At 43.7% G+C, this 115343-nt stretch carries 112 protein-coding genes, 10 tRNA genes, 1 rRNA gene and 5 pseudogenes (1 of these 128 running past the window's edge); 34 read left to right on the top strand and 94 right to left on the bottom strand.

Annotated elements, in window-relative coordinates; genetic code table 11:
* The 8 genes from L1D11_RS10450 to dusA form a co-directional block, all read right to left on the bottom strand.
* Positions 1 to 133 (bottom strand): 16S ribosomal RNA (locus L1D11_RS10450); the annotation flags it as partial.
* 675 nt (positions 134 to 808) lie between these two features.
* On the bottom strand, positions 809 to 1585 hold the full coding sequence (locus tag L1D11_RS10455; protein ID WP_239831675.1) for a phosphoadenylyl-sulfate reductase: 777 nt from the start codon (positions 1583 to 1585) through the stop codon (positions 809 to 811).
* Complete coding sequence (gene cysI, locus L1D11_RS10460; RefSeq protein WP_239831674.1) at positions 1578 to 3305, bottom strand: assimilatory sulfite reductase (NADPH) hemoprotein subunit; 1728 nt, start codon at positions 3303 to 3305, stop codon at positions 1578 to 1580. The genes L1D11_RS10455 and cysI overlap by 8 nt, the downstream gene beginning before the upstream one ends.
* Positions 3305 to 5170: an assimilatory sulfite reductase (NADPH) flavoprotein subunit gene (locus tag L1D11_RS10465; protein WP_239831673.1), complete on the bottom strand. Its 1866-nt coding sequence runs from the start codon at positions 5168 to 5170 to the stop codon at positions 3305 to 3307. The genes cysI and L1D11_RS10465 overlap by 1 nt, the downstream gene beginning before the upstream one ends.
* A 123-nt stretch (positions 5171 to 5293) precedes the next feature.
* Positions 5294 to 5524, bottom strand: a complete 231-nt coding sequence (locus L1D11_RS10470; protein ID WP_239831672.1) for a hypothetical protein — start codon at positions 5522 to 5524, stop codon at positions 5294 to 5296.
* Positions 5525 to 5717: 193 nt separating this feature from the next.
* Positions 5718 to 6383, bottom strand: coding sequence for a TIGR04219 family outer membrane beta-barrel protein (locus tag L1D11_RS10475; protein WP_239831671.1), 666 nt, complete (start codon positions 6381 to 6383; stop codon positions 5718 to 5720).
* A gap of 135 nt (positions 6384 to 6518) precedes the next feature.
* A complete protein-coding gene (gene pspG, locus L1D11_RS10480) occupies positions 6519 to 6740 on the bottom strand; it encodes an envelope stress response protein PspG (RefSeq protein WP_017059950.1) in 222 nt (73 codons plus the stop codon).
* A 212-nt stretch (positions 6741 to 6952) separates the two neighbouring features.
* A complete protein-coding gene (dusA, locus tag L1D11_RS10485) occupies positions 6953 to 7957 on the bottom strand; it encodes a tRNA dihydrouridine(20/20a) synthase DusA (protein ID WP_239831670.1) in 1005 nt (334 codons plus the stop codon).
* Between the two features lie 104 nt (positions 7958 to 8061).
* Between dusA and L1D11_RS10490 the strand changes: the two genes are divergently transcribed.
* The gene (locus L1D11_RS10490) at positions 8062 to 9132 is read left to right on the top strand and encodes a site-specific integrase (protein WP_239862401.1); all 1071 of its coding nucleotides are present in this window, start codon (positions 8062 to 8064) and stop codon (positions 9130 to 9132) included.
* Between the two features lie 42 nt (positions 9133 to 9174).
* On the opposite strand, the gene L1D11_RS10495 is transcribed toward L1D11_RS10490, so the two are convergent.
* From L1D11_RS10495 to L1D11_RS10610, 24 genes are all read right to left on the bottom strand, one after another.
* Positions 9175 to 9615, bottom strand: coding sequence for a hypothetical protein (locus L1D11_RS10495; RefSeq protein WP_239862402.1), 441 nt, complete (start codon positions 9613 to 9615; stop codon positions 9175 to 9177).
* Positions 9612 to 10193 carry a type II toxin-antitoxin system antitoxin SocA domain-containing protein gene (locus L1D11_RS10500; protein WP_239862404.1) on the bottom strand — a complete coding sequence of 194 codons (582 nt, stop codon included), beginning with the start codon at positions 10191 to 10193 and terminating at the stop codon, positions 9612 to 9614. The genes L1D11_RS10495 and L1D11_RS10500 overlap by 4 nt, the downstream gene beginning before the upstream one ends.
* Positions 10194 to 11181: 988 nt before the next feature.
* Complete coding sequence (locus tag L1D11_RS10505; RefSeq protein WP_239862406.1) at positions 11182 to 11337, bottom strand: hypothetical protein; 156 nt, start codon at positions 11335 to 11337, stop codon at positions 11182 to 11184.
* Positions 11337 to 11555 carry a hypothetical protein gene (locus L1D11_RS10510; protein WP_239862409.1) on the bottom strand — a complete coding sequence of 73 codons (219 nt, stop codon included), beginning with the start codon at positions 11553 to 11555 and terminating at the stop codon, positions 11337 to 11339. Before L1D11_RS10510 ends, L1D11_RS10505 begins: the two co-directional genes overlap by 1 nt.
* Before the next feature lie 91 nt (positions 11556 to 11646).
* Complete coding sequence (locus tag L1D11_RS10515) at positions 11647 to 12066, bottom strand: virion protein (RefSeq protein WP_016787872.1); 420 nt, start codon at positions 12064 to 12066, stop codon at positions 11647 to 11649.
* Between the two features lie 17 nt (positions 12067 to 12083).
* The gene (locus L1D11_RS10520; RefSeq protein ID WP_016783626.1) at positions 12084 to 12326 is read right to left on the bottom strand and encodes a phage tail assembly chaperone; all 243 of its coding nucleotides are present in this window, start codon (positions 12324 to 12326) and stop codon (positions 12084 to 12086) included.
* Between the two features lie 12 nt (positions 12327 to 12338).
* Positions 12339 to 13181 (bottom strand): phage tail protein, encoded by an 843-nt coding sequence (locus tag L1D11_RS10525; RefSeq protein WP_239862410.1) that lies wholly within the window; start codon positions 13179 to 13181, stop codon positions 12339 to 12341.
* The gene (locus tag L1D11_RS10530; RefSeq protein ID WP_239862412.1) at positions 13174 to 13446 is read right to left on the bottom strand and encodes a hypothetical protein; all 273 of its coding nucleotides are present in this window, start codon (positions 13444 to 13446) and stop codon (positions 13174 to 13176) included. The genes L1D11_RS10525 and L1D11_RS10530 overlap by 8 nt, the downstream gene beginning before the upstream one ends.
* Positions 13443 to 14048: a hypothetical protein gene (locus tag L1D11_RS10535; RefSeq protein ID WP_016783623.1), complete on the bottom strand. Its 606-nt coding sequence runs from the start codon at positions 14046 to 14048 to the stop codon at positions 13443 to 13445. Before L1D11_RS10535 ends, L1D11_RS10530 begins: the two co-directional genes overlap by 4 nt.
* On the bottom strand, positions 14049 to 14741 hold the full coding sequence (locus L1D11_RS10540) for a hypothetical protein (RefSeq protein ID WP_239862414.1): 693 nt from the start codon (positions 14739 to 14741) through the stop codon (positions 14049 to 14051). It abuts the gene before it with no gap.
* Complete coding sequence (locus tag L1D11_RS10545; protein ID WP_239862416.1) at positions 14741 to 15142, bottom strand: hypothetical protein; 402 nt, start codon at positions 15140 to 15142, stop codon at positions 14741 to 14743. Before L1D11_RS10545 ends, L1D11_RS10540 begins: the two co-directional genes overlap by 1 nt.
* A gap of 5 nt (positions 15143 to 15147) precedes the next feature.
* Positions 15148 to 15369 carry a hypothetical protein gene (locus L1D11_RS10550; protein WP_239862418.1) on the bottom strand — a complete coding sequence of 74 codons (222 nt, stop codon included), beginning with the start codon at positions 15367 to 15369 and terminating at the stop codon, positions 15148 to 15150.
* Positions 15366 to 15518, bottom strand: a complete 153-nt coding sequence (locus L1D11_RS10555) for a hypothetical protein (protein WP_016787880.1) — start codon at positions 15516 to 15518, stop codon at positions 15366 to 15368. The genes L1D11_RS10550 and L1D11_RS10555 overlap by 4 nt, the downstream gene beginning before the upstream one ends.
* Positions 15519 to 15532: 14 nt before the next feature.
* Positions 15533 to 15805 (bottom strand): hypothetical protein, encoded by a 273-nt coding sequence (locus tag L1D11_RS10560; protein WP_016783618.1) that lies wholly within the window; start codon positions 15803 to 15805, stop codon positions 15533 to 15535.
* Between the two features lie 10 nt (positions 15806 to 15815).
* The gene (locus tag L1D11_RS10565) at positions 15816 to 16619 is read right to left on the bottom strand and encodes a major capsid protein P2 (RefSeq protein ID WP_239862420.1); all 804 of its coding nucleotides are present in this window, start codon (positions 16617 to 16619) and stop codon (positions 15816 to 15818) included.
* 252 nt (positions 16620 to 16871) lie between these two features.
* Positions 16872 to 17531 (bottom strand): ATPase, encoded by a 660-nt coding sequence (locus L1D11_RS10570; RefSeq protein WP_102315762.1) that lies wholly within the window; start codon positions 17529 to 17531, stop codon positions 16872 to 16874.
* A complete protein-coding gene (locus tag L1D11_RS10575; protein WP_239862423.1) occupies positions 17532 to 17741 on the bottom strand; it encodes a helix-turn-helix transcriptional regulator in 210 nt (69 codons plus the stop codon).
* Positions 17738 to 18208 (bottom strand): hypothetical protein, encoded by a 471-nt coding sequence (locus L1D11_RS10580; RefSeq protein WP_239862424.1) that lies wholly within the window; start codon positions 18206 to 18208, stop codon positions 17738 to 17740. The genes L1D11_RS10575 and L1D11_RS10580 overlap by 4 nt, the downstream gene beginning before the upstream one ends.
* Positions 18209 to 18592: a hypothetical protein gene (locus L1D11_RS10585; protein WP_019819881.1), complete on the bottom strand. Its 384-nt coding sequence runs from the start codon at positions 18590 to 18592 to the stop codon at positions 18209 to 18211. It abuts the gene before it with no gap.
* Complete coding sequence (locus L1D11_RS10590) at positions 18592 to 18771, bottom strand: hypothetical protein (RefSeq protein ID WP_016783612.1); 180 nt, start codon at positions 18769 to 18771, stop codon at positions 18592 to 18594. Before L1D11_RS10590 ends, L1D11_RS10585 begins: the two co-directional genes overlap by 1 nt.
* Positions 18768 to 20696: a hypothetical protein gene (locus L1D11_RS10595; RefSeq protein ID WP_239862427.1), complete on the bottom strand. Its 1929-nt coding sequence runs from the start codon at positions 20694 to 20696 to the stop codon at positions 18768 to 18770. The genes L1D11_RS10590 and L1D11_RS10595 overlap by 4 nt, the downstream gene beginning before the upstream one ends.
* 4 nt (positions 20697 to 20700) lie before the next feature.
* Positions 20701 to 20895, bottom strand: coding sequence for a hypothetical protein (locus L1D11_RS10600; RefSeq protein ID WP_171351256.1), 195 nt, complete (start codon positions 20893 to 20895; stop codon positions 20701 to 20703).
* Between the two features lie 2 nt (positions 20896 to 20897).
* On the bottom strand, positions 20898 to 21092 hold the full coding sequence (locus L1D11_RS10605) for a hypothetical protein (protein ID WP_016783609.1): 195 nt from the start codon (positions 21090 to 21092) through the stop codon (positions 20898 to 20900).
* 11 nt (positions 21093 to 21103) lie between these two features.
* Entirely contained in the window at positions 21104 to 21358 is a 255-nt protein-coding gene (locus tag L1D11_RS10610) for a pyocin activator PrtN family protein (RefSeq protein ID WP_016783608.1), read from the bottom strand.
* 133 nt (positions 21359 to 21491) lie between these two features.
* Here L1D11_RS10610 and L1D11_RS10615 point away from each other — a divergent pair, with 133 nt between their 5' ends.
* The 3 genes from L1D11_RS10615 (at position 21492) to L1D11_RS10625 (ending at position 23474) form a co-directional block, all read left to right on the top strand.
* The gene (locus L1D11_RS10615; RefSeq protein ID WP_016783607.1) at positions 21492 to 22097 is read left to right on the top strand and encodes a S24 family peptidase; all 606 of its coding nucleotides are present in this window, start codon (positions 21492 to 21494) and stop codon (positions 22095 to 22097) included.
* A 439-nt stretch (positions 22098 to 22536) separates the two neighbouring features.
* On the top strand, positions 22537 to 22995 hold the full coding sequence (gene zur / locus L1D11_RS10620) for a zinc uptake transcriptional repressor Zur (protein WP_239831652.1): 459 nt from the start codon (positions 22537 to 22539) through the stop codon (positions 22993 to 22995).
* Positions 22996 to 23012: 17 nt separating this feature from the next.
* Complete coding sequence (locus tag L1D11_RS10625) at positions 23013 to 23474, top strand: chemotaxis protein CheX (RefSeq protein ID WP_017059940.1); 462 nt, start codon at positions 23013 to 23015, stop codon at positions 23472 to 23474.
* A gap of 147 nt (positions 23475 to 23621) precedes the next feature.
* Here the strand turns inward: L1D11_RS10625 and pgi are convergent, their stop codons facing one another.
* The gene (gene pgi / locus L1D11_RS10630; RefSeq protein ID WP_239831651.1) at positions 23622 to 25274 is read right to left on the bottom strand and encodes a glucose-6-phosphate isomerase; all 1653 of its coding nucleotides are present in this window, start codon (positions 25272 to 25274) and stop codon (positions 23622 to 23624) included.
* A 327-nt stretch (positions 25275 to 25601) separates the two neighbouring features.
* Between pgi and L1D11_RS10635 the strand changes: the two genes are divergently transcribed.
* Positions 25602 to 26021, top strand: coding sequence for a secondary thiamine-phosphate synthase enzyme YjbQ (locus tag L1D11_RS10635; protein ID WP_239831650.1), 420 nt, complete (start codon positions 25602 to 25604; stop codon positions 26019 to 26021).
* A 116-nt stretch (positions 26022 to 26137) separates the two neighbouring features.
* Here L1D11_RS10635 and L1D11_RS10640 read toward each other — a convergent pair whose 3' ends face one another.
* From L1D11_RS10640 to L1D11_RS10650, 3 genes are read right to left on the bottom strand one after another with little or no spacing between them, the layout of a single operon-like run.
* Positions 26138 to 27343, bottom strand: coding sequence for a BamA/TamA family outer membrane protein (locus tag L1D11_RS10640; RefSeq protein ID WP_239831676.1), 1206 nt, complete (start codon positions 27341 to 27343; stop codon positions 26138 to 26140).
* A gap of 23 nt (positions 27344 to 27366) precedes the next feature.
* Positions 27367 to 28452 (bottom strand): alanine racemase, encoded by a 1086-nt coding sequence (gene alr, locus L1D11_RS10645; protein ID WP_239831649.1) that lies wholly within the window; start codon positions 28450 to 28452, stop codon positions 27367 to 27369.
* Between the two features lie 6 nt (positions 28453 to 28458).
* Positions 28459 to 29850, bottom strand: coding sequence for a replicative DNA helicase (locus tag L1D11_RS10650; RefSeq protein ID WP_239831648.1), 1392 nt, complete (start codon positions 29848 to 29850; stop codon positions 28459 to 28461).
* Positions 29851 to 30025: 175 nt separating this feature from the next.
* Here L1D11_RS10650 and L1D11_RS10655 point away from each other — a divergent pair, with 175 nt between their 5' ends.
* Positions 30026 to 30910: a DUF481 domain-containing protein gene (locus L1D11_RS10655; protein WP_239831647.1), complete on the top strand. Its 885-nt coding sequence runs from the start codon at positions 30026 to 30028 to the stop codon at positions 30908 to 30910.
* A gap of 217 nt (positions 30911 to 31127) precedes the next feature.
* Here the strand turns inward: L1D11_RS10655 and rplI are convergent, their stop codons facing one another.
* The 5 genes from rplI to rnr form a co-directional block, all read right to left on the bottom strand.
* Positions 31128 to 31580, bottom strand: coding sequence for a 50S ribosomal protein L9 (gene rplI, locus L1D11_RS10660; RefSeq protein WP_010434182.1), 453 nt, complete (start codon positions 31578 to 31580; stop codon positions 31128 to 31130).
* A 38-nt stretch (positions 31581 to 31618) separates the two neighbouring features.
* Positions 31619 to 31846, bottom strand: a complete 228-nt coding sequence (gene rpsR, locus L1D11_RS10665) for a 30S ribosomal protein S18 (protein WP_000090472.1) — start codon at positions 31844 to 31846, stop codon at positions 31619 to 31621.
* Positions 31847 to 31958: 112 nt separating this feature from the next.
* The gene (gene rpsF / locus L1D11_RS10670) at positions 31959 to 32348 is read right to left on the bottom strand and encodes a 30S ribosomal protein S6 (protein WP_004741278.1); all 390 of its coding nucleotides are present in this window, start codon (positions 32346 to 32348) and stop codon (positions 31959 to 31961) included.
* A 292-nt stretch (positions 32349 to 32640) separates the two neighbouring features.
* Positions 32641 to 33381 (bottom strand): 23S rRNA (guanosine(2251)-2'-O)-methyltransferase RlmB, encoded by a 741-nt coding sequence (rlmB, locus tag L1D11_RS10675; RefSeq protein WP_017632696.1) that lies wholly within the window; start codon positions 33379 to 33381, stop codon positions 32641 to 32643.
* A gap of 172 nt (positions 33382 to 33553) precedes the next feature.
* Entirely contained in the window at positions 33554 to 36055 is a 2502-nt protein-coding gene (gene rnr, locus L1D11_RS10680) for a ribonuclease R (protein ID WP_239831646.1), read from the bottom strand.
* A gap of 247 nt (positions 36056 to 36302) precedes the next feature.
* On the opposite strand from rnr, the gene L1D11_RS10685 reads away from it, so the two are divergent.
* Positions 36303 to 37712, top strand: a complete 1410-nt coding sequence (locus L1D11_RS10685; RefSeq protein ID WP_239831645.1) for an amidohydrolase — start codon at positions 36303 to 36305, stop codon at positions 37710 to 37712.
* A gap of 145 nt (positions 37713 to 37857) precedes the next feature.
* Here L1D11_RS10685 and L1D11_RS10690 read toward each other — a convergent pair whose 3' ends face one another.
* Together L1D11_RS10690 and L1D11_RS10695 are read right to left on the bottom strand one after the other, a co-directional pair.
* Positions 37858 to 38493 (bottom strand): tetratricopeptide repeat protein, encoded by a 636-nt coding sequence (locus tag L1D11_RS10690; RefSeq protein ID WP_061019827.1) that lies wholly within the window; start codon positions 38491 to 38493, stop codon positions 37858 to 37860.
* Positions 38494 to 38790: 297 nt separating this feature from the next.
* On the bottom strand, positions 38791 to 40107 hold the full coding sequence (locus L1D11_RS10695; RefSeq protein ID WP_239831644.1) for an adenylosuccinate synthase: 1317 nt from the start codon (positions 40105 to 40107) through the stop codon (positions 38791 to 38793).
* A 172-nt stretch (positions 40108 to 40279) separates the two neighbouring features.
* On the opposite strand from L1D11_RS10695, the gene L1D11_RS10700 reads away from it, so the two are divergent.
* A complete protein-coding gene (locus L1D11_RS10700) occupies positions 40280 to 40468 on the top strand; it encodes a DUF2065 domain-containing protein (protein WP_010434105.1) in 189 nt (62 codons plus the stop codon).
* A 172-nt stretch (positions 40469 to 40640) separates the two neighbouring features.
* Here the strand turns inward: L1D11_RS10700 and hflC are convergent, their stop codons facing one another.
* From hflC to tsaE, 8 genes are all read right to left on the bottom strand, one after another.
* Positions 40641 to 41618 carry a protease modulator HflC gene (gene hflC, locus L1D11_RS10705; RefSeq protein ID WP_239831643.1) on the bottom strand — a complete coding sequence of 326 codons (978 nt, stop codon included), beginning with the start codon at positions 41616 to 41618 and terminating at the stop codon, positions 40641 to 40643.
* Between the two features lie 2 nt (positions 41619 to 41620).
* Positions 41621 to 42823, bottom strand: coding sequence for an FtsH protease activity modulator HflK (hflK, locus tag L1D11_RS10710; RefSeq protein WP_239831642.1), 1203 nt, complete (start codon positions 42821 to 42823; stop codon positions 41621 to 41623).
* Between the two features lie 27 nt (positions 42824 to 42850).
* The gene (gene hflX / locus L1D11_RS10715; RefSeq protein WP_017059928.1) at positions 42851 to 44158 is read right to left on the bottom strand and encodes a ribosome rescue GTPase HflX; all 1308 of its coding nucleotides are present in this window, start codon (positions 44156 to 44158) and stop codon (positions 42851 to 42853) included.
* Between the two features lie 44 nt (positions 44159 to 44202).
* Entirely contained in the window at positions 44203 to 44466 is a 264-nt protein-coding gene (gene hfq, locus L1D11_RS10720) for an RNA chaperone Hfq (protein ID WP_017059927.1), read from the bottom strand.
* A 192-nt stretch (positions 44467 to 44658) separates the two neighbouring features.
* Positions 44659 to 45591, bottom strand: coding sequence for a tRNA (adenosine(37)-N6)-dimethylallyltransferase MiaA (gene miaA, locus L1D11_RS10725; RefSeq protein ID WP_060983120.1), 933 nt, complete (start codon positions 45589 to 45591; stop codon positions 44659 to 44661).
* Between the two features lie 144 nt (positions 45592 to 45735).
* A complete protein-coding gene (gene mutL, locus L1D11_RS10730) occupies positions 45736 to 47907 on the bottom strand; it encodes a DNA mismatch repair endonuclease MutL (protein WP_239831641.1) in 2172 nt (723 codons plus the stop codon).
* A gap of 90 nt (positions 47908 to 47997) precedes the next feature.
* Positions 47998 to 49713: an N-acetylmuramoyl-L-alanine amidase gene (locus L1D11_RS10735; protein WP_239831640.1), complete on the bottom strand. Its 1716-nt coding sequence runs from the start codon at positions 49711 to 49713 to the stop codon at positions 47998 to 48000.
* Positions 49707 to 50171 carry a tRNA (adenosine(37)-N6)-threonylcarbamoyltransferase complex ATPase subunit type 1 TsaE gene (gene tsaE / locus L1D11_RS10740; protein ID WP_239831639.1) on the bottom strand — a complete coding sequence of 155 codons (465 nt, stop codon included), beginning with the start codon at positions 50169 to 50171 and terminating at the stop codon, positions 49707 to 49709. The genes L1D11_RS10735 and tsaE overlap by 7 nt, the downstream gene beginning before the upstream one ends.
* Before the next feature lie 212 nt (positions 50172 to 50383).
* On the opposite strand from tsaE, the gene queG reads away from it, so the two are divergent.
* Positions 50384 to 51526, top strand: coding sequence for a tRNA epoxyqueuosine(34) reductase QueG (queG, locus tag L1D11_RS10745; protein ID WP_239831638.1), 1143 nt, complete (start codon positions 50384 to 50386; stop codon positions 51524 to 51526).
* A gap of 631 nt (positions 51527 to 52157) precedes the next feature.
* Here queG and L1D11_RS10750 read toward each other — a convergent pair.
* The 11 genes from L1D11_RS10750 to orn form a co-directional block, all read right to left on the bottom strand.
* Positions 52158 to 52233: transfer RNA gene (locus L1D11_RS10750), tRNA-Gly, on the bottom strand.
* 56 nt (positions 52234 to 52289) lie between these two features.
* Positions 52290 to 52366, bottom strand: a tRNA-Met gene (locus L1D11_RS10755).
* A gap of 36 nt (positions 52367 to 52402) precedes the next feature.
* Positions 52403 to 52461 (bottom strand) — tRNA-Gly (locus L1D11_RS10760).
* 64 nt (positions 52462 to 52525) lie between these two features.
* Positions 52526 to 52602 (bottom strand) — tRNA-Met (locus L1D11_RS10765).
* A 67-nt stretch (positions 52603 to 52669) separates the two neighbouring features.
* A tRNA-Gly gene (locus L1D11_RS10770) sits at positions 52670 to 52745 on the bottom strand.
* Between the two features lie 56 nt (positions 52746 to 52801).
* Positions 52802 to 52878 (bottom strand) — tRNA-Met (locus L1D11_RS10775).
* Between the two features lie 36 nt (positions 52879 to 52914).
* Positions 52915 to 52973 (bottom strand) — tRNA-Gly (locus tag L1D11_RS10780).
* Positions 52974 to 53037: 64 nt separating this feature from the next.
* Positions 53038 to 53114 (bottom strand) — tRNA-Met (locus L1D11_RS10785).
* Between the two features lie 67 nt (positions 53115 to 53181).
* Positions 53182 to 53257, bottom strand: a tRNA-Gly gene (locus L1D11_RS10790).
* Positions 53258 to 53310: 53 nt separating this feature from the next.
* A tRNA-Gly gene (locus L1D11_RS10795) sits at positions 53311 to 53386 on the bottom strand.
* A 180-nt stretch (positions 53387 to 53566) separates the two neighbouring features.
* Positions 53567 to 54112: an oligoribonuclease gene (gene orn / locus L1D11_RS10800; RefSeq protein WP_010434065.1), complete on the bottom strand. Its 546-nt coding sequence runs from the start codon at positions 54110 to 54112 to the stop codon at positions 53567 to 53569.
* A gap of 150 nt (positions 54113 to 54262) precedes the next feature.
* Between orn and rsgA the strand changes: the two genes are divergently transcribed.
* The 5 genes from rsgA to L1D11_RS10825 all read left to right on the top strand — a co-directional run bounded on the left by rsgA (position 54263) and on the right by L1D11_RS10825 (position 61294).
* Positions 54263 to 55318 (top strand): small ribosomal subunit biogenesis GTPase RsgA, encoded by a 1056-nt coding sequence (rsgA, locus tag L1D11_RS10805; RefSeq protein ID WP_239831637.1) that lies wholly within the window; start codon positions 54263 to 54265, stop codon positions 55316 to 55318.
* 125 nt (positions 55319 to 55443) lie between these two features.
* The gene (gene asd, locus L1D11_RS10810) at positions 55444 to 56364 is read left to right on the top strand and encodes an archaetidylserine decarboxylase (protein WP_239831636.1); all 921 of its coding nucleotides are present in this window, start codon (positions 55444 to 55446) and stop codon (positions 56362 to 56364) included.
* 296 nt (positions 56365 to 56660) lie between these two features.
* The gene (locus L1D11_RS10815; protein ID WP_239831635.1) at positions 56661 to 58079 is read left to right on the top strand and encodes an SLC13 family permease; all 1419 of its coding nucleotides are present in this window, start codon (positions 56661 to 56663) and stop codon (positions 58077 to 58079) included.
* A 284-nt stretch (positions 58080 to 58363) separates the two neighbouring features.
* The gene (locus L1D11_RS10820; RefSeq protein ID WP_239831634.1) at positions 58364 to 60244 is read left to right on the top strand and encodes a methyl-accepting chemotaxis protein; all 1881 of its coding nucleotides are present in this window, start codon (positions 58364 to 58366) and stop codon (positions 60242 to 60244) included.
* A 162-nt stretch (positions 60245 to 60406) separates the two neighbouring features.
* The gene (locus L1D11_RS10825) at positions 60407 to 61294 is read left to right on the top strand and encodes a DMT family transporter (RefSeq protein ID WP_239831633.1); all 888 of its coding nucleotides are present in this window, start codon (positions 60407 to 60409) and stop codon (positions 61292 to 61294) included.
* Between the two features lie 91 nt (positions 61295 to 61385).
* On the opposite strand, the gene epmA is transcribed toward L1D11_RS10825, so the two are convergent.
* Positions 61386 to 62357, bottom strand: coding sequence for an elongation factor P--(R)-beta-lysine ligase (gene epmA, locus L1D11_RS10830; protein WP_239831632.1), 972 nt, complete (start codon positions 62355 to 62357; stop codon positions 61386 to 61388).
* A gap of 451 nt (positions 62358 to 62808) precedes the next feature.
* On the opposite strand from epmA, the gene frdA reads away from it, so the two are divergent.
* Genes frdA through frdD form a run of 4 tightly spaced genes read left to right on the top strand, consistent with a single transcriptional unit; the run spans position 62809 to position 66222 of the window.
* Positions 62809 to 64659, top strand: a complete 1851-nt coding sequence (frdA, locus tag L1D11_RS10835; protein ID WP_239831631.1) for a fumarate reductase (quinol) flavoprotein subunit — start codon at positions 62809 to 62811, stop codon at positions 64657 to 64659.
* Complete coding sequence (locus L1D11_RS10840) at positions 64659 to 65438, top strand: succinate dehydrogenase/fumarate reductase iron-sulfur subunit (RefSeq protein ID WP_239831630.1); 780 nt, start codon at positions 64659 to 64661, stop codon at positions 65436 to 65438. The genes frdA and L1D11_RS10840 overlap by 1 nt, the downstream gene beginning before the upstream one ends.
* A 1-nt stretch (position 65439) precedes the next feature.
* Positions 65440 to 65823 (top strand): fumarate reductase subunit FrdC, encoded by a 384-nt coding sequence (frdC, locus tag L1D11_RS10845; RefSeq protein ID WP_239831629.1) that lies wholly within the window; start codon positions 65440 to 65442, stop codon positions 65821 to 65823.
* A gap of 12 nt (positions 65824 to 65835) precedes the next feature.
* A complete protein-coding gene (gene frdD / locus L1D11_RS10850) occupies positions 65836 to 66222 on the top strand; it encodes a fumarate reductase subunit FrdD (RefSeq protein WP_239831628.1) in 387 nt (128 codons plus the stop codon).
* Positions 66223 to 66420: 198 nt separating this feature from the next.
* On the opposite strand, the gene efp is transcribed toward frdD, so the two are convergent.
* Complete coding sequence (gene efp / locus L1D11_RS10855; RefSeq protein ID WP_008219080.1) at positions 66421 to 66987, bottom strand: elongation factor P; 567 nt, start codon at positions 66985 to 66987, stop codon at positions 66421 to 66423.
* A 33-nt stretch (positions 66988 to 67020) separates the two neighbouring features.
* On the opposite strand from efp, the gene epmB reads away from it, so the two are divergent.
* Positions 67021 to 68043: an EF-P beta-lysylation protein EpmB gene (gene epmB / locus L1D11_RS10860; RefSeq protein ID WP_239831627.1), complete on the top strand. Its 1023-nt coding sequence runs from the start codon at positions 67021 to 67023 to the stop codon at positions 68041 to 68043.
* A 165-nt stretch (positions 68044 to 68208) separates the two neighbouring features.
* The gene (locus tag L1D11_RS10865; RefSeq protein WP_239831626.1) at positions 68209 to 68697 is read left to right on the top strand and encodes an MgtC/SapB family protein; all 489 of its coding nucleotides are present in this window, start codon (positions 68209 to 68211) and stop codon (positions 68695 to 68697) included.
* An 86-nt stretch (positions 68698 to 68783) separates the two neighbouring features.
* Here the strand turns inward: L1D11_RS10865 and L1D11_RS10870 are convergent, their stop codons facing one another.
* The 4 genes from L1D11_RS10870 to L1D11_RS10885 form a co-directional block, all read right to left on the bottom strand.
* Positions 68784 to 70217, bottom strand: coding sequence for a diguanylate cyclase (locus L1D11_RS10870; RefSeq protein WP_239831625.1), 1434 nt, complete (start codon positions 70215 to 70217; stop codon positions 68784 to 68786).
* Between the two features lie 321 nt (positions 70218 to 70538).
* Positions 70539 to 71096 carry a phaC PHA synthase gene (locus tag L1D11_RS10875; RefSeq protein WP_239831624.1) on the bottom strand — a complete coding sequence of 186 codons (558 nt, stop codon included), beginning with the start codon at positions 71094 to 71096 and terminating at the stop codon, positions 70539 to 70541.
* Between the two features lie 208 nt (positions 71097 to 71304).
* A complete protein-coding gene (gene groL / locus L1D11_RS10880; protein ID WP_239831623.1) occupies positions 71305 to 72960 on the bottom strand; it encodes a chaperonin GroEL in 1656 nt (551 codons plus the stop codon).
* Between the two features lie 51 nt (positions 72961 to 73011).
* Positions 73012 to 73302 carry a co-chaperone GroES gene (locus L1D11_RS10885; protein WP_017061289.1) on the bottom strand — a complete coding sequence of 97 codons (291 nt, stop codon included), beginning with the start codon at positions 73300 to 73302 and terminating at the stop codon, positions 73012 to 73014.
* A gap of 216 nt (positions 73303 to 73518) precedes the next feature.
* Between L1D11_RS10885 and L1D11_RS10890 the strand changes: the two genes are divergently transcribed.
* The 3 genes from L1D11_RS10890 to L1D11_RS10900 all read left to right on the top strand — a co-directional run bounded on the left by L1D11_RS10890 (position 73519) and on the right by L1D11_RS10900 (position 75783).
* The gene (locus tag L1D11_RS10890; RefSeq protein ID WP_239831622.1) at positions 73519 to 74922 is read left to right on the top strand and encodes an MATE family efflux transporter; all 1404 of its coding nucleotides are present in this window, start codon (positions 73519 to 73521) and stop codon (positions 74920 to 74922) included.
* 15 nt (positions 74923 to 74937) lie between these two features.
* Complete coding sequence (locus L1D11_RS10895; RefSeq protein ID WP_239831621.1) at positions 74938 to 75423, top strand: methylated-DNA--[protein]-cysteine S-methyltransferase; 486 nt, start codon at positions 74938 to 74940, stop codon at positions 75421 to 75423.
* 108 nt (positions 75424 to 75531) lie between these two features.
* On the top strand, positions 75532 to 75783 hold the full coding sequence (locus tag L1D11_RS10900; RefSeq protein ID WP_239831620.1) for a type II toxin-antitoxin system Phd/YefM family antitoxin: 252 nt from the start codon (positions 75532 to 75534) through the stop codon (positions 75781 to 75783).
* A 36-nt stretch (positions 75784 to 75819) separates the two neighbouring features.
* On the opposite strand, the gene L1D11_RS10905 is transcribed toward L1D11_RS10900, so the two are convergent.
* The 3 genes from L1D11_RS10905 to gpmM all read right to left on the bottom strand — a co-directional run bounded on the left by L1D11_RS10905 (position 75820) and on the right by gpmM (position 78419).
* The gene (locus L1D11_RS10905) at positions 75820 to 76143 is read right to left on the bottom strand and encodes a nucleotidyltransferase domain-containing protein (protein WP_239831619.1); all 324 of its coding nucleotides are present in this window, start codon (positions 76141 to 76143) and stop codon (positions 75820 to 75822) included.
* A complete protein-coding gene (locus L1D11_RS10910; RefSeq protein WP_239831618.1) occupies positions 76133 to 76579 on the bottom strand; it encodes an HI0074 family nucleotidyltransferase substrate-binding subunit in 447 nt (148 codons plus the stop codon). The genes L1D11_RS10905 and L1D11_RS10910 overlap by 11 nt, the downstream gene beginning before the upstream one ends.
* A 307-nt stretch (positions 76580 to 76886) precedes the next feature.
* Positions 76887 to 78419, bottom strand: coding sequence for a 2,3-bisphosphoglycerate-independent phosphoglycerate mutase (gene gpmM, locus L1D11_RS10915; protein WP_239831617.1), 1533 nt, complete (start codon positions 78417 to 78419; stop codon positions 76887 to 76889).
* Between the two features lie 321 nt (positions 78420 to 78740).
* Here gpmM and L1D11_RS10920 point away from each other — a divergent pair, with 321 nt between their 5' ends.
* From L1D11_RS10920 to L1D11_RS10935, 4 genes and pseudogenes are all read left to right on the top strand, one after another.
* Complete coding sequence (locus tag L1D11_RS10920) at positions 78741 to 79742, top strand: sugar transferase (RefSeq protein ID WP_239862429.1); 1002 nt, start codon at positions 78741 to 78743, stop codon at positions 79740 to 79742.
* 2 nt (positions 79743 to 79744) lie between these two features.
* Positions 79745 to 80566 (top strand): glycosyltransferase, encoded by an 822-nt coding sequence (locus tag L1D11_RS10925; protein ID WP_239862431.1) that lies wholly within the window; start codon positions 79745 to 79747, stop codon positions 80564 to 80566.
* Between the two features lie 255 nt (positions 80567 to 80821).
* A pseudogene (locus L1D11_RS10930) lies at positions 80822 to 80950 on the top strand (DUF4277 domain-containing protein); the annotation flags it as partial.
* Between the two features lie 121 nt (positions 80951 to 81071).
* Positions 81072 to 81425 (top strand): annotated as a pseudogene (locus L1D11_RS10935) (DUF4277 domain-containing protein); the annotation flags it as partial.
* Positions 81426 to 81705: 280 nt separating this feature from the next.
* Here L1D11_RS10935 and L1D11_RS10940 read toward each other — a convergent pair.
* The 13 genes and pseudogenes from L1D11_RS10940 to L1D11_RS11000 form a co-directional block, all read right to left on the bottom strand.
* The gene (locus tag L1D11_RS10940; RefSeq protein ID WP_239862433.1) at positions 81706 to 83445 is read right to left on the bottom strand and encodes an asparagine synthetase B family protein; all 1740 of its coding nucleotides are present in this window, start codon (positions 83443 to 83445) and stop codon (positions 81706 to 81708) included.
* Complete coding sequence (locus tag L1D11_RS10945) at positions 83442 to 84848, bottom strand: oligosaccharide flippase family protein (protein WP_239862435.1); 1407 nt, start codon at positions 84846 to 84848, stop codon at positions 83442 to 83444. Before L1D11_RS10945 ends, L1D11_RS10940 begins: the two co-directional genes overlap by 4 nt.
* Positions 84842 to 85951 carry a glycosyltransferase family 4 protein gene (locus L1D11_RS10950; protein ID WP_239862437.1) on the bottom strand — a complete coding sequence of 370 codons (1110 nt, stop codon included), beginning with the start codon at positions 85949 to 85951 and terminating at the stop codon, positions 84842 to 84844. The genes L1D11_RS10945 and L1D11_RS10950 overlap by 7 nt, the downstream gene beginning before the upstream one ends.
* Entirely contained in the window at positions 85932 to 87227 is a 1296-nt protein-coding gene (locus L1D11_RS10955; RefSeq protein WP_239862439.1) for a hypothetical protein, read from the bottom strand. The genes L1D11_RS10950 and L1D11_RS10955 overlap by 20 nt, the downstream gene beginning before the upstream one ends.
* Before the next feature lie 33 nt (positions 87228 to 87260).
* Complete coding sequence (locus L1D11_RS10960; protein WP_239862441.1) at positions 87261 to 88379, bottom strand: TDP-N-acetylfucosamine:lipid II N-acetylfucosaminyltransferase; 1119 nt, start codon at positions 88377 to 88379, stop codon at positions 87261 to 87263.
* Between the two features lie 5 nt (positions 88380 to 88384).
* A complete protein-coding gene (locus L1D11_RS10965) occupies positions 88385 to 89068 on the bottom strand; it encodes a dTDP-4-amino-4,6-dideoxyglucose formyltransferase (RefSeq protein WP_239862443.1) in 684 nt (227 codons plus the stop codon).
* Positions 89069 to 89090: 22 nt separating this feature from the next.
* Positions 89091 to 90197: a DegT/DnrJ/EryC1/StrS family aminotransferase gene (locus tag L1D11_RS10970; protein WP_239862445.1), complete on the bottom strand. Its 1107-nt coding sequence runs from the start codon at positions 90195 to 90197 to the stop codon at positions 89091 to 89093.
* A 6-nt stretch (positions 90198 to 90203) separates the two neighbouring features.
* Positions 90204 to 91061, bottom strand: a complete 858-nt coding sequence (rfbA, locus tag L1D11_RS10975) for a glucose-1-phosphate thymidylyltransferase RfbA (protein ID WP_239862447.1) — start codon at positions 91059 to 91061, stop codon at positions 90204 to 90206.
* Positions 91062 to 92181: 1120 nt separating this feature from the next.
* Positions 92182 to 93264 carry a dTDP-glucose 4,6-dehydratase gene (gene rfbB / locus L1D11_RS10980; RefSeq protein ID WP_239862449.1) on the bottom strand — a complete coding sequence of 361 codons (1083 nt, stop codon included), beginning with the start codon at positions 93262 to 93264 and terminating at the stop codon, positions 92182 to 92184.
* A complete protein-coding gene (wecC, locus tag L1D11_RS10985; protein ID WP_239862451.1) occupies positions 93264 to 94526 on the bottom strand; it encodes a UDP-N-acetyl-D-mannosamine dehydrogenase in 1263 nt (420 codons plus the stop codon). The genes rfbB and wecC overlap by 1 nt, the downstream gene beginning before the upstream one ends.
* 18 nt (positions 94527 to 94544) lie before the next feature.
* A complete protein-coding gene (gene wecB / locus L1D11_RS10990) occupies positions 94545 to 95669 on the bottom strand; it encodes a UDP-N-acetylglucosamine 2-epimerase (non-hydrolyzing) (RefSeq protein WP_239862453.1) in 1125 nt (374 codons plus the stop codon).
* A 399-nt stretch (positions 95670 to 96068) separates the two neighbouring features.
* Positions 96069 to 96389 (bottom strand): hypothetical protein, encoded by a 321-nt coding sequence (locus tag L1D11_RS10995; protein WP_239862455.1) that lies wholly within the window; start codon positions 96387 to 96389, stop codon positions 96069 to 96071.
* A gap of 166 nt (positions 96390 to 96555) precedes the next feature.
* A pseudogene (locus L1D11_RS11000) lies at positions 96556 to 97594 on the bottom strand (helix-turn-helix domain-containing protein).
* A gap of 351 nt (positions 97595 to 97945) precedes the next feature.
* Here L1D11_RS11000 and L1D11_RS11005 point away from each other — a divergent pair.
* The gene (locus tag L1D11_RS11005; protein WP_239862457.1) at positions 97946 to 98419 is read left to right on the top strand and encodes a hypothetical protein; all 474 of its coding nucleotides are present in this window, start codon (positions 97946 to 97948) and stop codon (positions 98417 to 98419) included.
* Between the two features lie 14 nt (positions 98420 to 98433).
* Positions 98434 to 98979: pseudogene (locus L1D11_RS11010) on the top strand (N-acetylmuramoyl-L-alanine amidase).
* A gap of 105 nt (positions 98980 to 99084) precedes the next feature.
* On the opposite strand, the gene L1D11_RS11015 reads toward L1D11_RS11010, so the two are convergent.
* The 8 genes and pseudogenes from L1D11_RS11015 to L1D11_RS11050 form a co-directional block, all read right to left on the bottom strand.
* Entirely contained in the window at positions 99085 to 101256 is a 2172-nt protein-coding gene (locus tag L1D11_RS11015; protein ID WP_239862459.1) for a polysaccharide biosynthesis tyrosine autokinase, read from the bottom strand.
* 135 nt (positions 101257 to 101391) lie between these two features.
* Positions 101392 to 101832, bottom strand: a complete 441-nt coding sequence (locus tag L1D11_RS11020; RefSeq protein ID WP_239832983.1) for a low molecular weight protein-tyrosine-phosphatase — start codon at positions 101830 to 101832, stop codon at positions 101392 to 101394.
* 102 nt (positions 101833 to 101934) lie between these two features.
* On the bottom strand, positions 101935 to 103071 hold the full coding sequence (locus L1D11_RS11025) for a polysaccharide export protein (RefSeq protein ID WP_239832984.1): 1137 nt from the start codon (positions 103069 to 103071) through the stop codon (positions 101935 to 101937).
* Positions 103072 to 103566: 495 nt separating this feature from the next.
* A complete protein-coding gene (locus L1D11_RS11030; protein ID WP_239832985.1) occupies positions 103567 to 105879 on the bottom strand; it encodes a YjbH domain-containing protein in 2313 nt (770 codons plus the stop codon).
* Positions 105879 to 106859 (bottom strand): capsule biosynthesis GfcC family protein, encoded by a 981-nt coding sequence (locus L1D11_RS11035; protein ID WP_239832986.1) that lies wholly within the window; start codon positions 106857 to 106859, stop codon positions 105879 to 105881. Before L1D11_RS11035 ends, L1D11_RS11030 begins: the two co-directional genes overlap by 1 nt.
* 39 nt (positions 106860 to 106898) lie before the next feature.
* Complete coding sequence (locus L1D11_RS11040) at positions 106899 to 107603, bottom strand: YjbF family lipoprotein (protein WP_239832987.1); 705 nt, start codon at positions 107601 to 107603, stop codon at positions 106899 to 106901.
* Positions 107604 to 107723: 120 nt separating this feature from the next.
* Positions 107724 to 107963, bottom strand: coding sequence for a hypothetical protein (locus L1D11_RS11045; RefSeq protein ID WP_239832988.1), 240 nt, complete (start codon positions 107961 to 107963; stop codon positions 107724 to 107726).
* A 232-nt stretch (positions 107964 to 108195) separates the two neighbouring features.
* Positions 108196 to 109111, bottom strand: a pseudogene (locus L1D11_RS11050) (IS5 family transposase).
* Between the two features lie 213 nt (positions 109112 to 109324).
* Between L1D11_RS11050 and L1D11_RS11055 the strand changes: the two are divergent.
* The 5 genes from L1D11_RS11055 (at position 109325) to L1D11_RS11075 (ending at position 113846) form a co-directional block, all read left to right on the top strand.
* Positions 109325 to 109759 (top strand): rhodanese-like domain-containing protein, encoded by a 435-nt coding sequence (locus L1D11_RS11055; RefSeq protein WP_239832989.1) that lies wholly within the window; start codon positions 109325 to 109327, stop codon positions 109757 to 109759.
* A gap of 99 nt (positions 109760 to 109858) precedes the next feature.
* On the top strand, positions 109859 to 110326 hold the full coding sequence (secB, locus tag L1D11_RS11060; RefSeq protein ID WP_009847959.1) for a protein-export chaperone SecB: 468 nt from the start codon (positions 109859 to 109861) through the stop codon (positions 110324 to 110326).
* Between the two features lie 176 nt (positions 110327 to 110502).
* Positions 110503 to 111567, top strand: coding sequence for an NAD(P)H-dependent glycerol-3-phosphate dehydrogenase (gene gpsA, locus L1D11_RS11065; protein ID WP_239832990.1), 1065 nt, complete (start codon positions 110503 to 110505; stop codon positions 111565 to 111567).
* A 217-nt stretch (positions 111568 to 111784) separates the two neighbouring features.
* On the top strand, positions 111785 to 112606 hold the full coding sequence (gene cysE / locus L1D11_RS11070; RefSeq protein ID WP_239832991.1) for a serine O-acetyltransferase: 822 nt from the start codon (positions 111785 to 111787) through the stop codon (positions 112604 to 112606).
* 88 nt (positions 112607 to 112694) lie between these two features.
* The gene (locus tag L1D11_RS11075) at positions 112695 to 113846 is read left to right on the top strand and encodes a peptidoglycan DD-metalloendopeptidase family protein (protein WP_239832992.1); all 1152 of its coding nucleotides are present in this window, start codon (positions 112695 to 112697) and stop codon (positions 113844 to 113846) included.
* A gap of 82 nt (positions 113847 to 113928) precedes the next feature.
* Here the strand turns inward: L1D11_RS11075 and L1D11_RS11080 are convergent, their stop codons facing one another.
* Positions 113929 to 114567: a TetR/AcrR family transcriptional regulator gene (locus tag L1D11_RS11080; protein WP_239832993.1), complete on the bottom strand. Its 639-nt coding sequence runs from the start codon at positions 114565 to 114567 to the stop codon at positions 113929 to 113931.
* A gap of 140 nt (positions 114568 to 114707) precedes the next feature.
* A protein-coding gene (locus L1D11_RS11085; protein WP_239832994.1) for a nucleotide sugar dehydrogenase crosses the window boundary here: on the bottom strand, positions 114708 to 115343 show its 3' portion. 528 nt of this gene lie beyond the right edge of the window; the window shows 636 of its 1164 coding nt (coding positions 529-1164); its start codon lies off the right edge, out of view; it ends in the stop codon at positions 114708 to 114710.

Here is a 115343-nt window from a genome sequence, read left to right on the forward strand (position 1 = left end):
GCATTACTCACCCGTCCGCCGCTCGACGCCGTTATCGTCCCCCGAAGGTTCAGATAACTCGTTTCCGCTCGACTTGCATGTGTTAGGCCTGCCGCCAGCGTTCAATCTGAGCCATGATCAAACTCTTCAATTTAAGATTTTGTCGACTCAACGAATACTGACTTCAAAACTAATATTCATTCGAAAATGAACATGTAATTCTAAAGCTATTACCCCTCTCTTCTTAAATAAATAAGAACAGAATGATAATGAATTGACTGTGCCGATAATAAATTATCGATTGGTCACTCAGTTCATTGAAATCATTTTGTTACCGAAGTAACTGTCATTACCTAAGTAATAACGTTTTGATATTCATCAACGAGTGCCCACACAGATTGATAGGTTTAAATTGTTAAAGAGCTTCTCTTCATTGTGACTTGCGTCACTTCGTAAGAGGCGGCTATTCTAGCGACTTAATTCTCAGTGTCAAACACTTATTTGGAATTAATTTCTACTTTCTAAAAGCAGGAGTAAATTATCACTCAAAACTAGTTACCTTTACTAATATTCTTCGCTGAAGCCTTATGGCGTCTGCCGTATCAGTGAGGCGGCATTATAGAGATGTTTATCACATTGGCAAGTGTTTATTAAAGAAAAATGCAAAAATAACGGTTACATGACGAATAAACACTCAAAGCTTTATTTATGCAACTTTAACTACAAATTAACTACACAATAACCACAGACTTACCCACAACCGTTATGATTTCATCCCCTAGAAACTAAAAAAAGCTGCCTTGCAGCAGCCTTTTAAATAGCAATGAGTCTAAATCCCAGAACCATATTGCTCTCCATCATCTTCATGGAGACCACATTCGCGTTTCAGACCATTAAAGCGGGTTTCTTCTTCCGTCATACCCGGCTCCCACTTCTTAGTCGTGTGTGTATCTCCAACAGAAAGGTAACCCTGCTCTCGAAGCGGATGATAACTGAGCTCATGCTTTTCTAGATAATAGTGGACATCTTTATTCGTCCAATCGATTACCGGCAAGAATTTAAACACACCATTTTGAATAGATAAAATTGGCAGGTTTGCGCGCGATTGAGATTGTTCTCTTCTTAAACCGGAAAACCATGTACCAGCCTCGAGCTCATCCAGTGCTCTTCTCATCGGTTCCACTTTATTAAGCTTGTTGTACTTCTCTATGCCTTCTATACCCTGATCCCAAAGTTTGCCATATTGCGCTTCTTGCCAATTAGGGCTCTGTTGTGCGCGAAAGACTTGAAGGTTTAGAGTCAGCCTCTGGCTTAACTCATCTATAAATCGATAGGTTTCAGGGAATAGATAACCGGTGTCCGTCAGGATAACCGGAATGTCTGGTTTCGCTTGAGTCACTAGGTGCAACATCAATGCTGCTTGGATTCCGAAACTAGAAGACACAACATGTGTCCCTTCTAAATTGTCTAGAGCCCACTTTACTCTTTCTAATGCGGTTAGCTGCTCTAACTCAACATTGATTTGCCCAAGACGAAGTATTTGCTCCGTCTTAGTCAATGCAAGTAGTTCTGCTAACTTCAGCTTTGAAGCGACAGAATTATGCATGCAGATCCCTCTTTGAAATGATCACCTCTTCGATGATGCCGGCTCGGATAGTGAAATCACCAAACCCTTCATTACCTAGTCGTTCTGTAGCCCAGCGTCCCACCAGCGAATCAATCTCTTCTAAGATCTGAGCTGATGTGATGTTCTCTTTATACATCTTAGGAATACGAGTACCGGCTTTATTGCCACCTAAGTGCATATTGTAACGGCCTGGTGCTTTACCCACTAAACCAAGTTCAGCCAACATCGCACGACCACAACCATTCGGACAGCCAGTGATACGAAGGATGATGTTGTCGTCTTCAGGTAAACCGTGTTTCTTAAGAATGCCTTCAACATCCGTCACAAACTCAGGTAGAAAACGTTCGGCTTCTGCCATTGCTAGAGGACATGTTGGGAAAGCCACACACGCCATTGAGTTTTTGCGTTGCTCTGAAACAGCATCATCCATCAAGCCATATTGACGAGCAAGCTTTTCTATTTTTGCTTTTTGGCTCTTAGGTACGCCTGCAACAATTAAGTTTTGATTTGCAGTCATACGGAAATCGCCTTTATGGATCTTAGCAATTTCTGCAACACCGGTTTTCAATGCTTTACCTGGGAAATCAAGCAAACGACCATTTTCAATAAACAGCGCTAAGTGATGCTTACCATCTATGCCTTCAACCCAACCGATACGGTCACCACGCTCCGTGAATTCATAAGGACGACTTTCCGAGAACTTAACACCCGCACGCTTTTCAACTTCCGCTTTGAATACATCAATACCTACACGGTCTAGTGTATACTTAGTTTTTGCATTCTTACGGTTTGAACGGTTACCCCAATCACGTTGCGTGGTAACAACCGCTGCTGCAACATCTAACGTGTTCTCAAGTGACACAAAACCAAAATCGTCAGCTTTACGAGCATAAGTAGAAGTATCACCATGTGTCATTGCTAAGCCGCCACCGACTAACACGTTAAAGCCCACCAGCTTTCCATCTTCAGCAATAGCAACAAAGTTAAGATCATTAGCGTGAACGTCGACGTCATTTTGTGGTGGAATCACAACTGTTGTCTTGAATTTACGCGGTAGATAATTATTACCTAAAATTGGCTCATCATCGGTTGTTTCTAATTTCTCGCCATCAAGCCAAATCTCAGCGTAAGCACGAGTTTTAGGGAGTAGATGTTCACTGATCTTCTTCGCCCATTCATAGGCTTCTTGGTGAAGTTCAGATTCTACTGGGTTTGTGGTACACAAAACGTTTCGGTTTACGTCACCCGCAGTAGCAATTGAGTCAATACCGATGCTATTTAGCGTTTGGTGCATCAGCTTGATATTTGGCTTTAACACACCGTGAAACTGAAACGTTTGACGAGTCGTTAAACGGATTGAACCATAAGACGTACTTTCATCGGCAAACTTATCTATTGCTAGCCACTGCTTAGGAGTAATGATGCCACCAGGCATACGCGCACGAAGCATGACGTTATGTAAAGGCTCGAGCTTTTGCTTGGCACGTTCATTACGAATATCACGATCATCTTGTTGGTACATGCCGTGGAAACGAATCAACTGAAAGTTATCAGCAGTAAAGCCACCAGTGATACGATCTTGGAGATCTTGTTCAATCGTACCGCGCAGATTATTACTTTCACGCTTCAGACGCTCATTGTCAGCCAAAGGTCCAAGCACTTGACCTAGCACTTCTTGCTCTATTACTTGCTTGCTCATTAGTACACATCCCTTTGGTAACGTTTCGCTTTACGTAAATCATTAATATATTGTTCAGCTTGTTCGCGACTTTGATTGCCCTGCTTTTCAGCAATCGTAACTAGTGCTTCATGTACGTCTTTCGCCATTCGAGTCGCATCACCACACACATAGAAGTACGCACCTTCTTGTAGCCATTGCCATACTTGCTCCGCCTGCTCTATTAAGCGGTCTTGCACATACACTTTCTCTTTTTGGTCGCGACTAAAGGCAACATCTAGCTTGGTTAGCGCACCAGATTTGAGGTACTTCTGCCACTCAACTTGGTATAGGAAGTCTTGAGTAAAGGTACGGTCGCCAAAGAACAGCCAGCTCTTACCTTGAGCATCGTTGTTTTCACGCTCTTGAACAAAGCTGCGGAATGGTGCGATACCAGTACCCGGGCCGACCATAATGATTGGAGTATTGTCGTCTTGTGGTAGCTTGAAGTTATTATTGTTCTCGACGAACACCTTCACTTCACCACCTTCCTCTAAACGCTGAGCTAGAAAACTTGATGCTCCACCTAAACGAGACTCTTCACCTTTTTGGTATTCAACCAAGCCAACTGTTAGGTGAACTTCTTCATCCACTTCAGCTTGGCTCGATGCGATTGAGTAAAGGCGAGGTGTAAGCTTACGCAACAGACCTAGAAGCTCATCAGCCGATAGTTTAGTTTTCTTCTCAGCTAATACATCAACAATTTGTGTGTTGCCCGCGTATTCACGAAGCTTGTCTTTATCTTCTACCAGCTTTAACAGTTTCTTACTGCTAGATAGCTCAGCAAACTTAGCGACAAGTTGAGGGTTTGAAGCCGTGATTTCAAACTTGCTCACTAAAGCACTATGAATAGAGAGGTTTTCACCATCAACATCTACGCTCTCAATACCAGATAGCCCAACCTTGGCAAGAATCTGATTCGCCAATTCTGAACTGTTTTCATACCACACACCCAGTGCGTCACCCGGTTGATAAGTAATACCCGACTCATCAAGATCGATCTCGATATGACGAACATCTTTACCCGAATCACGACCAGTGATCTTTTGGCTCGTCAATAGTGTCGCTGTATATGGATTTTGTTTGGTGTATTGCGAATGACCGGCAGCCGCTTGACCCACTGGTAATTGAACCACATCGGCTTCAGTACCTGTCGATAGCGCCTCTTTTACTTGCTCTAATGCTTTAGCACGCCATTCGGTTGCTGACTCTTCATAATCAACATCACAATCAAGACGATCGACAAACGATTTAGCACCAAGCTTAGCGAGGAAGTTATCGAAATCTTTAGCTGTTTGGCAGAAAAATTCATAGCTAGAGTCACCTAAACCAATTACACCGTATTGTAGATTCGGTAATTTTGGCGCTTTCTTCGATTGAAGAAATTCATGTAACTCAATAGCGTTATCAGGGGCTTCACCCTCACCATTGGTTGAAGCGACGAAAATGACGTGTGTCTCTTTAGCTAGATTCTTACCCTTATAATCACTCGCATCAAAAAGCTCGACCGTGATTCCTAAGGCTTTAGCTTCTGCCTCCAGCGACTCAGCAACACCTTTAGCATTACCTGTCTGAGAAGCGAAGATAATGCTGAGCTTGCCAGCAGGTTTTGCAGCAACTGCCGCAGCAGCTTGAGTAATCGGTGCAGCAGCGCCCACAGGTTGAGCTTGGCTCACACCCCATAGATAACCACTGACCCATGCCAGTTGCTGTGAGGACAGTTCAGAAACAGTTTGCTGAAGATGACCCAATTGTTGGTCATTAAGTGGGGCTGCTAGCCCAGGTAACTCGTTAGCCCCAGACTGTGCATTATTATTTTGTGAAGACTCTTTCTTATTTAAAGACATGGTCACGACATCCCTAATCATTGCGTGACGATAGATTACCCACTCCCTTTAATAACAAGAAAGAATAGAAAAGTATGTTTTATAACTTTTTGGAAGTAAAAGCCGATTGAAACGCAAAATGACTTATTGGTTTTCAATGCGTACTTGCTTAAAGCCAACGGCCATTGCCGACTTAGATGCTAGATCTAAATCCGCGTAATGACACTCTTCACCATGAACATCAGTAAGCGGAACAAAGCCACCTCCCATATGGCGAAACTCCACAACCCAAGCCCCTTCTTGGATTGAGGGCTCTATGATCGCTTCAACTAACAGATTTTCTCTATATAAATTTCGTAATTCATTGAGTGTCATACTCCATCCCTTGCTTTGACCTCACAACATAGTCCCTTATAAGAATAGACGCTAATTAGATCTCTGTATGAAGGATGGCCGAAAGTTATGAATGTGCTAACTAATTCCAGAAAGATATAACCAATAGATATAAAAAAACGCCACTTGATAAAGTGGCGCTCTTATAATTCGTTCTAAACTTGCTTTACATTACCTAAAAGCGCACTTCAGCTCCTGCGAACCAGCCGTCAACCATAACAAACTCTTTGCCTAACTCTGAAGAGAAAAACTCTTTTGAGTCTAGATCGATAACACGGTAACCACCACGCAGTGCTATCTCAGTCTCCGCTACAGGGAATCGGTACTGAACACCCGCCATCAAGTCAGTGCTCTTGATGCCACTACTATCACCAAACTCCATCGTACCAATGATATCAAAATTAGTGTCAGGAACGTTGATCTCTGCGTTGCCATAGAAGCTCCAAGTAAACTCATCGAAGCTTGTTTGAGTGCCATTTTGAGGCTCAATGTAATTCGAGTTCGAGTACTGAGTAAACGTTACACCCGCATCGAAGTTCATCAACTTGTGCTCTAGCAGCGTGTAGTAGAATGTGTAGTCGTACTTATCAAAAGCCAAGGCATCTGTATCAACAGAAGTATAACGGAAGCTAGCATTTGGTAGCATTGGGGCATTATGCTCAAATGCGAAATACAATGAAGGTGAGTTAGAATCGTCATCTTGTCTAACTTCGTTTAGCTTTGTACTTCCCCACCACATATCGGCACCGACTTTCGCCGTGTAAGAAAACTCTTCTTCAGCAGACACTGCCGAGCTTAAAGATAGCATTCCCACTAAAGCAATTAATGGCATTTTATTCATTTGAAAAAGCTCCAATTCCATATCGTAGTGCTATTTGTATGCACATTCATAGATTATTGGAGAAAATTCTACCACACATCTTAAATTCTAAAACGATAAACCACTGACGAGTAAAAATTTAACCGCACCATGACCTTAGTAACGTCTCTGGTTAGAACTGTGTACAAAGTTTTTGAAAAACCACACACCAATTGCAATCACGATCAACCAAGGCAGTAACTTAAACACGACACCCATCATACCTAATACTAACATGACTAATAACGCGACTCCGGTTGCAGCCAATACCGTCATAAACGTGATACCAGTGACAAGTAGAGTTGCGACGAAAATAAGAACAAAGATTAATTCAAACATAATGGTCTCCCTAATGAGTTAATGACCTATCTTTCCTACTTTCTAACATTGCAGCTTCCATACCAAGTATACCAACTCAACAAAGTCCTTATTTATCAGACAAATAAAAAGCCACACATCTTCATGCGTGGCTTTGGGGAAACTTAATGGTGGTAAATTTAGCCTCTAATGGCGAATTTAACCTTAACTTAGACTCTTCACCTTGAGAGAGGCTATACGTTCAGCTCTTTAGGGATCTTAGCCAATGCTGTTTGCATCACTTCGATACCTGCACCTTTCTTATGCGCGTTTTCACTGATGTAGCGACGCCATTGCCTTGCACCTGGCATACTTTGGAACAAACCAAGCATATGACGAGAGATGTGGCCTAAGCTCGCGCCATTTGAAAGTTCACGTTCGATGTACGGGTACATCTCTTCAACAACCTGTGAGCGCTTCTTGAGTGGCGTGTCTAAACCAAAGATCTGCTGATCGACTTCAGCCAAGATAAACGGGCTATGGTAAGCCTCCCGACCGATCATCACGCCATCTAAGTGCTGTAGGTGTTCTTTAGTCTGCTCTAAGGTGGTAATGCCGCCATTCACGGCAATTACTAAGTCAGAAAAATCTTTCTTCACTTGGTAAGCACGTGTGTAGTCTAACGGTGGGATCTCACGGTTCTCTTTCGGGCTCAAGCCACTCAGCCAAGCTTTACGCGCATGGATAGTAAATTGCTCACAGCCGCCTTTCTCTGAAACCGTTGAGATAAACTTAGTTAGGAACTCGTATGAATCCTGCTCATCGATGCCAATACGCGTTTTTACTGTGATAGGAATATCGGTCACTTCTTTCATCGCTGACACACAATCCGCCACCAGCTCAGGCTCAGCCATTAGACAGGCACCAAAGCGACCATTTTGAACACGATCAGATGGGCAACCTACGTTAAGGTTCACTTCATCATAACCACGTTCAGCAGCTAACTTCGCACATTCCGCCAAATCAACTGGGTTTGAACCACCAAGTTGAAGAGCCAGTGGGTGCTCTTGCTCGCTGTACTCTAGGAAGTCACCTTTACCATGCAGTATTGCGCCTGTCGTTACCATTTCCGTATATAGAAGAGTCTGCTGAGAAAGCAAACGATGAAAGTAACGACAGTGGCGGTCAGTCCAATCGAGCATGGGTGCAACAGAAAGTCGGTTACTAGCGTATTTACTGGTTTTATTAGTGTTTGTCATGATTCAGTCTCAATTAATACTGTACAAACATACAGTGAATTACCTAGAATTAAACGGAATTACTTCCTGTAGTACCCCTCAAGTACCCCTTTAGGAGTTGGACAATGGCAAGTTATACCATCGAGACCAGAAAGCTAAAAAGCGGTGAACCAAGGTTCAAGGTAACAATCATCGTTAAAAAGAATTCGCGCATTATACACAGGGAAAGCAAAACTCTAAAAAAGAAAGCACTCGCTAAAGCTTTCGGTAAAAAAAGGGTAGCTGAACTAGAAGCTCAAGGGGTACTCAATCAGCCAAAAACAGTCCCCCTTTCGGTACTCCTCGATTTGTTCATGGCAGAGCGTGACCTTTGGGACAATACAGGTCGAACAAAACGCTACGTTATTAAGATGCTTAGGGATTGCGACATCGCCCAAGTTGAAAGTAATCAGCTACGAACTAGCGACTTAATCGAGCACTGTAAAAACAGAAGAGGCGCAGGAGCCAAACCCGCAACGATTTATCATGATATTGCTTACCTACGTTCTGTAATGAAAAAGTCTAAGCCTGTCTTCAACATCGACACCAATCACCAAATATTTGATGAAGCCGTACCCGTTCTGATTGATATGGGATTAGTCGGTAAGAGTCAGAAACGAACACGTCGCCCTACTTCTGAAGAACTGAAACTCTTAAAACTTGGATTAGAACAACGTGAATCTTTCCGGCCAAACGGCATAACTCGAATCCCATTCACCGACATTCTTGAGTTCAGCATTCTTACTTGTATGCGAATTGGTGAAGTCTGCAAGCTGCGTTGGGAGGATCTCAACCAAGAACATAAGACGATACTCGTTAGAGATAGAAAAGACCCAAGGAAGAAAGAAGGTAATCACATGATAGTGCCGTTGCTTGGTGAATCATATGAGATCGCACTAAAACAACCAAACAAAGGCGAGCTCATTTTCCCGTACAACTCACGTAGTGTTAGCGCAGGCTTTCAGCGAGTGAGGAACGAATTAGGAATTGAAGACTTGAGGTATCACGATTTACGGAGAGAGGGAGCAAGTAGGTTGTTTGAAAAAGGATACTCAATAGAGGAAGTTGCTCAAGTGACAGGTCACCGAAACTTGAATATTTTGTGGCAGGTTTATACACAACTATTTCCGCATAAGCTTCACAATAAAGGGCCGTAAAAATCGGCCCTTATTCAGTGATAAGCCATTGTACCCGCCTTGCTAGGCTGCATCCTGCTCATCAAGAGCTTTATCATTTGTCCTTTCAAAAGGGTACTTAAAGGGAGATGGATGCTCTAAGCAGGACTGGAGAATAACATGAGTCGTCACGTCTTCTCCAACCTCTATTCGTGAATGAATAATCCCATCTGACACTTCACCTGGGTAATCTTTGTCATTACCAGTTTTGTAGTACTGAAAGCCGAAGTGGTAATGGTGTAAATTATTAGCTTCAGCATTCGCAATAAATGCTTGTTTCATCGGTGAGTAAACAAAATCACAAGCCCAACTAGGTTTATATTTTCCACGTAACTCATCGGGTGGCGTTAAACCGTTCTTAACAATAGGTTTGATGAAATGCTCCCAAACCTTATCTGAAACATCTTTCCCTAAACTAGCTAGTTCTTTTTTTGATGCTTCCGTAAACTTGATCGTGTGTTTCATTTATCACCCTGAAGCCAACTAAAAAACTGATCTTTATCGGTCACATCTTCAGGTAATTCAAAGACTTTACTATCTAGAGAATCTAAAATTCGAGCGAACGAAGAATCTTGCATGCGATCAACCTCCTGACAAAAGAATGCTTTTAACTCGTCGTGAGAAATAACCAAGCCGTCTACGGCTTTCGTTTCATCATCGCAGTGAGCCAACCAAGGAGCTTCAAGGTGAGTTCTATGAACTAAATCCCACGCTCCAAGTTTTACAAACTTATCCAATACAAAATTAACTATATCCAAAAATTTTTGAGGTATAGCAGTCAACAAGTCGTCTGAAATTTCAGTCGTAATTGAATTACTGCCAAACGCTTTGAATTCATGGTACATAGCAGGAACTACAGGGCCATGATCCCAAGCCTCTATATTTCCATCGAATAATTGATTATCCGTTAAAGCCAATGTGTAGCCTTGGCAGTAATATGCTAATTTTTGCAATTTCAAATTCGAGATATAAAAACCTCGTTGTCTGGCACTTACGATCAGAGACTTAGCGAATAAGACACTATCGATAGGAGCATCACTCATTATTTATTCTTCTTATTTAAAATAACATGCCTATTAAAGCATGGTACTGTTTAAAATTCCAGTGCAACAAAAGTTCATAAAAACAAGTTTGATATTAATCATATTGTTATTCATACCATTATTGCCAATTCCAATTAGATTTATGCAGCTCCTACACATCATCCCCAAACCTAGATAATAAGAATAACCATAATTAGTATCTAAGGTTCTTCTGAACCCCAACCGACTTGGGTTTGACGGCTTTCTGATAGTTTTTTTATCCGACACAGTGACAACACCTTCAGTCAGAAACACAAAAGAAAAAAACCAAAAAATTTAGTTACTTAAATGCAATACCAAATAAAAAACAAGGTTATATGTTTTACTCAAAGATCAAGAGATTTTTTTTTATGGGAGCGCGAAAGTAAAGCATCATTAAAAGGCGTTTTTTATACAATCAAGTGGTATCTATTACCATCAGTTAGTGGTCACTTACAGTTTTTTTTTAATTCACCACTTATCCACAAGCAACCCAATTTCTTTACCTTGAAAAAGTTCAATTGTAGCACTATCTTGTAAACCTTCTGGGAAGCAAACACATGATGTTGTGTTTATTTTATTCACAACATAAGAAAGGAGTTATACAGAGAGCGTTGATTATTTAACCAAAAACGAAGAACCCCACCAAAAGGCAGGGTTCGAATTCGAAGCCAAGTCTAGAGTAACGCCAATCACTCAAAAAGTGGCCACTAGATATCTAAATCTCAATATCTGACACCGAGACTATAGACCGTGGGTACAGGCTTGGCAACCAAATTAACACAACCAGATAGGTGTGATTATGTTGCCAAAAAGCGTCAAAGCTATACTGCGTAAGGTGTTCGACACAGGTTTTACTATTTTCAGATTACGACCTGATTTCTTTGTCAAAGGGCTAATTTACTGTATCAATACAGTCGCAGACTTGATTAAAGAATAACTAAAATAGACAGTCGAAAGGCTGTCTATTTTACCCATTACCACTTTCAAGCCTTGTAATACGCTCATCCATCTTTTCCATCATTAAGCGTAACCACTTAACATCCGTTTTGAGTGTGATACCTACACCCATCCCACTAGATAAAGCACTAACAACGGCGACTATTATTGTTTGATACTCTGCCATTACTTGAACTCATTGCGTAGGGTTTCCCATAGGCCAAATACTATTGGAGCACTTGCGCCAATAATGCCACCGAATTGAATACCGTCTGCCGAGACACTCGCGGTGATAAGTTCAGGGTGACCAGATACCAAAGCCGCTCCCGCGCCAAGTAACGCTAACCCCTTTTTAGTGGATGGTTGGTCAAGGTCGATTCCGATTTTTTCTAGTAAGCTTTTCATAGTAATTTGCTCTGTCGTAAATACTTGATGGTGTAGGCGGCGAGAACGCCACCTACTACGGTAATAGCTATTTTCTTGTAGTCTTCTTTTGTCATGCCATGGCGACTCCTTCACGCGCCATGCTTAAACCGTAATAGCTCCCGACTTCTTTACGACTCATTGCATGTAATAGCTTTGCCAGTTGTTCGTTGTTGTTCACATCGACAACCTGATTACGCCCGATGCCCGTCCATTCACTAACGTGTTTGATGTATAGCTCGGTGTCGTTTTCCACTGACGGAGCGAAGCGGTTTATCATTTCGCTCAAGGTTTGAAAGCCTTGTCGTGAGTAGCTACGAAGAACACGCGCCCCCGCTCGAAAGCCATAAACAGGGTGTTTGAACTCTTCGAAGCTTTTATCGAGGTCGAGTAGATGCTCACCATCCCACTGAGTGCGATCACCTTTTGACTCACGAATGTTTAATGGGTTGTTGTTACGCACACCACGCGGCAGAGTTTTTCTATATGTCATGTAGGCTAGCCCCCCAATTATGCAGACGCTTGCGGCAATGATGGTTTTTGAGGCCATACCACATCTTCCGGATTAGTGAACGTTTGAGGGATATCGCGTAAAGCTTGGCGATACTGGCGAAATGGAGTGACATCTAACTCCATATCCATAGCTGTATTCACGAGATGGTCAGCATCAACCATAAGGCGGTCACGCTTCTCAATATGTTCAACCCATTCTTCAGCAACAAGGCCACGGGTAGTTACAACTAACATTGTCATAATAAGAACTCCTTAAACTTTATGTAGAGCGTTAACCTTTCGGATAAGCTCAGTTTTTGGGTTGTACAACTGCCCATGTTTTTTAGATTTAGGAAAGTGACCTACGCAAACAGTAGGCAAAGCGAGGTAGATAACATCTCCAACACTTGCATTGGAGAAGTTCAGATCAACATGCGTATAAGAACCTGGACTGCTACTTGTTCGATGGCTCGAAATTTGTTTCCAATCCCCTGCCGTATCAGTCCCTAACCAAGAAACCGATGCTGTACCTTGAATTTTGGTGTACGCAAGAAACGTTGCTGTTGGACTGTTCTTAATATGTTGATTAGGAATATAAAAATCATATCCCGTTAAATCTTGAAAAGAGACATCCAAAACAGTCATCTTCAAAATATTGAAGCTTCCTGAAAAGTACTTCGTACTGCGACCAATTCCCATAAAGTCCAACAACGCTTTCGCTTCGCTATCGCGCATGACAGGGTCATCACCTGACTTAACCGGAATGACTTCGGCTTTGAAGCAATCGTTGCGACCACCACGAACTCCCATTCCTAACGGATAGACATTTTTATGACCATGTGAATTAGCTGATAGCTCATTGGTATCAATAAAGTCACCGTTGTAGTTCAAAGCAGTAAAGCCCATCGCGTTGATTACGGTTTGTGTATCTACACGACCAATAGCCGCGAGAGCTTCATTGTTCATCTTGTTTTTGATGCCATTCCATTCACTCGCAATAGATGACTTAAGCGCATCAAACGCCGTTTCCATTTTTCGAATAGCACCGCCCTTGATGCTATCTAGTAGGTTTCGGGCTTCGGTCACCAGTTGCCCGATTGCCGTAAAATCACTCATTGAGTTCTTTCTCCATTTCTTCCGCTACGTTCTGCAGGCGTGGCAACGTATTCGCTGCAACACTGTCGGCCAGTTCGTGAACGTCATTACCTGAATTGAAAGCGTGGCGTTGTAATGAGACTACCGCCGAGCTTAGTGATACCTGATTGCTGTATACGCCGCGCATCATTTCCAACGCGTCTACCTGATCAGGTTTTAGGTTCTTTAAGTGTTCGGTGAGCGGGTCGTATGTCACGACCGCTCGACGTGGCATGAAGTGGCTCATCGGTGAACCTCCATCAGTGCCAGTTTTAATGGTGTATTGCTGTTGTTATACGCCCACAGTTCACCGCCTCCCGTCAGTGTGATTCCTGCAGGTGCCGTGCGATCACCTAAAACGGGTAATCCCACTACAGCAGAAACATGCGAGTCACCGAGCATCGCCTCGGCTTCTGCATCACTGATGTTCTGAATAATCGCTTCTAGTCGTGTAACCGAAGCATTAACTAAACGAACTTTGTTGTTTGGTTGAATAAGAATGTGGTCGCGACTAATAAAGCGTTGTGCAATCTCTTGTCGGGTCGTGACAACCGAGCGCACTTCACTGATAGCCATAGATTCAGCAAATTTCACGTTAGCAGGCGGCGTTGTTTTTAGGTTCTGCTTAGTCAGCTGATATACAACACGAATAGGTGCGGCATGTGGGTTAGATATCTCAAGCTCTTTAAAGCTTGAAACGTCTAACGTATCGCCTGCATCTACACGGATTTTTTCGCCGTTATCGCTTCGGACGTACAAATATTCCTGAGCTTCACGGACTATCAGTAAAAGAGCCGAACCGACACCAAAACGCTTAACTGCACTAGGTTCTAAAGTTATCGCTTTCATCTAGTCCCCCTTGAACGCAAGAGCAACGCCTGCGATAGCAAAAGAAATAGCAACAGCAATTGCCACCTTGCTGATATCACCAGAGCTACCCGTTTGGCTGCGTGATGCGGTGTTTTCTGCCATGACTAAAGCAGCTCGGGCGTTTTCTCCCGACTGTGCTGCCATAGACTTAATGGCTGACGTTGTATCCGCGCTGTTCGAACGCATATTGTCTAACGCCTTTTCACTCGTTCGGCGGCTGTTTTCTAACGCTTTCTCACCAAATACGAATGCCTTAGATATTGATTCCTGACCGTTATCCAGTGCCGATTTCAACGAGTCTTTATTTGCCTTAATCGAATCAGAGGCAATCTGGCCGTTTAGCTTAAGTGCCTCTTTGCTGACGTTCTCGTTTGACTTGATCGCATCGCGACCAAAATCAAACGACTCATCGACCGCATGTTCATTAGCTCGGAGTGCATCCGAACCTAAACGCGCGGCTTTATCCATTGCGGCACTATTGCTATCCATCGCCCGTTTCGCTATTTCTGACGCGGCTTTTACTGAGCCGTGATCAGTCATAGAGATATTGCCAACGTTGCCATTTATGCCAGAGAGAACGACACCAAGGTTATCTCCACTAATGGCACTGGTGCCGCTCGTGTTCGTGGTGTTGGTTACGTTCTTACTTGAACTGCTACCACCTCCGCCCATTAGTCATTCTCCAAAACAAGGGATAAAACAGACTCACGGCCTGACTTACCCGAAACCGAAAAACCGAAACGCTCAAGTATTCGCACCATGCCACGGCGAACCGTGTGATATTTGATTGAGCGATACCCTTGAGATTTCACGGCTTCAATGATGCAAGGCGCAGCTTTCACTAGCCCCTTACCTGTCATTGCTAGAATCAAATAATCATTGTCACTGGTGACGAAGCCTACAAAGCGAACCGAAACGCCCTCACCTTTCAAGTGATAAAAACTGGCTCGTTTGGTTTTCACCGCATCACAGCAAAAATCAAATTCAGCCTTAGCTTGTGACACCCCATTGAACGCGGATTTAATTAGCGAAAACTGAGCGGCAATATCTGCGCGAGTGGGTCTAATCAACATAAAATTCATTTCTTAAACGCCACCCACGCAATGCCAACAGCTAACAACACAAACGGTATGTTTTGCGCGAGCTTTTGCCCCGCACTACCACCAAAGTTGATCGCTCCATTTCGAATCCCGCCAATTGAGTTGTTGCCCGTCGCTTCACTTGGTCCAGCTGCGCCGCCTCCGGCACTGATTGGCATAGAACCGCCTGCACTCAAGCCACCACCGATACCTGGTATCATTTGTTCCCCTTAATGACTCGATAAGTCACATAGCAACCGCCACCAACGGCACCGATTTTTAATAGCTTGGTTGCGCTACTTCCAGACCAGAAACCCGCACCAAAACCAAGACCACCCGCTAACAGAGGAAGAACCACAATTAATGGCATAACTCTTCCTCCTGTTAGTTTTTCAAAACCACGATAAGACCAAGTAAAAGCACCGCAGCACCAATACCACCGCCCACATACAAAAGGGTTTTGTCGTTACTCTGTAGAGAGGAACCCGTAACCGCGTTGCCGTGGTTATCTTTCACTGTTTGTTGTGGCTGTTGCGTTGTGCCTGCATTTTTTGATGAGTCGTCTTTAGTCGCGACATCAATCAAGTTGCCCATCCCCTCGCCAACGTCATCAAGCAGACCAGAACCGAAGTCCGTTAAGTCATCCCAAAAAGCCAATAGTCACCCCCTACACTAAGTCAGGGCGAACAACGAGCACCGACTCAACAATGATTGGAATTGAGCCAACAGGCTTATGAGTTTTCACAGTGAATTTAAGCTCTGAACCGTGCGCCGTAGGAAACAGCTCATCGATATAAAAGCCGCGCATGATTGGGTCAAAGTGGTAACAACCCGCCTGCCAAAAACGGCGGTTTCGTTTGGCGCGCATATCTTCAAGCGCGCGGCTTGAATCATGCACTTTCACGAAATCACGATAGATTTGTAGAGAGTGGATTTGATCACTCATGAAGTGCATGCGGCGCACTAAATGAAGAGGGCCAGAAACGAGATCAAGAAACTCATTTTCTGTTGAGCTTGCTTGCATCGTCTGCTTTTTGATTTGTGGGATAACAACACGAGCAGGCTGACGCGCTGACACTGTTGCCCACGCTTGAAGCTTGATAGCAGGCGCGTTGTCTTGAGTAGAATCTGCAATCTCAACTTCCAGAGTGATATTGTCACCCGCTTCAGTCACAAGACCCGTGTAACGAACCCCGTTCTTAGTTTTTGCAGAAATATCAGCTAATGGAATTGTGAAAAAACCATCCGTTTGAGCTAGGCCTTTGTACGCTTCAATCTTTTTAATCAGCTCACCATCAAGAACGATAATTTCATCCGCATTCAAGCTGATGGTTACGCGTCGAAGTTGAGCCGCACTAAGATTGGTTTCGAGAAAAATCTCATCGTACGTAGGACCAATGGGAATGGTTAACGTAGCTTTCTCACCGTAGCCCGTACCCGTAAAAGAGTTCAGTTTAGTTGGAGTAGACATAGTAACTAACTCCCTTAACCGATTTGGTCTTCAACAGCATCAACGTTGTTTGAAGCCCAAACAACACCCGCTGCCACAATGCCTGCTAGCACAGCAATGACTGCTAATTTTTTTGGTGTAAAACCTGCCATTTGTTTTCCTATAAAAAAGACCGCCCAACATTGGACGGCCTTTACTTAAACAAATGATTTGGTTTGGATTCCTAATACTTATTTGGTTTAGGTTTGGTTTAAATGAGACTTGAATCACAAACTACCACCGGATAACGCCCTTTTTGAATGCTTTCCCGTCTTGAAGTAGATACTCAAGCGGGTCGAGTTGCTCGATCGCATCAGCAGGGATTCCGGTCATTTTTTCCAAATAGGTCGCACTGGCTTTGGTCTTTTGCATCATCACACAAGCATGCTGACAGTTATCAATAATGGTCTTCGAGACTTCCTGACCACGTTGAAACAGGTTGATAGTGTGTAGGTTAAACTTCCTACCTAAGCGCAATATCTTTCCATGATAGCCAACCGCTTTACCCGCATTTTCACTATGCTCGGCTACCTCTTCACAAATGATTTTTAATGGCTTGGTATGCTTTCCGTTCCCCATAGCCCAAACGACCTGACAAAACTTATCGAAGTCCTTTGATGTGGTTTCATGAGTCGGTTGATACGCAATCTTAAAGCCCTGCTTTGTTTTACGTCCTGCAATCAGTGCAGCGGCAAACTCTTTAATACTGGAATAACCGCGCACCACTCGCCCTGCTAGCTTTCCGCTGTAGTCGCCCATTGGATCAAACATGGCTACTTGGTCGGTCGATTTGATAAACAGTTTTTTAGCGGCAGAGGTTTTACCGCTGCCGCTCATACCAACCGCAAACACGTGACCATTCTTAAGGGCATTATTTGGGTTAATTGGTTGCATTTAGTTCAGCTCCAAAGCAGGCTTTAAAATCCCTAAAGACAGCAGCACATCAACAGGGACTGCAATGTGTCCGCTTTCCCATCGAGAAAAGGTAGCTTGAGTAACATCAAGAGAGTGCTTTTCAATAAACTCAGATTGCTTAAGGTTCGATTCCTTACGAGCTTTTTTTAGCAATAATGATGTCATTGGGTGCCGCTTGTTCTCTCTCATTGTACTTCTTCCTTTCCCTCTGATTCCGTCTCTTGAGGGTTTACCTCTTTCGCTTCATCAATCGCCTTAAGGGTTCGGATTTGGTTAAACGAAGTAAAACCGAGTGCGCCAGCTGCGATCACAAATGATAGTTCTTCCTTGTAATGAGCCAACCACGGTGGAAGCTCACCGCCATATTTAACGAACAACGGCGCGGCTGCACTTGCAACGCTTTGAGCTTGTTCAGCATCAAAAGCAAACTCTTGGTGACCGAACTGTTTCAGCATTTGCTCTGTCACGCCAAGAACGGCACTGGCCGTTGCTTCGCCTGCCAAGAGTGCGGCTTGTTTAGCATCGGTCTTTTGTTCGGATAGGGAGGGGTCGAAATCTTCTTCGCCAAGTTCGGCCAACAAAGCAAGCTCTTCACTTTCGTCATGCTGCTCTAGTTCTTCAATTTCGATTTGGTCTAGTTGTTCTGTTTGTTCCATTTACGCCACCACTTTGATTGTTTTGATTACACCGCCGAAGAACAAGCCAAGCACCGCACCAATACCAACGCATTTAACTGTTGTGATTGGCTTTGGTTCAGTCTCATTTTTTGGTTTAGATTCCGTTTCTTTTTCCTGTTGGATTGCCATTGGTTGTGCTTCCACAACTGGGTTATTGATTGCTTCGATATCTGCTTGAACTTCTTCCAAGGATTTAAACGCTTTCATTTCGGCTTGAGCCGCTTTACCTGTTCGCGTATCAGGTCCACATTCACAACGGCCATGAACAAACGCCGCTCGTTTTCCTTTGCCTTGCTTAATCGCTTTTGGTTGTGAGCAAGTTCGGCATTGCACATAACCTAATATTTGAGTTTCATTTTCCATTAGCCGTTTTCCTTTTCTAATGCGTCTAGACGTTGATTAAAGGCTTTAAAAAGCCAGATAGTTTTCACTAACCAAGGTTTGATAAAACCAAATCCCATAGGGGGCTTATATGCTTGCGATTCCGAATCCATTTCATTAAGCAAACGGGTTGTTTCGCTTTGCAGTGTTTTTTCCGTCATTGGATTACCTGTTGTTGATAATATTGCTCTACTTCGTTCATGGCCTGACCGAGTAGCTCTTGTTGAATTTCGTAAGGTGGTATTGGTGGCAAATCCTGATTTAGCAGGCTTAACCAATTGGCCTGATTGACTTGCCAACGTTGAAAGGCTTGGCGGTAGCGGTCTTTTGCTTCAAGGCGTATATCATCTAAATACGCATCCTCGGTCGTCATACTCCAACCGCGAGCCCCTGCCGCCCACTCTAGAAATTGATTGGCCTTTTGCTCGCAAGTCTCCCCCTCAAAACTGATAGAGAATTGGTTGTCCGAACTGGCAAATACGCCACGACTGCTCAAGCGTTCTTTCTCTTCTCTAACTTCGCTACCGAGCTTTTTCATTAACCGATTGAGCTTGCCAACGGCATCAAACTTGCGTTGTTTTTTATTTATATCTGCGGCCTTTTTAGCCTCATTTAATTTGAGTTGCTTTCGAGCAATATCCCGCTTAATCGGTGCTTTCCATTGCTCTAATCGATACCCGCACTCTTTGATAATTCCCGTCATGTTAGAAACATCGAAACTCGCTAGAGCCTCCCACTCAGGGGCGCGACTACAACGGGCGATGTTATAGCGATTACCTTTAATTAAACCTTGATCAGCGTTGCTACCTTTCGCGGCATAACCGATCGCCTTGATCAGATAACCCGCCGCCGCGTCTTTGTGCTGAATGCGTTGAAGATTTGCCATGCCATGACCCCAAAGCCGTTCAACACGTTTTGCCCACCCTTGAAAATGTTCTTTTGGTACGTGGTAATTCAATAAAATATGAACGTGTGGATTCGGCTCACCGTTTTCATTCGCGGGGCATTCAGCAACCCAAACATAATGAAAGTCGAAAGGCTTTTTAGTTGCTCCGTGTAGCTCTTGGGTATGCGTTCGAATCTGCTTGTTTTCGTCTTTCGTTCTCCAGATAGCTTTCAATGGTCGCCCTTGATTACCCTGCACAACCACTTTGTCAGTAAGTGAAAGCTCACCCACCTCTGATGGTTGATATTCAAAACCGCGCTGATACATTTTTTTAAGGCCATCTAGAAAACGAGATACTTCTTTGCCTATGGTGGTTTGAATGGGGCAATACGCTAAACCCTCATCGGTCAGCGCTTCACCGCCGAACAAATGCTTTCGCTGTTCTTCGGTAAAAGTTAAGGTCAGAAACGTAGTAAAACCGCCGTGGCAAGTAGCGACATACGCCCCTGCCTCAAAGATTTTCTTAACTGCGTTTGAACTCAACTTTTCAGTGAAACGCTCACCCGTTGGTGATTGCGGCGCATCGCTTGGGCTTGGGTGGTAAGTGACTTGCAGTTTCACCTGTTGAGCCCACTCTCGCTTAAGCAAGTAAGCTCGGCTTTGCCCTTTGGGGATGTAATCAAGACGATTTCGGTCTTTATCTCGCACCCATCCGACTTGTGGCGCGTTTTGTTCAATTCCGTAGTGCTGTGACTCAACATGAACACTTTGGCTTTTTGAGCGCGGTTTTAGGCGGCGTGAGCGGGTAGTAAAGCGATCCAAGTGGCGTCTTTTGTCGTGTCGGACTTTGCCGCCCTTTGACAAGCCTAGTGTTTCCACGCCTACGGCGTGCGCTCCGCGCTTAGTTTTCTTGAAATACTCAGGGGTGATTAACGTTAGTTTCCCGTCTTGAACTAACTGCCAAGTTTCCGCTGATTCTTTCGTTCTATGAAAGTGAACTTGCTCCATTGCATGCAGCTTGTTTTGCTCACTTTCCATCCAATCAGAATTTGGAGCACTAAAAAAACCGCTCTCGATAGCGGCTATATTTTTTTCAGTTGTCGCAACATCTTGCGCCAAGGCAGTTACATAGCCCACATCGTGTGGGCTCAAGAGATTCGTTATTTCACGATCGCCTTGCGGCTCATATAAGTGATTCATTCAGTTACCACCCTGAACAACGGCTTGTTGAACATTGGTAATTCATCGGTCTAGCTTTGCGCTTTGAACGCTTCGCCAAACCGTGCTTCTCACGTAGTTGCTCTATCAAATGAATAGAGCGCTCACGTAGTTCCGGTTTTGGGTCAACCATGCCAAGCATATCGGGACAAGGTAAGTGGATAGGGTCAGATACCTGCATGCCTATTCCTCCAAACTTTCCAATAAAGTTGCAGCTTCGACTAGCTGATCATAAATCGGGTGTAGAAACTCAAATTCAGGTGAGGATGGGCTTAACCAAGACAAACGACCTTTAACAATCATGAAAAGCTCTTTAGCTTCACTTGAATGAGAAAAATCTACGTTAATGCTATGAACCGGTGTCGTTACGTTATTCATATTCAATCCTCTTATCCGTTTACTGATAGCCAATCTTGCTTGGCCTCTGCATGACGCTTATCGATGTATGCCGCCAAGTCTTCAATCTTGACCAACGAGGGGCTGCGCTCTGAATCGCGCAACTTAAAAGTAGGAACGGGAAAATCACAGCCTTTGGCTTTCTGTTCTGCCGTCTTGGGAGTGATGCCAAAAAACTCTTGGCTGATTTGTTTAAGTTCAACAGTTGGGTTTTCAAATCGCGCAAGCAAAGCAAATCTTGTGTTCATAATTCCTCCATGTAGTACACTTGAGGTAATTGCAACTAATTCACAATTCCTCAGAGTTCCTCAAAGTCGATTTGAGTCAATTATGAGGCATTACTTTTGGATTTCAACACATTTTTGAAGAATTGAGGCGATAATGAGCGAGTTTGAGTTAAGTTTGAGGAAGCTAAAAGAGGTTACGAATACCTCTACGAACGCAGAGCTAGCAAAGGTTTTGGAGATATCTCCGAAGACTATTTACACATGGAGAGAGCGTCAGAATATCCCTGAAAAAATATTCCTCAAAGCTAGACAGCTATCACAAAAAGCCGTCAGTTTGCCGACTGGCTACATTGCGTTGAAGTTTTTCGATATCGAAGTGAGTGCAGGACAAGGTGCGCTTGTTGAGAAAGAAGAAGAATCTAGCGCAATGGTTTTTAGTGAGAAGTTCATTAGGCAAGAGCTCGGCTTTAACCCAAACAATATCTTCCTGATGCCCGTTCGTGGTGACAGCATGATCCCAACTCTTAAGAATCAGAGCGTTGTAATGGTGAACCGTGTTGATGGTTTTTCTACTGATGGGATTTACGTATTCAGATATGACAATCGATTAATGGTAAAGAGACTTCAATTTCTACCAAACGGAATCAAGGTAGTCAGTGACAATAGTGCTTATGAAGCATGGGAACTTGGAAAAGAAGAGATTAAAGGTAACGACTTCGAGATCATCGGTGAGGTGGTTTGGTCAGGCCAAAGAATGTAACGCGTAGAAGTATCTATTGAGTGCGGTACTCCTATAGTACCCCTCAAACTAGCTCAGCCCTTGCTAAGGCTGCTTAATCAATCCAATCGAGCACTGGAGCGACAGACAACCTACATGAATCTGTCATGGCAAAGTACCCTAATAGCGAGTCAAACAAAGATGCTGGAATACTCAGCAAAGCAAACTCGGCTGCTGTAAAGGCTATGCTCTGTTTGTGCGATATGAACTTTATCTCTCAATTTTTTATAAATCACTCACCAGATCTCTAATTCAGCCTTCCATAATTAGTTATGCCTTGAGTCACACTGTCATTTTGAGTTACCTTGTCATATTCAAAGTCGTGGGTCACAATGCGCCCTGTACCGGACTTTAATAGAAATCATTGGCTCCCAAAACGTAGTAACCTAGAAATAAGGTTTGATTAGGGATGTCCGATTGAATGGTGAAAAATTTGGACCACACATTAATAGAGCAAGTTGAAGGGATATGCGCATCGCGAGGCGTTAGACTAACACCTCAAAGAAAGCGAGTGTTTGAGCTCATCCTCTCTAATAAAAAAGCCTCCAGTGCTTATGAATTATTAGAGCAGTTGAAAGTCAGTGAACCGCAGGCTAAGCCCCCTACAGTTTATCGGGCTTTGGATTTCTTATTGGAACAGGGTTTCATTCACAGAGTTGAGTCAACCAATAGCTTTATATGCTGCTGTTCTTGTAATGCCAACAAACATTTCTCCCAACTACTGATCTGCGATAAATGTGGCACAGTGGTAGAACTACAAGACGATTCCCTTGTGACTCTGCTCGCGAGTAACGCTGAGAAGCATGGCTTTCAATTGACCAACCACGTCATTGAATCGCATGGCATTTGCCAACCTTGCTCCTCCGAGATGAAAGAATAAGATTATAGAAGAACATTATGCGCGCTGAATTTGTAAACCCGTTTTTAGCTTCTTTGATGAACGTATTAAAAACGATGGCTTCTCTAGAATTGAAGCCACAAAAACCGAGAGTTAAGAAAGATGAAATCGCTCGTGGTGATGTATCCGGCCTGATTGGTATGGTGGGTACACAGTCTCGTGGCTCTATGTCGATCACCTTTGATGAAGGTCTCGCTCTCGAAATCATGGAAAACATGCTTGGTGAACGACCAAACGGCCTCAACGAAGAAGTGACCGATATGGTGGGTGAAATCACTAACATGGTGACTGGCGGTGCAAAGCGTATTCTTGCAGAAAGCGGCTTTGACTTCGACATGGCTACGCCAATCGTGGTTTCCGGTAAAGGTCATACTATTCGTCACAAGTGTGACGGGGCAATCATCATCATGCCTTTCTCATCTCAATGGGGTAATGCTTTCATCGAGATCTGTTTCGAATAGAAATAGTCGCTGCAAGTATTTAGAATATTTAAGAGGCTGACAGGTACGTCAGCCTTTTTTATTACCTGCGATTTAACCATTGCTTGACCTACAGATACAAAAACGCCAACCCGAAGGTTGGCGTTTCTTTTTATGCTATCAACTCAATTAAGCTTTAAGCGCTTTAAATGCGTTGATTAGACCGTTCGTTGAACTGTCATGAGACGTTACTTCAGCGTCGTCAGCAAGCTCTGGAAGAATTTGGTTTGCTAGTTGCTTACCAAGTTCTACACCCCATTGGTCGAAGCTGAAGATGTTCCAGATAACGCCTTGAACGAAGATCTTGTGCTCGTACATCGCAATTAGGTTACCTAGAGAGCGAGGTGTAATTTGCTTAACAAGAATTGAGTTCGTTGGACGGTTACCTTCAAACACTTTGAAAGGTACTAGCTCTGCCAATTCTTCCGCTGTTTTGCCAGCCGCTAGGAATTCAGCTTCTACTGTTTCTTTTGTCTTACCGAAGGCTAGAGCTTCAGTTTGAGCAAAGAAGTTAGACATTAGCTTCTGGTGGTGATCAGATGCTGGATTGTGGCTGATAGCAGGAGCAATGAAGTCTGATGGGATCAGCTTAGTGCCTTGGTGAATCAGTTGGTAGAAAGCGTGCTGGCCATTTGTACCAGGTTCACCCCAAATGATAGGACCCGTTTGGTACTCTACAGGGTTGCCTTCACGGTCAACAAACTTACCGTTTGATTCCATGTTGCCTTGCTGGAAGTAAGCAGCAAAACGGTGCATGTATTGATCGTAAGGTAGAATTGCTTCTGACTCAGCGCCATGGAAGTTGTTGTACCAAATACCGATAAGCGCAAGGATTACTGGAATGTTGCTTTCAAACTCAGTTGAAGCAAAGTGGTTATCCATCTCGTGAGCACCTTCTAGTAGCTCAACGAAGTTATCGAAGCCAACAGATAGTGAGATAGAAAGACCGATTGCAGACCATAGTGAGTAACGACCACCAACCCAGTCCCAGAATTCGAACATGTTGTCAGTATCAATACCAAACTCAGCTACAGCAGTTGCGTTAGTTGATAGCGCTGCGAAGTGTTTAGCTACGTGTGCGTTATCACCCGCTTCAGCCAAGAACCAATCACGTGCAGAGTGCGCGTTAGTCATTGTTTCTTGAGTGGTGAATGTTTTAGATGCAACTAAGAATAGCGTTGTTTCTGGGTTCAGAGACTTAAGCGTCTCAACGATGTGCGTACCATCTACATTAGAAACGAAGTGCATGTTTAGGCGAGTTTTATATGGCGTTAGAGCTTCAGTCACCATGTATGGACCAAGATCCGAACCGCCGATACCGATGTTTACTACATCAGTGATCTCTTTACCTGTGTAACCTTTCCACTCACCAGAAACGATGCGGTGTGTGAACAGTTCCATTTTTGCTAGTACTGCATTCACTGCTGGCATTACGTCTTTGCCATCAACCATTACTGGCTTATCGCTACGATTACGCAGTGCAGTGTGAAGTACTGAACGGCCTTCAGTCTTGTTGATTGCATCACCGCTAAACATCGCTTCAATTGCAGACTTAACTTCAGTCTCGTTTGCAAGAGCAAATAGGTGCTGCATCGTTTCTGAATCGATTAGGTTCTTAGAGTAATCGACCAAGATGTCTGAACCGAAACGAGTCGAAAAGCTCTCGAAACGTTTTGCATCTTGAGCAAAAAGCTCTTTCATATCCATATCTTGAGCAGACTCAAAATGAGCTGTTAGCGCTTTCCACGCTTGTGTTTGCGTTGGGTTGATATTTTTCAACATGGTATCTATCCCGATGTTACTGTAGGTTTTATTCTAAACGTCACCTAAGTGATGAATAGAACCCCCCGATTAGGCGAAAGTTAATATTTTTCTGTGATGACCAAACCGCGTCACCACTGAAAGATTCTTTGTAATTTTTTTTCACAACGTATTATGCCGCATATGAAGAGCTGTACCTTGAGATAAATCAGGATTAGATTTCCTGAGACAGGAATCGGTACAGACTCTGGCTCTAACATAATTAAATGTGAGCGAGACCTGATAAATTCAAGTTCAAAAGATAGCCTCAAACCACTTTTTTTCCAAATACATTATAAAGGATGGCGTATGTGGATTCAGAAGACTATACACCTAAATGCACAAAAGCGTGGATTTCATCTCATTACTGATGAAATTGAACAACAGATACACGAGATGAACTCTCTATCTGTTGGTTTATTACATCTATTTATTCAGCATACTTCTGCCAGCTTAACGCTCAATGAAAATGCCGATCCGACCGTCCGTAGTGATATGGAGTCACACTTCAACAAGTTTGTGCCCGAACGAGCGCCCTACTACAAGCACACTTATGAAGGCGATGATGATATGCCCGCCCACATTAAAGCATCGACACTTGGCACCAGTGTGACAATCCCGATTAGTAACGGTCGTTTAGCTTTAGGAACATGGCAGGGCATTTACTTAGGTGAACACCGTGATTGCGGTGGCAGCCGTACGGTTATTGCTACCATTCAAGGTGAATAACTTTCAGTAATAAACTATAAAGCACTCGTAAAAACATAATGATAGGCAACAAAAAAGGGTGACACATTTATGTGTCACCCTTTAAAACATGAGATATTCGAGTTAGTAAATCCAGATTAGAAAGGCTGGTTTATCATGACCCTAAAGGTCCCTTCATCGCCGCCTCGCGCTAATTCAGCACGAACAACAATACCTTCAACTTGGAAGCGAACCGCGCCGCCCAAGCTCCACTTCATATCGGTATGCAGTGTTTTGATGTTGTACTCATCAGCAACGCGCCCGACTTCGGCAAAAGCAACCCACTGCCACCAAGGTAAGTCGTAGTAGTTAATCAGTGGGATATCACCCAGTGGTTGCCAGTCTGGAATTACCCTATATTCGGCAGAGTAATGGACTGCAGAACGCCCATGATAACGTCCTCCTGTATAACCTCTTAAACGGTATAAACCACCTAATCGAGCCTGTTCCGTTTCTGGAGGTCGAGCACAATCTTGCCCTGTGCAGTTATCCCAAGTCGGTGTATCCGCAGTATAGAAATCAAATGCTAAGACTTGCTGATCAAACACATCGCCTAACGGACCTAAAGCAAAGTACTGACTGTTTTGAAATGTCCACTTCAGCCATAAATCGTCATTAGACCAACTTTCAGCACCGGTATTGAACTCAAGATTGGTATGAGAACCTTTGGTTGGATTACGTGTGCTATCACGGTTATCCCAATCAAACGCTAAACTAAAGCCTGTCGCCTCTTCACTATTATTTAAACCTTCCAACTCGCGAGAAGTATAAAAAGGTGTAAAGACAATCGAGCTGACACCCGACTCAACTGGCGAAGCAAAGTTCACATCTTTGATAGGTTGGAACGCACCTAATAAACCATGTTTAGCAACATTGCCCCATGGCAACAGATACTTAAACTCAAACTGATAGTTTTCCTCTAAGCCATCGGCAATAGTTTTGTCATCAATCGATGAATCGTTATCGCCTTGGGAGCCGAGGTAATACGGGTTTTCGTTAAAGCGAGCTTGGTACATCTGAGTACTGAACAGTATGTTCTCAGACAGTGCAAAGTTAAAAGCTGATAGGAAACCGACGTAGCTGTCTTTATCTGAATACAGCGCCATACCAAACAGAGCGGCTTGAGGTTGCCAAACACCCTTTGCGACACCAGCAACCCCAAAGGTATTACCCATGGTTTCAGTGCTGAAGTAAAAAGGGACAAAGGCTGAGTCTTTTTCTTCACTCAGGGCTGAAGAAGAAAAGCTCACACCGAGTAATGCCATTGCTGACATCACTAGGTGTCGAGTGGTTCGCTTGAACATCATTTACTGTAATGAGTCCATAGCTACTTCACGTATTCCATCGCTACACGCGAAGTCAGTTTAGTGACCAGCTCGTAAGCGATCGTACCGATATGTTCTGCGACTTCTTCTGAAGGTAAATCTTTACCCCATAATGTCGCTTCATCACCGACTTTATCTGCCGCATCGGGGCCAAGGTCGACCGTTAACATGTCCATAGATACACGACCTGCAATAGGCACTTTTCGACCATTTACAAACACAGGCGTGCCGTTAGGCGCAGTTCGAGGATAACCATCACCGTAACCAATCGCGATAACACCCACTTTGGTGTCACGTTCACTGGTCCAGTTCGCACCATATCCCACGCTTTCACCCGCTTTAACATCACGAACTGCAATCAGGTGCGAGGTAAGAGTCATCACAGGCATAAAGCCAAGTTCTTGTGCTGATTTATCGACAAACGGGGATACACCGTAAGAGATAATACCAGGGCGTACCCAATCAAGGTGACTATCAGGCCAAGCCAACAAACCAGCAGAAGCGGCCAATGAGCGCTCTCCTTCACAACCATCGGTAAGCGACAAGAAAAGCTCAGTCTGTTCAACAGTAGTAGTTCTATCAAGCTCGTCTGCACAGCCGAAGTGGCTCATGTAACGCAGAGGTTTCGCTACGTTCGCACATTGATGCAAGCGCTCAACAAAGTTTTGGTATTGCTCAGGGCGAACCCCTAATCGGTGCATACCACTGTCGACTTTTAGCCATACCACGACGGGTGTTTCCAAATCTGCATTCTCTAGCGCGCTTAGTTGCTCTTCACAATGCACCACTGTTTGAATGTTATTGGTCACTAATATTGGTAAATCGCCCGAAGAATAAAACCCTTCCAGCAACAAAATAGGTTTAACAATGCCACCAGCACGAAGTTGCAGTGCTTCCTCAATACGAGCCACACCAAACGCATCTGAGCTTTTAGAGTGCTTAGCAATGTGCAGTAAGCCGTGACCATAGCCATTGGCTTTGACAACAGACATCACTTTGCACTGCGGGGCTTTCGATTTTATTTGGCTTAGATTGTGCTCAAGCGCATTTAAATCAATGCTCGCGGTCGCCGCTTTCATATATGTCATTAGCGATTACTCGTCATCAAATGCAGGACCTGCATAGTTATCGAAACGGGAGTGTTGCCCTTGGAATGTAAGACGAACCGAACCGATCGGGCCGTTACGCTGCTTCCCGATAATGATTTCAGCGATGCCCTTCAGCGAGCTGTCTGGGTTATACACTTCGTCACGGTAGATGAACATGATTAAGTCGGCATCTTGCTCAATCGAGCCCGATTCACGCAAGTCCGAGTTCACTGGGCGTTTATCGGCACGTTGCTCTAGGGAACGGTTGAGCTGAGAAAGTGCCACAACTGGAACGTTCAACTCTTTCGCTAGCGCTTTAAGGGAACGTGAAATCTCAGCGATCTCAAGGGTACGGTTATCAGACAGTGAAGGTACACGCATCAATTGAAGGTAGTCGATCATGATCATGGAAAGACCATCATGTTCACGAGCAATCCGACGTGCACGAGAACGTACTTCCGTTGGCGTTAGACCTGAGCTGTCATCAATGTACATATTCTTCTTATCCATGAGGATACCCATGGTCGAAGAGATACGAGCCCAGTCTTCATCATCAAGTTGACCGGTACGAATTTTGGTTTGGTCCACGCGAGAGAGGGATGCAAGCATACGCATCATCAGCTGTTCGCCTGGCATCTCTAGCGAGAAGATTAACACCGGTTTATCTTGCTTCATCGCTGCGTTTTCACACAAGTTCATCGCAAACGTGGTTTTACCCATTGATGGACGAGCCGCGACAATGATTAAGTCAGAGCCTTGCAGGCCTGCTGTTTTCTTATTGAGATCGTTAAAACCAGTATCGACACCTGTCACACCATCTTGAGGCGTTTTGTACAGGATCTCGATACGCTCTAATGTTTTCTCTAGAATGCTATCAACATTCTGTGGACCTTCGTTTGCACTTGCACGGCCTTCGGCAATCGCGAAAACTTTACTTTCAGCCAGATCAACAAGCTCTTCCGATGTACGACCTTGAGGGTCATAACCAGAGTCCGCAATCTCATTCGCGACACCGATCAAGCTACGAACGAGTGCACGTTGCGCCACAATATCCGCATACGCGTTGATATTTGCGGCACTTGGTGTGTTTTTCGCAAGATCAGCAAGGTAGGCAAAGCCTCCCACTTCTTCAAGCTGCTCACGCAGCTCTAAATGTTCAGAGAGTGTAATAAGATCCAGCGGAGAACTTTCTTCAAGGATATCCTTTACCGCTTCAAAGATCAGACGGTGAGGACGGCTATAAAAGTCTTTGGCCACCACCTTTTCGGCAACCGTATCCCAGCGTTCGTTATCTAATAACAAGCCGCCAATAACAGATTGCTCAGCTTCTAATGAATGTGGCGGGACCTTGATGGCGTCCACCTGATCGTTGGCTGATTTCTGACTTTTGGTATCCACTATGACTACACTCAATAACTAATAATGATCGTTCATTATACCCAAGAACACTCATTTGTAATCCGATCCTATGAGTTTGTTTTATTCTTCAGGAAGAATTTACTTATTGCTGACGGAATTAACCAAGGGTAGCATTACGATCTCGCCATTCATTCACTGTATAACTGAGGTATGCGTGTCCAAACTATTGGCTCTGAGCACTGGTCTTCTAAGCACTGGTCTCCTGAGCGCTCCGATGGCTTTAGCTGATGATGCTAAAACCGATGTTGATGCAATCCTCGACTCGATAGTAGTACCAGAACCTACTGCTGAGCCGATCGTCGTTGCACCAGCACCAGAAGAAAAAGATATGGATATCGCCCCAAGTGATACGAGTGACACTGAACTGCCAAGCCCACTAAAAACTGAAGTCGAATTTGGATATCAGTCGCATACTGGTAATTCCGATTCACGGGCGCTTAACGCACGCCTTAACGGTGAGTACACGGCTGGCCGTCATAGAACCAGTGGTGAATGGAAATACTACAACCTCTACAAAGATGGCGAAGAAGATAAAAGGCAATCGACTTACTCGGCTCAGAGTGACTACAAGTTAAGCCCTAAAACCTACCTTTACGGCAGCTTTAAAGGGGTAGACTCACGATACAGTGCTTACTTTAAGGACTACACCATTTCGAGCGGTCTGGGTTATCAGTTTTCGAATACTGAAGAGTTTGTATTGGAAGTCGAAGTGGGCCCAGGTTTTCGTTACCAAGAGCCAAACCTCGATGAGATCGACGATGATGACATCATCTTCCCTGAGATTGTTGAAGAAGCGATTTTTCGTGGCAACGTGAATACGTCTTGGCAGGTATTGAAGAACTTGCAACTCAAGGCAGACGTGACGCTTGTATCTGGTCACAGTAACCTAAAGTTTGATACTGAACTCGAAGCCATCAACGATATTACTGACAATATCGCACTGAAGATCGCTCACTCTCGACAGTACCACGATAAGGTACCTGACGGATTAAGCAAAGAAGACTCTGTACTGTCGATTAACCTGCTCTTTCAATTCTAGTTTCAAGAGCAATTCTAGTCTCAAGACCAATTCTAATATTAAGACCACATATAACCTTAAGAACAGCTTGTTCAGGTATAACAGCTTTTGGATCACCATAAGCTTGTTACTTACTATAACCCTTCCTTGTACTTTCCTATATTTCAGACATAAAAAAACACCAGCCGAAGCTGGTGTTTAAAACTTTCAAAAGAAAGAATTCGTCTTGGTACTGAAATTACTCAGCTGCAACGATAGCGATTTTCGCAGTAGCAAAAACTTCAGAGTGAAGTTGGATGCTTACTTCGAATTCGCCGATGTTACGTAGAGCGCCTTCAGGTAGGCGTACTTCGCTCTTAGCTACTGCAACACCTGCCGCTGTAATAGCGTCAGCGATGTCACGAGTACCGATAGAACCGAATAGTTTACCTTCGTCACCAGCTTTAGAAGCGATTGTAACGCCTTCTAGAGTGTTAACGCTCTCTGCACGAGCTTCAGCAGCAGCTAGTTGCTCAGCAACTTTAGCTTCTAGTTCAGCACGACGAGTTTCGAACATAGCAACGTTGTCTTTAGTTGCCATAACTGCTTTACCCTGTGGGATAAGGAAGTTACGAGCGTAACCAGATTTAACGTTTACTTGGTCGCCAAGGCCACCTAGGTTACCGATCTTATCAAGTAGAATAACTTGCATTATCTTAGTCCTCTTAAACTATTATTAACTATTACCGATTACTGATGCTTGTCAGTGTACGGTAGTAGAGCTAGGTAACGAGAACGCTTGATAGCGCGAGCTAGTTGACGCTGGTACTTAGCGCTTGTACCAGTGATACGGCTAGGTACGATTTTACCAGCTTCAGTGATGTAGTTTTTAAGAGTTGCTACGTCTTTGTAGTCAATCTCTTGTACGCCTTCTGCAGTGAAACGGCAGAATTTACGACGACGGAAGAAACGAGCCATGGGCTATCTCCTGATCTTAAATTTAGTAAAGCGGTCTTTCACAATTATCGAAATAACTATCAACGACCTAAAACAAGTTGAGAATTTTTTAAGGCATTAAGCCAAAAAAGAATTACTCAGCAGCTGCTTCTGGTTTAGCTTCTGTACGCTCTTCGCGACGAGGAGCACGCTCTGCACGCTCTTCTTTTTGCTTAAGCATAATAGATTGCTCAGTCACAGCGCCTTTAGTGCGCATGATCATGTTACGTAGAACTGCATCGTTGAAACGGAAAGCAGTTTCTAGCTCGTCAATCACTTCTTGACCAGCTTCAACGTTCATAAGAACGTAGTGAGCTTTGTGAAGCTTGTTGATTGGGTAAGCCATTTGACGACGACCCCAGTCTTCTAGACGGTGGATAGTACCGCCAGCTTCAGTGATAGAACCAGTGTAACGCTCGATCATGCCAGCAACTTGCTCGCTTTGATCAGGGTGAACCATGAATACGATTTCGTAATGACGCATTTGGTTGCTCCTTACGGATTATTAGCTTCCACGAGTGGCCCGGTCGTCCAGAGGAAGCAAGGAACTAAAGATAAATGACCGAGTTTTAAGGACGGCAAATATTATAGAAAGAACCCTGTATTGGCAAGTGGTATTTGGCGAATAATGAAACAGTTTTTCTTTCGCCATCTAGCCATCCAACAAACCAATAAGCCTGTCTACTATCACCAAAAAAGAAACGCCCACCAGCAAGTGGTGAGCGTTAATAAATTCATAGACTTAAAGTCGTTTTGCCTTTTGATTCAGCTTAATGCTATTGAGCTAGGCGTTGACGTACCGCTTCGAACAGACAGATGCCTGATGCTACCGAAACGTTTAGGCTCGATACGCTACCAGCCATCGGGATCTTAATTAGGTCATCACAGGTTTCACGCGTTAGACGACGCATACCGTCACCTTCTGCCCCCATAACAACCGCAAGAGGGCCTGTTAGCTTCGCTTGGTAGATATCATGCGTAGCTTCACCAGCCGTACCTACAAACCATACGCCCTGCTCTTGCAGTGCACGCATTGTGCGAGCTAGGTTGGTTACACGTACTAACGGAACCGTTTCAGCCGCACCACACGCAACCTTGCTTACCGTTGCTGTTAACGGCGAAGAGCGATCTTTCGGTACAATAACCGCAGCCACACCTGCGGCATCGGCGTTACGTAGACAAGCACCAAGGTTGTGCGGGTCTGTTACGCCATCTAGAACCAACAGCAACGGCTGTTCGTGCTGCGCTAGGATGTCGTCTAAGTGAGTTTCGTTAAGCTGCTTAGCTGGCTTCACCTTAGCGATAATACCTTGGTGATTCGCACCTTGTGCTTTTTCATCCAGCGGCTTACGACCCATCTGTTGAATCGACACACCAAACTGTTGCAGTTGGTTCAGTAATGGAAGAAGACGCTCGTCTTGGCGACCTTTCAGTACATACGCTTCGATAAAACGTGCAGGATCTTTTTCTAGTACGGCTTTCACCGCGTGAATACCGTAAATAAATTCGTTACTCATTGTCTCAGGTTACTCATATTGCTCAGAGAAGAATGACATCAATGCCGATGTATCCCTCTCTGCGTTGTTCATTTCGAGAGTATGCGTCTTACGCCTGATACTCTCGCATTAAAGTCATTTCACACTAAATCAGTTAGGCGCTAAAGCTGATTAGCAACGCGCGTTATTAGCCTTAAGACTTATCAGCCTTTGGCTTACGGCTTGCAGCACGCTTTTTCTTTGCGCGAGCTTTAGCAGCACCGGTTTTATTCGCTGGCTTTTTCTTCTTAGCAGAGCTTTCACTGCTTCCATCAGGTCGCTTAGTTGGCTCAACCATAGGTTTCGCTGATACACCCGGCTTATTGCTCTTCACTGCTGAACGCTTCTTGCTTTTCGCCTTTTTCATCGCTTCTGCTGCACGCTTCTTGGCTGTTTTGCCTTTACCACGCGGCTGACGATCGGTGTCTTCTAAGTCAAAGTCGATTTGGCGAGTTTCTAAGTTAACCGCAGAAACCTTCACTTTAACCGAATCACCCAAGCGGTAGATATTACCAGAGCTTTCACCTACGAGACGCTGACCAACAGCATCAAATTGGTAGTAATCATTCGCTAGCGCTGAGATATGTACCAAGCCATCGATGTGCAGTTCAGTTAAACGAACAAAGAAGCCGAAACCCGTCACGTTGGCAATTACACCATCCATCACTTCACCGACATGGTCTTGCATGTATTCACACTTCAACCAGTCGTTTACTTCACGCGTTGCGTCATCAGCACGACGCTCAGTCATTGAACACTGTTCGCCGTAGAAGTCCATATCATCGAAAGTGTAATGGTAACCACCCGTTGGCGTCCAACGCTCGCTGTTACGACCACCTCCTTTCGCAATAAGGTACTTAATCGCACGGTGTAGTAGCAAGTCAGGGTAACGACGAATCGGCGAGGTAAAGTGAGCATAGCGTTTAAGGGCTAAGCCAAAGTGACCCGCGTTATCCGCGTTGTAGACCGCTTGCTTCATTGAGCGCAACAGCATGGTTTGGATTAACTCACGGTCTTCACGTTCGTTAATCTGCTGCATCAGTTGTGCATAGTCTACCGGAGATGGTGATAGGCCACCTTCCAGCGTTAAACCTAATTCACTTAAGAAGCTCTTGAAGCCCATTAAGCGCTCTTCGCCCGGAGTTTCGTGAACACGGTACAGAGCAGGCTCTTTCGCCTTTTCTACGTAAGATGCCGATGCGATGTTCGCCAGAATCATACACTCTTCGATGATCTTGTGTGCATCGTTACGGATTACCGGTTCAATACGGTCGATCTTACGATCTGCATTGAAGATAAATTTAGTTTCTACCGTTTCAAACTCAATCGCACCACGCTCATCACGCGTTTTCTTAAGTACTTTGTACATCTTGTGCAGTTCTTCAAGATGCGGCACTTCTGGCTCATAACGCTCGCGAAGTTCTTCATTGCCATCTAAGATCGCGCCTACTTTGTTGTAAGTAAGACGAGCATGAGAGTTCATTACCGCTTCGTAGTGCTTGTAGCCCGATAGCTTACCTTTGTCTGAGATAGTCATCTCACATACCATACATAAGCGGTCTACTTGTGGGTTCAAAGAACACAGGCCGTTAGAAAGCACTTCTGGCAGCATTGGCACCACTTGTGACGGGAAGTATACCGAGTTACCACGGTTAATTGCTTCTTTGTCTAGCGCGGTATCTGGGCGAACGTAGTAACTTACGTCAGCAATCGCTACCCATAGGCGCCAGCCGCCGCCTTTCTTCGCTTCACAGTAAACGGCATCATCGAAGTCACGCGCATCTTCACCATCAATGGTAACCAATGGCAGTTTACGCAGGTCTACACGTCCTTCTTTTGCTTCTTCAGGAACATGTTCACCGAGGTTTTCGATTTGCTTATCTACCGCTTCAGGCCACTCTTGTGGGATCTGGTGAGTACGGATCGCAATTTGCGTTTCCATACCCGGCGCCATATTCTCACCAAGAACTTCGGTCACTTTACCCATCATGTTACGAGAACGACCGCCGCGATCCGTAATTTCAATCACAACCACATTACCCATTCGAGCACCGCCTTTATGCTCAGTAGGGATCTGGATATCATGACTAATACGCGAATCATCAGCAACCACATAAGAATGGCCGTACTCTAAGAAGAAACGACCAACAAGTGGCGTTTTACGCTCTTCAAGCACACGAACCAAACGGCCTTCACGACGACCACGTTTACTGTTATCAGTAGGCTGAACTAATACGTAATCACCGTGCATGATGGTTTTCATCTGGTGATGCGGCAGTACGATATCATTGTCTTTACCCACACTGCCGTCTGGGCGAACCCAACCATGACCGTCTTTATGACCAATCACATAGCCTTTGATCAGTTCCATCTTCTCAGGCAATGCGTAGCACTGACGACGAGTAAAGATAAGCTGTCCATCACGCTCCATTGCACGTAAACGTCGACGCAGCCCTTCATATTGTTCCTCTCCAGCAAGACCCAAAGCTTCGAATAGATCGTTGCGGTTCATCGGAATATTCGCATCTGTTAGAAACGAAATAATGAACTCTCGGCTTGGTACTGGGTTATCGTAATTTTTCGACTCTCGGTCGGCAAAAGGATCAACAGTGGTTGTCGCTGTCGTGTTTTCTGACATTGGTGTGTTTTTTGACATAGGCGGGCCTGCTTAAGCAAGGAAGGTATATACCCCTAGTATATCTGATGCTAGGGGTAAGCTACAGATATGCTTTGGAAAACACTCAAATAACCTCAGATTGATACATATCTTCACTTTGTGAAACATCACGTCATAGACGTGGACTATCATCAAAATTTCAAGCAAACGATAAAACAAACGTTTGCGCCATGAATGAAATACACTATTATCCACGCACTTTACCAACTCCTGTTCTGAGTATGATATGAAACTAAAACGCACCTTATTGGCTTCAGCAATGGCAAGCCTAGCTCTATTTCCCTTTGCAAGTTCAGCAATGGAAAAAGCTGACCTAATGATTACCGATGCGATGGTTCTCACCATGAACCAAGAAAAAACGGTTTATGAGAGCGGAACGGTTGTCGTCAAAGACAATAAAATTATTGCGGTTGGCGATGCTTCACTAGAGAAGCAATACAAGGCTGAGCAAGTGCTTGACGTTGATGGCGACATCGTAATGCCAGGTCTAATCAATACTCATACTCACGTATCAATGACAGTTTTCCGTTCGTTGGCCGATGACGTGCCAGATCGTCTGCACCGCTACATCTTCCCACTAGAGAAGAAGCTGGTCTCACGAGACATGGTGCGCATTGGTGCGAACCTAGGTAACGTTGAAATGGTGAAAGGCGGTGTGACCACTTACGCCGACATGTACTACTTCGAAGATGAAGTCGCAAAAACCGTCGATAAGATCGGTATGCGTGCCATCCTTGGTGAAACTGTGATTAAGTTCCCTGTAGCCGATGCAGCTAACGCAGAAGAAGGCATCAAGTACGCGTTGAACTTCATTGAAGAATATAAAGATCACCCGCGAATCACACCAGCGTTTGCACCGCATGCTCCTTACACCAACACCACAGAGATCCTGCAGAAAATATCTAAGCTATCCCTAGAGTTAGATGTTCCAGTAATGATTCACCTTGCAGAGTCACACCGTGAAGAAGAGAAAATTGCAGAACGCTCAGATGGCTTATCTCCAGTTCAATACATGGACAGCATTGGCGCACTCAACAAAAACTTGGTGGGTGCACACATGATCCTAGTAGACGATCATGATATCGAACTGGTGAAAAAATCGGATATGGGCGTGGCTCACAACATGAGCGCCAACATCAAGTCAGCAAAAGGCGTATCACCAGCGCTTAAGATGTATGACGAGAACGTACGTATCGGTTTAGGTACTGATGGCCCAATGTCTGGTAACACACTGAGCACCATTGATGAATTCAACCAAGTCGCTAAGGTTCACAAGCTCGTTAACAAAGATCGTGCAGCAATGCCGCCGATCAAAGTGATCGACATGGCGACAATGGGTGCAGCAAAAGCGCTGCACATGGAAGATAAGATCGGCTCTCTTGAAGCTGGCAAACTAGCCGACATCATAGTGATCGATACCAAAGCGCCAAACATGGTTCCAGTATACAACCCATACTCAGCACTGGTGTACTCTGCTAACTCGGGCAACGTTCGCCACTCCATCGTTGATGGTAAGATCATCATGCAAGATCGCGACATGCTAACAGTCGACGAAGATAAGATCCGCCAAGAAGCACTCGACTTCACTAAGGTTGTTCGTGAAACGGTCATTGAGTCGGGTGAGGTTGTTCAGTAGCCCCTCAGATCAATCACAGTAAGTAAATGATCAAAAAAGGCCTCGCTGATATTCATCTGCGAGGCCTTTTTAATGTATTTTTTATATCGAGATAGATGGTTAACGAGTGCAGTTATTAATCATCAACTCTAATTTAATCATCGCTTTACCAAAACACGTCTCGACGCTTTGCCCGAGCAATAATGTTGTCTGGCATTCTCTGTTCCAGACCGCTACGAAGCACCGTGATACGCTTATGTTGTCTTTGGTCTGCCGTTACTGAGTTATACAACCAACGGTAAGCATCTTCATAATCCAATGGACTACCGTAGTCACGCAGCAAGAGTTCCGCTAAGTGAATGCTCGCACTTAAGTTCCCCATAGAGGCCGCTTCACGTAGATACGGAATCGCACGCTCTTTGTCTTGTTGTACCAAAGTACCACGAGAGTAATAACGACCTAACTGCTCTAGTGCAGCGGGCAAACCTTGATGTGCTGCGTTTTCCATATAGTAAAGGCCAAGCTCTACATCTTGTGGAACACACACACCCCAAGCCAACATATCACCGTATAAAAACTCATAAGAAGGCAAGCTAATCCGCGTTGCACGAGCAACGATATCTTCAACTAACTGGCACTTATCAGCTTTCACTCGTTCTAGATGTTGATTATTTTCGATTAAATTAATCAGTTCAGCTTCTGTATATATTGGAACGGGCTCTCCCACATCAGCCAAATTTGCATGACTCAAGGGTGAGCTCAGCGCCATTATTAATGAAGCTGCTACAATTCGTAGCTTCATACCTGCACTCTATTATCTATCGCTAAAGTTATCTATTGAGGGGGCAGAGGATTTCTACACGCACAAAACAGGGTGAACTTCACTTTCCATGATATCTATATCGGCAATAACCCTGATGGCTTTAGACAAAACTTGCCGCTAATGGGCAATATTTTGCCAGATGGCGTTCAAAAGATCATCAACGACGGCTTCGTTTTCAAATTACAGGTACAAAAAAGCCGACTTAATAAAGTCGGCTTTTAGAAACGATTTAATTATCAAAGCACTTTACGTGCTGTGGTAATCACTCAGCGGGCATTACGCGCCGTATGGGTGAACCTTGATGATAGTTTCGTTACGATCTGGGCCAGTTGATACGATATCAATTGGAACGCCAGTTAGGTCTTCGATACGCTTAATGTAATCTAGAGCAGCTTGTGGAAGCGCGTCGATAGATTTAGCACCAAATGTGTTTTCAGCCCAACCTGGCATTGTTTCGTAGATTGGCGTCGCTTCTTCGAATGACTCAGCAGCCATTGGAGAAACTTCTAGGATAGAACCATCTTTCATCTTGTAACCAGTACAGATTTTTAGTTCTTCTAGGCCATCTAGAACGTCTAGTTTAGTTAGACACATACCAGATAGAGAGTTGATTTGGATTGCACGACGCATAGCAACAGCATCGAACCAACCAGTACGACGTAGACGACCCGTTGTTGCGCCAAACTCGTGACCAACATCGCCTAGGTGTTTACCAACTGGGTCTTGCTTCTCAAGGCCATCGTATAGCTCAGTAGGGAATGGACCTGAACCAACACGAGTACAGTAAGCCTTAGTAATACCAAGGATGTAACCGATGTGACGAGGACCGAAACCAGAACCTGCAGCAACACCACCAGCAGTCGTGTTAGAAGACGTTACGTATGGGTAAGTACCGTGGTCGATATCTAGTAGCGTACCTTGAGCACCTTCGAACATGATCTTGTCGCCGCGCTTACGTGCTGCGTCTAGTTCGTCAGTTACGTCGATAATCATCGCAGTTAACATGTCTGCGTAGCTCATCGCTTGCTCAAGAACTTCTTCGTAGCTTACTGTTTCAGCTTTGTAGAAGTGCTCTAGTTGGAAGTTGTGGAACTCCATAACTTCTTTTAGCTTCTCAGCAAATGCTTCTTTATCGAAAAGGTCGCCAACGCGTAGACCGCGACGAGCAACTTTATCTTCGTAAGCTGGACCGATACCACGACCTGTTGTACCGATAGCTTTAGCGCCACGAGCGATTTCACGCGCGTTGTCGATTGCAATGTGGTACGGAAGAATTAGAGGACAAGCTTCAGAAATGAAAAGACGCTCACGTACTGGGATACCGCGATCTTCAAGAGGCTTCATTTCTTTTAGAAGTGCGTCAGGCGATAATACTACACCGTTACCAATAACACATTTAACGTTATTGCGTAGGATACCTGATGGAATTAAGTGAAGAACGGTTTTTTCACCGTCAATTACAAGTGTGTGACCTGCATTGTGACCGCCTTGGTAGCGAACCACGTATTTTGCATCTTCAGTTAAAAGGTCAACGATTTTACCTTTACCTTCATCACCCCATTGGGTGCCTAGAACGACTACGTTATTTCCCATCTTTCCAATTTCTGTTGCTAATTAAAAATGGATTCTAGCACTGAATCACACTTCTTGCAGTCACTTTTTGTCCATAAACGCTAACGCTGTACAAAAACAAACCAGCGATAACTGAAGGCGAATGTATGAAGATACTGATATCATTGCTTTTTTACAAACAAAAGGCAGCACCATGTCTCAATCTATTTGGCTCGCTATTGGGCTCGTACTTATTGTTGAAGGGCTCGGTCCCTTGATTGCCCCCAATGGCTGGAGAAACATGGTCGCGCAACTGAGCGAACAACCAGACACGCAACTGCGTCGTATTGGCGGCTGTCTTGTGGTGGCAGGAGCGGTTATCGCTTTCATGACCTACCGCTAGGTTTCTATAAATACTACTCTGTTGAACACCTTCCTTCGCGCCCCAATAGTGAACCCGCAAACATGTCTCGCTCTTAGATAAGCCGGAGAAAACAAAAAGGCTCCCATGATGGGAGCCTTTTAAGTTTTAACGTATTTTGCTTATTGAGCTAAGCATTCGCTAACGCATCAGCTTATTTTGCTGGAGCGCCGCTTGCTTGATTCATGTATTGGAAGAAGTCAGTCTTCGGATCCAGTACTAGAATGTCGCTCTTATCGCTAAATGATGTCTCATAAGCTTGCAATGAACGCATAAAGCCGTAGAACTCAGGATCTTTGCTGAAAGCATCCGAGTAGATCTTAGCTGCTTCTGCATCTGCATCACCACGAGTGATTCGAGCTGTACGGTCAGCTTCTGCAAGAACGGTTGCCACTTCTAGCTCAGCTTGAGCTCGAATAACTTCAGCACGCTCACGACCTTGAGAACGGTGTCTACGAGCAACCGATTCACGTTCTGCACGCATACGGCGGTAGATAGATTCACTGATTTCGTCAGGAAGGTTAATCTTCTTCATTCGGAAATCAACAACTTCAACACCTAAATCAGCCATCGCACTTTCTGACGTTCCAGACAAAACGTTTTCCATGATCTTATCGCGTTCGCCATCAACTTCTAGAGCTTCTGCAGCCGCTACCGTTGTGACAACTTCACTATCAGCAGAGTCTGGCAGGATGTCCTTATTACGAGGGCCTGACACGATCTGCTTAATTTCACGAGAACCAATTTCAGAACGAAGAACATCTGTCACTTTACGCTCAAGAAGTGCTTCTGCCGTCATGATATTGCCGCCGCCGGTACTCAGATAAAAACGTCCAAAATCAGCAATACGCCATTTTGCGTATGTATCAATTAGAACGTCTTTTTTCTCTGATGTTACGAAACGGTCAGAACGACCATCCATCGTTTGAATTCGAGCATCAAGTACTTTTACGCGATCAAACAGTGGCAGTTTAAAGTGCAGGCCTGGTTCATAGATTCGTGATACGCCGTTGTCATCGAGAACTCGACCAAAACGAATTACCATGCCACGCTCGCCTTCTTGAATCACAAACAGTGACATTAATAGAAGGGCAATCGTCACAACTAATACAGGGATCATTAATTTACGCATTATTAGTATCTCCCTTGACGTGAACTGTCTGAGCGAGTTTGAGTGCTAGACTTTGGATCCGCTTGTTTTTCTAATTCAATTTGATCGTAAGTTGATGGTGCTTTTGCAGGGCGAGTGCCCGGCTGAGAACCACCTTGCGCGCCTAGCTTATCAATTGGTAAGTAAAGCAAGTTACCACTTGATTCAGAATCAATCAGGACTTTCGATGTGCTTGAGTACACTTTTTCCATTGTATCTAGATACATACGGTTACGTGTTACTTCTGGTGCAGCTTGGTATTCAGGTAGCAGTTTCTCGAACTGAGCTACTTGACCTAGAGCACCATTAACTGTGCGCTCTGAGTAACCCACCGCTTCTTTCTTCAAACGCTCAGCACGACCTGTTGCTTTTGGAAGAATGTCATTTCGGTATGCTTCAGCTTCACGCTCGAAACGCTCTTCATCCTCACGAGCCGCGATAGCATCATCAAATGCATCTTTCACTTGCTCAGGTGGACGTGCTGACTGGAAGTTCACGTCAACAATCAGAATACCCATATCGTAGCTATCGATAATGCGGTTTAGTGTTTCTTGAGTGCTTTGACGAATCTGCTGACGACCACTAGTTAGGATGCTATCCATCAGTGAGTCACCAATTACTGCACGAAGCGCAGAATCGGTTGCTTGGCGTAAACTGTCGTCTGCATTCGTTACACGATACAAGTACTTGTATGGGTCAGAAACACGGTATTGAACACCCATTTCAACCGTCACAACGTTTTCGTCTTTAGTCAGCATGGTGCCTGACGCGCGCAAAGAACGAATCGCTTGAACGTTGACGAGTTGCTCATCGCTGATTTCATCGATGAAGCGTGGGTGCCAGTTAAGACCAGGTTCTTCGATACGGTCGAACTGACCCAGTCGAAGTACTACTGCTCTTTCTGCTTCGCCAACGGTGTAGAAACCAGCGAAGAACCAGATAGCAATAGCAATAACGGCAATGACACCAAAGCCAATTGCACCGCCACCACCAATAGATGGTCCGTTACCGTTACCACCCTTTTTACCAAACTTGCCACCTAACTTTTGACTCAGTTTATTAAACACTTCGTCTAGATCTGGCGGTCCTTGATCTCGGCCGCCGCGATTATTTTTATTACCCCAAGGGTCATTATCGCGGCCGTTATTATCGCCGTTGTTGTTATTTCCAGGCTCATTCCACGCCATTAGAAAGCTCCATCATTTGATATGACGTTATACTGTAGCAGTCTCTTTGGTAACGATAAAGTCACCTAAGAGCGCCCCTTCTCTTTTTTCAAGTTTAGACCAATCTATTTGTTGCATTCGGATATCTATCAACAAGTTACCATTTTCATCATACTCTTCTTGTTGAATACATTTCATCTCGAAGAATAAGCTACGAATACGTCCCTGATGTTGATGTGGAATACACAATCGGAATTGAACCATTTGGCTAGCTAAACGCTCAGTTAAAGCTTCAAACAGCAGTTCAATACCTTCTCCTTCCATTGCAGAAACCCAAACAGCGCGAGGTGCGCCCTCTTCGTCTCTTTCAATTCGAGGTTTTTGGTCTTCCATGCAGTCAATTTTGTTCATGACTACAAGGGTTGGCACTTCATGGGCATCGATTTCTTCTAATACTTCATGAACAGCCTGAATGTTCTCACGAAAACGGTCATCACTGGCATCAACAACATGTAACAAAATGTCAGCTTCCTGCGTCTCTTGTAATGTTGCCTTAAACGCAGCGACCAAGTCGTGTGGTAGATGGCGGATAAAACCTACGGTATCTGCGAGAATTGCAGGCCCGACATCTGCCAAATCAATCTTACGTAGTGTTGGGTCTAGGGTTGCAAACAATTGATCTGCTGCATAAACACCCGCACTTGTGATGCGATTGAAAAGTGTTGATTTCCCTGCATTGGTGTAACCAACCAAAGAAATTGTTGGGATTTCAGCTCGATTACGAGCACGTCGTCCTTGTTCACGCTGCTTAGCGACTTTCGCTAAACGACGCAGTATTGCCTTTATACGGTCACGCAACAAACGTCGATCGGTTTCCAGTTGAGTTTCACCTGGACCACGAAGACCAATACCACCTTTCTGCCTTTCAAGGTGAGTCCAACCACGAATCAATCGGGTAGAGATATGACGAAGTTGAGCGAGCTCAACTTGTAGCTTACCTTCATGCGTTCGCGCACGTTGTGCAAAGATATCTAAGATCAAACCCGTGCGATCAATCACACGACATTTACACAATTGCTCGAGGTTTCGCTCTTGGGCAGGAGATAGGGAGTGGTTAAAAATCACAATTTCAGCACCGGTTAGCTGAACAGCTTGTGCGATTTCTAGGGCTTTACCTTCTCCAACGTAGTATTTAGGGAGTGGGGATTGTCGGCTACCAGTAATCACTTGTAGCGTTTCTACCCCCGCTGAGGAGACCAGCATTTCACATTCACTTAGGTCTTCCCACTCTCCCTCTTGCGTGAAGTTGATATGAACAAGTACGGCTCGCTCGCCGGATTCATAACGGTCAAACAAGCAACCAACTCCTTATTACAGCGTAAGCTGTATCAATTGAACGATTAATCTTCAGTCTTCTCTGGACGATCAGATGGCGTGCGTTGCTCGCCGCTGTGGTGACTAACTGCACGTGCAGGTACCACAGTAGAAATCGCATGCTTGTAAACCATTTGGTTTACTGTGTTCTTCAATAAGATCACGAATTGATCGAAAGACTCGATCTGACCTTGCAGCTTAATGCCGTTAACAAGATAGATAGAGACTGGAATGCGCTCACGACGGAGTGCATTTAGGAATGGGTCTTGTAGCGATTGCCCCTTAGCCATTTTATTTTCCTTATTTGTATTTTGTTGTAATTATTTAGCTAGTGGTGCACAAAAAGGTGCGGCCTTTGCATCTGAGCTAAATGAATAAAAAAACTCCGTTGTTATTGAAAGGCTGTGATTTTAAAAAGCCTCAATAACGGATCCTTTCCAGAGTATATTCACGCAAAACCGATCACATTATACACAGCAATACTAATCAGATGCTATTGCATCTGAAAGAGTTTCTAACGCTTGATCAATGTTTTCGCTATCTAACCAAGTTAAATCATCCCAACTGCGCAACCAGGTGATTTGTCGCTTGGCCAACTGACGGGTTGCACAGACACCACGGAAAACCGCTTCGTCTAAATCACAATTACCGTCTAAATAATCCCACATCTGCCTATAACCAACGCATCGGATCGATGGCAATTCAGGATGAAGATCTTCTCTGGCGTACAGCGCCTTCATTTCTTCTTCAAATCCTGCTTCGATCATCTTCTCGAAACGCAGCTCAATGCGGCGATGGAGTTCTTTCCTTTCCTTGGGAGCTATTGCAAATTGTTTTACACGAAATGGCAGGCTATCGCCTTTCGTTTGAGTTAGCTCGGTTAATGTTTTACCCGAAATTCGGTAAACTTCCAATGCCCTTGAAAGCCTTTGTGGATCATTTGGGTGTATTCTTTCAGCGGATACGGGATCAATCTCTCTTAATTGATCGTGCAATGCCTGCCAACCCTGTTCGATAGACTCTGCTTCAATCTGCTTACGAATCTCTTGATCTGCGGCCGGTAATGGCGATAAGCCTTCCAACAATGCCTTGTAGTAAAGCATTGTACCACCAACCAGTAACGGGATTTTTCCTTCCGCTACAATCTTATTCATTTCATTGATCGCATCACGACGAAAATCTGCCGCAGAATACGCCTCGCTTGGATCGAGAATATCAATTAAGCGATGGGGCGCGAGCGCAAGCTCTTCCGCATCCGGTTTAGCGGTGCCGATATCCATGTCTTTGTAGATAAGTGCCGAATCGACGCTGATGATCTCTACTGGGTATTTCTGACGTAAGCGGATAGCTAAATCTGTTTTTCCTGATGCCGTTGGGCCCATTAAAAACAACGCTAAAGGTAATTTTTCAGTCATGATAGTTAGTATTTGTTTCTCAGTTATAGCGCTTTATAGCAAAGGGCTTTTTGTCACGATGGATTCGGTTGCGAAAAAAGTCCCATTGTAAAAAATAAAATCATACACAGCCTAAGCCGTAAATAAGCTTAATTTACCAATAAACTAAGCCATGAATGCCGCAATAGTCGCCGAAAAGTCGATAGTATTAACAAACTCAGGATCATCTAATGGAAGTAGACCATGCCAAAGTTGTTCAAGTTCCCCAACTAATTGAACCGCTTCAGATAAAGTGTAGTCGCTTTTTACTTGTGCGGTTTGAATCCCGATCCAGTTGACCAATGATGGTAACAGGTCGTTGGAAACATTAGCCGCGTGATTATCAACAATCTGAGCGTTTAATGAAGCCGCGTAAGATAACAGATCCGGGATCAGAATTTGTAAGTTTTGCTGCCTTAATGGAGAAGGTACCCCCATCACCATCACGGCTTCACTGCTTCGTGCTTTAAGTTCAATACCAAGTAATGCCAGTGTTTGGCTCAATGCCTTAGCGACCTCAACTAGCTCGCTACCTAACTTGATGGATAAAGGCACCAATAATGGTTGGCTCTTTAACGCGCCATCACGCGTGTCTAGCTGGCCAATAACGCGCAGTAACTCCGCTTTAGCCAAAGAGACCAACACACAGCCATTCTTATTGCCCATCACTAGATACTGACGTTCCACAATCGAGACCGCTTTGCCCAAGTCCGTCACAGGTACTCTTGGCTTCAAATGAATTGGATTCTGTTGAGTCGGCTTAGCTTGTGTTGCTTTTACTGGTACCACATGGTCTTGTGGTGAAGATGGCTGTACAACTTGATCATCAAAATCTGGCGTTTTCAGAAGCTCTTTGTAGGCTTTCACTTCTCGCTTAGAGGGCGCGGGTTCACCATGATGCTGGTGCGGCTCTTTTTCTTTTTTAGGTTCAGGTCGAGACTCGATCCACGCTTGGCTAGGAGATTCTATGAAACTGCTCTTACTAGCAGGCGAGCTTCGGCCAGCTGATAAACTTGGACTGGTTGATGAAGCATAATGTCGCCCGCCATCATTAACACTGTGTTGAGGTTTATTGTAATCCTGCTCAAATTCAGCTTTTCTCGGGTAGGCAGGAGTCTGCTCAATGGCGTGGCGCTCCCTATCTGAGACCTGTGCGTCATCCGAGTTACTTTGTGTAATGTTTGTTTGTTCATAGAAGCCAGCTGTATCACCCGTTTCAGTCATTGAACCATCTTGCTGAGAATTCGACGCTTCTGATTGATGGAAAGCAGACTGATTGATAGGTACGGCATCGATTTGCTTGCTCTGTGCTAAGCCATCACTCAATGCTTGGTAAATGAAATCATGTACAAGACGAGCTTGGTGAAAACGCACTTCGTGTTTTGCAGGGTGAACATTCACATCCACCTGATGTGGATCTAACTCAATGAACAACACATACGTCGCAAATTGGTCTGGTCGCAGGCTAGTCTCATAACTTTGACGAATCGCATGATTGATCAGCTTGTCACGCATCATACGGCCATTCACATAACAGTATTGCAGATCGCTTTGCTGTCTTGCCCCTTCAGGCGTGGTGATCCAGCCATGAAGTTTTAAGCCCTGATGCTCAAGTTCGATCTTAAGCATATGGCGAACAAAAGGGTTGCCACATACCGCAGCGATGCGTTTTTCAGCTTGAACTTGTGTTTTGGCAGCGCGGTACTGGCGAATCATTTTTCCGTTATGACGGAGGTTGATCGTCACATCAAAGCGACTCAATGCGATGCGTTTAAGCAGCTCATCTATATGCGTAAATTCGGTTTTCTCAGTGCGTAAGAACTTGCGGCGTGCTGGCGTATTGAAGAACAGATCCAACACTTCAACCGAGGTGCCAATAGGATGCGCGGCAGGCTGCAGTTTAACCTGCATATCACGGCCTTCACTGTGTGCTGCCCAAGCTTGATCTTGAGTGGCAGGGCGTGAAGTCATGGTTAAGCGCGCAACAGAGCTAATACTTGCGAGCGCTTCACCACGAAAACCAAGGCTAACGATCGCCTCAAGATCATCAAGGGTATGAATCTTAGAGGTAGCATGACGACTCAGTGCCAAGGCAAGTTCATCTTTGACGATGCCCTTACCGTTGTCACGGACGCGGATCATCTTGGCGCCACCCTTTTCGATATCAATATCGATACGCGTCGCACCTGAATCCAAACTGTTCTCAACCAACTCTTTCACAACAGAAGCTGGTCTTTCCACCACTTCACCTGCTGCGATTTGGTTCGCTAACCGAGCTGGCAGTATTTTGATCGTCATATTTATAGCTACCTTACTGCCATCTATAGAAACACTTCTCGCGTTAGAGATTGCTTCTATGTTCTAAGCATTACTTACGCATTGCCTCAACTACTTATGCGGAATAATCAGTACTTGTCCAATCGCCAGTTCATCAGAACGTAGCTTGTTCGCTTGGCGAATACTGTTGACGCTCACGCCGTATTTCGAAGCAATCTTGCCAAGGTAATCACCTCTTGCAACTTTGTGTTTGCGCAGAGGAACATCTTTCACTTCAACCGTAATACGTAACTTTTGGCCCACTCTCACAGTCTCTGATTTCAAGCGGTTCTCACGTTTGATATCTGCAACCCGTACTTTGTAACGGCTAGCTATCTTACCTAGGTACTCTCCAGACTTAACCGTGTGGGTTATGGTCTTGGTTTTGACTACGCTGCTAAACGATGAGCCTGAAGCAGTGCTTGGAATCTTAATAACCTGACCGATAGCTAGGCTGCTCGATTTCAGCTTGTTGAATTTCATCAACGCTTGTGTCGACGTGCCATATTTACTAGCAATCACAGACAGAGACTCACCACGGGACACTTTATGTTGGCTCACGCTACCCGTTGATGACGTCGCATTAGACAGGATAATCCCTTCTGGCGGGTTAGCCTTCAAATATGTAACGACCGCTTTGGTCACTGCTCGTGCCAATTTATCTTGGTGAGAACGTTGGAAGAGAAGCTTCTCTTCGGTCGGATTCGAAATAAAGCCCGTCTCGACCAAGACCGATGGTATCTGTGGTGAACGTAATACCGCTAAACTGGTATTGATTGGTTTACTGTTATGAAGCTTAGCAACCTTACCCATCTCAGACAGAATGGTTGTTGCAAGCTTATAGCCCTCTTTCTGTGAGTGGCTGAACTGTAAATCAAGCAGAGTTTGGTTTACGTTCTTATCATCAATATTGCCAGTGAAAGCCGCACCGCTACCACCGAGTAATTCAGACTGCTTCTCTTTGTTCTCGATCCATCGAGAGATCTCTGTATTTGCACGTCGAGTGTTCAACACAAACACCGAACCACCTCGTGGTTGAGGGGTAGTAAAAGCATCCGCATGAATAGATATAAACAGATGAGCTTCGTTTTCACGAGCAATCGCGACACGTCGGTTAAGGTTTACAAAATAGTCGGCATTACGGGTCATGCGAGTTTTGATCCCAGGGACCGCATCCAACTGTGTAGCCACTTTGCGCGAAATACTTAAAACGGTATTCTTCTCATACTTTCCAGACGGCCCAATAGAGCCTGGATCCTCACCGCCGTGACCAGGGTCAATCACGATCAGAATATCTTTCTGACGTTTAACCTGATTAATATTTTTGCTAACCGTTGGTTTACTCGGCTTCGACGTCGCTTTACTTGCCGCACCATGAGGTAAGTCGATCACCAGACGATGTCCGTACTGACCTCCCGGAGTCGGGCTGAGTTTAAACAACTCCGCTATAGAGGACTTCTTCAACTCAAAAACCAAGCGATATGTGTTTTTGTCTGGCGGAGAGCTCTTACGAATCTTAGATAGAACAGGGCTATCTTTCACCACGACCGGTAGCTTAGTTGCAAGGTTAGTATTTTTTAAATCGACGACTAAACGACTCGGGCTACTCAGAGTGAAATAGCTAAAGTCCGCTTCTGATTTTAAGTCGATAACCACACGAGTTTCTTCCGGAGAAGGCCAAACCCTTAGACTTTTCAGTGAGTTCGCAGAAACAAGTGAAGAAAACAGTATAGAAAAAGCAGCAGCCATCATGGCCAATGCGGAAATAAGGCGTTTAGAAATCAACATAACTCCAACTGACTAAGTAAGCGCTGTCCGTATTCACTACTAGCGGTTAAAGAAACAATACGGTGATCGTCTTGGTAACGAATATCAATGTCCAAATCTGCTTCTGGTAGCATCCCATAACCTTTCTCAGGCCATTCAATCAAACAGATAGCATCCGAAGTAAAATAGTCACGAATTCCCATGAACTCTAACTCTTCTGGGTCGGCTAGGCGATAAAGGTCAAAGTGGTACACCTGCCAATCGGCAAGCTGATAAGGTTCGACTAGAGTATACGTAGGGCTCTTCACATTGCCTTGATGGCCAAGTGCTTTTACAAAGCCACGACTGAAGGTCGTTTTACCCGCGCCAAGATCACCATGCAGATAAATAGTTGTCTGCTGTGAGCAAAGATTAGAAAGCTCCGTTCCTAATTGAATCGTTGCTTGTTCATCTTTCAAAGTAAATTGTTTCGTGCTCATGAATGCGTTCTCTAAAAATCGATCGTTGGCTACATAAAAATCAAAAGAACAAGAATAGTAAACCGTGATGCTTTTGGGAGACAAGCACTCAAGTGTAAGTTCTATGAAAAATACTGCTCAAAACACGTCTGTTCTGGTCAACACCACCAAGATCAGTTAAAATCCGCCCCCCATTTTTGCCGAACCGAATTTTAATCGATAAGAATCAAGCCATGAATCTAGAGCATCTTGCTGAAAAAATTAAAATCTGGGGAAAAGAGCTCGGCTTTCAAAAAGTTGGCATCTGCGATGTAGACTTAAGTGAACACGAAGCCCCTCTTCAAGCATGGCTAGATGCTGGCAACCACGGCGAAATGGATTGGATGGCTCGACATGGGATGATGCGTGCACGTCCCGATGAACTTCACCCAGGCACAATTCGAGTGATCAGCGCTCGAATGAATTACCTACCACCAGAAGCTCAGTTCGCCTCTAACCTAAGCGATACCACTCAAGGCTATATCAGCCGTTATTCTTTAGGCCGCGACTATCACAAATTGTTCCGCAACCAGTTGAAAAAGCTGGGACAAAGAATTGCAAAAGAAGTCGAAGGTTTAGACTCACGCCCATTCGTCGATTCAGCGCCCATTTTGGAAAGACCGCTCGCTCAAAAAGCAGGGTTAGGCTGGACAGGTAAACACTCATTAATTCTTGATAAAGACGCTGGCTCTTGGTTTTTTCTAGGAGAGTTGTTAGTTAACATCCCTCTTCCAGTCGATGTACCCAGTGTCGATGAGTGTGGTAAATGCACCGCCTGTATCACCTCTTGCCCAACAGGTGCCATTATTGATGATGGCGTCGTTGATGCGCGTAAGTGTATCTCGTATTTAACCATTGAATATAGTGGTGTGATCCCTGAAGAATTTAGAGATGCAATTGGTAATCGTATTTATGGTTGTGATGACTGTCAGTTAGTTTGCCCGTGGAATCGTCATGCCGAACTCACAGAGCAAACAGACTTTCATCGTAGAGAAGATTTCCAAGAAGCCGATCTGGTTTCACTTTCAAGTTGGGACGAAGCAACCTTCCTAAAGAAAATGGAGGGCTCCGCAATAAGACGTATCGGCCACACCCAGTGGCTGCGCAATATCTTTGTTGCTATGGGCAATGCGCCATTTCAACAACGCATTGTTGAAACACTAGAGTCTCATCAAGGCACAAACGATATGTTGGATGTGCATATTGAGTGGGCTTTGAATAAACAACTACAACAGTTACCCAACGCGAGCGGCATGCAACAAGCCAACGGCAACACCTCCACCAAAAAGCACAGACTTATACGTATCGTTGAGAAAGGACTACCAAGAGATGCTTAGCCCTTTAAGCATCAACGATTGGCAGCTTTACCTAGATCAACAGTTCAATGCATAAAACAACTCATACACATAATTTGAGAACAATATTTGACCTTGTTCTCAATTTTAGTAATGTGGAAAAAATTCAAAACTCTCGTAAACTTCCGACACTCTAACAAAGTTAAACACAGTATCGACCAATGATTAAGATCAAAAAACAACAAGTTAAAGATCTTCTATCAAATTCAAAATAAACAATCAAACTGATAAAAAACAACTAGTTACGAATTATATAATTCAGCTAATATATTGAAAACAAGGAAGATCTTTTAGAGATAAATAAAGAATTAAGCCTGAAATAACTTTATCAACCAAGTTATCCACATATGACACTTTGTGGATAAGTCTGTTTATAGATTTGGAAAACCTCAAGTATCTGATTCAGAGACCTGATGTTTACTAGCATTCCAGTTGCTAAGAAAAATTTAAGACAAAAAAATATCCACCATGATGGAGGATTATTTGCTTTTTGGGGGGATTATGCTTCGCAGCATTAAAGAAAGAGCGTGACCTTTAAGGTCGTCTTTAAACTCTGTGATCTAAAGAAAAACACTGTGGTTTAAAGAGTCTTAATAGCTTTGTAGAAGAAAGCTGGAGCGATACATCGGGTTCGAACCGATGACCTCAACCTTGGCAAGGTTGCGCTCTACCAACTGAGCTAGTATCGCATTAGTTAATCGCGGCTCTTACTGCCTTAGGCAATAAATGGCGCTTAACTGTAATGTGGTTGCGGGAGCCGGATTTGAACCGACGACCTTCGGGTTATGAGCCCGACGAGCTACCAAACTGCTCCATCCCGCGTCCGGATGTTTCTCTTTTCGCATCATTATCGTTTAAGACANGGGTTCGAACCGATGACCTCAACCTTGGCAAGGTTGCGCTCTACCAACTGAGCTAGTATCGCATTAGTTAATCGCGGCTCTTACTGCCTTAGRCAATAAATGGCGCTTAACTGTAATGTGGTTGCGGGAGCCGGATTTGAACCGACGACCTTCGGGTTATGAGCCCGACGAGCTACCAAACTGCTCCATCCCGCGTCCGGATGTTTCTCTTTTCGCATCATTATCGTTTAAGACAATGAATCTTGCCTTTAAAAGGCTAAATTGGAGCGATACATCGGGTTCGAACCGATGACCTCAACCTTGGCAAGGTTGCGCTCTACCAACTGAGCTAGTATCGCATTAGTTAATCGCGGCTCTTACTGCCTTAGGCAATAAATGGCGCTTAACTGTAATGTGGTTGCGGGAGCCGGATTTGAACCGACGACCTTCGGGTTATGAGCCCGACGAGCTACCAAACTGCTCCATCCCGCGTCCGGATGTTTCTCTTTTCGCATCATTATCGTTTAAGACANGGGTTCGAACCGATGACCTCAACCTTGGCAAGGTTGCGCTCTACCAACTGAGCTAGTATCGCATTAGTTAATCGCGGCTCTTACTGCCTTAGGCAATAAATGGCGCTTAACTGTAATGTGGTTGCGGGAGCCGGATTTGAACCGACGACCTTCGGGTTATGAGCCCGACGAGCTACCAAACTGCTCCATCCCGCGTCCGGATGTTTCTCTTTTCGCATCATTATCGTTTAAGACAATGAATCTTGCCTTAAAAAGGCTAATTTGGAGCGATACATCGGGTTCGAACCGATGACCTCAACCTTGGCAAGGTTGCGCTCTACCAACTGAGCTAGTATCGCATTATAAAAGGTCTTTCACCTTTCGATTACCGCTTTCGCCGTAACCTACAAATTGGAGCGATACATCGGGTTCGAACCGATGACCTCAACCTTGGCAAGGTTGCGCTCTACCAACTGAGCTAGTATCGCAATCTGAAAACGTCTTTCGCCGTTCAGGGCTGCGAATTATAAGAGCATTTTTTTGTGATGCAAGTCCTTAATGCAAAATTACGAAACTTTTTATTCAACTGCTGCAAAAGCACACAGATTTGCAAAAAAATTGGCTCTTATGTCCCTGAAAAGTTAGATAAACGTGATCATTTCATTCGACTAGATGTTAATAATCGTTTTTCGGTAGTACTGCAGCTCAGCGATCGACTCTCGAATATCGTCTAACGCAAGGTGACTTCCCGACTTAGAAAAACCATCTAACACTTCAGGTTTCCAACGGCGAGTCAGCTCTTTCAGAGTACTTACGTCAACATAACGGTAGTGGAAGTACTCTTCCAACTCAGGCATGTGCTTGTATAGAAAACGGCGGTCTTGACCAATGCTGTTGCCACAAATCGGTGACTTACCTTTGGGTACCCATTTTTCAAGAAACTCAATCGTTTGTTGGATGGCATCTTGCTCTGAAACCGTACTTTCTTGAATTCGCTTCACGAGGCCGCTGCCAGTGTGCGTCGTTGTGCACCACTCGTCCATCTTGTCCAATTCACTCTGAGGTTGGTGAATAGCCAAAACAGGTCCTTCAGCCAGGATGTTAAGCTCACTATCAGTCACGATAGTAGCAATTTCAATGATTTTATGAGTTTCAGGATCCAGTCCTGTCATCTCTAGATCAACCCAAATAAGGTTCTGATCGCTAAAGGACATAAGGCGTCGCCTATTTGTTTATGTGTAAAAGAGGTACTATACCCAAATAACTATACTCAAACTAGCTTTAGGACCATCGAAATAATGTGGTACCAGCAACATCCAGTTTGAGTCCCCAATCATCAAGTTAGATGTGTTAAGTGAAAAATTGTGGCTAAAAAAAAGAAGTTAACCAAAGGTCAAGTACGTCGAGTACGTAGCAACCAGAACAAGCGACTCAAGAAAGAAGATTCTATCCAGTGGGATGAGAACATGCTTGGTGGAACCAAAAGCGGACTCGTGATTACGCGCTTTGGCCAACATGCTGATATCGAAGATCTTGAAACTAACGAAGTTCATCGTTGTAACTTACGTCGTAGTATCGAGACTTTAGTTTCTGGTGACCGAGTGACTTGGCGCGCAGGCTTGGAGTCCATGGCCGGCATTTCTGGCGTTGTGGAAGCGGTTGAACCTAGAACTTCAATGCTGACTCGCCCTGATTACTACGATGGCCTAAAGCCGGTTGCTGCTAACGTTGACCAAATGGTTATCGTATCGGCAGTGCTACCAGAGCTATCACTTAATATTATCGACCGCTATTTGATCGCTTCTGAAACAGTCAACATCGCACCTCTTGTTGTGCTGAACAAGGTCGACCTACTAACTGATGAGCAGATTGCCGAATACCGTGAAACACTTAAAGAGTACGAGAAGATCGGCTACAAAGTGATGTTCGTGAGTAAAGAGTCTGGCTACGGCATCAAAGAGCTGGAAGCTGAACTCAAAGACCGTATCAACATCTTTGTTGGTCAATCGGGTGTGGGTAAATCAAGCCTAGTGAATGCATTAATGCCAACGCTCGACATTGAAGAAGGCGAAGTCTCTGAGAACTCAGGTCTTGGCCAGCATACCACCACGGCAGCTCGTTTATACCACTTCCCTTCTGGCGGTGATCTGATTGATTCACCAGGAGTTCGTGAATTCGGCCTATGGCACTTAGAGGCCGATGAAATAACTCAAGCCTTCATCGAGTTCAAGCCTTACCTTGGCGGTTGTAAATTCCGCGACTGTAAACACAACGATGACCCAGGTTGTATCCTGCGCGAAGCGGTAGAAAACGGAAAGATCAGTCGATTACGTTTCGACAACTACCACCGCATCATTGAAAGCATGGCGAGTAACAAAGATAACCGTCAGTATTCACGCAACAAAAAAGCCGATCTCTAATCGCGTTTTTGTGAACAAACGTGTGCATTTACTGACAATTGGCGCGAATTTAAGTAACATCTCGCGCCCTAAACCGTCATCGACAGATTTAATTGAAACACAATTAGCATTGGAAAATTAATACAATGGATAAGATTAAAGTTGGATTGCAGTACTGGATTCCACAACATGGACTGACTCGCCTAGTCGGCAAACTTGCGTCTGCTAAAGCGGGCGGCTTAACGACAGCGATCATCAACTGGTTCATCAAGCAATACAAAGTGAACATGGATGAAGCTCTGCATAGCGATCCAAAACACTTTAAAACATTCAATGAATTCTTCGTGCGTGAATTGAAAGAAGGCATCCGCCCTATCGCTGAAGGAGAGTCTGTTATTGTTCACCCTGCAGATGCGCGTGTAAGCCAATTTGGACCAATTACTGACGGTCAACTGATTCAAGCTAAAGGCCATGACTACTCAGCTCGCGAGCTATTGGGGGGTGATGCAGCGCTAGCGGATGAGTTTAAAGACGGCGAATTTGCAACGCTTTATCTGTCTCCAAGTGATTACCACCGCGTGCATATGCCATGCGACGGCACACTACGCCAGATGATCTACGTTCCTGGTGACCTGTTCTCAGTTAACCCGTTAACGGCAGAGAACGTTCCAAACCTTTTCGCACGGAATGAACGTGTCGTTTGTATCTTCGATACTGAATTTGGCCCAATGGCACAAGTGCTGGTTGGCGCAACTATCGTTGGCAGCATCGAGCAAGTATGGGCTGGCACCATCACACCACCTCGCGGCAACTCGGTTTACAAATGGGATTACCCAGCACAAGGCAATAACGCTATCATCTTGAAGAAAGGCGAAGAGATGGGCCGCTTTAAGCTTGGTTCAACCGTTATCAACCTGTTCGCGAAAGATGCAATCAAGTTTGACGACACTGTGCAAAATGGCGAGAAAACGGTTCTAGGTACACCTTTCGCGCACATCGCTGGTAAAGAAGCACAAGCAAGTGACGATGTTGCTGCCGATTCTGCTAAGAATACAGACCAAGTGTAACTCCCACAATTAACACATTAAGCTTTCAAGGCGCGTTTTTCAGAGAAGAGCGCGCCTTTTTCTTAACTCTACCGATTCATTTGCTACTCAGCTCTAACAGCCCAAATTATCAAAACCCTGCCCAACCACCTGTTGGTTCTAACTCTTGCTTCTAATCGCCCAGAAAAAGATTGACCAAAAACAAAACAGTTGCCGAAACCTTAAACAACTTTTTGATTTTCCAACCCGTCTCCAAGTACCAAAAATCCAGATAACCTACTCTATTTGAAGATATTTTATTCATAGGGTCTTTGTACATGCCTAAACTCAATGTTGGCGTTCTGGTCAAGCTGTTGATTTGTTTTGCGATTCCCTTGGGCGTGTTATTCATGCCAATAGATTCAATACCTATCGATGACCTGACGCTGATTCAACACCGCCTGCTAGCGATATTCCTACTTGCTGCCCTGCTTTGGGTACTTGAACCCGTACCGGTTTTCGCCACCTCGATACTGATCATTGCACTTGAACTGGTGATGATTTCCGACAAAGGTTTACACCTATTTAGAAATCCCCCCGCAGGACACGATCTCGGTGAGTTAATTAAATATACCGACATATTCGGTGCATTTTCATCACCAATCATCATTCTATTCATGGGTGGCTTTGCTCTCGCAATCTCAGCATCTAAGTACGAACTCGATAACAACCTAGCTCGAGTGCTGCTGAAACCATTCGGTACAGAACCGCGCTTCATCATGCTTGGCTTAATGCTGATCACCGCGGTTTTCTCAATGTTTATGTCGAATACCGCAACCACGGTCATGATGCTCGCTCTGCTCGGCCCTATTGTAGCTTCGGCACCCAAAGGCGATATGGGGATCAAAGCACTCGTATTGTGTATTCCGATTGCCGCTAATACTGGTGGTATCGCAACACCAATCGGTACGCCTCCCAATGCCATCGCACTGCAATACCTAACCGGTGAAAACACCATCGACTTCCTAAGCTGGATGGTGATGGGCTTACCCTTTGTGATCATCCAGCTCACCATTGCTTGGTTCCTTCTTCAGAAAATCTTTCCTTCCACGCAGAAGAACATGGTGCTCAAACTCGATGGGCAATTCAGAAAGAGCTGGCGAGCGATCGTGGTTTACGTCACCTTTGCCGTCACCATTTTGCTGTGGATGACCACCAAGCTACATGGCATGAACACCTACGTGGTCTCTATCATTCCACTGGCTGTGTTTACTCTGACTGGCATCATGGGCAAAGAAGAACTCAAGCTGATCAACTGGGATGTGTTGTGGCTCGTTGCAGGTGGTATTGCGATTGGTATCGGCCTGGATAAAACAGGCTTGGCCTCTGCATTGGCTCACGCGATTGACTATGAATCACTGTCACCGGCGGCTGTAGTACTCACGTTATCTATCGTGTGTTGGTTAATGGCGAACTTCATGTCAAACACCGCGACGGCCAACTTACTGATGCCGATAGCCGCTGCGATTGGTGCTTCCATGGAAAGCTTGGTCGCGATTGGCGGCTTACAAGGGTTATTGGTTGTGGTTGCCTTCTCAGCATCGCTAGGCATGATTCTTCCAGTATCGACACCACCAAACTCACTGGCTTACTCAACCGGGCTTATCGAAAGCAAAGACATGGCGAAGATGGGTATCATCTTAGGGATTGTCGGCTTACTGATGGTTTACCTCGCCCTGTTTATTATCACCGAGTAGACTTTAACGCTCCCCTTTAATTCTAACTAAAGCGCTGAATGTAGATTTAGCGCTTTTTTCGAGCTATACCGTTCCATGCTGACAATTGACATTTCAATAAACAAATTGCTGTGATTTCACTTCACTATTTGTCAAAAAACAGCACAAATATATTTAGAATTTATGATTTAAAACACATTCATCCCCTGATAGGAAGCGGCACTATACACCTATCAAAAACACATCATTCATTATTAGGTACGTCACCGTAGTTAGGGTTTTGTTTTAAAAGAGAGGAATGGACCTTGAGACATACTATTAAATTTAAAATTCAGATCGCAATTGCGGTCATTATTGCCGTCGTCAGTGGCGCTCAAGCTTGGATATCGGTTAATCAGCTGAATCAAGAGACTGAAATCGCGATCAACCAAGAGATGAAAAATGTGAGCGTTGGTACGACTAATTATATTGCCGATTGGCTCACTACCCGCAGCGATATGATGCTTGCTAATGAACCGACCATTTCAAGCAATGGTAATTCTGACCGCGAGTTATTGATCACCAAACAAGCCGGGCAGTTCTTGTCTGTTTATGCAGGATTCAGCGATGGTACTATCGCGTATGGTGATAAAGGTGAAGATTGGCCAGCAGGCTACGATCCACGCACCCGCCCTTGGTATAAAGATGCCAACGCGACATCCAATCTCATCATTACCGAACCTTATCAAGACTTTGACGGCAGCATTGTCATCAGCTTTGCCAAAGCATTTAATGGCGAAAAACAAGGGGTTCTTGCGGCAGACTTAACGGTGACCAGTATTATTGACACCGTGCTCAATGTGAAACTCGAAAACGATGGTTTCGCATTTCTCGTGGATGGTAATAACAACATCGTTGCCTACAGTGATGAAGCGCTCAGTCAGAAACCGCTGACCAGTTTGAACCCAGAGCTAACGGTCAATAAAGTGTCGCAACTGATCCAAGATCAAATGATCACTACGCTAACTTGGCCAGGCCAAGGGGATAAAATGGTCTACATTGCTAACGTACCGAACACCGATTGGTCACTAGGCATAGTTATCGATAAGAAAATGGCATTTTCTGCGGTCTCTGATGCGATTCAATTCATTTCCTTAACCTCTTTGATTTTGTACATCGTCATTTCTATTGCGAGCACAATGGTGATCAACCGCCTGCTTTACCCATTACAAACCTTGTCAGAAGCGCTAACCCAGCTTGCTCAAGGTCGAGGTGACCTTACTCAACGTATTGATATCACACGCATGGATGAGATCGGTAAGCTTGCTGAGCTGGTGAACCAATTCTTAAGTCAAATGCAGAGCATGCTAAAAGGCGTCGTTGAGCACAGCCACGATTTAAACAACCACGCAGAAAAAGCCAACCAACTGGCAACGCAATCCTCCATTAGTGTGGAGAATCAACAAAACGATATCAACCAGATTGCGACCGCGATTCATGAGATGTCGGCTACCGCCGCAGAAGTAGCGAGCCATGCAGAATTAACTGCATCTGCTTCTCAAGCCTCTGCAACCGCTTGTAATGACGGCCAGGAAGTGATTCAACAAAACCGCGATGCCATCACTCGCCTTGCGACCCAAGTGGAAGACGCGGCCAATGTGATCCGTGAATTAGAGAGTAATGCTCAAAGCATCAACCAAATCCTATCCACTATTCAAAGTATCGCAGAGCAAACCAACCTATTGGCCTTGAATGCGGCAATTGAAGCTGCTCGAGCGGGTGAACAAGGTCGTGGGTTTGCCGTTGTCGCAGACGAGGTTCGCGTGCTAAGTCAAAGAACGCATGGTTCAACGGAAGAGATCCGCGTGATGATCGATACCCTGCAGAAGAACACTGAACATGCGGTTGATAGCATGACCACCAGCACCCAACTTGCAGAAAACAGTGTTGGCTTCGCCGAGCAAGCTCATGGCAGCCTCTCTAAAATCACTCTAGCCATCACTGAAATCAACGACATGGCGTTGCAAATAGCCAGTGCTGCAGAAGAGCAACGTGCAGTAAGCGAAGACATCAGTCGTAATACACAAGGGATCAAAGATGCCTCTGACGACCTCGCCCAACAAGCTGAAAGCAGCCGTAATAGCTCAAATGAGATGAGTAGTGCTGCTGAGTCGATGCGTCGAGATGTGGAACGCTTTAAGGTATAAATCATCTCAAGCAAAGTAAGTTAAACCACACCACTGAGCGGCAACTGACGTAAACCGACAACTGAAACAAAGTGACTCTTTTCATAAGAATCACTTTGTTCTCAGTCCGGTTTGGTGCATATTGATGAGCTAATTTATCCCAGACACAAGGATGTTATTCAGATGGGATTCGAATGGTTGGCTCTTGCTGCTGCTTTTCTTTGGGCCATCGCGAGCCTGATGTCAGTAAAGCCTGCTCAACACTTAGGTTCTTTCGCCTATAGCCGTTGGAGAATGGGTTGTACCGCAATCATCTTATCGAGTATGGCTTGGTTTACCGGAGGCTGGTCAACTGTCGAAGCCAATCTAGTCACGCCGATGATGCTGTCTGGCCTGATTGGTATCTTCATTGGTGATACCGCCCTATTTGCCTGTCTGAACCGAATGGGACCGCGCCAAGCGGGTTTGCTGTTCTCTTGTCACGCCGTGTTCTCGGCGATTCTAGGTTACTTCCTATTTAGCGAAAGCATGACTTCTGTTGAGCTGATTGGCTCGGCGTTGGTGTTCAGTGGCGTATTAACCGCAATCTTCTTTGGTCGTCGAGGGCAGGCTAACAATCAACTCGAAACCATCAAGGGCACCTTGTGGATTGGCGTGACTCTGGGAATCACTGCCGCTATCTGTCAAGCATTGGGCGGCATTATTGCTAAACCGGTGATGCAAACCAGCATCGACCCAATAGCAGCCTCTGCGATTCGAATGATCACCGCCTTTGTCGCCCACTCCGTATTTCGCTTATCGGGTGCTAAGCTTTCACGCGCACTGAATCCGATGAACGGTCAAATATTCACGATTACTGCAGTGAACGGCTTTCTCGCGATGGCTGTGGGTATGACGCTGATCTTGTATGCACTGCAGGAAGGAAATGTCGGCATGGTTGCTCTGTTATCTTCAACCACACCAATCATGTTGTTACCAATTCTATGGCTGTACACCAAACAGAGGCCAAATGCCTATGCTTGGATCGGTGCCATTGTTGCAGTGGTCGGCACTGGTATTCTTGTCAAATAGTGGTACCGGAATTCTAGTCAGCTAGTGAAGCTGATTGGAAGCTAAGAGCTAATGGTTAGTGGCTATTAGCTCTCAGTAAAAAAACAAAAAGCTAAGAACGTGGGAATGGGAAAGCGGTCACGTCATCGATATGGTCGTAACCCAAAGCCAGCATGATTAGCCTATCGATACCCAATGCAACACCCGCACAGTCTGGCAGGCCAGCTTTTAGCGCCTCAATCAAATGATGGTCAATCGGTTGAGGCGACAAGCCCATCTCGATACGCTTGGCATTATCATCTTCAAAGCGTTTAAGCTGCTCTTGTGGCTTATCTAACTCATGGAAGCCGTTTGCCAGCTCGATACCTTTGAAGTACACCTCAAAACGGTCAGCCACTCGCGGATCATTCAGGTTAATCTTGGCTAGTGCCGCCTGTGAAGCTGGGAAGTCATAAACAAATGCGGGTACTGTCTGGCCAATCTTTTCTTCAACACCCACGCTGAATAGCAGTTGCAGCAAAGTATCGCGGTCCTCTTCAGGATCGGCAATATCACTTAACCCAAGCTTTGCTGCCGCTTGTTTTAGGGTATCCATCGAATCTTCAAGCGGACACACGCCTAGCACATCAATAAATGCTTGTTGGTAAGTCATACGCTCTGCTTCGTCCGACTTTAAGATTTGCTGTAGTAGCAAGTCCATTTCATCCATCAGGTCATGATGATTAAAACCGACACGGTACCACTCCAGCATGGTGAATTCAGGGTTGTGGTAACGGCCGTTCTCTTCGTTACGAAACGACTTACAAATTTGGTAAATACAGCCACTTCCTGCTGCCAACAAGCGCTTCATATGAAATTCAGGGCTTGTCATAAAGAATAGAGGTTGGCCTTGCGCATAACCAGGGCCAACGAATTCAGTTTTGAAGGTATGTAAATGCACATCGGTCACCGTGGCGTGACTCATGGCTGGTGTATCAACCTCCATCACGTCTCGCTCTGCAAAAAACTGGCGGATTTGACTAAGGATATCAGCACGTTGCTTTAACTGCTTAATGGTTGCGGCAGGTTGCCATGTAGAGTGCATTACTAAGTTCCATATCACTGAATTCTAGGCGACGAAAATTATCACTTTTCGCTGCTTTTGTAAGCTTCTATCTTTGCTTTAATTAAACCGTCGTGTTGTTTAGATGAAGCCATGAAATCACGTTCTACAATACAATTATTAATATTCAACCCCACCCAACATTGATAACAAAAATCATACTCAACAAGCCGTTAACACAAGCCCTGTGGGCTAATCGTTATCAACAATTCATTGCCGTGATTGCAGTCACATAACCTATAAATTCTATGCCTCCATATGCATTACCGACCTAAAAACCCAAATGCATCAACTTTTCGAATACCTTCCTCTCTTACACTGAGCCTACCACTTAAGGCTTAGGGGCGCTAAATGGTTCCTACGATTTAGAACCTCCTAAATAGGCTTTTTATAATAACAGGCGGAATACTCCGCATCACACTGGAGAATAACTGTGAAGACAATTACCACAGATATCGCAGTCATCGGCGCAGGCGGCGCTGGTCTTCGTACAGCTATTGCAGCAGCTGAAGCTAATCCTGATTTGGAAGTAGCACTGATTTCTAAAGTTTACCCAATGCGTTCGCACACGGTAGCAGCAGAAGGCGGTTCAGCAGCGGTAATTAAAGACGAAGATAGCCTAGACAACCACTTCAACGATACTGTTGGCGGTGGCGACTGGCTATGTGAACAGGATGTTGTTGAATACTTTGTTGAAAACGCGACTCGCGAAATGATCCAAATGGAACAATGGGGCTGCCCATGGAGTCGTAAAGAAAACGGTGAAGTAAACGTACGCCGATTCGGCGGTATGAAGGTTGAGAGAACGTGGTTCGCAGCGGATAAAACCGGCTTCCACATGCTTCATACTCTGTTCCAGACTTCGATGAAGTACGACCAAATCAAACGATTTGATGAGTACTTTGTGGTGGACCTTCTCGTAGAAAACAAAGACGGCGTTGAAGACGGCGAAGTACAAGGCCTTATCGCGATTCATATGTCTGAAGGTGAGCTTGTTACCATTAAAGCGAAATCTGTTGTTCTAGCAACAGGTGGCGCAGGCCGTGTTTACCACTGTAACACCAACGGCGGCATCGTAACGGGCGATGGTATGGCAATGGCTTATCGCCACGGTGTGCCACTGCGTGATATGGAGTTCGTTCAATACCACCCAACAGGCCTTCCGGGCACTGGTATCTTGATGACCGAAGGTTGTCGTGGTGAAGGCGGTATCATCGTTAACAAGAACGGCTACCGTTACCTACAAGATTACGGCATGGGCCCTGAAACTCCAGTGGGCGAGCCGAAGAACAAATACATGGAACTGGGTCCTCGTGACAAAGTTTCCCAAGCATTCTGGCACGAGCAGCAAAAAGGCAACACCATCAAGCACCCGCTTGGTGATGTAGTACACCTTGACCTTCGCCACCTTGGTGAAGAGTACCTGCAAGAGCGTCTACCGTTCATCTGTGAGCTTGCAAAAGCGTACGTAAACGTCGACCCAGCAAAAGAGCCAATCCCAATTCGCCCGACCGTTCACTACACCATGGGTGGTATTGAAACTAACGGTACCTGTGAAACTCGCATTAAAGGCCTATTCGCCGTGGGTGAATGTGCTTCAGTTGGCCTACACGGTGCAAACCGCCTAGGTTCTAACTCCCTGGCTGAGTTTGTCGTATTTGGTCGCGTAGCCGGTGAAGAAGCCGTGAAACGTGCAGCTGAATTCAAAGGCTGGAATGAAGAGTCTATCGCTAAGCAAGTGAAAGCGGTTGAAGATCGTATTGCTGGTCTACTAAACCAAGAAGGCGACGAGAACTGGGCTGATATCCGTACTGAAATGGGTCACACCATGGAAGCGGGCTGTGGTATCTACCGCCAAGAAGACTTGATGCAAGAGACCATCGACAAAATCACTGAACTGAAAGCTCGCTACAAGAAGATCAGCATTAAAGACAAAGGCAAAGTGTTCAACACTGACCTACTTTACGCTATCGAAGTGGGTTACGGCCTTGAAGTTGCCGAAGCGATGGTTCACTCGGCGATCCTTCGTAAAGAGTCTCGCGGTGCACACCAACGTCTAGACGATAAATGCACAGAACGTGATGACGTGAACTTCCTGAAACACTCTCTATCGTTCTACAACGAAGATGCAGCACCAACCATCGACTACAGCGGTGTGAAGATTACTAAATCTCAACCTAAAGCTCGTCTATACGGTGAAGCAGCAGAGAAAGCCGCGGCCGCTGAAAAAGCTGCAGAAGCGAATGCTAAGAAAGATGAGAAGAGCGAAGAGGAGCAAGCATAATGTCAGCGAACCGTATCCAAAAAGTAGACATTCTGCGCTACGACCCAGAGAAAGATGCAGAACCTTACATGCAGACTTTCGAAGTGCCATTCGATGAAACCATGTCGGTACTTGACGCGATTGGTTACATCAAAGACCACCAAGATAAAGACCTGTCATACCGTTGGTCTTGTCGTATGGCGATCTGTGGGTCTTGCGGCATCATGGTTGATGGCGTGCCTAAGCTAGCGTGTAAGAGCTTCTTACGTGACTACCCGAACGGCCTGACTATCGAGCCTTTAGCTAACTTCCCAATCGAAAAAGATTTGATTGTCGACATGACGCCGTTCATCGAGCGCCTAGAAGCAATCAAGCCTTACATCATTGGCAACGACCGTAAACCTGAAGACGGCACTAACCTACAAACACCTGAGCAAATGGCGAAATACAAACAATTCGCTGGCTGCATCAACTGTGGTCTTTGCTACGCGGCGTGTCCTCAATTCGGTCTAAACCCTGAGTTCATTGGCCCTGCAGCACTGACTCTTGCTCACCGTTACAACCTAGATAGCCGTGACAACGGTAAAGATGAGCGTATGAAGCTTATCAATGGTGAAAATGGCGCTTGGGGCTGTACGTTTGTAGGTTACTGTTCTGAAGTCTGTCCGAAGAAAGTAGACCCAGCAGCGGCAGTAAACCAAGGTAAAGTTGAGTCTTCAATGGACTTCGTTATCTCGATGTTCAAGCCTGACGGCACATCAGTTAGCAAGAGCCAAGTAAAAACAGCAGAGGAGGCATAAGATGAGCAATCGTAAGCCTTATGTTCGTGAGATGAAGAGAACGTGGTGGAGCAACCATCCGTTCTACCGCTTCTACATGCTACGTGAAGCGACTGTACTGCCTTTGATTCTATTCACTCTCTTCCTAACCTTCGGTTTGGGTGCACTAGTGAAAGGCCCTGAAGCGTGGGAAGGTTGGTTGAGCTTTATGGCGAACCCTATCGTTGTTGGCATCAACATCGTGGCGCTGCTAGGTAGCTTAATGCACGCTCAAACCTTCTTCAGCATGATGCCTCAAGTAATGCCAATCCGCCTTAAAGGCAAATTGGTCGATAAAAGAATCATCGTACTGACCCAGTGGGCAGCGGTGGCTTTTATTTCTTTAATCGTTCTTGTTGTGGTGTAAGGAGCTTTCGTTATGAACAAAAATTACAAAGTAAAACCTGTTAACCACAATCCTCAACGCTCCGACGAGCCAATCTGGTGGGGCCTATTCGGCGCTGGCGGTACTTGGTTCGCGATGATCACGCCAATCACGATTCTAGTGTTAGGTATCTTAGTGCCAATGGGCATCATCGATGCAGAAGCAATGAGCTACGAACGTGTGTCTGAATTTGCCACCAGCATTATCGGTGCACTATTCATCATCGGTACGCTGGCACTGCCAATGTGGCACGCAATGCACCGTCTTCACCACGGCATGCACGACCTGAAATTCCACGTCGGCGTTGCGGGTAAAGTGGGCTGCTACTTCTTTGCAGGCCTAATCAGCGCATTATCTGTTATCTTTATTTTTATGATCTAAAAGCAGATTCGAGTAATCGAGTCTCGAAGAGCTTAAGAGCAGAAAAGCGAAAGCAGAGCTAGGTTATCCAGCTCTGCTTTTTTTTGTTTTTTCGTATCTCGAATCTCGTTTACTCGTATCTACCCCTTCCGCCCTTCCCCGATCTTGAGGTACAAAAAAAGGCCGCCTAAGCGACCTTTTTCAGAGACTTGAAGTCAATTACTTCACACGACCAACGTATTCGCCAGTACGAGTATCTACTCTTACCACTTCACCGATAGCGATGAATAGAGGAACGCGAACTACCGCACCTGTTGCTAGTGTTGCAGGCTTACCGCCCGTACCTTGTGTGTCGCCTTTAAGGCCAGGATCGGTTTCTGTTACTGCGATCTCAACAAAGTTTGGTGGAGTTACTGTGATAGGGTTATCATTCCACAACGTTAGAGTACAAACGTCGTTTTCAACTAACCATTTCGCTGTGTCGCCCACTGCTTTTACTTCAGCAGCGATTTGCTCGAATGTTTCATTGTTCATGAAGTGGTAGAATTCGCCATCGCTGTATAGGTAGCCTAGTTCAACGTCTACAACGTCCGCTAGTTCTACTGTATCGCCTGACTTAAATGTTTTCTCTAACACTTTGCCTGACAGCAGTTTACGAAGTTTAACACGGTTAAACGCTTGGCCTTTACCTGGCTTAACGTATTCATTTTCGATAATTGAGCAAGGCTCGTTATCCATCATGAATTTTAAACCGCCTTTGAATTCATTGGTGCTTACTGACGCCATGATTTTCTCTTCCACATCTTTGAGTTAATTTCAATGCCGCATATCATAACCCGAAAAGTCGAATCTGTTGAGCAAAACTGGCTCAAACAACTATCGAATGCGATCTCTGACCCGACAAAACTGCTTGAGGCATTGGAAATAGACCCAACACCGTGGCAAGCAGGCTTTGCTGCACGTGAGTTATTTACGCTTCGGGTACCCCTCAGCTTTGTCGAACGAATGGAAAAAGGCAACCCACACGACCCTTTGCTGCGCCAGGTTTTGCCGCTCAGTGAAGAGTTTGAAGTTCACCAGGGTTATTCAGCTGATCCACTGGAAGAACAAGACAACGCGATTCCTGGATTACTGCACAAATACAAAAACCGAGCACTGATGATTGTGAAAGGGGGGTGCGCCATTAACTGCCGTTACTGCTTCCGCCGCCACTTCCCTTATCAAGACAACAAGGGTTCTAAATCGGTGTGGCAAACCAGCCTCGATTACGTAGCTCAACACTCTGAGATTAACGAGGTCATCCTTTCAGGCGGTGATCCATTGATGGCCAAAGACAGCGAAATCGACTGGCTTATTCACACTATCGAACAGATACCACATGTAAAAACTGTTCGTATACATAGCCGTTTACCCGTCGTGATCCCAGCGCGTATCACTGACGAACTTTGCCAAATCTTATCTAAGACTCACCTCAATGTAATTATGGTGAGCCATATTAATCACGCCAACGAAATCAATAGAGAGCTCAAACAAGCCTTCCATAAATTGAAGCTTAGTGGCGCGACTCTCCTTAACCAGGGCGTGATGCTAAAAGGTGTGAATGACAGCGCTAACTCATTGAAAAAACTAAGCGAGGAACTATTCGATGCCGGCATATTACCATATTACATGCACGTACTAGATAAGGTTCAGGGTGCCGCTCATTTCTATATCTCGGACGAAGAAGCAAAGCATCACTTTAAAGCGTTAATCTCTGAGGTTTCTGGCTACCTAGTCCCCAAGTTGACCCGCGAAATCGGTGGCCGCAGCAGTAAGACACCACTCGATCTGCATATCGAATAAATCTCGTTCACACCATCGTCACTACTTGCTCGCTTGGGAGCCAATAAACATCGGCCGATACGCCATAAACACAATTCACTATCGTTAAGACAAAAAATTTTTGTTCGATCGCCTGGTCTATTATTAGGATACTCGGCTCTATTCTAAATTTTCAGGAGGGGTGATATGTCACAATTTATAGAACAAACTTTAAACCTTGCCCCCTTTAGTTGGGCTGGACTAGCTGTGTGTATGTTGTGTGGTTCGTTAATCGGCATCGAGCGACAAACACGCGGTAAACCGGTAGGCATAAGAACTTCGATTCTTATCATCAGCGGTACCTATTTCTTCCTCACCATGGCGATTAGCCTATCCCCAAACACACTCGATCAAGCTCGTGTACTTGGTCAGATCATTACTGGGGTCGGTTTCCTAGGTGCGGGTGTCATGATGACACTCGACGGCAAAATTCATGGTGTTACCTCGGCAGCAATTATTTGGGTGCTTGCAGCACTTGGTATGATGATAGCCCTTGGTCACCTTTCGCAGTCTGTCATTGTCACTCTATTGGCGTTAGTAATTTTGCTTGGTGTCGATAAGGTGGAAAACAGCTTCCAGAGCCTGCGTCGTGGCGTTCATCAGAAATGGATGAGAAAAGGCCGCGTGAAAAAGTAGCGCAACACTCAATAACCTTAGTTTTAGTGCCACTGATACAAAGAAGCCTAGTCAACTGACTAGGCTTCGCATTATTTGGTGGATCATCAATACGTCTGTATACACACCCGGTTCTTACCCGCGGCTTTAGCCTTGTAGAGCTGTTCATCAGAGGAACGAATACTCTGGTTTTCCCACAAGTGACCCACACTGTCGAACTTGTACAGAGAATAAAGTGTGGCTCCGCCAGATACAGAGATATTAATCTTGTCGCCGGCTTGAGAGCGGTAACACTGTAGGCTGATGTCATTTTGAATTCGTTCAAATATCGATGAAAGCAGCTCAGAAGACTCACCTGTTATTGCAACAACAAATTCTTCACCACCAAATCGAGCAACGATATCTTGCTGTCTAACGCTGTTCAGCATCAACTGAGCAACATGACAAATCACCTCGTCCCCCACTTTATGACCATAGTGATCATTAACGACTTTGAAATCATCAATATCAAACACACCAACCCCAATAATAGGTTCTTCATCCTGAGCCAGTAATCGAGCTTCAAAACCACGTCGATTCAGCAAACCGGTTAATGGGTCGCGCATCACTAGGTCATTTAAGCGCTGGTGCTCTTGTCTGGTATAAAAGCGCCATAGCCATAAAACCGAGAGCAGATACAACACCAACAGTATCGAAAGCTGAATTCTCTCCATCTCCAATACATGCAGAAAGTGCTCACTCTTATCTTCTTCAATACTCAGATATAACTGGGTGTAAATGTCACCAACATACAGAGGCTTGGAATAAGTAAAATCCATAAAGCCGTATTTGTTTGCACCTCGCGTGCTCGTGATTTTATAGCCATGGGTAGGGTTCGATACGAGGTTAGAGACATAACCATCGACACCTAAAACCCCTTTAAACTCACCATTAACGTAGATTCCCTTAGTCAAGGTCACCACTTTTTCACCTGTCAGGTAGTCATCGTACTGTCCGGTATAAACAACCTGATGCTTGTCCTGTGATAAACCAAAACGGACGGTATTAATCCAATAAGGTCGGCTATTTACAACAGAGTCGAACGTATCACCTTTAATATAACTGGCGAAATCTGAAGGTGAAGAGATGATGAACTTCTCTTTCGAGATGAAATAGATCGCTGAAATGGTATCAATGGTATTGGCGAAATAAGCCATGGTAGGCGCAATAAACAAACGCTTACCGGCTTCTGAGTGAAGTTCAGCGTTTGGGTCACACATCTCGGTAGGGCCAGAAAACATAAAATCAAAGCGAGGGGCATTTTGCTCCTCACTCGTGAAGTAGCACGTCTCATCTTCGATCTTTTTGTCATGCGAGAATACATAGGTATCGCCATGCAGTGGATAAAGTGCAGTAATGTTGTACTCAAGCGCATTTATGATCTGTGTGAGTTCTGTTAAAGAGCGTGTCACGCCTTGGTTTTCGATTCCATACTGTTTATCAGATTCTTCCGCTGAATCAACGAGCAACAAGCTCAAAACGACTAAAAAACTGGCGGTCAAGCCTAAGAAAGCCTTTTTAAAATCGACGGTATAGGGATTAATCAAAGCATATAAATCATCGTTGGTAATTTATCGCACATTGTACTCATAAGTAAGAACATCGCAACAATAAATATAAAACAATACGCCTATTGGATAGCTTGAGAAGTTTATCGTGGAATTGGAATGAAATGTATCAACGCCTGAACAAGGGTTCAGGCGTTGATAGGCTTAACTTTTAAACGCTTATGCGCTAACCAAAAGCTTATGCGCTAACTAAAAGCTAAATACGCTAACTAAACGTTGCTCGCCAATAGTATAACCAGAGGCTAAACGACCGCTTTATTTAGCAAAGTTTACAATCGGGAAGCACGGGAAGAAACCGTTATCAGCACAGTTGATCAGACCAATCTGCACACCTTTGATTTTGTTGGTTTTGTTGAAGATACCAACCTGAACCGTAGAAACCTCAGAAAGGTTCGCAGCACCCACATCAACCATAGTGTCGCCTTCAGAGTAGTTGACGAAGCTCACGTTCGCACCTTTTACATCATTGGTAATGTTCACTGCACCTAGGTTAACACCCGTTGTTTTACCCGTGTTCCAGTTGAAAAAACCTAAAGATGCGCCGGTCATTTCTTGGTTCACTTTAGATGCACCAAAAACACCCAAATTCACACCCGTTGTAGTTTGCGTCTCAGACATACCAACAACCGCAAGATCGACACCTTTAAGATCGTTTACTTGCCCATGAAGCAAAGCCAAGCGCACACCACTAACCGCATCTGAATCCGGAGCGTTGAAACCGTTAATCGTTGAAAACATAACTGGCGAAGAAGCGAATGCCGCTGGTGCCATTACCGCTGCAGACACAGCAAGTACTGAAAGTAGTTTTTTCATTGGGGAGTCTCCACTGACTTATTGTTCACTTAATTAATCCATTATTAATCAATAGTTTATTGTCCTTTATTCAACAACTATCCATGTTAGACCAATGTCATAACTGTACTGTTGAATATAAGATGCGAAGAACAAAAAAACGGAGACCGAAGTCTCCGTTTTCTAAAACTTATGTATGGCTTTCTCTGTTACGAGAAAGGGAGGATGATTACATCATACCGCCCATGCCACCCATACCACCCATACCACCCATGCCGCCCATATCAGGCATTGCAGGAGCTGAATCTTGAGGCTTGTCTGTCACCATCGCTTCTGTTGTGATCATAAGACCAGCAACGGATGCTGCGAACTGAAGTGCAGAGCGAGTTACCTTAGTTGGATCCAGGATACCCATGGCAATCATGTCGCCGTATTCGCCAGTCGCCGCGTTGTAACCGTAGTTACCTTCGCCAGCACGAACGTTGTTAGCAACCACTGATTCTTCATCACCCGCGTTCTTAGTGATTTGACGGATAGGCGCTTCCATTGCACGTAGTGCAACACGGATACCTACGTTTTGCTCTTCGTTGTCGCCTTCAAGGCCAGCAACTTTAGATGCAGCGCGGATAAGTGCAACACCACCACCAGCAACCACACCTTCTTCAACAGCAGCGCGAGTCGCGTGAAGTGCGTCTTCTACGCGGTCTTTCTTCTCTTTCATCTCAACTTCAGTCGCAGCGCCCACTTTGATTACGGCAACACCGCCAGCGAGTTTCGCTACGCGCTCTTGTAGTTTCTCTTTGTCGTAGTCAGACGTTGCATCTTCGATTTGTTGACGGATTTGAGAAACACGACCTTGGATCATTGCTTCTTCACCCGCGCCATCGATGATGGTTGAGTTTTCTTTAGTGATCGTTACTCGCTTAGCTTGACCTAGGTCTTCTAGCGTTACTTTCTCTAGGTCTAAGCCGATCTCTTCAGAGATCACTGTACCACCCGTTAGGATAGCGATGTCTTGCAGCATTGCTTTACGACGGTCACCGAAACCAGGCGCTTTAACAGCAGCCACTTTCACGATGCCACGCATGTTGTTCACAACAAGAGTAGCTAGCGCTTCGCCTTCTACATCTTCAGCGATGATAAGAAGTGGGCGAGATGCCTTAGCTACTGCTTCTAGAGTCGGAAGAAGTTCGCGGATGTTTGAAACTTTCTTGTCGATAAGAAGGATGAATGGGCTTTCTAGATCAACAGAACCTGCTTCTTGGTTGTTGATGAAGTAAGGAGATAGGTAACCACGGTCGAACTGCATACCTTCAACTACGTCTAGCTCGTCTTGTAGAGCCTGACCTTCTTCAACGGTGATAACGCCATCACGGCCTACTTTTTCCATCGCTTCAGCAATGATGTTACCTACTGTCGCGTCAGAGTTTGCAGAGATAGTACCTACTTGCGCGATAGCTTTCGTATCTGCACATGGAACAGAAAGGCCTTTTAGCTCTTCAACTGCTGCGATAACCGCTTTGTCGATGCCGCGTTTAAGATCCATTGGGTTCATGCCAGCAGCTACGGCTTTTAGGCCTTCAGCGATAATAGACTGAGCCAATACTGTCGCTGTTGTTGTTCCGTCGCCCGCCGCGTCATTCGCTTGCGAAGCCACTTCTTTAACCATTTGTGCGCCCATGTTTTGGAACTTGTCTTCAAGTTCGATTTCACGTGCAACTGAAACACCATCTTTAGTGATCGTTGGTGCGCCAAATGATTTGTCTAGAACAACGTTACGGCCTTTAGGACCTAGCGTTACTTTTACCGCGTCAGCCAGAACGTTTACACCTTCTAGCATTTTAATACGTGCGTCGTTACCAAATTTAACGTCTTTAGCAGCCATCTTTATTTCCTTTAAATTCTTTATTCAGTCAGTTCAGTTTTATGGGTCGGATTACTCAACGATCGCCATGATGTCGTTTTCAGACATGATCAGAACTTCTTTACCGTCGATTTTTTCAGACTTAGTGCCGTAGCCTTCAGCAAAGATAACAGTGTCGCCAACTTTAACGTCCAATGGTTGTACTGAACCGTTTTCTAAAATGCGGCCTTTGCCCACAGCTAGAATTGTACCGCGAGTTGATTTTTCAGCGGCAGAACCAGTTAGAACGATGCCACCAGCAGATTTAGATTCAACTTCTTGGCGCTCAACGATAACTCGGTCGTGTAGAGGACGGATATTCATCGGTCAGATCTCCTGATAATTTCCATTTATTTTGATAGTTGCCACGATTGGCATGGGGTTAAAGAGTATGTTGGGGCGAAGTAAAAGATCCCAAGGGGGAAAGTGAAAAATTGTGATCTAAAAAGCAGATTCTCACCCCTCATCTTTTCCTGCTTTCCATTTACTCATATCCCGCATCTGTTTATCCTACGCTTTTAGATTCTATCGGCGTTTTATATGCAAGATAAGCACGGGCTATTAACCGCCCCTATTGAGAGCACATTGCGTACCATGACCATACCGACCATATTCGGTATGGTGGCGATCTTGATGTTTAACCTCGTCGATACCTTCTTTATCTCATTGCTCGGCACGCAAGCCCTTGCAGCAGTGAGCTTCACCTTCCCAATCACCTTCGCCATTAACTGCATCACCATGGGGATTGGCATTGGTCTTTCGACGTGTATTGGTCGGTTACTTGGTCAAGGTTGCGCACAAAATGCGGCTCGCTTTACTTGTCACGGTTTATTACTTGCGGTGCTTCTTGTAGGCCTTGCATCAACTCTAGGGCTTTTAACGCTTGAACCCACGTTTGCCTTATTGGGGGCAGAACCTGAGTTACTGCCACTAATATCTGAATACATGACAGTCTGGTATTTAGCCATTCCACTGCTTGTTATTCCAATGGCAGGTAATAGCGCAATACGAGCGAGTGGCGATACCAAAACACCCGCCAAGATTATGATGCTGGCGGGCCTGATCAACGGCATTCTCGATCCTCTATTAATCTTTGGTTACGGCCCTTTCCCTGAATTAGGGATTCAGGGTGCAGCCATTGCCAGTGGCTTCAGTTGGTTTGGGGCGTTGTGTGGTTCATTGTATGTATTAACCATACGAGAAAAGCTACTTGCTCCGCCTAAGCTAAAAAGCATCATCGATGACTGGAAACAAATACTCACTATTGGCACACCCGCAGCACTATCAAATGCACTCAATCCACTCGCTGGTGCCATTATAATGATGATGCTAGCAAAGCAAGGAACTGAAGCGGTGGCGGCGTATGGCGCAGCGCAACGTATCGAGTCGATTCTTATCATTGTGTTGATGTCTCTGACCTCTGCCCTCACGCCTTTCATGGCGCAGAACTTTGGTGCAAACAACCCTCAACGCAGCTTTAAGGCTCTGTTTATCAGTATGCGTTTCGCTGTGTTATTCCAAGGCTTCATCTTTTTAATGATGGTACCGCTAAGCATTCCTTTAGCCGCCCTATTCTCTCAAGAGGAATCGGTGCGAGGTATCTTGTGGCACTACCTATTAGTTGTCCCATTGAGCTATGGCTTCCAAGGTATTGTGATGATGCTGATCAGCGCCATGAATGCGATGCATCAACCGCTTAAAGCCTTTCAATGGAGCTTCATGCGCCTGTTTGTCTTTACCTTGCCATTCGCTTGGATAGGCAGCCAAATCGACGGAGTTGAAGGCCTGTTTATAGGCCTAGCGCTAGGAAACACCATGGGTGGCATTTCAGGGTACCTGTTTGCGCTTCGTATAAGGGGTAAAGCAGATGCGAGTAAGCGGGATGCGAAAAGATTTTTAGAGCAGATGAGAAATTCAAAGAGCTTGAGAGCAGACAAAGACTAGAAGAAGGAATATGACATGGAAGAAATCACTTACAAACAGCTCTATGACGCGCCGATTGGCAAGATGATCATTGTGAGTGATGGTGAGGCGATTATTGAGATCGACCATGTGAATAATGATGAACCCATTACGAGTAACCCTGACGAGCTTTGCCAACTGGCAACGAAACAGTTGGATGAGTACTTTGCAGGTCAACGAACAGAATTCGATCTTCCTTTAAAAGCGATCAAAGGCACGGACTTTCAAAAAGCAGCTTGGCAGGCTCTCACCTCTATCCCATATGGAGAAACCATCAGTTACAGTGAGCAAGCAAAAAGAATGGATAACCCGAAAGCCGTAAGAGCGGTCGGTGGTGCGAACAGCAAGAACCCATTTAGTATTGTTGTACCCTGCCATCGAGTCATCGGCGCGAACGGCACATTAACTGGCTACACCGGCGGCATGAACCGTAAAGAATGGTTGTTGGACTTTGAGCGTTCGGTTCTAGATAAAACGCAATAAGCCTTATCTCGCTAGATCAATAAAATAAAGTTTCACCATCAAGAAACACCATTATCACCAGACAACATATAGTTTATATTTAAAATTTCATACAAAGAAGTGATGATAATGTCCACTGAAACGATAGGTTACCTAAAAAAGCACGCGGCTAACCTCGATTTATCTGAGCCTATGGCCATTACTCAAAATGGTAAACCCGCTTATACGATTGAATCTTATGAAGATCGAAAGCGTAGAGATGAAGCAATAGCGTTAATGAAACTATTGTCGTTTTCTGTTGATGATGAAAAACATGGCCGAGTCAATTCAGGTACTCAGATTCGAGATAAACTGGCAAAGCGTAAACAATCGACTCAATAATCAACATCATCGATACGCTAATAAAAATACGCTCGATTATTTGAGTTTAATTCCATAGGTGTCAATATGGGCACGTAGCTCATTCGATGTAATTCTATGCTTAATGAGCAAATCAACCTTGAAGGGAAGTGACGATTGTTCTAAACGATCTTGCAAGCCTGCGACGACACTTAACGAAATACCTTGCCCCTCGATAACAATATCGATGTCGGAGTTATCTTTATAAGTTCCAAGGGCTCTAGAACCGAATACCCAGGCATGAATGACTGCAGCATGATTCAAAACAATATCCTCAATCAACTGATACTGATGAGGCTTAAGGCCTACAGAGTCTGGGTTAACCAAATAACTATCGATCACATTTAACCTCTTGTTCGCATTGACCCTCTTGATCACATTTAAGCTTTAAATAGAGTGTGACTTGTCCTATCACTGGTGAAAATGACTCTAAGATCAGTGACTGAGCTGCAAGGACATTCTCCTCATCATAGGTGTGAGACAATAAATTTCGTTTTATGAGTGCTTCAAGCATGATCTCGCACTGCTCCGAAGATAGGTGCTTAGCTTCTAAGGCGGTGCGAAAAACGCTCCTCGGCGAAGCCACATCAAACCCTTCAAACTCAAGTAAGTCTTTAAGGGTCTTCCATGTAAGTTCGAAAGAAAATTCAAAAGTTTGTACTAACCCAGCGAGCTCTAACTCATTGTAGCTATCTTGTGAGCACGCTCTCTCAAGCCTTTGCTGCGCTTTCATTAAGTTTTGCAGTCGTTGCTTCCAACGGTCTGGGTTTGAGTTCATATAAATAACCTAGAGGTAAGGTAAAAGATAAGTATAGTATGAGCCTTAAGCTACCTAATCATTTAAACAATGTCACTCTTTCGATATTCATCAAGGCCGTTCTTTTCGTCTTTTGTTTAAGGTCGTACCCTTATGTTCTCCCCTACCTGTATATCCTGTATGTTTCTCTCACCCAATACCGGCCCTTAAAGCTCTTCGAATCCCGTTTACTCGTATCTCGCATCTATAAAAAAGCCCGCACTTTGAAGTGCGGGCTTTCAGAATCGTTAAAGCTCAACGTGAGCCGCTGAGCCAAACAACTATTTAACTACTTAACGATCACATCACCTGACATCTCAGCCGGGATTGCGATACCAGACAGAGAAAGCATCGTTGGCGCTAGGTCAGACAGTTTACCGCCTTCTTTGAACTCAACGTCTTTGCTGCCTACGTAGATAAGCGGCACTGGTAGGTTAGTGTGTGCAGTATGGATGCCGCCCGTTTCTGGGTTAACCATCATTTCTGCGTTACCGTGGTCTGCAGTGATAAGCAGTTGGCCGTCCGCTTCTTTGATTGCTTCAACCACTTTGCCAAGACACTCGTCTAGAGACTCTACCGCTTTCACTGCTGCATCGTAAACGCCAGTGTGGCCAACCATGTCACAGTTAGGGAAGTTACACACGATAGCGTCGTATTTGCCACCTTTGATTGCTGCAACGAGCTTTTCAGTTAGCTCTGGTGCGCTCATTTCAGGCTGTAGGTCGTAAGTCGCTACTTTTGGAGAAGCAACAAGCTGACGCTCTTCGCCTTCGAACTCGTCTTCGATACCGCCATTGAAGAAGAAAGTAACGTGTGCGTATTTCTCTGTTTCAGAGATACGTAGCTGTGTTTTACCTTGCTTAGATAACCACTCACCGTAGGTGTTCTCTAGAGAAGCCGGTGGGAATGCACAAAGAAGTGGGATATCTGCTGCGTATTGAGTCAGCATCACGAAGTCGATTGCTGGGAATACGTTACGCTCAAAACCAGCAAAATCAGTCACGAATGTGCGAGTGATTTGACGCGCACGGTCGGCACGGTAGTTCATGAAGATAACCGCATCGCCATCTACAATAGCAGCAGACTCTTCGCCTTCCGCTTTAATCTCAGTCGCTTTAACGAACTCATCGTTTTCATCACGAGCGTAAGCGGCTTCTAGGCCAGCCACCGCCGTGTCGAATGTGAACTCTGCTTTTGCTTCCGTTAGCAGCTCGTATGCAGTTTGAACGCGATCCCAGTTGTTATCACGGTCCATTGCGTAGTAACGACCAATAAGCGAAGCCACACGGCCTTTGCCCAGTTTAACGAACAGGTCTTGGAAGCGTTGTAGAGAGTTTTCAGCGCTACGTGGCGGCGTATCACGGCCATCTAGGAATGCGTGCAGGTAGATTTTCTCTGCGCCACGCTCTGCTGCCATTTCAACAGCTGCGTAGATGTGATCTTCATGAGAGTGAACACCACCTGGAGACATAAGGCCCATGATATGAACCGCTTTATCCGCTTTCACCGCTTTGTCGATAGCATTCACTAGCGCTTCAGTTTGACCGAATTCACCGTCTGCAATTGACTTAGTAATACGAGTAAGATCTTGGTATACCACGCGACCCGCACCGATGTTGGTGTGACCCACTTCAGAGTTACCCATTTGGCCATCTGGTAGGCCTACATCTAAGCCAGAAGCCGAGATTAGCGTGTTAGGTTGGTTAGCAATAAGACCGTCTAATACTGGCGTATTAGCGTTCGCGATAGCGTTGTCTTGGTTGTCTTCACGGTAACCGTAACCGTCAAGGATCACTAGAGCCATTGGCTTCTTAGCTGACATAGGACTGACCTCGTTCAATTCAAAATAAATCGGTATAAAAACAAATTAGCGTAATTTTACTACAGTTTACAGTCAAAACTGTAGTGGAAGATCAAGAAAGGTCGCAGGTAGGACGATCGGATGTGAAAAAAAATGTCATTTTGTGTTTAAGGTATAAAAGTTATTCTATATGCTACCAATTGAAATGGTTGAGTGAATCATAATCAATAGGATGTACATTAGAGCAATTTTAACATAAGATGCACGTAATTAGAAAATCGCTATTGATATGCATACAACTTCGGCTAAACATCCTTTAAACAAGTATAAAGCAAACTTATAATGAAAAAATCAGTTGCTCTAAAACAGGCTCCCACATCAGAACTTTCCGATACAAGCGTTGAAGCAGAGTCAGATCACCAAGCTCTACAAACCCTATCATCAGAAAGTCATTCTACACTTCACATATACGCACCAGCATCATGTTTAGATATTCTTCATTCTGTATTAGCTCGACATGACATTAAATACGATATTAATAACTACACCATCAGAGACTTTAAAGGTGCAACACTGTGCCACTTTCAAAGTGACGAACTTACTGAAGAACACCGAACATTTTTAATTGGTGCGACAGAACTTGGGGCTTGGGTTGAGCCATTAGTCAGCTACTTTGATAGAACGCTTGGCTATACTGAAACGGAACTGCTCCATAGCGGGTACTTTCTACACCAAAAAGCCTTTTCAATTCTTTCAAATAAAAGAAATGAAAATCAAAAACGCTTTATAGATCTACTGTTCGTTTTCATGATCGGCTTAATTGCCATCCCTATCGGGCTTTTGACTGCTGCATTAATCAAGCTTGAATCACCAGGTCCTGTTTTTTTCAAACAACGACGTACTGGCCGATACAATCAAGAGTTTGAAGTTATCAAGTTCCGTTCAATGCGTAACGACGCAGAAAAGAATGGGGCTCAGTGGGCGACTAAGAATGATGCTCGAGTAACTAAAGTCGGTAACTTCATTCGCAAGACGCGTATTGATGAACTGCCACAGCTAATCAATGTGTTTAAAGGTGATATGTCGATGGTAGGCCCACGCCCTGAGCGTGAAGTGTTTATTGAAGAGCTAGAAAAAGAGATTCCTTACTACCGTTTTCGCCATGCTGTAAAACCCGGAGTCACAGGTTTAGCGCAAGTAAAATATCCATACGGAGCCTCTGTTGAAGACGCGGTTTGGAAGCATAAATTTGATATTTACTACATTAAGCACCAGAACTGGCGCATGGAATTGAAGATTCTATTCTTAACCGTTAAGACCGTTATCTTTGGAATGGGGAGATAGACGTGAGTTCAAAATTCTCCGTATTATGCTCTCTATATTTTAAAGAAGAGCCCGCTTATCTAGAACAATGCTTCGAAAGCTTAGCTTGGCAGACACTTGAAGCCAACGAAGTAGTTGTAGTTCATGATGGCCCTTTAACTGATGCGCTTTATGAAACATTAGATAAGTGGAAAAAAAAGCTTCCTATCAAAGAAGTTATTTTACCAAAAAATGTAGGGTTGGGAGATGCTCTAAATGCCGGGCTGAAAGAGTGCAGCTATGACTTAATAGCTCGAGTTGATACCGATGATATAAACCACACAAACAGATTCGATAAGCAAGTCACGTATATGGACTTAAATCAAGGTGTCGCGGCACTTAGCTGCAACATAAACGAATTTGAAACAGATCCAAAATCACCGTCAAGAATTAGAACTGTACCTAAATCAAAAAGCATCAAAGCTTACTCTCTGAAGCGTAACCCTATCAACCATATGGCTGTAATATTCAGAAAAAAAGCGATTTTTGATGTAGGCAGCTATAAGCATCTTCACTTTATGGAAGATTATTACTTATGGCTAAGGCTTCAGGCTAAAGGTTATTTACTGGCGAACCAAGGTGATATCTTAGTTAGTGCTAGAGTCGGTAATGGTATGCTGGAAAGAAGAAGCGGCTTCAAATATGCAAAGAGTGAAATAAAAATCATGCAAGAAGTTTACAAACTAAAACTCACAAGAAACCCTTTAGTTTTAGTTTATTTTTCTTTAAGAGCCCTGTTACGACTAGTCCCAAGTAAGTACCTATCTAAGGTATACTCTTTAAATAGACATAGAATCACGTCTTAATTATTAATAAAGCCAATTTAACCATTGGCTTTATCCCGAATTCAACTGCGAAGTGCGACACTCTCCAATATCAAGCAGCCAATGCCATTTCTTTAAAGACAAGCGCTGGTTGCTTGAAGTCTAACCGTCATTCCGCAGCCAATTTCAGAATTAGAATAATGTGATCCAGTGATCGTTTGCAGCTGTTAGTACGACAGAACTCTTGACCGTGATCCTCAGTTTTGATCTATTACTGTTATTTAACGGTCACTTATTATGTCTACTGCTCAACCTGTCATTAAACGCTTGGACCACTTAGGGCTAATCGCTGCTTTCTGTCATGAAGTCGGTTTACCAGGCATTATTGATCGCATTATTCCCAAATACTCNTCTAACCGTCATTCCGCAGCCAATTTCAGAATTAGAATAATGTGATCCAGTGATCGTTTGCAGCTGTTAGTACGACAGAACTCTTGACCGTGATCCTCAGTTTTGATCTATTACTGTTATTTAACGGTCACTTATTATGTCTACTGCTCAACCTGTCATTAAACGCTTGGACCACTTAGGGCTAATCGCTGCTTTCTGTCATGAAGTCGGTTTACCAGGCATTATTGATCGCATTATTCCCAAATACTCACATCATAACGTCTCACATGGCGATGCTGTCTTAGCAATGATTCTTAACGGCCTTGGCTTTCACAGTAGAACGCTGCATATGTTCTCTGACTTCTTCGAGACGAAGCCTGTTGTTAAGTTGCTCGCTAAAAACATTGAAACTCACCATTTAACTGGCGATGTACTCGGACGCACGTTAGATGCTTTGTATGAAGCAGATGTGTCAGCGCTTTACCAAGCGATTGCAGAGCATGTCGTTGATCTTCAAGCTGATTTGATCAACAACGCCATTTCAACCGATCACTGCTTCCGCGATTATCCGATCATTTTTAGCATAATTCCGAAATCAGTGGTCGGAATAAAGAAAACACTGAAAAGTATCTACAAATTATTCACCGGCAAACTGTCAATTATGTAATGGTACTAGCTAACCATTATTGAAAACCGAGAGCCTAACAAACCACTAAGCCTTTAAGAAGGGGCATGTTAGTAACTTTCCCTAGCAGACACAAGCGCACTAACTTTAATAACAAAACCCAAATTCAACGTTGTTTTTTAATTTTTAAAGCCGAAAAATATTCAAAAATGGTAACCCAGCACCCAATTTCGTCAGGTGATATAGAGTAATCCTCTTTAAAATCACTAACAATCTCGGAAAACTTTACCTGATCAATATCAAAACCAATATCACGTGATGAAAGCTCCGTTAAATATTCCATAAAACGTTCCTCTCTCATCCATTGATGATAGTCAACAAAGTTTTTCTTAGCCAAAATATTTTTTGCATAAAATCGATGTATTGCAGATTCAATATAGGTATTACTAATTAGCTTCCTAACTTTTCTTTTAAAATATAACTTACGCCCCTCTTCAGACCAGTCTACTGAAATAACTTTTCCAGTATTTTGCCATGGTATGTCCTTAAAATAATCAGGATAGTATTTAAGAAGCATAGCATTGTATAACCTGCTCTTAAAACGAAAGGCGTCGGGTAACGAATATACAAAATCTAACAATCTTGAGTCCATAAAAGGTTTCAAGTTGTGAAGCTTGTCAGAAATTAAATCAGTGCCTCCAGATGTAAACCGATTTCCTCGATTTGAAATGACCATTGAAGGATCTGTTGTCTCAAAATCATAGTAATCGTTTTCCAAATCAATAAACCTAGCGTTAGTACCATATTTCTGCTGCGCAGCAGAAAAATTATTTTTTGTATCTAGGTATTCTCTTAACAAATAGCTTCCGCCTAAAACAGCATCACCCAAATAACCATTTAGCATATAATTACTGAAAGCTGACATTTCTTCAAGAGCCACCAATGCATGCATGTGAGTAATATTGAACATGCCTCCAGTAGTCAAAACGCCTTCAACTCGCTGATCAAACCAATTACTCTCGTCTACCGTGAAAAAATTGGATTTCACACCAGCAATATCAGCGACTTTTTTGGCAAGTTCAAAATCCAAACAGCCTTCTTTTCCAAAGGTAAAAGTTTGAATCTCTCCATCAAACTGTTTTACAGCTTCTGCCAGTAGAACCCTAGAGTCCAAGCCACCACTTAGACATACAGCTAACCGATCATTGGTCATACTTTTTAAGCAATTACCGATAGACTCTTTGAACAACACATACAAAGTGTCAACAGCTTCGTCGAATGAAATATCACTGCGCTTTTTTATGTTGGACCATTTCCAGTAAACTTGAGAAGAGTGCGTACCATCTTTAAGGTCAACATAGTGTATTGTAGCTGGAGATACTCTACTAATTCCCTCAAACATTGTTCTATTTTCGAGGAGGTGCCCGAGACTCAAAAACGTAGAAATTGATTCATTACATACAGAATGCTGCACATCTTCCCGAAAAACAATAGTGTTTAGATCATTAGAGAAAGACTTAACTTTCTTATTATCGGTTTCCATATAGGTTGACTTCAGCCCATATCTATCACTAATGACTATTAATTTAGATAGTTTCTTATCATAAAAATAAATACTAAAAACGCCATTTGTGTCTCGTAGATAGTTTTTCATACTGCGCTTGGTATATGAGGAAATAAAGCCCTCGATAAAACGATCAACATCCGGCGTATAAATATCACCAAAGCATATAAAAGAAAAATTTTCGTCTTCATAAATTTTGTAGCCTACATTGTGACTAACCGCTCTTAATCTGATATTTAAATTATCTGTTTTTAAATTAAACGGAGAGACCGAGCTACTAGAGAATTTTTCAGGAAAAATACTCTTATTAGAGCCACCTATAAAGCAAGAAACACCAATCATGAAGACTCCCTAAACTTTAAAATGCCGACTGAATAAATCGAAAGTAAAAACAAAAAAACAAATGACGTAATGAGTAATTTCTTGATCCAATAAATATTATCAAACTCTATTGAAATAAAGTAAGTAATAGAAAAACTGAAGAATAGCAATATAATCGAAGATGAAATAGAAAGCATATAATCAAATATCCCTAGATTGGAGTTTGGATAAACCAACACTATGCAATGTACAATCAAAATAACAAACTGGTAAAAGATCAAAGAGTATAACATCGTTTCTAAGCCATATTGAATTGAAAACAACATAACGATCGGACGTAAAATACTACATACTAAATTCCAATAGAAACCTAACTTGACTTCACCAGTTGCTTTCAACAAAGAACCACTAGGATTAATTATTGCTAAAATAAACATGTATATAGATAACAGTTGGAGTAACAAAAAATGTTGACTCCATTCTTCACCGAATACAAAAGCTAGAATTTCTGATGAATAAAGAAAGACTAGAGAATAAAAAGGCAATAAAACCATAGATAAAGCATTCATCAACCAAAAATAAACATTTTTTAACTTTCCCTCATCAGAGTTAACCATTAACGGAAAAGAAACTCTATTAAAAATAGGATTAACGAATAGAAAAGCAGGTTTGAAAACTAACTCTTTTATCGATGAATAAATGCCTAAAGTATTTACACCTAGAGTTGATACTAGTATAAGCTGGTCAAATTGACTGCTAATATAGTTCAGCATCGCTTCTAAAGACTGAAATAGTCCGTACTTGTATACAGAAATGTTATCTAAAAATCTAATGCTAAATTTTTTGGGGATTTTAGTTTTCTTGTTAACTTTCAAAAGCATAGTCATTACTGATGCAATGACTATTTGAGACATGATAAGACTGAAAACCCTGAAATCCAAATAAATTAAGGAAGTAAAGGTTAAAAAACCCAATAGTGATGAAATAACTTCAATTTTAGCCAACAACCTGAACCTCATATCTTTTTGAAGCAAGGCACTAGATTGTTGACCAATAGATCTAATTAAGAAAATAGGGCTGATTAACATTAAGTATAAGCACAATACATATTCATCGTTATAGATCCAAACAAGCATTGAAGACAAAAACAGTATTAATGATACGCCCAATCCTAGCAATACGTTAAAAAGGTAAATCTCTTGTAGCCGCGAAAAATTCAAATTACGAAAGTAGATAACCGCTTGAGAAAGACCGGCATCACTGAATACTTGAGATAATCCCACAACCATCATTACCAACGCAAATACGCCAAGCTCACTCGGGGCCAGTAAACGTGTCATAAGTATCAACTGAGCAATTTGAAAACCTCCTCTCATAATTGAAGAAAAAGAAGTCCAACCAAACTTGCTCAATATACTTAACATTTTTCAAAACCTAGCTGATTTTCTAATTTTGAGGTCAATATTTTCATTTGATTGTCCCATGTCAGATTATTTTGTGCGTAATTCCTAATGGAATCGATATCGAACTGTCTCTTATCGAACCACTTTAGAATAGCAACGATATCAATATAATCTTCACTCGAAGGAACTCGAAAAATAAATGATTGTTCTAAAAACCTACTATCTTGATTAGCCAGAATAAACGGAAGGCCTCTTGCGCAATATTCAGCAGGCTTTAATGGAGTTAATGTCTCATGTCCTATACGATGTAGACCTAAACTACAAAGTCCGATATCCGATTCGTTAAAAAGGTTACTAAGTGCATCCCCATTTAATGGACCTTTGAATTCAACAGTGTGATCTAATTTTAGCTTTGAAACTAATGACATTAACTTGTTTTTCTCGGGGCCATCACCAACAATTAAAAGCCGTACCCTATTGCCAACTTCTTTTTTCTGTTCATAGATTGAACGAATGAACCTATCATAAGCATGCCACTTAGATAAATTCGCGACAGCTATAAACGTAACTCTATTGTCTCGATGCTCAGTTTTTACTAATTTTTCTGTACTTTCAACATCAACTGCATTTTTTAACTGGATAGCAGGTATACCCCAAATTTTACTGCCAGGCTCACCATAAAAAGTAATTGTATCTACAAATTTTCTCAGACGGTTACGATAATAGATATCAAAAAGGGTAAAAATACTATACTTAGAGTATTCAGAATCATATGGGTAAGTCGCAACTTCGATGACAAGGCTGTTACAATGCTTTGATAAATTTTCTAAGAAACTATAGTACCACGGGGTAACCCTCATGAATCTTACATAAATAACATCATAATGTTTGTCGTCCATTGCTAATTCAATTTTTTTAAATACCGTATACTCAAATAGCTTTCTTTTGAATCTAGTCAGAGAATCATATTTGATTGTCTTATCGATTATTAAATACCCAGATTTTTCATAAGTGCATAATTCTACATGATGTCCTAATTTTTTTAAACTATCGACTTGTGAGGATATTTTCTTTTTTACTCCAAATAAATCGCTTGGAACGAAATTAACGTGCAATATATTCATTATGACCTTTTATTCGTATGAGTAAGAAAAAAACTACAATAAAAATCCAATATTTTATTGAGCCATAGAAGACCGTACTATCTAAGCTAGCCCAATTGATTAAAGCCATAATGAACATTGCCAGAATCAACTCTATCATTATCGCTAAAGCTCTTTCTTTTGTTCCTTCTTTTGTAGAAGATATTATGTTATTCATTTTTTTTGATAAAAAACCAATGATAATACCAAAAAAAAATGGCATTAACAGTGCACCTACAAAACCAAATTGAGAGTAAGAATAAGACAATAGATCAATTGGAATACCTACGGTATAAAACCCTCCTAAGTAGTATTCTGTTAATAACTCCCATGTTTTAGTAGTTTTTTCAAACCCAAACATGACTTGAGGAAATATACTTAAAGCATCTTCTAGATAACCGAAACCATATTGTTCAACAAAATTATATGAATTCATAACATTTGAAAAAGTAGGAGAAAACTGAGATATAACAGAATAGAAAAGTCCATTATTCAAACTCCACACTCCTGTTTCGATATAGTCAGTAATTGAATTCCCTAGATAAGCCATAAACACAGCAATGAAAACGGGAAAAATCAACTTAAAAAGCTTGAAGTTATTATCAAAATTTATCTTAAATAGATAAATTACTATTAGATAAAGACCTAAATTAGTTCGACTGGCCTCTATAAATAAATATAAAAACGCAGCCGTAATAAATGCATACCTAAACCGAATCTTCATTGCGAGGACTAAGAGTGAAGCATTAATAATAATCGGCTGTAACTTTGCCAGTTGACCAATGGGAGGCTCTTTAAGACCGTGAGCACGATACAGGTTTGCGTCGACTATAGCTTGTACAATTCCACCCACTTTATATATGTAAAGTAAGGTTACCAATATAGATATAACACCCATCGCACAGCAAAAATAAGAAAATCGATTAAGGAGTACACTATTTAAAATGATATTCTCCACTTTGATTTTCTTACCTATAACAATGCCAGATATAAGAGATGTCATAGCTAAAAGATATATAAGCATAGCATAAGACAACGATTCAAAATCATCATCTGTCTTTAACACCCAAAAGTTATATGAGTTTTCTTTCAGATTATCGAATGATGTTAAATAGAAAACAGGAATGATTATATAAAAGAAACCGACGACTAGATAAGTAAATTTTTCTAAGCATAACCTACCATTATTAAGCTGAGAGTACCTCTGGCTAAGATAAATACCAAAAAAAGACAAATAAGCGACAAATATATATAACATAAAGCACCGAAAAATTAGATAGTTATAAAACGATTATCTAATCCCTAAAATTAGATCTTTTGTTTTCTTATCTATATTATCCATCGACCAAATCATTTCGAGTTTCATTTGATTCGTCTTGACATGTTCATCTTCTAATGGCTTATCCAGCATATCGGGATTGTTCACTAATTCATCAATAGAAAATAGCACAAAGCCCTTTTTTGACAAGAATCCATATACTGGATTATCAGTTCGTAGGTATACTTTAGCTCCCAAATAAAGGGCAATAACAATATTACCGACCGCTTGCTGCCTTATATGGTTCATGACCACATTTCCACAGCTCAATAAGAGTTTTGTATACTCTTCACTGGGTAGGAAATTTTCTAAAGTAGATATGCTTAAGTTCTTATATTTTGAAATGTTATTTTTTAATCTGTTACGATAATCTACATTACCATAACTTAGTGGAATAATAACTTCTTTACCTTTTGTTACACCATTAATAATTTCTAGTATCTCAATGTGATTATTTGTAGCGGAAGCGCTATTGCCTATTAAAATCTTATTACTATTAACCCTTTGTTCAATTACTCCTTTCACATAATCCGTATATAACTCTCCGTAGTTCCAAGGCCTGTATTCTGGTAATTTAAGATTTTTTTTACTCCTAATCATCAAGTAATCGTCTTCAATTACTGTTGATAGTGAGTTAATTTTATATAAAACTGAGGATTTCCACCTCTTTATAATTCTAGATTTGAACGATCGAATGATATCATCAATACGACTTTTTGAAGTCATATTAATAGTTTTTGTTGTATCTAAAAGAAATGCATTTTCATCATCAATTAGGTCATAGTAGTCATACCCCCAACCAATCCATATTATTTTGTTTTTTTTCGGAAGCATTGTAATGATTGGGAGCCAGAAAGGGTCAAATGAATGTAATACAACACAACTATACCCTTCTATTTCATTAATTAATTTGGGGTTTAATACATCACTAAACGAAAGTACTCTATCGAATTCTTGTCCTTCAAAATTGCCATCAGCACTATTCGTTTTGACCCATGATGTATTTTGTTTTGGAAAAACTCGCTCAAAAGACCGAAGTGCCATCGGGAAAAACTTGTTGTCTGTGGTTAAATGTAAGATATTTAATTTCATATAATCTAGCTAGACTCTACTTCAAGGTTTAATGTCACATAAACTTTTTTCCCATCACAATTTAAAAAGTAGCCATTTTTAAAGTCGCCATGCGAAAGTGCTCGCAATAAATCCAAATGTTGCCTCAAAGTTCCTCTAGACTCCAAATCTAATTCAGTTAAATTTCGAAAGTCTAAAATAGAATTATAATTACCTTTAATGCAAGGAGGGTTAGCGACATAATTCTTATCAAGTATATTTTTAAACTTCTCTTTCAATAATTTTTTTTCTTCATTAATAACTCTGTTGTATACACATAACGATGTTTCATCTTCTTCTATTTTTATTTCTGATTGAAAAAGTATATCACCGTCGTCTACTTCAGAATTCATTAAGTGTATTGTACATCCTATCGGTTTCTTGTTTATTATAGAGAAAACCTGAGGAAACCATCCTCTATTGTGAGGATTAAGGCCCGGATGAACATTAATACACCTTATATTTTCAACTAAACCCTTGGGGAATATTTGCTTACAGTGCGCTGATATAACTAGGTCATAGGAATCAAGAATATAGCTAACTACTCTCAAATCCTTTATGTCAATTGACGTCATACCAAGCTCTATCAATTTATCAGGATTCTTATTTATAACACTATAACTAAATGAGAAGTCATATTGTTTATAACAAGGTTCGTTAATTAATTCCATGAAAAAACTAACGAGTACTTCATTATCGGAAACTATTAATACTTTCACTTTCGGTTACACCAATTATAATTCTTGAAATCTGTCTAACATCTTTATCTTCAAGATAATAATGCAAAGGCAGGCATATAATTCTTTTCACAGCATTATGGCTCATTTCGACACCGTTGATGCATTTCACATCAAAAACCGAGTCTAAAGATGGAGCAAAGTAGTCTCTTGTCTGTATGTTATTTTCTAACAACACACTCTTTACTTTATGTTTCAAGTCTTCATTTTTAAGCATAATGGGCATATAAGAGCCATTAAACGAAGATTTTTCACTCCATAAAGGTAGCTCAACATGATTCTTCAATAATTTTCTATAAAGTTTAAAAAGCTCAACTCTAGTGTTAATTATCTTTTCAAGGTTATCAAGATTAACTAGACCCACTGCACATTGATACTCGTTCATTTTTGCATTAATTCCCACAGAATCGATCATTCCGTTTTCGTTAATACCAAAACTAATTAATTTTTTGGCCTTAAGATAGTCATCTCGCTTATTGAAAACTATGGCTCCACCTTCTATGGTATGAAATAGCTTGGTTGCATGAAAGCTAAGAGTGCTAGCATCACCAAAATTCAAAACAGACTTTCCACTTACTTTGACATCAAACGCATGCGCAGCATCATATATCACTTTTACATTGTGAGATTTAGACATTCTATCAAAATCGTACACATCACAAGGGTTTCCAAATACATGTGTAGCTAAAATAGAGTCAATACCACTACTTAACTTTAAATGCTCGTCAACTAAAACGCTGTCTAGATTTAATGTATTGGGGTCAATATCACTATAATTAATATTGATGTTTTCCCATAGTAATGCGCTACTTGTTGCTACAAAAGTAAACGGTGTTGTGATTACATTCTTAAGTCCCAATGTTCTGCAGGCAATTTGCAAAGCTAAAGTACCATTGGAAACAAGTAACAAGTTACGAACACCTAAATATTCTTCTAATCTTTTAGTCAGCAAATCATGTAATGGACCAAAGTTAGTAAACCATCCAGTTTCGTTTATCTGGTCTAGATACTCATTCAGAAGATTTAAGTCTGGCTTCAACGGATCATTGATTTTAATGGACATGGTTACCTACAAACTATCTAAATATTGGCCATAGCTATTTTTTATCATGTCTTTTGACTGTGATTTTACTTGTTCTCGAGTCAACCAACCTTGATTAAGAGCTATTTCCTCCAAACATGCTATTTTAAAGCCTTGACGATGCTCAATCGTTTGGACAAACTGACTAGCTTCTAAAAGAGACTCATGAGTACCTGTATCAAGCCATGCAAACCCTCTTCCCAAAATTTCGACACTCAATTCATCTTGTTCAAGGTAGCGATTATTTATACAAGTAATTTCTAGCTCACCTCTTTCTGATGGTTTAATGGATTTGGCAATATCAACTACAGAGTTATCATAAAAGTATAATCCAGTTACAGCATAGTTTGACTTAGGTTTTGTCGGCTTTTCTTCGATAGAAATGACTTTCATTTGAGAATCAAACTCAACAACTCCGAACCTATCTGCATCCTTCACTTGATATCCAAAAACAGTAGCGCCTTTCTTTTTCTTCGCAGCATTTAGTAACTTTGGTGAAAAACCTTGTCCATAGAAAATGTTATCACCAAGAACTAAACAAACTGAATCGTTACCAATAAATTCTTCACCAATAATAAAAGCTTGGGCTAATCCATCAGGTTTCTCTTGCACTTCATATGACAAATTGATGCCGAAGTCACTACCATCACCAAGTAAACGTTTAAAACCTTCATTATCTTCTGGAGTAGTTATTATTAGAATATCTTTAATTCCCGATAGCATTAATGTAGATATCGGATAGAAAATCATTGGTTTATCGTATATTGGCAACAGTTGTTTTGATACTCCGCGTGTAATCGGGTACAAACGAGTCCCCGAGCCACCAGCTAAAACAATACCCTTCATAGAAGTTTTACCTTTTTAGTTATTAATATCTATAGAGACACTGAAAAATCATGAACACCTCCGGCAATAAAGGCTTGCTAGAGCTTTTAAAAGGTACTCACAATTCATCGCACACATTGCTCTTTTGTATTTAATGCTCGTTTTGGCTGACATCTTTATCGAAAGCAGTATCTAACGACCAGGGCATCGACTCAACCAATGTGAATACGCCATGCCTAACAATTATTTAACATCTAATTTTTTCGAGCTAACATAGTGTCTAACTGTGAATTCGGGCTCTTTCGCGACCTATTCCTTTTACTGAAAAGAAGCAACAATACCCATTGTTTTTGGCTCTGGCTATTCAAGTCCAACATCACTTAAAAATTCAAATCAGTATTCGTTAAGGCCAATGTTGTTTTCTGGCGACCACGAAACTTTCCCTGCGTGCTATACGGATCACTATCGTGATTTTACTGCATACTCATATCGAAATAGGTATTAAACGCTTGCTCTAAACGTCATTGATTACCTTTAACCGCCGGTAAGTAATCGGCTTTCTTGTCAAGGGTTTTCTGAGCAATTTTCTGTTGGCATACCATAGTATCAATTACCCTCAAAAAACCTACATGTCAAACAGTTCTAGCAACTCTGAGATAGTAACGATCTCATTGGATTTTCGATAAACTTTATGTTTGCCCGAGACTGATACTATTTTCGGTAGCAAAAGTATTTACCATGTGAATAGCACCAAGACCACGAGAGTCACCATAAGAGCCCCAAACGATTTACAGTCAATGGCAACCACTTAACCCTTAGTAAGCTCAGTACAATTTGCCCTCCATTCGATAAAAACTTCTGTAGGCGAGCAGCATTAATCATTCCCAAAGCTCTGGCTATTGTCGATGTAAAAGGACACCATGACTAAAATCACCCAACAGCTTAAAGAAGCTAACTGTGCTTGGAGTAAAGATGAATAGCTTTCCAATTCTCTTGACCGTAAAGCACAGCGCAAATTATTAACAAAATCATATCAATTATATCAATTATATGATGGTACTAGCTAACCATTATTGAAACATCGATTGCCTAACAAGCCTCGAAGCCTTTAAAGATGATCATATTCGTTAATTATTACTGTCTATAGAGACGTTCCCAAACGTTCTCCACTATAAGAGTTACCCAATACACGTTTGCACCATTTTCTATTATTTAGGTACCATTGGACGGTCTTACGAAGACCTGTTTCAAAAGTTTCTTCCGGCGTCCAATTTAACTCACATTGCATTTTTGATGAATCAATCGCATAACGGCGGTCATGACCCAGGCGGTCTTGAACATACGTGATTTGTTCTGCGTACTTTGTATCTTTTGGAACTAACGTATCCAAAATGTCACAAATTGTGTTCACCACCTCGATGTTTTTCTTTTCGTTATGACCACCTATATTATACGTTTCACCCACCTTACCTTCGGTTACTACTTTGTATAGCGCTCGGGCATGGTCTTCGACAAATAGCCAATCGCGGATTTGGTCCCCTTTACCGTAAATAGGTAGCTCTTTACCTTCGAGCGCATTGAGGATTACTAGAGGAATCAGTTTTTCAGGGAAGTGGTATGGACCGTAGTTATTCGAGCAGTTAGTTACGATAGTAGGAAGCCCATACGTTCTTAACCATGCACGAACTAAGTGATCGCTGGAAGCCTTAGACGCCGAATATGGACTAGAAGGCTCATACGAGGTTGTCTCTAAGAACATGGGTAGAGAATGCTCAGTCCCTGCTTCTACATCATCTGGGTGCGGCAGATCGCCATACACTTCATCAGTCGAAATATGATGAAAGCGAAAGGCTAACTTTGCATTCCCTTCAAGCGTCTTCCAGTATTCGCGGGTTGCTTCGAGAAGCGTATAGGTACCCACGATATTGGTTTCAATGAATGCGGCAGGTCCAGTGATTGAACGGTCAACATGCGATTCAGCTGCGAGATGCATCACTGCATCCGGTTTGTGCTTGGAAAAAATACGGTCAAGTTCTATTCGGTTGCAGATATCCACCAGCTCAAATACATAGCGTTCGCTCGAATCTACTTCGATAAGAGATTCTAAATTACCTGCATAAGTTAGTTTATCGACGTTTATTACACTGTCAGGTGTATTACTTATAATGTGACGTATAACAGCTGAACCGATAAAGCCAGCACCGCCAGTAATCAAGATTTTCATCACCAGATTCCTTTTGTATCAATCACGAAAGAGTCATTAAGTTTAATTTTCTTGAACTGTTGGTGATCTACAAGCATCACATGAATATCTGTTTTAGTTAATGATTCATCAATAGTCACTAATTTGATCGTATCATGGTCAATTGAATCAATATTTGGTTCAATTGCTAGTACTTGTCCGGTGTGAAATGCTGCTATTGATTCGGTAATATCTAACGCAGGGCTCTCACGCAAATCATCAATATCCGGTTTAAAAGCTAAACCATAGCAAGCTATAGTGACATCTTCGGCGGTTTTAGATGGGTTAGCTTGTAAAAACTCAGCCAATGCAATTTTAACTTTTTCAATCACCCATTCAGGTTTTTTATCATTCACGTCACGTGCTGTTTTAATTAACTTTGCTAACTCTGGTGTTTTTGAAACAATAAACCAAGGGTCAACTGCGATGCAGTGCCCGCCAACTCCCGGGCCTGGTTGTAGAATGTTAATACGGGGGTGTCGATTGGCGAGTGAAATCAACTCCCACACATCAATATCCAGTTCATCACAAATCATCGACAGTTCGTTTGCAAAGGCAATTTGCACGTCACGGCAACTGTTTTCGGTTAGCTTTGCCATTTCTGCAGTACGGGCATTGGTAATCACACACTCACCCATCACGAAGGTTTTATAAAGCGCTACACTTCTTTCTGAACAGCGTTTACTCATACCTCCAATAACACGATCATTCTGTACAAGCTCTGTTACCACGTGGCCTGGTAGTACACGCTCAGGGCAATGTGCAACGTTTACATCCGCGCTTTCACCATGCGTTTGGGGAAAAGATAAATCAGGACGTGCTTCTGCTAGCCAAGAAGCCATTTTCTCAGTCGCCCCGACAGGTGATGTAGACTCCAGTATCACTAAATCCCCCTTCTTAAGTACTGGCGCAATTGCTTTGGATGCCGCTTCGACATAGCGCAGATCAGGCTTGGGAATATCACCATAATTTTCAATAGGAAGGAAAGGAGTTGGAACTGCAACTAGAAATGCATCCGCAACCTCTGGTGTCGTCACAGCTTTTAAAAAGCCTTGCTGAACAGCAGCGCTTACCAACATATCTAGATCGGGTTCGACAATATGGATTTCACCACGGTTGATCGTATCAACGGCATGTTGATTTACATCGACACCAATTACTTTTTTCTTACGTGATGCAAACATCGCTGCTGTCGGTAGCCCAATGTAACCTAAGCCGACCACTGAAATTGTTTTAAAAGACATTATGATTTCCTAAAACTTTTATTTTTCTAATTCATTCAAAATTCGTTGACAAGCTTTGCCGTCACCATATGGGTTGTGTGCAAAGCCCATAGCTTGATACGCGCTTTCGTCCGTTAGTAGCTGGTTTAAATTCTCAACGATCATATCAACATTTGTACCTACCAACTTCACCGTTCCCGCTTCAACGGCTTCTGGTCGCTCGGTTGTATCCCTCATTACTAACACTGGCTTGCCTAGCGAAGGTGCTTCTTCTTGAATGCCGCCCGAGTCGGTCAAAATAATGTGTGCGCGGCTCATTAAGTAGATAAATGGTAGATATTGCTGAGGCTCAATCAGATGAATGTTACTAATGTCAGCAAGAATACGATTCACAGGTTCACGTACATTTGGGTTAAGGTGCATCGGATATAGAATTTGCGTCTCTGGGTGCGCTTTTGCAGTAATAGCAAGTGATTCACAGATGCGCTCAAAGCCGCCACCAAAACTTTCACGGCGATGCCCTGTCACTAAAATGAGCTTTTTGCTCTCATCTAGAAATGGGAACTGAGCAGAAAGCGTAGTGTTCAAATCACTGTCAGATTCAATTTTGTCTTTCACCATCAGTAACGCATCAATTACGGTATTACCCGTTACTGAAATATCTTTCGGATTGAAGTTTTCTTTCAGCAGGTTTTCTTTTGACGTTGTCGTCGGTGCAAAGTGGTATTTGGTCAACGCGCCTGTTAATCGACGGTTACCTTCTTCTGGCCACGGTGAGTATATATTGCCCGTACGAAGACCTGCTTCTACGTGACCAACTACAATTTGTTCATAGTAAGCGGCCAAACTTGCGCCAAAGGTTGTCGCCGTATCACCGTGTACTAACACCACGTCTGGTTTAAATTCTTCTAGCACAGGTTTCAGCTCTAACAAAATACGAGCGGTCACTTCGTTAAGTGTTTGCCCGGCTTTCATTAAGTTCAAATCGTAGTCCGGTGTGATTTCAAACAGATCTAATACTTGATCAAGCATTTCACGGTGTTGAGCGGTGACGCAACATTTTGCTTCAAAGCGCTCATCGGCCGCTAAAGCATGGACAAGAGGTGCCATTTTGATGGCTTCTGGGCGTGTGCCAAAAACCGTAAGAATTTTTTTCTTAGTCATTTTATGAAGTTTCCAACCGGAAGATGAAATAAAAGAGGGAGTTTTTATCACTTTGAGTCTCAGCCAATATTAAGCCCCTGAGACACTTTTTATCCATTTTGAGACAGCCTACTTTCGACAATCCTTTATAAAACCTAGATTTTGCTAACTTTTTAAAAACTGCCCCAATAGGCAGCCAAAACCAGCCTTTTGTGGCTTTTAGCGCTTTTGATTTGCTAACGACTTACTTGCCACTCTAGTATTTAGGTACGCTACCGCCCTTAGGTTTGGCTCCTAAAGGCAATAGTGACAATTTGTTCGCTTTATGCGGTTTTCATACGGTTTTAAAATATGTAACGCATTCTAGCAAAGCAAGTGCATATTAACCAGTTTAGAATTGACTCCGGCATGGTAAATAACTCACCACGCATTCAGCCAACGGAAGCATTGTACGTCTTGCAAGTACTGAGTGCCTATGTGGTACTTGTTTTCTTGTGCTGCGTCGCAGTAGCGCTTTTCTATATCAATGAAGATGTTGCCGTTGCGGTACAGCGACACGAAGCTTGGGTTGTTGTTCACCACCAATAACGCTTTAATCTCTGTGCGTGTTAGCCCTTGTGGGTAGCGATTAACCAGCAGTTTCAAGAACTCGCCAATCCGCCCTTCCACTCGCGCTATCTCTTTTTCTAAAATAGTGACCTTTTCTTCCGTTGCCAGTTTTTTTAGGCTGGTATCGGCCATGCTGCCCTCTCCTAATTCTACTTTAATTTCTTGACGTTTTTTGTCTGTATTCGCGCTTGGTCTGTCTTAGCCTTTGGTTTGCCTTAACTTTTGGTTTCCTAAGCTCTTAGTTTTCAGTAGCTTTGGGCTGTGTGAACAAGCGCTTAGTCTATGAATAATCGAATGGTCACTGAGCAGAATCCATGCCGAGCGATTTGGTTTGGATGAGGGCCTTAATACGCGCCTCAAACGGGTTGGTGGTGCTGTTGGCTTTGCAGTCCGCAAGGGCCTGAGAGACTGGTGTGGGTGGCAGGGAAGCCGTTGGCTGGCTACTTGTATTGTTTTTTCGGACTTTATCGCTTGTTTAGGTTTGGTTGGTCTTGTTCGCTCAAAAGCTGGCAATGAACCTTGGTTTGTCTTGGCTTTTGCTTTGGCGCTTCTTGTTAGCCAGCCATTCACAAAGTGGCCGATGTGCTCAAAGGGTTTGCGTTTATCGGGGTTGATGTACAACCACGCTTGCATGGCGTGCAGTTGTTGCAGCACGTCTAAGTTGGGGTAGGTACGTTCTAATATGGTGGTGAACTCATGATAAATCGGTGCACTGCCCTCTTGGGTGAGCAGGTGAATCACGGCTTCATTTTTGGTTTTGCTTTTGGGTTTGGAGGTGAAGCGGGAGCTCTCATGTTGTTCAGAACCGCTTGGGGGATCAAGAACATCGGTGTCACCTAAGAGGCCGTTTTTCAGGCTCAACTTTGTTTTATGTTCTTTATGAAAGATTATGTGTGCAGAATGATCACTCTCCGTGTTGGATCTTGAGTCACCCTGGGGCGTGTCTGAATGGTCTGTTTCTTTGCGTGCTCTGTCTTCTGTAGATATTCCGATGAAGCTGACGGTAAACCTATTTGTTCTACATTCGCGTTCTCTTGATTCGCTTGGTCTAGATCGGCCTGCTGAATGTGGCTGTCGTTGGGCAGGCGCAGCTGATAAATATTGCTGCGCTAGCGTCCTGAGTCATCAAACCGTTTTATCCGCTTCACAAAGCCCTGTTTCTCCAGTTCATTAACGTGTCGTTTCACGGTTCTTACCGACACTTCACAATATTGCGCCAAGTAATTTAGGGAAGGGAAACACACGCCGCGCGCATCGGCCAGTTTTAATAACACCAACTTGCTGATCTGCGATCCGGTTTTTAATGGGATAAAAGAAAGAATAAGAGAAACACACATGGGTAACACTCCTTGTTAAATGATATTAGCCTTGGTCTAGCGATTGCCTTGGGCTATCTATTGCCCTTAATTTGACGATTGGGTTGATCTGGCTAGAGCCATTCGTTTGCATAACAAGTTATTAACACCACTTTTTTAAGCATTAGGGGCAAAGGTAAGGCGAGATAGAAAGTAACAAAAAGTGTTTCTCCTGCCTGCTCTCATTGATATGCAACAAAGCTACCATCTAGACTGATAATCTTCGAAGCACCTCTCACTTTTTTGTGTTCCTCCGTTTTCGCGCTATTACCACCAACCCCAATCAAGAATGTTGAAGTACATTGCCCTCCCCATGCAGCAATAAGGTGCTTAATGAAGGCGATAGTTTCTCTTTTTATTTCAGCGTACCAACCCGGAATGGCGAGCATCGAATGCCGACCTTGTTCCTTCAATCAGTCACTTCAGCCGTTATTTTTTAGTGATAGTGATGGGTCTGGCCAAGTACTGAGCTATGAAGCCGGCGATTATAAAGAAAGCCAAATGGAAGGTTGTGATTTTAATGAAGATGAATGCGGTGACGTCGCCAGCTATCAGGATCTTTGTTGGATGATCAGCCGAGCACGGCGCAGCCAGCCTCTGGGTTATTACGTGATGTATCTACGTTATGTCAGCCACCAACCCGGCTATGCAAAAACCGTAGGCGCCAGTTTGCGACAACACATCGCACGGCACCCTAATTTAAAAGATTCGTTATCAACGTCCTTAATCACTTGGTTACAACAACACGAGGATTTATTTTGTCAAACACTCCAGCAGCAACTGATCGAGTTCCACACCAGCCGTTAGAAGCGCCTACTGTTTTGCAAGAGCGGGGTTGCTCCGAAGAGCAGGCTAGCAAGGTGGAGCTTATTCCCTCGTTAAAGCCTTGTTTACCTTCAGCATCCCCTTTCCTGTTAACTCCGTATGCCTTCAATCTGGTTTCGGTTTTACTTCGTTTGCCTCATTGTCCTCCATACTCTTTTATTTCGGTGCATTGCAGCGCCACACCGCCACAGCAAGATGTAGACGTAGCCGAGATTCGTAGATAGCATAAAAAGAGAGGCTTGCGCGATGTGGGGTATCACTTTGTTATTCGTAGCAACGGAGATGTCGAACTGGGCAGGCCGCTGTCGCAAACCGGCGCGCATGTGAAGGGGCACAACAAGGGCAATATTGGGGTTTGTATGGTGGGTGGGTGTAATGCCGAGCTGCAACCAGAAGATAATTTCACACTGGCGCAGCGTAAGGCGTTGTTTGGTTTGATGGCTGCACTGCAAGAGCAGTTCTTGATTTCAGATGAGAATGTTAAGAGGCATAAGGATTGGGGCGTGAATAAAGCGGGTCCGGTGATGGTTTTAAGAGCCTAGGGGCAGATGCGAGATTCGAAGAGATGAAGAGCAGATGTGGGTAAACGGGATGCGAAGAGCCACGCTTTTCGTATCTCGCCAGTCGCATCCCGTATCTGCTTTTATTTATTTTTTGTCGCTCGAATAGGCGTAGTTGTAGTAACCGTAGCCGTACGAGCTCGATGCTTTCTTCTCGATGGCGTTGAAAATAACGCCTTTCACTTCGATACCAGATTGTTCGAAACGGTTGCGAGCAACGTCAATCTCTTTAATGGTGTTTTGACCGTAGCGCGCCACCATTAGAGTGGTACCAGCGAAAGCACCAACAATGCTTGGGTCGGTTACCGCTAATACTGGCGGGGTATCGACAATCACCAAGTCATACTCTTTTGATGCCCACTCCATCAGCTCTGCAAAGCGTGGGTGCATCAGCAGCTCAGATGGGTTGGGTGGCACTTGGCCGCGAGTAATAATATCTAGGTTTTCCACTGGTGTCGTTTTCACTGATTGAGCAAACTCCTGCTTGCTGCTCAACAGATCAGAAAGGCCATTTTCCCATTTCACACCAAAGCTTTGCTGTAAGTAACCTTTACGCATATCGGCATCAATGATCAACACTTTCTGGCCTGTTTTGGCCGCCACTGCCGCAAAGTTGGTCGAGATGAAAGATTTACCAATGCCTGGCGCAGGGCCAGAGATCATTAACACGTTATTTTTGGCTTCAAGCATCGCAAAGTGCAAGCTGGTACGAAGGCCACGCAAGGCTTCAACCGAAAGATCGGCAGGGTTCGATTCGGCAAGCAGGGCTTGGGTACCCTTGGTTTGCTGCTTCTTCGATTTGAAGCGGTTAGCTAGCTCAATTTGCAAGTCAGATTTTGGTACCGCTGCGTAAACGGGCAGGCCAATCTGTTCAATTTGATCAGGGCTTTCCACACCGCGGTGAAACGCCGCTTTTACTAGTACAAACGCAACACTCAGCATACCACCCAGTAGCGTCGCTAATACAACAATCAGTGGCTTCTTCGGTTTCACGGCGCGAGCATACGCTTGTGCATCGTCTAAGATACGCACGTTACCGACCGTACCTGCTTTAATGATGCTTAGCTCTTGAACCTTGTTTAATAACTGAATGTAGATTTGTTGGTTTACTTCAACATCACGTGTCATACGCAGTACTTCACGTTGTGTTTTCGGCAGCTTTTGTACTTGCTTGTTTAGGCGCTCTTTCTCACCCATCAGCGTTTTACGTTTATCAAGTAGGGCTTTGTATGCTGGGTGATCTTTAGTAAAGCGCTGGCTGATTTCACTCTCTTTAAACGTCAGTTCATTCAGTTGTGCTTCAAGCTCAACCATGACCTTCAAGGTCGATTGTGCTTCCAAACCCAAGTCGATCGATTCGTTCTTCTGGCGGTAGTTGTTCAGTACGTCTTCATAGCCGGTCAGCTCAGATTTAATGCCCGGAAGGTGGCTTTCTAAGAACTGTAGGCTCTTCTCTGCTTCCGCTGAATTACGCTTCACGTTTTGTAAAAAGTAAATCTGGCTGATGTGATTAAGAATCTCCGTAATCTGCTGTTTGTTTTCACCTTCAAAGCTTAGCTTCAAAATACCGGTTTGCTTACCTTGCTCAGATAAAGACAAAGAAGCCTTCAACCATTCGATCGCTTCGAGTCGGCTGCGTTGACCAATAGAGAACTCGAAACCGTTGTGAGATTCAAAACCAGCCACAAACAGGCTGTAGTCGTCGGCCGTTGCTAACTCACCCACCTTACCTTTTAGGATAACGCGCTCATCGTCGCGAACTAATTGGTAAGTGCCTTTTTCAGCATCAACGATTTGAATCGTGTGCGCGTAGTCACTCGCATAATTTGGCAAGGTAAAACGGCTTACCGAAATGTGGTTGATGTCGCCCGTTAAGCGTGCAAAGCCTTTGCCGACGATAGGGGCGTAAATCGGTGCCGTCACTGTGGTTAGGTTAAATTTATCGACCGTTTCACCCAAGATCATACGAGACTTGATGATCTCAACCTCTGTCGTGGCAGAAGATTCTTGCGAGAATAGTTCGCCCATGTCGCCGACCATAGAAGAGATTCCACCAGAGCTTTTCTCTTCAATTTGAATCAGCGCATCGGCTTTGTAAATCGGTGTTGAAAGCAAAGCAAACGCGATACCGAACACAGCAAAAGCAAATGTGGTGACCAGGATTAACCATTTAGCGTCCAACAGGATACCTAGCAGTTTCCCTAAATCTATCTCATCAGAGTTATCTGTGTGTGATTGCTGAGAAGGTTGTGTTGTCATCAGATTGCTACTTCCTAAACTAATATTTTGAAGATAAGTGACGTACGGCTTACGTACCCTTACCTCTTATGTGATTCTATTGGTCACGATTCAAGCTTAACTGCTAAAGTCATCTAGATTAAATGACAGCATCCATTACAGTTTTTTCGCCCAAGCTTGCGCGGCTTCATCAATCAGCTTATAAGCGTGTTCAAACGCTTCTCGGCTTTGACGGTACGGATCAGGAATGTCTTTTTGGCCAATCCACTGACCAAACAACATGGTTTTACCACGTGCTTCCGGTGATATTTGAGTGAGCGCTTCTGAATGGCCCTTCTCCATCACCAAGATCAAGTCATATTGAGCGCAAAGCTGAGGCGTTACTTGCTGTGCTTGGTGGTTTTCTACATCTACACCATTTTCAGAGGCAATCAAAATCGCCGTTTCATCTGCTGGCTTGCCGATTAAACGGCTTTTTTCGGCGGCAATGCCCGCAGAAGCCACTTCTTTGTTGGGAAGCAATTTTTGAAGAACACGTTCTCCCGTCGGGGAACGGCAAATATTACCCACGCAGACCACTAAAATTTTGTTAAACATACGTTGCTTTCAACCATAATGAACTGATGAATATCATTAACTTATACACATGAAAAATCAGGTCGCACTCGACATGCGACCTGATTACGAATTTACCTTAGCCTATGGCCAATTACGTACACGTAGTGCACCTTCAGTCAAGTTATTGAACCCGTTGATGGTAGGCATTAATTGACCAATCACACGGTTCCAACGGCTGATCGGTGCTGCCGTGACGTAAACAATGTCGTAAGGTTTTAAATCAAACTCGGTACCAATCACTAAGGCTGATGCATCTTCCATATTCAGTTGATAAATATCCGCCATGCGTTCTGATTTATCATTGGAAGTACGGATGACAAACACACCCGTTGCGTCTGCAGTCAGCTCATTAATGCCACCAACATTGCTTAGCGCTTCGGTTAGGCTCATGCCTACGCGGTCAATTTTGAGTAGTTTAGGCTCTTTCACCTCACCCATCACGAAGACTTTTTGATTGTCATTACGCGGCACGTGAACAATATCACCCGCTTGCAGTAAGCGGTTTTGCATTAAGTCGCCGCGCTGCATTAAGCCATAAAGCGATAGGTTTTCTTCTGTACCATTGCGGGTTAATGAGACATTACGCCAATCCGCATCTTCTGAAAGACCACCTGAACGGTTCACGGCATCCAATAAGGTTAAAGGAATATTGGTGATTGGCTGTTGGCCCGGTTTAGACACTTCGCCAGTAATGTAAGTTTTTTTAGAACGAAACGCCGCTACGTTCACATCTACTTGCGGGCTTTCGATGTACTTAGCTAAGCGGTTTGCAATGTCAGTTCGAATTTCACGAACGGTTTTACCTGCCACTTCAACAGTACCAATGTACGGGTAGAAAATGGTGCCGTCAGCATGGACCCAGTTACCCGCTTCTGCGCTGCTACGGTAAGAACCGGCAGGTATGGTCAATTCAGGGTGATCCCAAATAGTGATGTTTAGGATATCGCCCACACCGACTTTATATTCATACTTTGCGATGTCTACGTCGAGTTCAGGGTTAGCTTGTGACACCGACAATTCGCCCGTTTGATAAGTCGATACTGACTGTGCGGTGAGTGGGTAAACGTTCACCACTTCAGAAATATCAGACTCTTGCTGATCTTCTGAAGTCTGGATCACATTCTTGCCACCAGTAGATAGGTGACTACCTGGGGTCGTACACCCTAAAAGCATTACAGGAAGGAGCGCCAAAAGGAGCCGATTTTTATTAATCTTCATGTTGACCAAGTTCTAGAAACGGAATGTGTTGTGATGCCCCAAAGGACATCCAAGGAAATTAAACGACTCATTTTAACAGCTCCGCAGTGTTGAATAGAGTTAAGAGCAACGGTTACTGTGAACCTGTTCCCATTTAGCATTAAAAGGAGACAAGACACGACCGCCCTCGCTCATGCGCGGCACCACAGTGCCTAGTGAATATGCACCTATCAGTGTGGATGCTGACTAGGAGATTCTTACCTAAAACGTAGCAAAACCGTGCGTCTTCGTACAGTTTATTTAATCCGTATGCATTATCCACAAGATTGTATTTATTATCAACCTAGTTGAATGGTTAAAGAGCAGATAAGAGCAGTATCGAGATACGAGTAAACGAGATGCAAAAGGCATAAAAGCAAGATACGGGATATGCTCTTTCACTGCTCTTCGTATCTCGCATCCCGAGCCCCGTATCTATCCTTTCTCGCTACTCATTACTCGAATCTGCCTTTCATTCTACTTAACGCTACTTGGTCTTTGGAACCAAGGTGAGCGAGCATCAGTTTGATCGAACAAGTTGTATTGTTTATTCAGTACTTGTCCACCATCACGCGTGATCGGTAACCAGGTGAAGCCAGCGCGGCTTGAGCTTGGTTTCACAGTGACTAAATCAAACGGAATCGATACGTAGAAGCCTTTGGTGTAGCTGCCTTCGCCGTATTCTTCGGTTGTCATATCGGTTAGGCTGACAAACGCACCGGCAATCACACCGCTCTTGAACTGCTTAGAGAAATCGATACGAGTACCAATATCACCCGCAAGGAATTTACCGACGCCGACTTTCAGTAAGGTATCGCTCAAGAAATCCCATTGTGGGGTGTAGTAACCCGTAATAAAGCCCGTCGTGCCTTTATCGATCACTTTGTACGTTCGGCTGCTGTTATCAGGGTTTACCTGGATCTCTTGATCAAACGTACCAAACCAGCTTTCAGGGTCTCGTTGGCTGATTGCGGTCATGTCTGCGCCAATGGCCCAGTTTTGGTTGAATGGACGATAAAGAATTTCGCCCCCCACACCCGCGAACATACTCTCTAGGTAACCACCGTAAGCTTGGGTATAGACACCGCTGCCATAGTCTTCAAACCAAGTCAGTTGTAAACGGTCTAAACGAACCGGATCGTCCACGTAAGAACGGAACAAGGTTCTTACTCTTGGCGTTTGGTCAGTGCCGTCGGATGGGACGGTATAGTTAAACTTGTCGTAGTTATCGACTAAGTTGACGTAAAGAGAGCCCGACAGTTCGACATTGTTGAACGCCCAAAATGAAGCATTGGTGTATAAGCCCAAGCTGTATAAGTAAAAGTTTTCAGCTGAGCCGAACGATTGGGCGAGGTTGGGTGCAATCGACACATCGAATCGTTCACGCCCATCGTGATAAATAACGGATTGCTTGCGCTCTAGTTCATGAGTGTTTGTTGCATCACTGGTTTGAGCGTTAAGGTAAGCATTGTTCGCCGCCGCTTTGAACGCTTGGGCATCTACCGTTGTCTCGGTGAGTTCCATCGACTTATCGTTTTCGATGATTTTGTAGGTATTAATGTAACTCGGTACCGCATTCGCGATCACGGTCGCACCGCGTTCAAGGGCGATATCTCGGTCTCGGTATTTAACCTGAGTGCCCTTTACTACAATACTGTTATCGTCGACTAAGATTTGCGCTTGTTCATAGCCTGCGACGGTTTCAAGTTCTTTCGCGAGGGCCGCCATATCAATATCATCAACCGTTTCAACGCCACTCGGGCGCAACTCTGCAGTTTCGGTATCTCGCCACATGGCATATATTTCATTGAAATTGGTAGAGAGATCGAAACCAAGGGTTAAGGTGTCACCTCGCTCATAGCTCACTTTCGCTGAGCCCCAATCCGTGAAACGGTACACAGCGCCCACGTTCCATGGCGTATGTTGTGTCATCTCGACACCACCACGTACTACTGGAAAATCTTGAGAATAATCATTGCCATCGTATTCAAGCTTTAAGGTTAGCGGCTTATAAGGAGTTTGGTATTCAAAGCCACCATAAATGGCTGCATCGCCTTTAAACCAGCGTCCAAAATCGACACTGCCACCATTGCCTTTAAAATCAGACGGGCGTTCACAATACTTGTCACTGGCTTTACACATTGGGTTGGTGAAGTTACCACTGGTGCCCATGTATCCCCAAGCCATGCCCAAGGTGAAATCCACAGGGCCAAAACGTTTGGTGGCCGCGACAAATTCGCCATCGAACAAGCCAGTACCGCCAAAGTCACGTACACCGACCGACACTTCCGGTAAATAATACCCTTCTTCGATTAAGCGCAATTTAAGGTCGATGCCTTTATCGGTGTATTTAGTACAGCCACTGAATGAGTTTTGAGAGCAATCTTGGTCTGCACTTCCGCTATATAGCAGATCTTGGACTTGTGTATAACGAATGGTGGTTTCCAGCCAAGGCATCACCTGTAAGCTCACGTTATAAAAGTAGTATTCGTTGTTAAACGAAGCACTCACGTTGAACTCACCTTCTGGTGCCATTCGGCCTGTCGGCATTTGCATTAAACCAACACCACCAAAGTTCATTTGCGATGTTCTGTATTCTGTGTCGTCGAACGATGATTTTTCTGCTCGAATCGAAGAGGAATCAATGGTTGTTTCTGTTCGACCTGCTTCTACAAAAGCCGTATCTGCATATACCGTCTGCGCAAATACCGAGCCACTGTGAGTCATTAACAAGGCACAAGTTACTGATGTGCACACTGCCGATAGAGGGAATGAATTCTGTTTCAGCATTACAGGCCAACCTTATGACGTAGTAAATCGACAATATTCTGGTTCAACGTTGAGTATTCCGACGGCAAAGCGTAAAACGCCATAAAGACGGTGGCACCTGGCGCTAAATAAACCGGCTGTTCGTTCCAGTATGAGTATGGGATGGTTTGCACCACACCATCTGGCTGAATCACATATGCCACACTTTTATCTGCGGACTCACCAATAAAGCCTTTCGGTAATGCATCGAGATAATCATTCAACGTTCCATGCTCAATCAGTTTCATTATTATCGACTCTTTCATTACCCCCATCAACTGAATGGATGTTGGTCGTTGTGGTAAGTACAGAGAGAAACCTTGCGTTTGAGCTTGAGTTGCCGATGTGTTTTCTATGGAAGTCGGCTGTTTATTGATAGGAGAACTTGAAACAAGCAGTGGATTCTTATCCGATTGCGAGATAACGGCATTGCGGTCTAAGTCAATAAACACCCGATTGAGGTATTGGAAAGCAGCTAATTGTTGCTTTACTAATTTTGCTTCTGGTTCTTCTAGCACCAAGGCATCTAATTGGCTAAATACGTCGCGCTTTTTTGTTTCGATAGCTTGAGTATTGGTTTTATCAAACAGTTGAGCCGAAAGGGGGAAGTAACCAATATCGCTATTATCGTTCACATTAGAGCTAGCATTCGTGTTAAAGCTAGAATTTGCATCGTCTAACACACGAAGCAGTCGAACACTAGTTTGATACTCAAGCGTCACACCTTGAAGAGGAAGCTCAACCGTTGTCTTAATCGAAGAAGCGCTGCCAAGTTTATCAACAAAAGCAGGCGTGTTCAGATTAGATGCTGCAGAAGCGTAACTAAAAGTGCACAGAGAGAACATCGCGCTTATGATTAACAGCGATTTCATCGGTAACTTGGCTCTCATCGTTAACTTAGCTCTCAAAACAGGCAACCAACTCCCCGTCATTTTTGAAGCGTGATTCATATAATTCATCATTTTCGTTCATTACCCTGGTTCGTTACTTACTTTGATCCGTTACTTACTTTGATAATGCTTAAGGACGGTTAACTCAAGCCTTGTCATATCAGGGCCTAAATACTGTATGGTTTTGACCACTTTACCTTTACTGTCGACCCAATACTCGTTGGTTATGTCTTGCTCTAACATTGGGAAGTTCACTTTTTCTTGGAATTTCTTAGTGTCGATAGAGGCTAACGGTGTTTCTACCGTTTCATTCCCTGCATACGTGCGGGTGATATTGGCTTTGTAGCCGAATCGATAATTAGGTTGCCAATCGTAAACCGCTTGCCACTTTTGGGCACCAGGGTTGGCAGACACATCAAACGCAGAAGAAGAATCTGGTGACGAGCTGTTTGCAGACGAGAACGTATTTAACGGTTGGAATGCTAAGCCAGAAAGGTTTTCGTAAGGAAGCAATAAGGTTTGTACGATACGCCCATTTTCAGTGACGATCATCGCTTTATCAGAAGACATCCACTTTAATTGCTCTGCCCCCGTTTGCGGGTTTTCATCGACGTACGCCAATACCATGAAGATTTTGCCTTGGTCATTCACTTCTGCATAAATGCTCGAATAAGGTAAAGTTTGAATGTACTCCTTCGACAGCTCAACATCAGAGCTTCCAAAAAAGGCTTCATCAAAAGTAGAATTAACGTCTTGAAACTGCTGAGAGCAACCAGCAAGGACAAGACCAAAAGATATGATTAGAGGTTTAAGCATGATGAGTTCTGCTTCCTAGCAATCTGGTTACTGCTGTCCAAATATGGAAATTAATCAATTAGATATAAAAAAACCACTTTATGCTTACACATAAAATGGTTTTAAACGCCTACTCAACAATTATCGAGTCGTTGTTGTCGTGGTCGCACCACTGTCGTTAGAAGCAACGGCTACTGCTGCTGCTACCGCTACTGCTGCTGTCGCTACTGCTGCTGTTGTTGCTGTGCCTGCTGCTGCTGCAGATGCACCAGTACCTGCTGCTGTACCAGTACCTGAACCAGCTGCTGCTGTTTCTTCAGCCGCAAATGCCGCGCCAGAAAAACTAACTACCAATGCCGCTATTAGAGCTATCTTTTTCATAATGATTTCCATTAATATAAACGTTTATATGTAGAAGATGATTTTCACATCTCCAATCAGTTGCTCAGCTTAAACAACTGATTGTACATCATAGGTAATAACCACAATCAAGTAAATGGATAAATCATAAGCAATACCTTATAAAGCACTGTTTAGGAAATAGCGTCACATAAAAAGACGGCTTTTTTGCGTAATTCAGTTTAGAGACGGAGCCGCCCGTTTCGTGTGTTTCTTAGTCAATACGATAAGTTTCAGGCATACCTAACCCAGTAAGCTTGTTCAACGCTTTTATCATCGCGTAAGTTTCACCCACTTGGGCATTGTAATCTCTTAAGCTCAATTGCCCTCCTAGCAGCTGCTTAACTCGATACATCGCGGTTTCTGAGAGTGAACGTTTGTGGTACCCATACCGCTCTTTCCAATACTTATTTGAGCCGTATAACTTCTGACAACTCACGGCGAGATTTCGAGGGTGACCCCGCCCCCAAAAGGCTGCCCCTTCTCTTGGGGGAACAAGCGCCATGGCTCCCTTAACGTTAATAGCAACAGACACGCTCTCGTATCATAAGCCCCATCACCAGATACCTCGAGGATACTTCGACGTTTTTGTTTCAGTAAGTTTAGGGATAACTTCCCCATCCGTAACCGACGAAAAACTTAGCTCGGCTGCAATAATTTCTGAGTGCTTGTATCGATGGCAATATGCAGCTTTCGCCAGACTCTACGCTTGCCATCTGTCCCGTGTTTTTTGACTTTCCATTCTCCTTCGCCATAAACTTTAAGGCTTGTCGCATCAATGGCTAGGTGCTGTATCACCCCTCTCGTTTTAGTCTTATGAGACCTCAACTTGCTTGGCTCTAAGACTGATGCAAGTGTAATGCGGACAACTTAACGGTACATGGGCTAACCTAAATATCGAGTCGATAAATCCTTGCAGCGCTCTCAGCGGCATAGAAAAAACGCGTTTCACCATAAGTGCTGTCGTGATGGCTAAATCACTGAACCGACGTGGCATCCTGCGCTTATTTTGTTTGTTTTGCGCCCACCCGCTTATTGCCTTCATCAATCCAAAAGGTCAAAGAGCCAAGGTTAATAAGTGATTGGTTGTATTGCTTCCAGTTGGTTGTTTTGTAAAGTGGTTTAGGCATGGGGCTACGAGAGATAGTGGACGTAGCAGATCAGATCCTAGGTTCTGGATTTAGTTCCATTGAATTACGCATCAAAGCCCAGCATTCCTCTAGATTAAAGAGACCGACGGCGAGGATTTATACATCAACATGCTTGCTCTGTATTATCCCATCCTTTCTCGCTATACTCCTACCCTATAATTTTTCGCCCAATAACGAATAAGAGTTCAAGACATGCAAGAGTTAGTTCCATTTGTTCAAGAGAATATGATTTTAGCCATCGTGTGGATCGGCTTGGTTGTTGCCATCATTGCGAACGTTATCAAGACATCAAATGCAGCCTACAAAGAGATCACAGCAGCGCAAACCACACAACTGATCAACCGTGAGAGCGGCGTTGTGGTTGATATTCGTACTAAAGATGAGTTCAAAAAGGGCCATATTACTGACGCACTTCACATTTTGCCGTCAGACATCAAATCAAATAACTTAGGTAGTCTTGAAAGCCGTAAAGCTGACCCAATCATCGTAGTATGCAAGACAGGTCAAACCGCTCAAGAAAGCGCTAACTTGTTAGTTAAAGCAGGCTTCGAAAACGTAAGCGTGCTGAAAAGTGGCCTAGTGGCTTGGAGCGAAGCTAATCTACCTTTGGTTAAAGGTAAGAAATAGTAAAAGGCAAAAAGTAAGCTGACCTGGTAAACTAACTTTCGGGTTTTGTTCGACAAATACAATGAACAAAGCCTTATTTAAATTTTTAAGGACAAGAAAATGGCTGAAGCAGCACAACAAGACGCACAACAGAACTTCGCAATCCAACGTATCTTCCTAAAAGACGTATCTTTCGAAGCGCCAAACTCTCCAGACATGTTTCAAAAAGAGTGGAATCCAGATGTAAAACTGGACCTAGACACTCAAAGCCGTGAGCTTGGCGAAGGCGTTTACGAAGTAATCCTACGTCTGACTGTTACGGTTAAGAACGCAGAAGACACAGCATTCCTTTGTGAAGTTCAGCAAGGTGGTATCTTCTCTGCAAGCGAAATGGAAGCAGGTCAACTAGCACATTGCCTAGGCGCATTCTGTCCGAACATCCTATTCCCATACGCTCGTGAAACAATCTCTAGCCTAGTGGTTAAAGGTACGTTCCCACAACTGAACCTAGCACCTGTAAACTTCGATGCTTTGTTCATGAACTACCTACAGAACCAAGCTCAACAAGCTGAAGGCGAGCAGGCTTAAGCCTCAAAGTAGAACTTAATTCTAACGATTCAATCGTTAGTTAACTTTTAAATGCATATCGTAACTTCTGCGATGTGCATTTTTTCTTTACACTGTACTAAGATAGAGAGCCTTCTAATTTAGTAGGAAGCTTTTCCAGAACTCTCCGATTTTCCTCATTATTTTTAGGTGGAAGCATGACAGACACAACTCGCCCGACCAACACGGCAGACGCTTACGGTAAAGACAGCGCTTACGGCAAGGAGATCGCCATGACAGTCATTGGCGCAGGTTCTTATGGGACATCTTTAGCGATATCTCTAGCCCGTAACGGTGCCAATGTTGTTCTTTGGGGACATGACCCTGTTCATATGAATCGCCTTGAATCAGAACGTGCTAACAATGAATTTCTGCCAAACATCGACTTCCCAGAAAGCCTGATCATCGAGTCGGATCTTGAGAAAGCGGTAACAGCAAGTCGCGACCTTCTTGTTGTTGTTCCTAGCCACGTGTTTGGCATCGTTTTAAATAGTTTAAAGCCTCATTTGTCAGCGAATTCTCGTATTTGCTGGGCTACAAAAGGATTGGAACCAGAGACTGGCCGACTACTTAAAGATGTCGCACTCGATGTGCTTGGCGACAGTTACTCTCTAGCAGTTCTATCTGGCCCTACTTTCGCCAAAGAACTTGCGATGGGTATGCCGACCGCTATTTCAGTCGCTTCACCGGATGGGACCTTCTTAAGAGAGCTTCAAGAAAAGATTCACTGTGGCAAGACATTCCGCGTATACGCAAACTCAGATTTCATTGGTATGCAGCTTGGTGGTGCAGTTAAAAACGTTATCGCGATTGGTGCTGGCATGTCGGATGGTATTGGCTTCGGTGCTAATGCACGTACAGCGTTAATTACCCGTGGTTTAGCTGAGATGAGCCGACTGGGTGCTGCTCTTGGTGCACAACCAGAAACCTTCATGGGTATGGCGGGACTTGGCGACCTAGTCCTGACATGTACCGACAATCAATCGCGTAACCGTCGTTTTGGTTTAGCGTTAGGTTCAGGTAAAGATGTTGATACCGCCCAAGAAGAAATTGGCCAGGTTGTAGAAGGTTATCGCAACACTAAAGAAGTTTGGTTACTATCAGAGCGCATGGGCGTTGAGATGCCAATTGTTGAACAAATTTATCAAGTGTTGTATCAAGGAAAAGACGCACACTTAGCTGCGCAAGATCTACTTGCTCGAGATAAGAAGTCAGAAAGATAGTAAGAGCAGTAACGAGATTCGGGTAATCGAGAGGCGAATAGCATGAAAATAAACTACCCGAAGAAAGTTTTCCAACTCGCTTGTTCCTCACTCTTAGAGATGACGTAAGTTTTGATTTCGTCATTCCAGAACTGAGGAACGAAGTATCTGGAATCTCGTCGTTCTTCGCATCTTTCAACTAGCTAAGCGTATCTGGTTTAAAAGAATGGACGGTAAAATGAAACACTGTGAACAACAAAAAGTTTGGCAATGCATTGTGAAGGAAGCTCGACAGCAGTCTGAGCAAGAACCTATGCTAGCGAGTTTTTATCATGCCACGATCATCAATCATGAAAGTTTAAGCGCTGCGCTTAGCTATATCCTAGCAAACAAACTAAAGACAGCTTCAATGCCGGCAATGGCTGTGCGCGAAGTGGTTGAACAAGCATTTAAGCAAGATCAATCGATTATTGATGCTGCTGCTTGTGATATTTGCGCGACGGTAAATCGAGATCCTGCAGTCGATATGTACTCGATGCCTCTGCTTTACCTGAAAGGCTACCACGCACTGCAAGGTTACCGAGTGGCTAACTGGTTGTGGAAGCAAGGCCGTATTGCGCTTGCCACTTACCTACAGAATCAAATCTCGGTTGCTTGCCAAGTGGATATTCACCCTGCAGCTCGTATCGGTAAAGCGATCATGCTCGACCACGCGACAGGCATTGTAATTGGTGAGACGGCTGTAGTCGAAAATGATGTGTCGATTCTTCAAGACGTGACTCTTGGTGGTACGGGTAAAGAAGGCGGTGATCGTCACCCTAAAATCCGCGAAGGCGTGATGATCGGTGCCGGCGCTAAGATCCTCGGCAATATTGAAGTGGGAGAAGGTGCTAAGATTGGCTCTTGCTCTGTGGTTCTGCAAGCCGTACCGCCTCATACTACGGTCGCGGGTGTCCCCGCTAAGATTGTTGGCAAGCCAAAGACAGATAAACCTTCTCTGGATATGGACCAAGGGTTCAATGGTCGATCACAAAGCTTTATCCATGGTGATGGAATTTAAGAGCAGACACGAGATACGAAGAACTAAAAACAGATGTGGATTCAATTCAGCTGAATTCGAAAAATTAAGAGCAGATGAATACAACTAAATGACGATAATGATGAAACACATTCGAGCTATCAGTCGAACTCTTCTTATATCAGCCAGCCTAAGTGCTGCACTTTTATCAACATCGTCATTTGCCGCGTCTCAAGGTGAACTGAAAGGTGTATCTAGCGAGATATCTCGCCAACAAAAAGCCCTCTCTTCTCAGCAAAAGAAGCTCGATAGCTTACAAGCAAGCCTAAAGAAACAAGAGCTGTCTATCGCTGCACTGGAAAAAGCCATTCAAGACAGTAAAAAGCAGCTTAATACGGCGAATGCAAATATTGCTAACTTAGATACTAAGATCAAAGCCCTTACTGCTCAGAAAAAAATTCATACCGATAAGTTAGAGCAACTGATTCAGACTTACTATATGACAAGTCGCGCCAAAGCCTCATCTCACATTCTCAACACGGGTGTCGAAGAAGATCGCATCAGCCATTACTACCAACATCTTGCTAAAGCCCGTTCTACAACAATCAAAACAATTGAACAAACACAACTTGAGTTAGAAGAGAGCCATAAACAGCGCCAACTTGAACAAGAGCAGATCGCGGCTCTGTTAAAACAACAGACAACAAAACGCGACAAATTAGCCCAGACTCAAACTCAGCGTAAAAAAACTGTCGGCAGTATTAAAAGGAACATCTCAGGAGACAAAAATTACTTAGCCGAACTTCAGCGTAATGAAACTCGCCTAAAAGCCGAAATAGCCAAAGCAGAGAAAGCCGCTCGTGAAAGACGTAATGTAGTCCCGATGGATGGCCTAGCAAAACGTAAAGGTAAGCTCCCTTGGCCGATCAAAGATAAAGTTCTGCATAACTACGGTTCACGCCAAACTGGTCAAATTAACTGGAAAGGCATGGTGATCAATGCCAAGTACGGGCAACAAGTAAAATCCGTTTACTCAGGCACGGTGGTATTTGCGGAGTATCTGCGTGGTTATGGTTTAGTGGTTCTTCTCGACCATGGTAAAGGTGATATGACGCTCTATGGCTTTAACCAGGCACTACTCAAGAAAGAAGGTGACAAGGTTAAAGCGGGTGAGGCTATTGCTCTAGCCGGTGACACTGGCGGCCAAACTCGTCCATCACTGTACTTTGAAATTCGTAGAAACAGCCAAGCTCAAAACCCTAAGAGTTGGTTGGTTAGGTAAGAGCGGAGCCGGGATTCGAGTATAGTTCGCCGGGATTCGAGTATAGTTCTTCGTTGCCCGTCTCTCGCTTACTCGTCTCTTTCTACTTAGCGTTCAACGCCCTTACACCATCTTCCAATAATGTCAGCTGCTCAAAACCTTGCGCGGTCGCAATCGGTTTAACGGTCGCGATCATCTGCAGCATACCTTGGTGAACGACTTGCTCTGTGATTTGAGCTTTTGGAGACACAGCAGACTGATAGGCCAACCAACCCGACGCGATCAAATGAAGAGAAGTCACCATCGACTTCATTTCTGAATCGGTCGCTTTCAGCAAATTCAATTCAACGAAAGCCCTCATGATATCGACAAGGTTAGTTTGTAATTTTTCTTGCACAGCCATGTAATCGAGGTGAAGTTGCTCGTCACGAGACAAGATTTCAGGGAGGTTTGCATAGAAGAATCGGTACTTCCACATCAGCGTGAAGATAGAATCTAAGTAGCGCTTTAGTAGCGTCAGGCTTTCTTGTTGCCCTTGAATCGGTGTGAACCTTTCAAGCAACTCTGTCGAATAAAGAGTAAAAATATCACGGACAATTTCTTGCTTGTTACGAAAGTGGTAGTAGAGGTTACCAGGGCTGATTTCGATGTGCTCAGCAATATGATTGGTCGTAATACTGCGCTCACCATGCTCATTAAAAAGCTCTAAAGCAGCGTAAACAATCTTGTCACGTGTTTTCATTAGTCATTAGTATCCCTGTCCGTTTAGTGGTTCAGTATATCGCCACTAAACGGATAGATCGAGCTGTTAACATCTGGTCTAATTAGCGTTAGCTAAAATTCGCCTTCAATAATCACAGCTGTAATCAATAGCGATTACAATCAATCACTACCAAACAGGTCTCGTGTGTAAACCTTATCCGCAACGTCTGATATTTCTTCTACCATTCTGTTAGATACAATCACATCCGATACCGCTTTGAACTCTTCAAGGTCAGTATAAACTTTCGAGTTAAAGAAGTGATCTTCTTCTAACACCGGTTCGAACACGACGACTTCAATACCTTTGGCTTTCAAGCGCTTCATAATGCCTTGAATCGAAGAAGCACGGAAGTTGTCCGACCCGGCCTTCATGATCAAACGATAAATACCTACAACTTTAGGCGAGCGCTTAATAATTGAATCCGCAATGAAGTCCTTACGAGTGCGGTTAGCATCGACAATCGCACCGACAATGTTGTTTGGTACATCTTGATAGTTAGCTAACAGTTGTTTAGTGTCCTTTGGTAAGCAGTAACCACCGTAACCAAATGAAGGGTTGTTGTAGTGGTTGCCAATGCGAGGGTCTAAACCCACACCTTCGATGATCTGACGAGAATCCAAGCCATGTGCTTCCGCGTAAGAATCAAGTTCATTGAAGTAAGAGACACGCATCGCAAGGTAAGTATTTGAGAACAATTTTACCGCTTCGGCTTCTGTCGAGTTAGTAAACAAAACATCAATGTTCTCTTTCTCCGC

Origin of the sequence: Vibrio sp. Isolate32, assembly GCF_022397955.1 — a bacterium.
GTDB lineage: Bacteria > Pseudomonadota > Gammaproteobacteria > Enterobacterales > Vibrionaceae > Vibrio.

Excerpts from the sequence above, each read along its gene's own strand:
- L1D11_RS10455 (WP_239831675.1), bottom strand. The coding sequence starts at position 1,585 with ATGCATAATTCTGTCGCTTCAAAGCTGAAGTTAGCAGAACTACTTGCA.
- cysI (WP_239831674.1), bottom strand. The coding sequence starts at position 3,305 with ATGAGCAAGCAAGTAATAGAGCAAGAAGTGCTAGGTCAAGTGCTTGGA.
- L1D11_RS10465 (WP_239831673.1), bottom strand. The coding sequence starts at position 5,170 with ATGTCTTTAAATAAGAAAGAGTCTTCACAAAATAATAATGCACAGTCT.
- L1D11_RS10470 (WP_239831672.1), bottom strand. The coding sequence starts at position 5,524 with ATGACACTCAATGAATTACGAAATTTATATAGAGAAAATCTGTTAGTT.
- L1D11_RS10475 (WP_239831671.1), bottom strand. The coding sequence starts at position 6,383 with ATGAATAAAATGCCATTAATTGCTTTAGTGGGAATGCTATCTTTAAGC.
- pspG (WP_017059950.1), bottom strand. The coding sequence starts at position 6,740 with ATGTTTGAATTAATCTTTGTTCTTATTTTCGTCGCAACTCTACTTGTC.
- dusA (WP_239831670.1), bottom strand. The coding sequence starts at position 7,957 with ATGACAAACACTAATAAAACCAGTAAATACGCTAGTAACCGACTTTCT.
- L1D11_RS10490 (WP_239862401.1), top strand. The coding sequence starts at position 8,062 with ATGGCAAGTTATACCATCGAGACCAGAAAGCTAAAAAGCGGTGAACCA.
- L1D11_RS10495 (WP_239862402.1), bottom strand. The coding sequence starts at position 9,615 with ATGAAACACACGATCAAGTTTACGGAAGCATCAAAAAAAGAACTAGCT.
- L1D11_RS10500 (WP_239862404.1), bottom strand. The coding sequence starts at position 10,193 with ATGAGTGATGCTCCTATCGATAGTGTCTTATTCGCTAAGTCTCTGATC.
- L1D11_RS10505 (WP_239862406.1), bottom strand. The coding sequence starts at position 11,337 with ATGGCAGAGTATCAAACAATAATAGTCGCCGTTGTTAGTGCTTTATCT.
- L1D11_RS10510 (WP_239862409.1), bottom strand. The coding sequence starts at position 11,555 with ATGAAAAGCTTACTAGAAAAAATCGGAATCGACCTTGACCAACCATCC.
- L1D11_RS10515 (WP_016787872.1), bottom strand. The coding sequence starts at position 12,066 with ATGACATATAGAAAAACTCTGCCGCGTGGTGTGCGTAACAACAACCCA.
- L1D11_RS10520 (WP_016783626.1), bottom strand. The coding sequence starts at position 12,326 with ATGACAATGTTAGTTGTAACTACCCGTGGCCTTGTTGCTGAAGAATGG.
- L1D11_RS10525 (WP_239862410.1), bottom strand. The coding sequence starts at position 13,181 with ATGAGTGATTTTACGGCAATCGGGCAACTGGTGACCGAAGCCCGAAAC.
- L1D11_RS10530 (WP_239862412.1), bottom strand. The coding sequence starts at position 13,446 with ATGAGCCACTTCATGCCACGTCGAGCGGTCGTGACATACGACCCGCTC.
- L1D11_RS10535 (WP_016783623.1), bottom strand. The coding sequence starts at position 14,048 with ATGAAAGCGATAACTTTAGAACCTAGTGCAGTTAAGCGTTTTGGTGTC.
- L1D11_RS10540 (WP_239862414.1), bottom strand. The coding sequence starts at position 14,741 with ATGGGCGGAGGTGGTAGCAGTTCAAGTAAGAACGTAACCAACACCACG.
- L1D11_RS10545 (WP_239862416.1), bottom strand. The coding sequence starts at position 15,142 with ATGTTGATTAGACCCACTCGCGCAGATATTGCCGCTCAGTTTTCGCTA.
- L1D11_RS10550 (WP_239862418.1), bottom strand. The coding sequence starts at position 15,369 with ATGATACCAGGTATCGGTGGTGGCTTGAGTGCAGGCGGTTCTATGCCA.
- L1D11_RS10555 (WP_016787880.1), bottom strand. The coding sequence starts at position 15,518 with ATGCCATTAATTGTGGTTCTTCCTCTGTTAGCGGGTGGTCTTGGTTTT.
- L1D11_RS10565 (WP_239862420.1), bottom strand. The coding sequence starts at position 16,619 with ATGTCTACTCCAACTAAACTGAACTCTTTTACGGGTACGGGCTACGGT.
- L1D11_RS10570 (WP_102315762.1), bottom strand. The coding sequence starts at position 17,531 with ATGCAACCAATTAACCCAAATAATGCCCTTAAGAATGGTCACGTGTTT.
- L1D11_RS10575 (WP_239862423.1), bottom strand. The coding sequence starts at position 17,741 with ATGAGAGAGAACAAGCGGCACCCAATGACATCATTATTGCTAAAAAAA.
- L1D11_RS10580 (WP_239862424.1), bottom strand. The coding sequence starts at position 18,208 with ATGGAACAAACAGAACAACTAGACCAAATCGAAATTGAAGAACTAGAG.
- L1D11_RS10585 (WP_019819881.1), bottom strand. The coding sequence starts at position 18,592 with ATGGAAAATGAAACTCAAATATTAGGTTATGTGCAATGCCGAACTTGC.
- L1D11_RS10590 (WP_016783612.1), bottom strand. The coding sequence starts at position 18,771 with ATGACGGAAAAAACACTGCAAAGCGAAACAACCCGTTTGCTTAATGAA.
- L1D11_RS10595 (WP_239862427.1), bottom strand. The coding sequence starts at position 20,696 with ATGAATCACTTATATGAGCCGCAAGGCGATCGTGAAATAACGAATCTC.
- L1D11_RS10600 (WP_171351256.1), bottom strand. The coding sequence starts at position 20,895 with ATGCAGGTATCTGACCCTATCCACTTACCTTGTCCCGATATGCTTGGC.
- L1D11_RS10605 (WP_016783609.1), bottom strand. The coding sequence starts at position 21,092 with ATGAATAACGTAACGACACCGGTTCATAGCATTAACGTAGATTTTTCT.
- L1D11_RS10610 (WP_016783608.1), bottom strand. The coding sequence starts at position 21,358 with ATGAACACAAGATTTGCTTTGCTTGCGCGATTTGAAAACCCAACTGTT.
- L1D11_RS10615 (WP_016783607.1), top strand. The coding sequence starts at position 21,492 with ATGAGCGAGTTTGAGTTAAGTTTGAGGAAGCTAAAAGAGGTTACGAAT.
- zur (WP_239831652.1), top strand. The coding sequence starts at position 22,537 with ATGGTGAAAAATTTGGACCACACATTAATAGAGCAAGTTGAAGGGATA.
- L1D11_RS10625 (WP_017059940.1), top strand. The coding sequence starts at position 23,013 with ATGCGCGCTGAATTTGTAAACCCGTTTTTAGCTTCTTTGATGAACGTA.
- pgi (WP_239831651.1), bottom strand. The coding sequence starts at position 25,274 with ATGTTGAAAAATATCAACCCAACGCAAACACAAGCGTGGAAAGCGCTA.
- L1D11_RS10635 (WP_239831650.1), top strand. The coding sequence starts at position 25,602 with ATGTGGATTCAGAAGACTATACACCTAAATGCACAAAAGCGTGGATTT.
- L1D11_RS10640 (WP_239831676.1), bottom strand. The coding sequence starts at position 27,343 with ATGTTCAAGCGAACCACTCGACACCTAGTGATGTCAGCAATGGCATTA.
- alr (WP_239831649.1), bottom strand. The coding sequence starts at position 28,452 with ATGACATATATGAAAGCGGCGACCGCGAGCATTGATTTAAATGCGCTT.
- rplI (WP_010434182.1), bottom strand. The coding sequence starts at position 31,580 with ATGCAAGTTATTCTACTTGATAAGATCGGTAACCTAGGTGGCCTTGGC.
- rpsR (WP_000090472.1), bottom strand. The coding sequence starts at position 31,846 with ATGGCTCGTTTCTTCCGTCGTCGTAAATTCTGCCGTTTCACTGCAGAA.
- rpsF (WP_004741278.1), bottom strand. The coding sequence starts at position 32,348 with ATGCGTCATTACGAAATCGTATTCATGGTTCACCCTGATCAAAGCGAG.
- rlmB (WP_017632696.1), bottom strand. The coding sequence starts at position 33,381 with ATGAGTAACGAATTTATTTACGGTATTCACGCGGTGAAAGCCGTACTA.
- rnr (WP_239831646.1), bottom strand. The coding sequence starts at position 36,055 with ATGTCAAAAAACACACCAATGTCAGAAAACACGACAGCGACAACCACT.
- L1D11_RS10685 (WP_239831645.1), top strand. The coding sequence starts at position 36,303 with ATGAAACTAAAACGCACCTTATTGGCTTCAGCAATGGCAAGCCTAGCT.
- L1D11_RS10690 (WP_061019827.1), bottom strand. The coding sequence starts at position 38,493 with ATGAAGCTACGAATTGTAGCAGCTTCATTAATAATGGCGCTGAGCTCA.
- L1D11_RS10695 (WP_239831644.1), bottom strand. The coding sequence starts at position 40,107 with ATGGGAAATAACGTAGTCGTTCTAGGCACCCAATGGGGTGATGAAGGT.
- L1D11_RS10700 (WP_010434105.1), top strand. The coding sequence starts at position 40,280 with ATGTCTCAATCTATTTGGCTCGCTATTGGGCTCGTACTTATTGTTGAA.
- hflC (WP_239831643.1), bottom strand. The coding sequence starts at position 41,618 with ATGCGTAAATTAATGATCCCTGTATTAGTTGTGACGATTGCCCTTCTA.
- hflK (WP_239831642.1), bottom strand. The coding sequence starts at position 42,823 with ATGGCGTGGAATGAGCCTGGAAATAACAACAACGGCGATAATAACGGC.
- hfq (WP_017059927.1), bottom strand. The coding sequence starts at position 44,466 with ATGGCTAAGGGGCAATCGCTACAAGACCCATTCCTAAATGCACTCCGT.
- miaA (WP_060983120.1), bottom strand. The coding sequence starts at position 45,591 with ATGACTGAAAAATTACCTTTAGCGTTGTTTTTAATGGGCCCAACGGCA.
- mutL (WP_239831641.1), bottom strand. The coding sequence starts at position 47,907 with ATGACGATCAAAATACTGCCAGCTCGGTTAGCGAACCAAATCGCAGCA.
- L1D11_RS10735 (WP_239831640.1), bottom strand. The coding sequence starts at position 49,713 with ATGTTGATTTCTAAACGCCTTATTTCCGCATTGGCCATGATGGCTGCT.
- tsaE (WP_239831639.1), bottom strand. The coding sequence starts at position 50,171 with ATGAGCACGAAACAATTTACTTTGAAAGATGAACAAGCAACGATTCAA.
- queG (WP_239831638.1), top strand. The coding sequence starts at position 50,384 with ATGAATCTAGAGCATCTTGCTGAAAAAATTAAAATCTGGGGAAAAGAG.
- orn (WP_010434065.1), bottom strand. The coding sequence starts at position 54,112 with ATGTCCTTTAGCGATCAGAACCTTATTTGGGTTGATCTAGAGATGACA.
- asd (WP_239831636.1), top strand. The coding sequence starts at position 55,444 with ATGGATAAGATTAAAGTTGGATTGCAGTACTGGATTCCACAACATGGA.
- L1D11_RS10815 (WP_239831635.1), top strand. The coding sequence starts at position 56,661 with ATGCCTAAACTCAATGTTGGCGTTCTGGTCAAGCTGTTGATTTGTTTT.
- L1D11_RS10825 (WP_239831633.1), top strand. The coding sequence starts at position 60,407 with ATGGGATTCGAATGGTTGGCTCTTGCTGCTGCTTTTCTTTGGGCCATC.
- epmA (WP_239831632.1), bottom strand. The coding sequence starts at position 62,357 with ATGCACTCTACATGGCAACCTGCCGCAACCATTAAGCAGTTAAAGCAA.
- L1D11_RS10840 (WP_239831630.1), top strand. The coding sequence starts at position 64,659 with ATGTCAGCGAACCGTATCCAAAAAGTAGACATTCTGCGCTACGACCCA.
- frdC (WP_239831629.1), top strand. The coding sequence starts at position 65,440 with ATGAGCAATCGTAAGCCTTATGTTCGTGAGATGAAGAGAACGTGGTGG.
- frdD (WP_239831628.1), top strand. The coding sequence starts at position 65,836 with ATGAACAAAAATTACAAAGTAAAACCTGTTAACCACAATCCTCAACGC.
- efp (WP_008219080.1), bottom strand. The coding sequence starts at position 66,987 with ATGGCGTCAGTAAGCACCAATGAATTCAAAGGCGGTTTAAAATTCATG.
- epmB (WP_239831627.1), top strand. The coding sequence starts at position 67,021 with ATGCCGCATATCATAACCCGAAAAGTCGAATCTGTTGAGCAAAACTGG.
- L1D11_RS10865 (WP_239831626.1), top strand. The coding sequence starts at position 68,209 with ATGTCACAATTTATAGAACAAACTTTAAACCTTGCCCCCTTTAGTTGG.
- L1D11_RS10875 (WP_239831624.1), bottom strand. The coding sequence starts at position 71,096 with ATGAAAAAACTACTTTCAGTACTTGCTGTGTCTGCAGCGGTAATGGCA.
- groL (WP_239831623.1), bottom strand. The coding sequence starts at position 72,960 with ATGGCTGCTAAAGACGTTAAATTTGGTAACGACGCACGTATTAAAATG.
- L1D11_RS10885 (WP_017061289.1), bottom strand. The coding sequence starts at position 73,302 with ATGAATATCCGTCCTCTACACGACCGAGTTATCGTTGAGCGCCAAGAA.
- L1D11_RS10890 (WP_239831622.1), top strand. The coding sequence starts at position 73,519 with ATGCAAGATAAGCACGGGCTATTAACCGCCCCTATTGAGAGCACATTG.
- L1D11_RS10895 (WP_239831621.1), top strand. The coding sequence starts at position 74,938 with ATGGAAGAAATCACTTACAAACAGCTCTATGACGCGCCGATTGGCAAG.
- L1D11_RS10900 (WP_239831620.1), top strand. The coding sequence starts at position 75,532 with ATGTCCACTGAAACGATAGGTTACCTAAAAAAGCACGCGGCTAACCTC.
- L1D11_RS10910 (WP_239831618.1), bottom strand. The coding sequence starts at position 76,579 with ATGAACTCAAACCCAGACCGTTGGAAGCAACGACTGCAAAACTTAATG.
- gpmM (WP_239831617.1), bottom strand. The coding sequence starts at position 78,419 with ATGTCAGCTAAGAAGCCAATGGCTCTAGTGATCCTTGACGGTTACGGT.
- L1D11_RS10920 (WP_239862429.1), top strand. The coding sequence starts at position 78,741 with ATGAAAAAATCAGTTGCTCTAAAACAGGCTCCCACATCAGAACTTTCC.
- L1D11_RS10940 (WP_239862433.1), bottom strand. The coding sequence starts at position 83,445 with ATGATTGGTGTTTCTTGCTTTATAGGTGGCTCTAATAAGAGTATTTTT.
- L1D11_RS10945 (WP_239862435.1), bottom strand. The coding sequence starts at position 84,848 with ATGTTAAGTATATTGAGCAAGTTTGGTTGGACTTCTTTTTCTTCAATT.
- L1D11_RS10950 (WP_239862437.1), bottom strand. The coding sequence starts at position 85,951 with ATGAATATATTGCACGTTAATTTCGTTCCAAGCGATTTATTTGGAGTA.
- L1D11_RS10955 (WP_239862439.1), bottom strand. The coding sequence starts at position 87,227 with ATGTTATATATATTTGTCGCTTATTTGTCTTTTTTTGGTATTTATCTT.
- L1D11_RS10960 (WP_239862441.1), bottom strand. The coding sequence starts at position 88,379 with ATGAAATTAAATATCTTACATTTAACCACAGACAACAAGTTTTTCCCG.
- L1D11_RS10965 (WP_239862443.1), bottom strand. The coding sequence starts at position 89,068 with ATGGAATTAATTAACGAACCTTGTTATAAACAATATGACTTCTCATTT.
- L1D11_RS10970 (WP_239862445.1), bottom strand. The coding sequence starts at position 90,197 with ATGTCCATTAAAATCAATGATCCGTTGAAGCCAGACTTAAATCTTCTG.
- rfbA (WP_239862447.1), bottom strand. The coding sequence starts at position 91,061 with ATGAAGGGTATTGTTTTAGCTGGTGGCTCGGGGACTCGTTTGTACCCG.
- rfbB (WP_239862449.1), bottom strand. The coding sequence starts at position 93,264 with ATGAAAATCTTGATTACTGGCGGTGCTGGCTTTATCGGTTCAGCTGTT.
- wecC (WP_239862451.1), bottom strand. The coding sequence starts at position 94,526 with ATGTCTTTTAAAACAATTTCAGTGGTCGGCTTAGGTTACATTGGGCTA.
- wecB (WP_239862453.1), bottom strand. The coding sequence starts at position 95,669 with ATGACTAAGAAAAAAATTCTTACGGTTTTTGGCACACGCCCAGAAGCC.
- L1D11_RS10995 (WP_239862455.1), bottom strand. The coding sequence starts at position 96,389 with ATGGCCGATACCAGCCTAAAAAAACTGGCAACGGAAGAAAAGGTCACT.
- L1D11_RS11005 (WP_239862457.1), top strand. The coding sequence starts at position 97,946 with ATGAAGGCGATAGTTTCTCTTTTTATTTCAGCGTACCAACCCGGAATG.
- L1D11_RS11015 (WP_239862459.1), bottom strand. The coding sequence starts at position 101,256 with ATGACAACACAACCTTCTCAGCAATCACACACAGATAACTCTGATGAG.
- L1D11_RS11020 (WP_239832983.1), bottom strand. The coding sequence starts at position 101,832 with ATGTTTAACAAAATTTTAGTGGTCTGCGTGGGTAATATTTGCCGTTCC.
- L1D11_RS11025 (WP_239832984.1), bottom strand. The coding sequence starts at position 103,071 with ATGAAGATTAATAAAAATCGGCTCCTTTTGGCGCTCCTTCCTGTAATG.
- L1D11_RS11030 (WP_239832985.1), bottom strand. The coding sequence starts at position 105,879 with ATGCTGAAACAGAATTCATTCCCTCTATCGGCAGTGTGCACATCAGTA.
- L1D11_RS11035 (WP_239832986.1), bottom strand. The coding sequence starts at position 106,859 with ATGATGAATTATATGAATCACGCTTCAAAAATGACGGGGAGTTGGTTG.
- L1D11_RS11040 (WP_239832987.1), bottom strand. The coding sequence starts at position 107,603 with ATGCTTAAACCTCTAATCATATCTTTTGGTCTTGTCCTTGCTGGTTGC.
- L1D11_RS11045 (WP_239832988.1), bottom strand. The coding sequence starts at position 107,963 with ATGAAAAAGATAGCTCTAATAGCGGCATTGGTAGTTAGTTTTTCTGGC.
- L1D11_RS11055 (WP_239832989.1), top strand. The coding sequence starts at position 109,325 with ATGCAAGAGTTAGTTCCATTTGTTCAAGAGAATATGATTTTAGCCATC.
- secB (WP_009847959.1), top strand. The coding sequence starts at position 109,859 with ATGGCTGAAGCAGCACAACAAGACGCACAACAGAACTTCGCAATCCAA.
- gpsA (WP_239832990.1), top strand. The coding sequence starts at position 110,503 with ATGACAGACACAACTCGCCCGACCAACACGGCAGACGCTTACGGTAAA.
- cysE (WP_239832991.1), top strand. The coding sequence starts at position 111,785 with ATGAAACACTGTGAACAACAAAAAGTTTGGCAATGCATTGTGAAGGAA.
- L1D11_RS11075 (WP_239832992.1), top strand. The coding sequence starts at position 112,695 with ATGACGATAATGATGAAACACATTCGAGCTATCAGTCGAACTCTTCTT.
- L1D11_RS11080 (WP_239832993.1), bottom strand. The coding sequence starts at position 114,567 with ATGAAAACACGTGACAAGATTGTTTACGCTGCTTTAGAGCTTTTTAAT.